This window comes from Burkholderia sp. BCC0419 (genome assembly GCF_902830285.1).
In the GTDB taxonomy this organism is placed as follows: Bacteria; Pseudomonadota; Gammaproteobacteria; order Burkholderiales; family Burkholderiaceae; genus Burkholderia.
Genome location: NZ_CADESR010000005.1, coordinates 226368 through 338663, shown reverse-complemented (window position 1 = coordinate 338663; position 112296 = coordinate 226368). Strand labels below are relative to the sequence as shown.

109 protein-coding genes and 1 tRNA gene (2 of these 110 running past the window's edge) are annotated in these 112296 nt (G+C 67.7%); 67 read left to right on the top strand and 43 right to left on the bottom strand.

All coding sequences use genetic code 11. From position 1 onward, the window contains the following. Both HWW87_RS25340 and HWW87_RS25335 read left to right on the top strand, forming a co-directional pair. Window positions 1-379, top strand: the end of a protein-coding gene (locus tag HWW87_RS25340) for a D-amino acid aminotransferase (RefSeq protein ID WP_175822589.1). The gene continues 548 nt to the left of window position 1, outside the view; only the last 379 of its 927 coding nucleotides appear in the window; its start codon lies off the left edge, out of view; its stop codon occupies window positions 377-379. Continuing rightward, entirely contained in the window at window positions 379-687 is a 309-nt protein-coding gene (locus tag HWW87_RS25335) for a YbeD family protein (RefSeq protein ID WP_174389920.1), read from the top strand. Before HWW87_RS25340 ends, HWW87_RS25335 begins: the two co-directional genes overlap by 1 nt. 13 nt (window positions 688-700) lie before the next feature. Here HWW87_RS25335 and HWW87_RS25330 read toward each other — a convergent pair whose 3' ends face one another. Beyond that, window positions 701-1690, bottom strand: a complete 990-nt coding sequence (locus HWW87_RS25330; protein ID WP_006485238.1) for a transcriptional regulator GcvA — start codon at window positions 1688-1690, stop codon at window positions 701-703. A 102-nt stretch (window positions 1691-1792) separates the two neighbouring features. Here HWW87_RS25330 and HWW87_RS25325 point away from each other — a divergent pair, with 102 nt between their 5' ends. The 6 genes from HWW87_RS25325 (at window position 1793) to HWW87_RS25300 (ending at window position 7384) form a co-directional block, all read left to right on the top strand. Then, complete coding sequence (locus HWW87_RS25325) at window positions 1793-2119, top strand: DUF2917 domain-containing protein (RefSeq protein WP_175822588.1); 327 nt, start codon at window positions 1793-1795, stop codon at window positions 2117-2119. Between the two features lie 84 nt (window positions 2120-2203). Next, a complete protein-coding gene (gene lipB / locus HWW87_RS25320; RefSeq protein WP_175822587.1) occupies window positions 2204-2959 on the top strand; it encodes a lipoyl(octanoyl) transferase LipB in 756 nt (251 codons plus the stop codon). Beyond that, a complete protein-coding gene (lipA, locus tag HWW87_RS25315; protein ID WP_006477693.1) occupies window positions 2952-3944 on the top strand; it encodes a lipoyl synthase in 993 nt (330 codons plus the stop codon). The genes lipB and lipA overlap by 8 nt, the downstream gene beginning before the upstream one ends. A 617-nt stretch (window positions 3945-4561) precedes the next feature. After that, complete coding sequence (gene tauA, locus HWW87_RS25310) at window positions 4562-5578, top strand: taurine ABC transporter substrate-binding protein (RefSeq protein ID WP_175822586.1); 1017 nt, start codon at window positions 4562-4564, stop codon at window positions 5576-5578. A 40-nt stretch (window positions 5579-5618) separates the two neighbouring features. Further along, a complete protein-coding gene (locus tag HWW87_RS25305) occupies window positions 5619-6419 on the top strand; it encodes an ATP-binding cassette domain-containing protein (RefSeq protein WP_175822585.1) in 801 nt (266 codons plus the stop codon). Then, window positions 6419-7384: an ABC transporter permease subunit gene (locus tag HWW87_RS25300; protein WP_175822607.1), complete on the top strand. Its 966-nt coding sequence runs from the start codon at window positions 6419-6421 to the stop codon at window positions 7382-7384. The genes HWW87_RS25305 and HWW87_RS25300 overlap by 1 nt, the downstream gene beginning before the upstream one ends. Window positions 7385-7421: 37 nt before the next feature. Here HWW87_RS25300 and HWW87_RS25295 read toward each other — a convergent pair whose 3' ends face one another. The 3 genes from HWW87_RS25295 to HWW87_RS25285 all read right to left on the bottom strand — a co-directional run bounded on the left by HWW87_RS25295 (window position 7422) and on the right by HWW87_RS25285 (window position 10944). After that, the gene (locus HWW87_RS25295) at window positions 7422-8018 is read right to left on the bottom strand and encodes a hypothetical protein (protein WP_175822584.1); all 597 of its coding nucleotides are present in this window, start codon (window positions 8016-8018) and stop codon (window positions 7422-7424) included. Between the two features lie 5 nt (window positions 8019-8023). Continuing rightward, window positions 8024-9898 (bottom strand): gamma-glutamyltransferase, encoded by a 1875-nt coding sequence (gene ggt, locus HWW87_RS25290; protein ID WP_175822583.1) that lies wholly within the window; start codon window positions 9896-9898, stop codon window positions 8024-8026. Between the two features lie 83 nt (window positions 9899-9981). After that, window positions 9982-10944, bottom strand: a complete 963-nt coding sequence (locus HWW87_RS25285; protein ID WP_175822582.1) for a LysR family transcriptional regulator — start codon at window positions 10942-10944, stop codon at window positions 9982-9984. Window positions 10945-11113: 169 nt separating this feature from the next. On the opposite strand from HWW87_RS25285, the gene HWW87_RS25280 reads away from it, so the two are divergent. The 9 genes from HWW87_RS25280 (at window position 11114) to HWW87_RS25240 (ending at window position 24158) form a co-directional block, all read left to right on the top strand. Further along, window positions 11114-13240, top strand: coding sequence for a 3-hydroxyacyl-CoA dehydrogenase NAD-binding domain-containing protein (locus HWW87_RS25280; RefSeq protein ID WP_175822581.1), 2127 nt, complete (start codon window positions 11114-11116; stop codon window positions 13238-13240). A 29-nt stretch (window positions 13241-13269) separates the two neighbouring features. Then, window positions 13270-14466: an acyl-CoA dehydrogenase family protein gene (locus tag HWW87_RS25275; RefSeq protein ID WP_175822580.1), complete on the top strand. Its 1197-nt coding sequence runs from the start codon at window positions 13270-13272 to the stop codon at window positions 14464-14466. Between the two features lie 14 nt (window positions 14467-14480). Continuing rightward, a complete protein-coding gene (locus HWW87_RS25270; protein WP_175822579.1) occupies window positions 14481-15626 on the top strand; it encodes an acyl-CoA dehydrogenase family protein in 1146 nt (381 codons plus the stop codon). A gap of 29 nt (window positions 15627-15655) precedes the next feature. Then, window positions 15656-16861, top strand: a complete 1206-nt coding sequence (locus HWW87_RS25265; RefSeq protein WP_175822578.1) for a CaiB/BaiF CoA-transferase family protein — start codon at window positions 15656-15658, stop codon at window positions 16859-16861. Window positions 16862-17050: 189 nt separating this feature from the next. After that, window positions 17051-17356 carry a DUF485 domain-containing protein gene (locus HWW87_RS25260; RefSeq protein ID WP_014895931.1) on the top strand — a complete coding sequence of 102 codons (306 nt, stop codon included), beginning with the start codon at window positions 17051-17053 and terminating at the stop codon, window positions 17354-17356. Window positions 17357-17367: 11 nt separating this feature from the next. Next, a complete protein-coding gene (locus HWW87_RS25255; RefSeq protein ID WP_175822577.1) occupies window positions 17368-19053 on the top strand; it encodes a cation acetate symporter in 1686 nt (561 codons plus the stop codon). Window positions 19054-19410: 357 nt separating this feature from the next. Then, window positions 19411-20703 carry a dicarboxylate/amino acid:cation symporter gene (locus tag HWW87_RS25250; protein ID WP_175822576.1) on the top strand — a complete coding sequence of 431 codons (1293 nt, stop codon included), beginning with the start codon at window positions 19411-19413 and terminating at the stop codon, window positions 20701-20703. Window positions 20704-20707: 4 nt separating this feature from the next. Then, the gene (locus HWW87_RS25245; RefSeq protein ID WP_175822575.1) at window positions 20708-22717 is read left to right on the top strand and encodes an ATP-binding protein; all 2010 of its coding nucleotides are present in this window, start codon (window positions 20708-20710) and stop codon (window positions 22715-22717) included. Window positions 22718-22805: 88 nt separating this feature from the next. Beyond that, window positions 22806-24158: a sigma-54 dependent transcriptional regulator gene (locus HWW87_RS25240; RefSeq protein WP_174431706.1), complete on the top strand. Its 1353-nt coding sequence runs from the start codon at window positions 22806-22808 to the stop codon at window positions 24156-24158. Window positions 24159-24258: 100 nt separating this feature from the next. Here the strand turns inward: HWW87_RS25240 and HWW87_RS25235 are convergent, their stop codons facing one another. Further along, window positions 24259-24795 carry a TlpA disulfide reductase family protein gene (locus HWW87_RS25235; protein ID WP_174389939.1) on the bottom strand — a complete coding sequence of 179 codons (537 nt, stop codon included), beginning with the start codon at window positions 24793-24795 and terminating at the stop codon, window positions 24259-24261. Between the two features lie 157 nt (window positions 24796-24952). On the opposite strand from HWW87_RS25235, the gene HWW87_RS25230 reads away from it, so the two are divergent. Further along, window positions 24953-25525, top strand: a complete 573-nt coding sequence (locus HWW87_RS25230; protein WP_175822574.1) for a hypothetical protein — start codon at window positions 24953-24955, stop codon at window positions 25523-25525. A 333-nt stretch (window positions 25526-25858) separates the two neighbouring features. On the opposite strand, the gene HWW87_RS25225 is transcribed toward HWW87_RS25230, so the two are convergent. Continuing rightward, window positions 25859-27463 carry a YifB family Mg chelatase-like AAA ATPase gene (locus HWW87_RS25225; RefSeq protein WP_175822573.1) on the bottom strand — a complete coding sequence of 535 codons (1605 nt, stop codon included), beginning with the start codon at window positions 27461-27463 and terminating at the stop codon, window positions 25859-25861. Between the two features lie 265 nt (window positions 27464-27728). Continuing rightward, the gene (locus tag HWW87_RS25220) at window positions 27729-27980 is read right to left on the bottom strand and encodes an accessory factor UbiK family protein (RefSeq protein WP_006489451.1); all 252 of its coding nucleotides are present in this window, start codon (window positions 27978-27980) and stop codon (window positions 27729-27731) included. Window positions 27981-28335: 355 nt separating this feature from the next. Here HWW87_RS25220 and HWW87_RS25215 point away from each other — a divergent pair, with 355 nt between their 5' ends. From HWW87_RS25215 to ptsP (HWW87_RS25185), 7 genes are all read left to right on the top strand, one after another. Next, complete coding sequence (locus tag HWW87_RS25215; RefSeq protein ID WP_027789049.1) at window positions 28336-28674, top strand: P-II family nitrogen regulator; 339 nt, start codon at window positions 28336-28338, stop codon at window positions 28672-28674. A gap of 37 nt (window positions 28675-28711) precedes the next feature. Then, window positions 28712-30190 carry an ammonium transporter gene (locus HWW87_RS25210; protein ID WP_175822572.1) on the top strand — a complete coding sequence of 493 codons (1479 nt, stop codon included), beginning with the start codon at window positions 28712-28714 and terminating at the stop codon, window positions 30188-30190. A gap of 243 nt (window positions 30191-30433) precedes the next feature. Beyond that, a complete protein-coding gene (gshA, locus tag HWW87_RS25205) occupies window positions 30434-31723 on the top strand; it encodes a glutamate--cysteine ligase (RefSeq protein ID WP_034208466.1) in 1290 nt (429 codons plus the stop codon). Window positions 31724-31758: 35 nt separating this feature from the next. Continuing rightward, the gene (gene gshB / locus HWW87_RS25200) at window positions 31759-32715 is read left to right on the top strand and encodes a glutathione synthase (RefSeq protein WP_175822571.1); all 957 of its coding nucleotides are present in this window, start codon (window positions 31759-31761) and stop codon (window positions 32713-32715) included. A gap of 231 nt (window positions 32716-32946) precedes the next feature. Next, window positions 32947-33417, top strand: coding sequence for a PTS fructose transporter subunit IIA (locus tag HWW87_RS25195; protein ID WP_174390399.1), 471 nt, complete (start codon window positions 32947-32949; stop codon window positions 33415-33417). 73 nt (window positions 33418-33490) lie between these two features. Beyond that, complete coding sequence (locus tag HWW87_RS25190) at window positions 33491-33760, top strand: HPr family phosphocarrier protein (protein ID WP_031401331.1); 270 nt, start codon at window positions 33491-33493, stop codon at window positions 33758-33760. A 225-nt stretch (window positions 33761-33985) separates the two neighbouring features. Next, the gene (gene ptsP / locus HWW87_RS25185; RefSeq protein ID WP_175822570.1) at window positions 33986-35758 is read left to right on the top strand and encodes a phosphoenolpyruvate--protein phosphotransferase; all 1773 of its coding nucleotides are present in this window, start codon (window positions 33986-33988) and stop codon (window positions 35756-35758) included. Between the two features lie 71 nt (window positions 35759-35829). Here the strand turns inward: ptsP (HWW87_RS25185) and moeB are convergent, their stop codons facing one another. The 3 genes from moeB to gpmA form a co-directional block, all read right to left on the bottom strand. Further along, window positions 35830-36582: a molybdopterin-synthase adenylyltransferase MoeB gene (moeB, locus tag HWW87_RS25180; RefSeq protein ID WP_174434754.1), complete on the bottom strand. Its 753-nt coding sequence runs from the start codon at window positions 36580-36582 to the stop codon at window positions 35830-35832. A gap of 104 nt (window positions 36583-36686) precedes the next feature. Next, the gene (locus HWW87_RS25175; protein WP_175822569.1) at window positions 36687-38240 is read right to left on the bottom strand and encodes a S41 family peptidase; all 1554 of its coding nucleotides are present in this window, start codon (window positions 38238-38240) and stop codon (window positions 36687-36689) included. Window positions 38241-38502: 262 nt separating this feature from the next. Beyond that, a complete protein-coding gene (gpmA, locus tag HWW87_RS25170; protein WP_175822568.1) occupies window positions 38503-39249 on the bottom strand; it encodes a 2,3-diphosphoglycerate-dependent phosphoglycerate mutase in 747 nt (248 codons plus the stop codon). Window positions 39250-39385: 136 nt separating this feature from the next. Between gpmA and HWW87_RS25165 the strand changes: the two genes are divergently transcribed. The 5 genes from HWW87_RS25165 to HWW87_RS25145 all read left to right on the top strand — a co-directional run bounded on the left by HWW87_RS25165 (window position 39386) and on the right by HWW87_RS25145 (window position 42308). Next, window positions 39386-39808, top strand: a complete 423-nt coding sequence (locus HWW87_RS25165) for a rhodanese-like domain-containing protein (RefSeq protein WP_027785516.1) — start codon at window positions 39386-39388, stop codon at window positions 39806-39808. After that, complete coding sequence (grxC, locus tag HWW87_RS25160; RefSeq protein ID WP_034179116.1) at window positions 39805-40065, top strand: glutaredoxin 3; 261 nt, start codon at window positions 39805-39807, stop codon at window positions 40063-40065. Before HWW87_RS25165 ends, grxC begins: the two co-directional genes overlap by 4 nt. Window positions 40066-40172: 107 nt before the next feature. Beyond that, a complete protein-coding gene (gene secB / locus HWW87_RS25155; RefSeq protein ID WP_059506567.1) occupies window positions 40173-40667 on the top strand; it encodes a protein-export chaperone SecB in 495 nt (164 codons plus the stop codon). A 25-nt stretch (window positions 40668-40692) separates the two neighbouring features. Then, window positions 40693-41691 (top strand): NAD(P)H-dependent glycerol-3-phosphate dehydrogenase, encoded by a 999-nt coding sequence (locus tag HWW87_RS25150; protein WP_175822567.1) that lies wholly within the window; start codon window positions 40693-40695, stop codon window positions 41689-41691. Between the two features lie 92 nt (window positions 41692-41783). After that, the gene (locus HWW87_RS25145) at window positions 41784-42308 is read left to right on the top strand and encodes an O-acetyl-ADP-ribose deacetylase (protein WP_175822566.1); all 525 of its coding nucleotides are present in this window, start codon (window positions 41784-41786) and stop codon (window positions 42306-42308) included. Window positions 42309-42342: 34 nt separating this feature from the next. Here the strand turns inward: HWW87_RS25145 and trmL are convergent, their stop codons facing one another. Together trmL and HWW87_RS25135 are read right to left on the bottom strand one after the other, a co-directional pair. After that, on the bottom strand, window positions 42343-42813 hold the full coding sequence (gene trmL / locus HWW87_RS25140) for a tRNA (uridine(34)/cytosine(34)/5-carboxymethylaminomethyluridine(34)-2'-O)-methyltransferase TrmL (protein WP_175822565.1): 471 nt from the start codon (window positions 42811-42813) through the stop codon (window positions 42343-42345). A 99-nt stretch (window positions 42814-42912) separates the two neighbouring features. Beyond that, entirely contained in the window at window positions 42913-43710 is a 798-nt protein-coding gene (locus HWW87_RS25135; protein ID WP_175822564.1) for a phosphoribosyltransferase family protein, read from the bottom strand. Window positions 43711-43791: 81 nt separating this feature from the next. Here HWW87_RS25135 and HWW87_RS25130 point away from each other — a divergent pair, with 81 nt between their 5' ends. The 8 genes from HWW87_RS25130 (at window position 43792) to HWW87_RS25095 (ending at window position 50879) form a co-directional block, all read left to right on the top strand. Continuing rightward, the gene (locus tag HWW87_RS25130) at window positions 43792-44757 is read left to right on the top strand and encodes a methyltransferase domain-containing protein (protein ID WP_175822563.1); all 966 of its coding nucleotides are present in this window, start codon (window positions 43792-43794) and stop codon (window positions 44755-44757) included. A gap of 195 nt (window positions 44758-44952) precedes the next feature. Next, window positions 44953-45477: a DUF2244 domain-containing protein gene (locus tag HWW87_RS25125; protein ID WP_051421408.1), complete on the top strand. Its 525-nt coding sequence runs from the start codon at window positions 44953-44955 to the stop codon at window positions 45475-45477. Window positions 45478-45533: 56 nt separating this feature from the next. Continuing rightward, window positions 45534-47132, top strand: coding sequence for a cytochrome c oxidase subunit II (gene coxB, locus HWW87_RS25120; protein ID WP_175822562.1), 1599 nt, complete (start codon window positions 45534-45536; stop codon window positions 47130-47132). Between the two features lie 43 nt (window positions 47133-47175). Continuing rightward, the gene (gene ctaD, locus HWW87_RS25115) at window positions 47176-48792 is read left to right on the top strand and encodes a cytochrome c oxidase subunit I (protein WP_174432266.1); all 1617 of its coding nucleotides are present in this window, start codon (window positions 47176-47178) and stop codon (window positions 48790-48792) included. Between the two features lie 80 nt (window positions 48793-48872). Next, a complete protein-coding gene (locus HWW87_RS25110; protein ID WP_006486385.1) occupies window positions 48873-49013 on the top strand; it encodes a cytochrome oxidase small assembly protein in 141 nt (46 codons plus the stop codon). A 35-nt stretch (window positions 49014-49048) separates the two neighbouring features. Beyond that, a complete protein-coding gene (locus HWW87_RS25105) occupies window positions 49049-49660 on the top strand; it encodes a cytochrome c oxidase assembly protein (RefSeq protein ID WP_089468522.1) in 612 nt (203 codons plus the stop codon). Window positions 49661-49676: 16 nt separating this feature from the next. Further along, complete coding sequence (locus HWW87_RS25100) at window positions 49677-49877, top strand: DUF2970 domain-containing protein (RefSeq protein ID WP_006760730.1); 201 nt, start codon at window positions 49677-49679, stop codon at window positions 49875-49877. A gap of 144 nt (window positions 49878-50021) precedes the next feature. Further along, window positions 50022-50879, top strand: a complete 858-nt coding sequence (locus HWW87_RS25095) for a cytochrome c oxidase subunit 3 (RefSeq protein ID WP_174390411.1) — start codon at window positions 50022-50024, stop codon at window positions 50877-50879. Between the two features lie 182 nt (window positions 50880-51061). Here HWW87_RS25095 and HWW87_RS25090 read toward each other — a convergent pair whose 3' ends face one another. Further along, window positions 51062-51271 (bottom strand): twin transmembrane helix small protein, encoded by a 210-nt coding sequence (locus tag HWW87_RS25090; RefSeq protein WP_006477735.1) that lies wholly within the window; start codon window positions 51269-51271, stop codon window positions 51062-51064. A gap of 84 nt (window positions 51272-51355) precedes the next feature. Between HWW87_RS25090 and HWW87_RS25085 the strand changes: the two genes are divergently transcribed. The 5 genes from HWW87_RS25085 to HWW87_RS25065 are packed head-to-tail and all read left to right on the top strand — an operon-like array spanning window position 51356 to window position 55438. Continuing rightward, window positions 51356-52066 carry an SURF1 family protein gene (locus tag HWW87_RS25085; RefSeq protein WP_069249372.1) on the top strand — a complete coding sequence of 237 codons (711 nt, stop codon included), beginning with the start codon at window positions 51356-51358 and terminating at the stop codon, window positions 52064-52066. A gap of 60 nt (window positions 52067-52126) precedes the next feature. Beyond that, a complete protein-coding gene (locus HWW87_RS25080; protein ID WP_124452134.1) occupies window positions 52127-52753 on the top strand; it encodes a cytochrome C oxidase subunit I in 627 nt (208 codons plus the stop codon). 25 nt (window positions 52754-52778) lie between these two features. Then, window positions 52779-53891, top strand: coding sequence for a COX15/CtaA family protein (locus tag HWW87_RS25075; protein ID WP_174432263.1), 1113 nt, complete (start codon window positions 52779-52781; stop codon window positions 53889-53891). Between the two features lie 8 nt (window positions 53892-53899). Continuing rightward, window positions 53900-54802: a heme o synthase gene (gene cyoE, locus HWW87_RS25070; protein ID WP_175822561.1), complete on the top strand. Its 903-nt coding sequence runs from the start codon at window positions 53900-53902 to the stop codon at window positions 54800-54802. 18 nt (window positions 54803-54820) lie between these two features. Then, window positions 54821-55438, top strand: coding sequence for an SCO family protein (locus HWW87_RS25065; RefSeq protein WP_034208447.1), 618 nt, complete (start codon window positions 54821-54823; stop codon window positions 55436-55438). 140 nt (window positions 55439-55578) lie between these two features. On the opposite strand, the gene HWW87_RS25060 is transcribed toward HWW87_RS25065, so the two are convergent. Further along, complete coding sequence (locus HWW87_RS25060; RefSeq protein WP_128842619.1) at window positions 55579-55869, bottom strand: YciI family protein; 291 nt, start codon at window positions 55867-55869, stop codon at window positions 55579-55581. A gap of 240 nt (window positions 55870-56109) precedes the next feature. Between HWW87_RS25060 and HWW87_RS25055 the strand changes: the two genes are divergently transcribed. The 3 genes from HWW87_RS25055 to HWW87_RS25045 all read left to right on the top strand — a co-directional run bounded on the left by HWW87_RS25055 (window position 56110) and on the right by HWW87_RS25045 (window position 58864). Further along, entirely contained in the window at window positions 56110-57750 is a 1641-nt protein-coding gene (locus HWW87_RS25055; RefSeq protein ID WP_175822560.1) for a methyl-accepting chemotaxis protein, read from the top strand. Between the two features lie 37 nt (window positions 57751-57787). Then, on the top strand, window positions 57788-57970 hold the full coding sequence (locus HWW87_RS25050; protein WP_175822397.1) for a hypothetical protein: 183 nt from the start codon (window positions 57788-57790) through the stop codon (window positions 57968-57970). A gap of 78 nt (window positions 57971-58048) precedes the next feature. Further along, window positions 58049-58864: a MetQ/NlpA family ABC transporter substrate-binding protein gene (locus HWW87_RS25045; RefSeq protein WP_175822559.1), complete on the top strand. Its 816-nt coding sequence runs from the start codon at window positions 58049-58051 to the stop codon at window positions 58862-58864. A gap of 110 nt (window positions 58865-58974) precedes the next feature. Here the strand turns inward: HWW87_RS25045 and HWW87_RS25040 are convergent, their stop codons facing one another. Next, window positions 58975-59283: a VF_A0006 family four-cysteine protein gene (locus HWW87_RS25040; RefSeq protein ID WP_175822558.1), complete on the bottom strand. Its 309-nt coding sequence runs from the start codon at window positions 59281-59283 to the stop codon at window positions 58975-58977. Window positions 59284-59668: 385 nt separating this feature from the next. Here HWW87_RS25040 and HWW87_RS25035 point away from each other — a divergent pair, with 385 nt between their 5' ends. From HWW87_RS25035 to nagE, 9 genes are all read left to right on the top strand, one after another. Further along, window positions 59669-60418 (top strand): hypothetical protein, encoded by a 750-nt coding sequence (locus tag HWW87_RS25035; RefSeq protein WP_175822557.1) that lies wholly within the window; start codon window positions 59669-59671, stop codon window positions 60416-60418. Window positions 60419-60716: 298 nt separating this feature from the next. After that, window positions 60717-61409 (top strand): translesion DNA synthesis-associated protein ImuA, encoded by a 693-nt coding sequence (gene imuA / locus HWW87_RS25030; protein WP_175822556.1) that lies wholly within the window; start codon window positions 60717-60719, stop codon window positions 61407-61409. Then, entirely contained in the window at window positions 61342-62838 is a 1497-nt protein-coding gene (locus HWW87_RS25025; protein WP_175822555.1) for a DNA polymerase Y family protein, read from the top strand. The genes imuA and HWW87_RS25025 overlap by 68 nt, the downstream gene beginning before the upstream one ends. Before the next feature lie 6 nt (window positions 62839-62844). Next, complete coding sequence (locus HWW87_RS25020; protein ID WP_175822554.1) at window positions 62845-66060, top strand: error-prone DNA polymerase; 3216 nt, start codon at window positions 62845-62847, stop codon at window positions 66058-66060. 309 nt (window positions 66061-66369) lie between these two features. Further along, complete coding sequence (locus HWW87_RS25015) at window positions 66370-67104, top strand: GntR family transcriptional regulator (protein WP_174432248.1); 735 nt, start codon at window positions 66370-66372, stop codon at window positions 67102-67104. 116 nt (window positions 67105-67220) lie between these two features. Continuing rightward, window positions 67221-68324 carry an N-acetylglucosamine-6-phosphate deacetylase gene (gene nagA / locus HWW87_RS25010; RefSeq protein ID WP_174390697.1) on the top strand — a complete coding sequence of 368 codons (1104 nt, stop codon included), beginning with the start codon at window positions 67221-67223 and terminating at the stop codon, window positions 68322-68324. Further along, window positions 68317-69348, top strand: coding sequence for an SIS domain-containing protein (locus tag HWW87_RS25005; protein ID WP_175822606.1), 1032 nt, complete (start codon window positions 68317-68319; stop codon window positions 69346-69348). Before nagA ends, HWW87_RS25005 begins: the two co-directional genes overlap by 8 nt. A gap of 15 nt (window positions 69349-69363) precedes the next feature. Continuing rightward, entirely contained in the window at window positions 69364-71961 is a 2598-nt protein-coding gene (ptsP, locus tag HWW87_RS25000) for a phosphoenolpyruvate--protein phosphotransferase (protein ID WP_175822553.1), read from the top strand. 97 nt (window positions 71962-72058) lie between these two features. After that, window positions 72059-73828, top strand: a complete 1770-nt coding sequence (gene nagE, locus HWW87_RS24995) for an N-acetylglucosamine-specific PTS transporter subunit IIBC (RefSeq protein ID WP_175822552.1) — start codon at window positions 72059-72061, stop codon at window positions 73826-73828. A 156-nt stretch (window positions 73829-73984) separates the two neighbouring features. Here nagE and HWW87_RS24990 read toward each other — a convergent pair whose 3' ends face one another. The 6 genes from HWW87_RS24990 to rpoH all read right to left on the bottom strand — a co-directional run bounded on the left by HWW87_RS24990 (window position 73985) and on the right by rpoH (window position 81550). After that, window positions 73985-76471: a family 20 glycosylhydrolase gene (locus HWW87_RS24990; RefSeq protein ID WP_175822551.1), complete on the bottom strand. Its 2487-nt coding sequence runs from the start codon at window positions 76469-76471 to the stop codon at window positions 73985-73987. A gap of 577 nt (window positions 76472-77048) precedes the next feature. Continuing rightward, window positions 77049-77171 (bottom strand): cytochrome bd-I oxidase subunit CydX, encoded by a 123-nt coding sequence (cydX, locus tag HWW87_RS24985; RefSeq protein ID WP_175822550.1) that lies wholly within the window; start codon window positions 77169-77171, stop codon window positions 77049-77051. 61 nt (window positions 77172-77232) lie between these two features. Next, a complete protein-coding gene (gene cydB / locus HWW87_RS24980) occupies window positions 77233-78369 on the bottom strand; it encodes a cytochrome d ubiquinol oxidase subunit II (protein WP_175822549.1) in 1137 nt (378 codons plus the stop codon). 31 nt (window positions 78370-78400) lie between these two features. Continuing rightward, window positions 78401-79981, bottom strand: coding sequence for a cytochrome ubiquinol oxidase subunit I (locus HWW87_RS24975; protein WP_175822548.1), 1581 nt, complete (start codon window positions 79979-79981; stop codon window positions 78401-78403). Next, window positions 79971-80246 (bottom strand): cytochrome oxidase putative small subunit CydP, encoded by a 276-nt coding sequence (gene cydP, locus HWW87_RS24970; RefSeq protein ID WP_175822547.1) that lies wholly within the window; start codon window positions 80244-80246, stop codon window positions 79971-79973. The genes HWW87_RS24975 and cydP overlap by 11 nt, the downstream gene beginning before the upstream one ends. Before the next feature lie 368 nt (window positions 80247-80614). Then, window positions 80615-81550 carry an RNA polymerase sigma factor RpoH gene (rpoH, locus tag HWW87_RS24965; RefSeq protein WP_174389036.1) on the bottom strand — a complete coding sequence of 312 codons (936 nt, stop codon included), beginning with the start codon at window positions 81548-81550 and terminating at the stop codon, window positions 80615-80617. 359 nt (window positions 81551-81909) lie between these two features. On the opposite strand from rpoH, the gene HWW87_RS24960 reads away from it, so the two are divergent. Both HWW87_RS24960 and HWW87_RS24955 read left to right on the top strand, forming a co-directional pair. Then, window positions 81910-82479, top strand: coding sequence for an acyloxyacyl hydrolase (locus HWW87_RS24960; protein WP_175822605.1), 570 nt, complete (start codon window positions 81910-81912; stop codon window positions 82477-82479). Between the two features lie 45 nt (window positions 82480-82524). After that, complete coding sequence (locus tag HWW87_RS24955; protein WP_175822546.1) at window positions 82525-82908, top strand: nuclear transport factor 2 family protein; 384 nt, start codon at window positions 82525-82527, stop codon at window positions 82906-82908. A gap of 143 nt (window positions 82909-83051) precedes the next feature. On the opposite strand, the gene leuA is transcribed toward HWW87_RS24955, so the two are convergent. Both leuA and ybiB read right to left on the bottom strand, forming a co-directional pair. Beyond that, complete coding sequence (leuA, locus tag HWW87_RS24950) at window positions 83052-84698, bottom strand: 2-isopropylmalate synthase (protein WP_175822545.1); 1647 nt, start codon at window positions 84696-84698, stop codon at window positions 83052-83054. 377 nt (window positions 84699-85075) lie between these two features. Continuing rightward, complete coding sequence (gene ybiB, locus HWW87_RS24945; RefSeq protein WP_174389001.1) at window positions 85076-86050, bottom strand: DNA-binding protein YbiB; 975 nt, start codon at window positions 86048-86050, stop codon at window positions 85076-85078. 183 nt (window positions 86051-86233) lie between these two features. Here ybiB and maiA point away from each other — a divergent pair, with 183 nt between their 5' ends. Then, window positions 86234-86878: a maleylacetoacetate isomerase gene (maiA, locus tag HWW87_RS24940; RefSeq protein ID WP_175822544.1), complete on the top strand. Its 645-nt coding sequence runs from the start codon at window positions 86234-86236 to the stop codon at window positions 86876-86878. Between the two features lie 96 nt (window positions 86879-86974). On the opposite strand, the gene ftsY is transcribed toward maiA, so the two are convergent. Further along, a complete protein-coding gene (gene ftsY, locus HWW87_RS24935) occupies window positions 86975-88135 on the bottom strand; it encodes a signal recognition particle-docking protein FtsY (protein ID WP_175822543.1) in 1161 nt (386 codons plus the stop codon). Window positions 88136-88350: 215 nt separating this feature from the next. Between ftsY and rsmD the strand changes: the two genes are divergently transcribed. The 3 genes from rsmD to HWW87_RS24920 all read left to right on the top strand — a co-directional run bounded on the left by rsmD (window position 88351) and on the right by HWW87_RS24920 (window position 89900). Next, complete coding sequence (gene rsmD / locus HWW87_RS24930) at window positions 88351-88965, top strand: 16S rRNA (guanine(966)-N(2))-methyltransferase RsmD (RefSeq protein ID WP_175822542.1); 615 nt, start codon at window positions 88351-88353, stop codon at window positions 88963-88965. 111 nt (window positions 88966-89076) lie between these two features. After that, the gene (gene coaD, locus HWW87_RS24925; RefSeq protein WP_039346084.1) at window positions 89077-89574 is read left to right on the top strand and encodes a pantetheine-phosphate adenylyltransferase; all 498 of its coding nucleotides are present in this window, start codon (window positions 89077-89079) and stop codon (window positions 89572-89574) included. Window positions 89575-89633: 59 nt separating this feature from the next. Next, complete coding sequence (locus HWW87_RS24920; protein WP_006477774.1) at window positions 89634-89900, top strand: YfhL family 4Fe-4S dicluster ferredoxin; 267 nt, start codon at window positions 89634-89636, stop codon at window positions 89898-89900. 80 nt (window positions 89901-89980) lie between these two features. Here HWW87_RS24920 and hisC read toward each other — a convergent pair whose 3' ends face one another. The 8 genes from hisC to HWW87_RS24880 all read right to left on the bottom strand — a co-directional run bounded on the left by hisC (window position 89981) and on the right by HWW87_RS24880 (window position 97140). Further along, a complete protein-coding gene (gene hisC / locus HWW87_RS24915; RefSeq protein ID WP_175822541.1) occupies window positions 89981-91048 on the bottom strand; it encodes a histidinol-phosphate transaminase in 1068 nt (355 codons plus the stop codon). A gap of 117 nt (window positions 91049-91165) precedes the next feature. Next, window positions 91166-91765 (bottom strand): aminoacyl-tRNA hydrolase, encoded by a 600-nt coding sequence (pth, locus tag HWW87_RS24910; RefSeq protein ID WP_048246979.1) that lies wholly within the window; start codon window positions 91763-91765, stop codon window positions 91166-91168. A 120-nt stretch (window positions 91766-91885) separates the two neighbouring features. Continuing rightward, on the bottom strand, window positions 91886-92491 hold the full coding sequence (locus HWW87_RS24905) for a 50S ribosomal protein L25/general stress protein Ctc (protein ID WP_174432237.1): 606 nt from the start codon (window positions 92489-92491) through the stop codon (window positions 91886-91888). A 158-nt stretch (window positions 92492-92649) separates the two neighbouring features. Continuing rightward, complete coding sequence (locus HWW87_RS24900; protein ID WP_006477778.1) at window positions 92650-93612, bottom strand: ribose-phosphate pyrophosphokinase; 963 nt, start codon at window positions 93610-93612, stop codon at window positions 92650-92652. A 44-nt stretch (window positions 93613-93656) separates the two neighbouring features. After that, window positions 93657-93733, bottom strand: a tRNA-Gln gene (locus tag HWW87_RS24895). A gap of 55 nt (window positions 93734-93788) precedes the next feature. After that, the gene (ispE, locus tag HWW87_RS24890; RefSeq protein ID WP_077180264.1) at window positions 93789-94670 is read right to left on the bottom strand and encodes a 4-(cytidine 5'-diphospho)-2-C-methyl-D-erythritol kinase; all 882 of its coding nucleotides are present in this window, start codon (window positions 94668-94670) and stop codon (window positions 93789-93791) included. Window positions 94671-94696: 26 nt separating this feature from the next. Beyond that, on the bottom strand, window positions 94697-95317 hold the full coding sequence (gene lolB / locus HWW87_RS24885; RefSeq protein WP_175822540.1) for a lipoprotein insertase outer membrane protein LolB: 621 nt from the start codon (window positions 95315-95317) through the stop codon (window positions 94697-94699). Then, entirely contained in the window at window positions 95317-97140 is a 1824-nt protein-coding gene (locus HWW87_RS24880; RefSeq protein ID WP_174432234.1) for a tetratricopeptide repeat protein, read from the bottom strand. The genes lolB and HWW87_RS24880 overlap by 1 nt, the downstream gene beginning before the upstream one ends. A 246-nt stretch (window positions 97141-97386) precedes the next feature. Between HWW87_RS24880 and mutM the strand changes: the two genes are divergently transcribed. Both mutM and mutY read left to right on the top strand, forming a co-directional pair. Then, window positions 97387-98214: a bifunctional DNA-formamidopyrimidine glycosylase/DNA-(apurinic or apyrimidinic site) lyase gene (mutM, locus tag HWW87_RS24875; RefSeq protein WP_048246970.1), complete on the top strand. Its 828-nt coding sequence runs from the start codon at window positions 97387-97389 to the stop codon at window positions 98212-98214. A 24-nt stretch (window positions 98215-98238) separates the two neighbouring features. Next, window positions 98239-99345 carry an A/G-specific adenine glycosylase gene (gene mutY, locus HWW87_RS24870; protein ID WP_175822539.1) on the top strand — a complete coding sequence of 369 codons (1107 nt, stop codon included), beginning with the start codon at window positions 98239-98241 and terminating at the stop codon, window positions 99343-99345. A 125-nt stretch (window positions 99346-99470) separates the two neighbouring features. On the opposite strand, the gene HWW87_RS24865 is transcribed toward mutY, so the two are convergent. From HWW87_RS24865 to kdsD, 11 genes are all read right to left on the bottom strand, one after another. Then, window positions 99471-100106 carry an LON peptidase substrate-binding domain-containing protein gene (locus HWW87_RS24865; RefSeq protein ID WP_175822538.1) on the bottom strand — a complete coding sequence of 212 codons (636 nt, stop codon included), beginning with the start codon at window positions 100104-100106 and terminating at the stop codon, window positions 99471-99473. Between the two features lie 27 nt (window positions 100107-100133). Continuing rightward, on the bottom strand, window positions 100134-101042 hold the full coding sequence (rapZ, locus tag HWW87_RS24860) for an RNase adapter RapZ (protein WP_174432231.1): 909 nt from the start codon (window positions 101040-101042) through the stop codon (window positions 100134-100136). 74 nt (window positions 101043-101116) lie between these two features. Continuing rightward, window positions 101117-102085, bottom strand: a complete 969-nt coding sequence (gene hprK, locus HWW87_RS24855; RefSeq protein ID WP_006483133.1) for an HPr(Ser) kinase/phosphatase — start codon at window positions 102083-102085, stop codon at window positions 101117-101119. A gap of 129 nt (window positions 102086-102214) precedes the next feature. Next, window positions 102215-102727, bottom strand: coding sequence for a PTS sugar transporter subunit IIA (locus tag HWW87_RS24850; RefSeq protein ID WP_027806888.1), 513 nt, complete (start codon window positions 102725-102727; stop codon window positions 102215-102217). 194 nt (window positions 102728-102921) lie between these two features. Beyond that, complete coding sequence (gene raiA, locus HWW87_RS24845) at window positions 102922-103281, bottom strand: ribosome-associated translation inhibitor RaiA (RefSeq protein WP_006477786.1); 360 nt, start codon at window positions 103279-103281, stop codon at window positions 102922-102924. A 158-nt stretch (window positions 103282-103439) separates the two neighbouring features. Further along, window positions 103440-104945, bottom strand: coding sequence for an RNA polymerase factor sigma-54 (locus HWW87_RS24840; protein WP_175822537.1), 1506 nt, complete (start codon window positions 104943-104945; stop codon window positions 103440-103442). 160 nt (window positions 104946-105105) lie between these two features. Next, complete coding sequence (gene lptB / locus HWW87_RS24835; protein ID WP_175822536.1) at window positions 105106-105882, bottom strand: LPS export ABC transporter ATP-binding protein; 777 nt, start codon at window positions 105880-105882, stop codon at window positions 105106-105108. After that, window positions 105879-106544, bottom strand: coding sequence for a lipopolysaccharide transport periplasmic protein LptA (gene lptA / locus HWW87_RS24830; RefSeq protein WP_175822535.1), 666 nt, complete (start codon window positions 106542-106544; stop codon window positions 105879-105881). Before lptA ends, lptB begins: the two co-directional genes overlap by 4 nt. Before the next feature lie 20 nt (window positions 106545-106564). Next, window positions 106565-107179: an LPS export ABC transporter periplasmic protein LptC gene (gene lptC / locus HWW87_RS24825; RefSeq protein WP_174432229.1), complete on the bottom strand. Its 615-nt coding sequence runs from the start codon at window positions 107177-107179 to the stop codon at window positions 106565-106567. Window positions 107180-107182: 3 nt separating this feature from the next. Next, the gene (locus HWW87_RS24820) at window positions 107183-107719 is read right to left on the bottom strand and encodes an HAD family hydrolase (RefSeq protein WP_175822534.1); all 537 of its coding nucleotides are present in this window, start codon (window positions 107717-107719) and stop codon (window positions 107183-107185) included. Next, window positions 107719-108702 (bottom strand): arabinose 5-phosphate isomerase KdsD, encoded by a 984-nt coding sequence (gene kdsD / locus HWW87_RS24815; protein WP_175822533.1) that lies wholly within the window; start codon window positions 108700-108702, stop codon window positions 107719-107721. The genes HWW87_RS24820 and kdsD overlap by 1 nt, the downstream gene beginning before the upstream one ends. A gap of 125 nt (window positions 108703-108827) precedes the next feature. Between kdsD and HWW87_RS24810 the strand changes: the two genes are divergently transcribed. The 4 genes from HWW87_RS24810 to HWW87_RS24795 all read left to right on the top strand — a co-directional run. Beyond that, window positions 108828-110834 (top strand): monovalent cation:proton antiporter family protein, encoded by a 2007-nt coding sequence (locus HWW87_RS24810; protein ID WP_175822532.1) that lies wholly within the window; start codon window positions 108828-108830, stop codon window positions 110832-110834. Window positions 110835-110911: 77 nt separating this feature from the next. Continuing rightward, on the top strand, window positions 110912-111478 hold the full coding sequence (locus HWW87_RS24805; RefSeq protein WP_175822531.1) for an adenine phosphoribosyltransferase: 567 nt from the start codon (window positions 110912-110914) through the stop codon (window positions 111476-111478). An 85-nt stretch (window positions 111479-111563) separates the two neighbouring features. Beyond that, on the top strand, window positions 111564-112178 hold the full coding sequence (locus tag HWW87_RS24800; RefSeq protein WP_059575668.1) for a LysE family translocator: 615 nt from the start codon (window positions 111564-111566) through the stop codon (window positions 112176-112178). Window positions 112179-112183: 5 nt separating this feature from the next. Continuing rightward, window positions 112184-112296: the 5' end (the start) of an NUDIX hydrolase family protein gene (locus HWW87_RS24795; RefSeq protein ID WP_175822530.1), read on the top strand. 754 nt of this gene lie beyond the right edge of the window; the window shows 113 of its 867 coding nt (coding positions 1-113); it begins with the start codon at window positions 112184-112186; its stop codon lies off the right edge, out of view.

The window sequence follows — 112296 nt, the reverse complement described above, 5'->3', positions numbered from 1 at the left end:
GTTCGAGACGATCCAGCTGCGCGACGAAAACGTGACGGAAGGCTCGTCGTCGAACGTGTGGATCGTGAAGAACGGCGAACTGTTCGCGCCGCCGCGCAGCAACAAGATCCTCGAAGGGATCCGCTACGCGCTGGTCGAGCAGCTCGCCGACGAATGCGGGATCCGGTTCGTCGCGCGCGAGATCAGCGAGGTCGAGCTGCGCACGGCCGACGAGATCATGCTGACGTCGGCCACCAAGGAAATCCTGCCTGTTACGTCGCTCGACGATCTGCCCGTGCAGGGCGGCAAGCCGGGCCCCGTGTTCGCGGCGCTGTATGACGCGTACCAGCGTGCGAAGGCACGCGAATTTGAACAGTTTGACCTAACCCGGAGAAAATGATGAGCGAACCGACCAAAACCGTCGAGGTCACAGGCGCGATCGAAACCCGGAAGGAGTCGCTGCTGGAGTTTCCGTGCGATTTCCCGATCAAGATCATGGGCAAGGCGCACCCGGAATTCAAGGACACGATCTTCAAGGTCGTGGCCGTCCACGACAACGAGATCGACGTCGAGAAAATCGAAGAGCGTGAATCGAGCGGCGGCAACTACACCGGCCTCACGATTACCGTGCGCGCGACGAGCCAGGAACAGCTCGACAACATCTACCGCGCACTGACCGGCCATCCGATGGTCAAGGTCGTGCTCTAAGGAAGGGCCGGGATCAGCGCAAACGGCCGCTGATCCCCTTCCATCCTCCCTCCAGCGCGCACTCGGCGGGGCATTTCCCCGCCGCGCGCCGCGCGTCCAGCTCGTCGCACAGCCGCTTGTATTCGGCCACCTCCTCGAACAGCCAGGTCCGGAACGCCTGCACGCGCGGCGTGTTCAGCAGCGGCGGCGGGCACACGAAAAAATAGTGCCACGGGCTCGGCCCGTCGATGTCGAACAGGCGCACGATGCGCCCGTCGAGCAGGTCGTGCACCGCGAGCGAGCGGCGCACCAGCGCGATGCCCTGGCCCTCGATCGCGGCCAGCAGCAGGTTCGACGAATCCTGGTACAGAATCCCCCGTTTCGGCTCGGTCAGCGTATCGAGCCCGGCCGCGTCGAACCACGGCCGCCACAGCTCGTCGTCCGAGCGCAGCAGCGGGTAGTGCACGAGATCGGCGGGCGTCTGCGGCAGCTTGCCGCCGTTCAGCGTCGGCGCGCACGCCGGAAAGAACACCTCCTCGAACAGCGGCTCCACGTGCAGCCCCGGATAGCTGCCGAAGCCGAAGCGGATCGCGAGGTCGACGTCGTCGCGCGCGAAATCGGTGAGCGAGTTGGTCGACTGCAGCTCGACGTCGATTTCCGGATGCCGCTCGATGAACGTGCCGATGCGCGGCGTGATGAAGCGCGCGGCGAACGACGACAGCATCGACACCACCAGCCGCCGGTCGCGGTCGCTCGCGCGCACGTCGCGCGTCGCGTCGGCGATCACCATCAGCGCGGTGCGGATCTGCTGCGCGTAGCGCATGCCGGCGTCGGTCAGGCACAGCCGCTTGCCGTTGCGCGTGAACAGCTGCACGCCGAGCTCTTCCTCGAGCGCGCGCACCTGATGGCTGACCGCGCCGTGCGTGACGAACAGCTCGTCGGCGGCGCGCGAGAAGTTCTCGTGGCGGGCGGCGGCTTCGAACGCGCGAATCGCGTTCAGCGCCGGGAGCTGGCGGAGGTCCATTTGCTAATTTTCCTCACATCGACGTGAAAATTGGTCGTTTGGTCGGACGCCTTTGAATGACTACGATTGTAGCCATCGAAGCACTTATTGGCGGAGTCGATCATGCAAGAAATCTCTTCAAGCATCACCTTTGAAATTCCCGTGGGCGAAACCGTGCCGATGAAGGTGCAACGCAGCACGCGGCTGATCGTCCAGTGCGGGCCGGTCTGGGCGACGCGCAGCAACGACGTCGACGATTACTTCCTGGTCGACGGCGAGACGCTCAAGCTGCGCCGCGGCGAGCGGCTGTGGCTCAGCGCGGAAGGCCGCGAGGGCGCACGCGTCGCGTTCTCGGTGTCGCGGCCGCCTCGGGAAGTCGCGCTCGGCGGGCTGTCCCGGCTGCGCGAACGCGTGAGCGCGCTGTTCCACGACGGCTGGCGCACCGTCTGACCATCATTTCATCCGACGGATACCGGCGATCCGTCCCCCTCCCCAGGCCGGCGAGACCCACGGGTTTTCGGTAAACTACCGCCCATGTCCGTTTCGCCGGTTTCCATCGTGTCCACGCCTGTCGCCGTTTCCGCATCGCCCGCCGGAGCCCCGGATCAGCCGGTCCAGCCGGTCACCGTGCGGTGGCGGGGCCGCGAGGCGTACGAGACGAGCTTCGACGCGATGCGCGCGTTCACCGACACGCGCACGGCCGACACCGGCGACGAGATCTGGGTGGTCGAGCATCCGCCCGTCTACACGCTCGGCCAGGCCGGCGACCCGGCGCACCTGCTGGTGGCCGACAGCGGCGTGCCGCTCGTGAAGGTCGACCGCGGCGGACAAATCACCTACCACGGCCCCGGCCAGATCGTCGTCTACCTGCTGCTGGACCTGCGCCGGCGCAAGCTGATGGTGCGCACGCTCGTGACGAAGATCGAGGAGGCCGTGATCGAAACCCTCGCGGCGTATAATCTCGCTTCGGTCCGCAAGGCGGGCGCGCCCGGGATCTACGTGGCGTCCGGCGTGCACGAGGGCGCGAAAATCGCGGCCCTCGGCCTGAAGATCCGCAACGGCTGCAGCTATCACGGGCTGAGCCTGAACGTGAAGATGGATCTGCGCCCGTTTCTTGCGATCAACCCGTGCGGCTATGCCGGACTGGAAACCGTCGACATGGCGAGCCTCGAGGTTGCCGCCGACTGGAACGACGTCGCCCACACGCTGGTGGGCCGTCTGATCGCCAACCTCGACGGCGCATCCGCGGCCGCCGACAAGCCGCAGGCACTGGAACAATCGAATGACTGACGTTACCGCTTCTCCCGCACCGGCCGATACGGCCGCGACCCCTGCCTACGATCCGACCGCCAAGCAGAAGGCGCAGGCGAAGACGGCGCGCATCCCGATCAAGGTCATTCCGATCGAAAAGCTGAAGAAGCCCGAGTGGATCCGCGTGAAGGCGGCCACCGGCAGCTCGCGTTTCAACGAGATCAAGACGATCCTGCGCGAGCACAACCTGCATACCGTGTGCGAGGAAGCGAGCTGCCCGAACATCGGCGAATGCTTCGGCAAGGGCACCGCGACGTTCATGATCATGGGCGACAAGTGCACGCGCCGCTGCCCGTTCTGCGACGTCGGCCACGGCCGTCCCGATCCGCTCGACGCGGATGAACCGAAGAACCTCGCGCGCACGATCGCTGCGCTGAAGCTCAAGTACGTGGTGATCACGAGCGTCGACCGCGACGACCTGCGCGACGGCGGCGCCGCCCACTTCGTCGAGTGCATCCGCGAAACGCGTGCGCAGTCGCCGGACACGCGCATCGAGATCCTGACGCCGGACTTCCGCGGCCGTCTTGACCGCGCGATCTCGATCCTGAACGCCGCGCCGCCCGACGTGATGAACCACAACCTCGAAACGGTGCCGCGCCTGTACAAGGAAGCGCGCCCGGGTTCGGACTACGCGCACTCGCTGAAGCTCCTGAAGGACTTCAAGGCGCTGCATCCGGACGTCGCGACGAAGTCGGGCCTGATGGTCGGCCTCGGCGAGACGGAAGAAGAAATCCTGCAAGTGATGCGCGACCTGCGCGCGCACGACGTCGACATGCTGACGATCGGCCAGTACCTGCAGCCGTCCGAGCACCACCTGCCGGTGCGTGCGTACGTGCATCCGGACACGTTCAAGATGTACGAGGAAGAGGCGTACAAGATGGGCTTCACGCACGCGGCCGTCGGCGCAATGGTGCGGTCGAGCTATCACGCCGATCTGCAGGCGCATGGGGCAGGGGTGGTCTGAGCGTCGCGTTCGCCTCCATCTGCAGAAGTTTCGCAGTCCCGAAAGCCCGCAGCGATGCGGGCTTTTTCGTTGGCGCGATGCGGAACATGGCCAAACGGCCGAGTTGATCGCCCGGCCGGTTGCGGTCGATGATGAATGCGACGCCGCCGCCAAGGTCGGGCGAAATGCCGAGAGATGCCAATGGGTATTCGGGTTGGACGCACGCCGTGTCGCCGATCATACGTCGCAGTAAAGTGTCTGAAGAGATCCTTTAAATTAGTTTGCGGTTCTATTGGGAGCCGTTAAATTGCATCGAACCTCAGTCCGCGAGCTCGACGATCTGGAGGATGCGTTCGAGCATGCTCAGACCGAGCGGGTTCGCGCGCTTCTCGGCAGGCCAGCGCGTCGCATTGCACACGGAGGTTAGGAGCGGCTTACGCCGTGTGCGTTCGATGAAAGGCGCGATCCGCGCCCCCGCACGACAATCGTCACCCGACCGGACGCCCGATCCGGTTCAGCATGAAAAGCAAAGCTGAAACGGCATCGATAGCTTCGCAGGATAAGTTCGCTCCCGCCGCGCGCAAAGCTCGTAAAGTCGGCTCTCCCGCAGCAATGCCCGCATTCCGAAGGAGAGCCGCATGTCCCGTTTCAGCTTCATCCGCCGCGCCGTCGTCGCGCTGACCGCCTTTGCCGCGCTCGGCGCGGCGCACGCCGAATCGCGCGAAGTCGTGATCGCGTACCAGGACATGGTCGTGCCGTGGCGCTACGCGCAGGCGAGCGGTGAAGTCGAAAAGGCGACCGGCTACAAGGTCAGGTTCCGCAAGCTCGACAGCGGCGCCGACGTGATCCGCGCGCTCGCGTCGGGCTCCGTCCAGCTCGGCGAAGCCGGGTCGAGCCCGATCGCGGCCGGCCTGTCGCAGGGGCTCGACATCTCGCTGTTCTGGGTGCTCGACAACATCAACGACGCCGAGGCGCTCGTTGCGCGCAACGGCTCGGGCGTGACCAGCGTCGCCGCGCTCAAGGGCAAGAAGATCGGCGTGCCGTTCGTGTCGACGTCGCACTTCCATACGCTCGTCGCGTTGCAGGCCGCGGGCGTCAATCCGAACGACGTGAAGATCGTCAACCTGCGTCCGCCGGAAGTCGCGGCGGCGTGGGCGCGCGGCGACATCGACGCGACCTATATCTGGGACCCGGTGCTCGCGAAGGTCAAGCAGTCGGGCACCGTGCTGACGACGTCCGGCCAGGTTGCGAAGGAAAGTGGCAAGTCGACCTTCGACGGCTTCGTCGTGAGCCGCAAGTTCGCGCGCGAGAACCCCGAGTTCGTCACGCGCTTCGTGAAGGTGCTCGCGGCCGCCGATGCCGACTACCGCGCACATGCGGCGGCGTGGAAGGTCGGCACGCCGCAGGTCGCAGCGGTCGCGAAGGTGTCCGGCGCGAACGCGCAGGACGTGCCGGCGAGCCTCGCGCTGTACGCATTCCCGACGGCGGCGGAGCAGGCTTCGCCGACGTGGCTCGGCGGCGGCGCGCAATCGGGCGCCGCGAAGTCGCTCGCGGCCACGGCCGCGTTCCTCAAATCGCAAGGCACGATCCAGACGGTGCTCGCCGACTATTCGGCCGGCGTCGATCCGCAGTTCGTGCAGAAGGCCGCGCGCTGAGCGCGGCCACTCAGCCCACTCGTTGCGGAGTCCGTCGATCATGAGCACGCTGGAAGTCCGTCAGGTATCGGTTGCCTATCCGGGCGAGCGCGGCAGGCCGACGACGCAGGCGCTCGCGCGCGTCGACCTGCGCATCGATGCCGGTGAATTCGTCGTCGCGCTCGGCGCATCCGGATGCGGCAAGACGACGCTGCTGAACTGCATGGCCGGCTTCGTCGCGCCGACGACCGGCGACGTGTGCGTGGACGGCGTGCCGGTCACGGGCCCCGGCGCCGATCGCGGCGTCGTGTTCCAGAAATACGCGTTGCTGCCGTGGCTCGACGTGCTCGACAACGTCGCGCTCGGGCTGCGCTTCGCGCGCGTGTCGAAGGCCGAGCGCGAAGCGCGGGCGACGGAGATGCTCGCGCTCGTCGGCCTCGAACGTCATGCACATGCACGCGTGTACGAACTGTCGGGCGGGATGCAGCAGCGGGTCGGCATCGCGCGTGCGCTCGCGAGCGACCCGCGCGTGCTGCTGATGGACGAGCCGATGGGCGCGCTCGACGCGATGACGCGCGGCACGATGCAGGCGCTCGTGCTCGACGTGTGGGCGCGCACCGGCAAGACGGTGTTCTTCATCACGCACGACGTCGAGGAGGCGCTCTTTCTCGCGACGCGCCTGGTCGTGATGACGCCGGGCCCCGGCCGCATTGCCGAAACCTTCGAGCTGCCGTTCGCGCGCCGCTACGTCGAATCGCGCGATGCGCGTGCGGTGAAGTCGTCGCCCGATTTCATCGCATGGCGCGAGCGGCTGATCGCGTATCTGCATCGCGACGAGTCGGTCGTCGCCGAGACCGCGTGATGCACGAGTTCGCGAGGCAGGGTGCGTCCGTCGGGCGTGGCCGGATCAGTACATTGCACAGGCAGGACGACATGAGCACGCAGGATTCGTGGGCGGCCGATCGAACGGCCGCGGAGTTCGGGCAGGATCAACGCGCGACGCAACGGCATCGCGCCGCGCGTCCCGCACGCATATCGCATCGCTACCGGTTGCCGGGGCAGGGGAAGACGGCCGCGCTGAGCGCCGCGACGATCTTGGCGCTGGCCGTGCTGTGGTGGGTCGCGACGCATCTGCAGTGGCTGCCGCCGCTGTTCCTGCCCGCGCCGGAAGCCGTGTGGGCGGCGTTCGTCGACGCGTGGCACGGCCGCATCCAGGGCGGCCTGCCGCTGTCCGAACATCTGCTGTGGAGCGCCGCGCGCGTGTTCGGTGCGTTTGCGCTCGCGACCGCGATCGGCGTGCCGGCCGGCATCCTGATGGGCGTGAGCCGCATCGCACGCGGCGTGCTCGACCCACTGCTGGAGTTCTATCGGCCGCTGCCGCCGCTCGCGTATCTGCCGCTCGTGGTGATCTGGTTCGGCATCGACGAGACGGCGAAGCTGGTCGTGATCTTTCTCGCATGCTTCGCGCCGATCGCGATGGCCGCGCGCGCCGGCGTGCGTGCGGCGACGGTCGAGCAGATCAACGCCGCGTATTCGCTCGGCGGCAGCTTCGCGCAGATCGTGCGCCACGTGGTGCTGCCGGCCGCGCTGCCGGAAATCCTCACGGGGCTGCGGATCGCGATCGGGTTCGGCTGGACGACGCTCGTTGCGGCCGAGATGGTCGCCGCGACGGCCGGGCTCGGGCAGATGGTGCTCAACGCATCGAGCTTCCTGCGCACCGACATCGTCGTGATGGGCATCCTGATCATCGGTGCGATCGCGTGGCTGTTCGATCTTGCGATGCGGTGGGTCGAGCGGCGGGTGGTGCCGTGGAAGGGAAGAGGGTGAGCGGGGCGTTGCGCGACCGGTCGTATCGGCCGCGTATTCAGATGCGCTGATACACGACGGTGAGCGGCCGGCCGTATGCCGCACCGAATTCGTCGATGAAGGCGTCGCTCAGCAACCAGTTGGGGAAGCAGAAGCCGAGATGACCGAATGCCCACGGCGGGTCGTAGCGCCACTGCGTGACGGGTTGCCGATGCCCGCATGCACCGCATTCCAGCGGCGCGTCGTCGTGGCCGTGGAACCACTGCGTGAACGCATCGCTCCATGCCTGGCCGAATGCCGTTTGCTCCGCGTCGCAGGCTGGACAGAAAATCTCGAGACCGTTCCCGCCGGCATCGAACACGCGGCGCTTGACGATCAGGGTCAGCCAATTCGGAATTTGCGGCGGCATATGCGCACGGGGATCGCACGCGTCGGTATAACTCGGCCCGAGCGGATAGCCGGTCTCGTTGCTTTCCGTGAGGCTGCCTTCTTCGAGTCCGTAGGTTCGGTACCAGTCGCGATACAGGTCGCCGACGCGCGTCGCTGCCCCCACAATCCCGCGCGCTTGCAGCCACGCAATCATCCGTTGCGCCTCGGCGGGCGCAGCATTGAGCGAAATCGCCGGATCGACCAGATAGGTGAAGTGGCTGCTCATCGTGCTCAATCCCCCATCGCCACCCCTTCCCGCCGCGGATCCGCCCCGCCGAACCACACCGTCTGCCCCTGCACGTTCAGCCGCTGGATCCCCTGCAGCCCCGAGTTCATCTCGACGACCTGCACGTCGTGCCCGCGGCCCTTCAGCCCGTCGGCGAGCGCGTCCGACACGCGGCCGCGTTCCAACAGCGTCGGCCCGTTCATCGACCCGAAGTTCGGCAACGCGATCGCCTGCTGCATCGTCATCCCCCAGTCGAGCACGCCGATCAGCGTCTTCGCGACGTGGTTGATGATCGCGGGGCCGCCGGCCGAGCCGACGATCATCGTCACCTGCTTCGTCTGCTTGTCGAACACGAGTTCCGGCGACATCGCCGAGCGCGGCCGCTTGCCGGGCTGCACGCGGTTCGCGACCGGCCGGCCGTTGTCGTTCGACACGAACGAGAAATCGGTGAGCTGGTTGTTCAGCATGAAGCCGCGCACCATCAGCCGCGAGCCGAACGCATCCTCGATGCTGGTCGTCATCGACAGCGCCTGGCCGTAGCGGTCGACGATCGCGATGTCGGACGTCGACGGCAATTCGGGGCTGCGGTCGTCGGCCATCGCGAGCGTCGCGCCTTGCGGCGTGCCGGCCTGCGCGATGCCCATGCTGTTGTCGCCGATCAGCCGTGCGCGCTGCGCGAGATAGGTCTTGTCGGTGAGGCTCGCCCAGGTGCCGCCGGGCAGCGGCACGAAATCGGGATCGGCGACGTAGCGCGCACGGTCCGCATACGCGAGGCGCCCGGCTTCGCTGAACAGGTGTGCGGCGAATGGCGTCGGCTCGTAGCCGACCTCGTTGCGCACCGGCTTCTGCGCGCCGATCTGCTGCCAGTCGGGCATCGCCTCGAGAATGCCGAGCATCTGCGCGATCGCGAGGCCGCCCGACGACGGCGGTGGCATCCCGCACACCACCGAGCGCCGGTAGTCGGCGCACAGCGGCGCACGCACCTTCGCCTTGTAGCGCGCGAGATCCTGCAGCGACAGCAGCCCCGGGTTGGTCGGGTGCTTGCGCACCTTCGTGACGATGTCGCGTGCGATCGCGTCGCTGTAGAACGCGTTCGCGCCGCGGTCGGCGACCTGGCGCAGCACGGTCGCGAGCGCGGGATTCTTCAGCACCGTGCCGGCGGCCTTCGGCGTGCCGTCCGCGTTGTAGAAGTACGCGCGGGCGGCCGGGTCGTTGTTCAGGTACTTGTCGTTTGCAATCAGCATCGCGAGCCGCGGGCTGATCGTGAAGCCGCGCTCGGCGAGCCGGATGGCCGGCTGGAACAGCCGGCGCCACGGCAGCTTGCCGTGCGCGCGGTGCGCGGCGTCGAGCATGCGCAGCACGCCCGGCGTGCCGACCGAGCGCCCGCCCACGACGCCTTCGTAGAAGCGCATCGGCTGGCCGGTCGGCCCGTAGAACAGCCGGTCGGTCGCGGCGGCCGGCGCGGTTTCGCGGCCGTCGTACGCCTGCGTCGTCTTGCCGTCGAAGTACAGCATGAACGCGCCGCCGCCGATGCCCGACGATTGCGGCTCGACCAGCGCGAGCACCATCTGCGTCGCGATGGCTGCGTCGATCGCGGTGCCGCCGGCTTTCAGCATGTCGTAGCCGGCCTGCGTCGCGAGCGGGTTCGCGGCCGCGATCATGAAGTGCTGCGAGGTCCAGCCCGACTTGTCGGTCCAGCCGGACGACAGTTCGGGCGCGTGAACGCCGGGCAGCGGGACGGCCGCGCCCGACGCGGCGGCGACCGGGACGACGGCGCCCGACGGCGCGGACGGGGACGTGCAGCCGGCGTTGAACGCGACGAGCGCGACGGCGGCGAGCAGCGTCCAGGGACGCGAATGCGGACGAATCCGGTCGAACATTGAACCCTCGGCAGCAGTGAATTCGAAGGAGACGGCGGCGTTGAAGTTGGCGCGGGCGCAACGGCGCTGCCCGCCCCGGCGCGCTATTGTCGCCGCGTGCCCGGCGGCTTGTCATCCGACAGGAAACCCTGACGCATCCCGCCGGGCCCGCCCCGGCCGGTCTTTCCGGCCTGTTCGAGGATGAACTCTATGAACGTCGACGTCGCGCGCGTGTGGTGGCGGTTCGGCATGTAGAGCATGTACATGTGGGTGCCGAAGATGCTGAGCCGGTACGCATCGAGCGACGTGACGACGGTGCCGTGCCGCAGGTCGTCCTGCATCACGTAGTCGGGCACGATGCCGACGCCGATCCCCGCGAGGATCGCCTGGCGCAGGAACAGGAAGTTCTCCGAAATCAGCGTCGGTTCGAGCAGCACCTCGTGGCGTTCGTCGCCGAGATACGCGGCGATCCGGAGCTGCCGGCCCATCACGGTTGCGGTGACGACCGGCGCGGCGGCCAGCGCGCCGAGGCTCGCGGGCATCCCGTGCGCGGCCGCGAACGCGGGCGACGCGCACGCGACGTAGCGCACCGCGCCCATGTCGCGCGCGACGAGGTTCTGCGGCGGCTCGGACATCACGCGGATCGCGATGTCGACTTCGTCGCGCATCAGGTCTTCCACGCGATTCTCGAACACCACGTCGAGCACGATGCCCGGATGCCGCCGCTTGAACGCGAGCAGCCATTCGGACATCACGATCTGCCCGTAGCCGCTCGGCACCGACAGCCGCACGCGGCCCTGCAGGTCCTGCCCGAGCGTGGTCACCGATTCCTGTGCGGCGAGCAGTTCGTTGCGGATGCGCCGGCCGTGCTCGTACAGCTTCAGCCCGATCTCGGTCGGCTCCATGCGCCGCGTCGTGCGCCGCACGAGCTGCTGGCCGATCGAGCGCTCGAGCTGGTTCAGCCGGTAGCTGACGTTCGCCCGGCTCATCTTGAGCCGCTGCGCGGCCTTGCTGAGATTGCCGGCGTCGAGGATCTCGACGAGCAGCGTCAGCGCGTTCAGGTCCATGCGAGGTGTCTCCTGATCCGTCCCGTTTATCGATCCGAAACGGTCCGAAAGCATTCAGTGTCAAGTCAGACTTGACAGCTTGTAAAGGCGCGAGGGAATTGTCAATGAATCTCGATCAATCGAGAATCGGGTCATGCCTGCTGCATCGACAGCTTCGACAGGAGACGCCATGAATTCCCCCGCTACCCTTCAAACCGGCACCGTCACGCGCGAACGGCGCGACAAGGTGCTCGTCGTCACGATCGACCATCCGCCCGTCAACGCGCTGTCCGCCGATGTGCGGCGCGGCCTCGCCGACGCGGTCGACGCCGCGCAGGCCGACGACGCGATCCGCGCGGTGCTGATCGTCGGCGCCGGCCGCAACTTCATCGCGGGCGCCGACATCCGCGAATTCGGCAAGCCGCCCGTGCCGCCGTCGCTGCCCGACGTGTGCGAACGGATCGAATCGGGCGCCAAGCCGGTCGTGGTCGCGCTGCACGGCGCGACGCTCGGCGGCGGCCTCGAGGTCGCGCTGGCCGCGCATTACCGGCTCGTGGTGCCCGGCGCGAAGCTCGGGCTGCCCGAAGTGACGCTCGGCCTGTTGCCCGGCGCGGGCGGCACGCAGCGCGCGCCGCGCCTGATCGGCGCGAAGGCCGCACTCGACCTGATGCTGACTGGCCGCCATGCGAGTGCCGAGGAAGCGCTCGCGCTCGGCCTCGTCGATCGCATCGCGCACAGCGACGACACGCTCGCCGAAGGGCTCGCCTACGCGCAGGAACTCGTGTCGCTCGGCGCGCCCGTGCGCCGCACGCGCGACGCGCAGGGGCTGGCCGACCGCGTAGCCGCGCAAGCCGCGATCGACGCGGCGCGCGCGGAATTGCCGAAGAAGTCGCGCGGCCTTTTCTCGCCGGCGAAGATCGTCGACGCGGTCGAGGCCGCGCTCACGCAGTCGTTCGACGCGGGGATGAAGTTCGAACGCAGCCTGTTCCTGCAGTGCCTCGACAGCCCGCAGCGCGCGGGCCTCGTGCATGCGTTCTTCGCGGAACGCGAAGCGGCGAAGGCACCCGAGGCGCGACGTGGGCGCGCACGGCCGGTCGAGCGGATCGGCGTGGTCGGCGGCGGCACGATGGGCGCGGGCATCGCGGTCGCGGCGCTCGACGCCGGGCTGCCGGTGACGATGATCGAGCGCGACGAAGCGTCGCTCGCGCGCGGTCGCGCGCACGTCGAGAAGGTGTACGACGGCCTCGTCGCGAAAGGGCGGATGACGCCGGCCGCGCATGCGGCGCGGCTCGCGCGCTTCAAGGGCAGCACGTCGTACGACGCGCTCGCGCAGGCCGACGTCGTGATCGAAGCCGTATTCGAGGACATGGCCGTGAAGCAGGCCGTGTTCGCCGAGCTTGCCCGCGTGTGCAAGCCGGGCGCGGTGCTCGCGACCAACACGTCGTATCTCGACATCGACGCACTCGCCGCGAGCATCGACCGGCCGGCCGACGTGATCGGCCTGCATTTCTTCTCGCCGGCCAACGTGATGAAGCTGCTCGAGATCGTCGTGCCGGCGCACGTGAGCGCGGACGTCGTCGCGACCGCGTTCGCGCTCGCGAAGCAATTGAAGAAGACGCCGGTGCGCGCCGGCGTATGCGACGGCTTCATCGGCAACCGGATCCTCGCCGTCTACCGGACGGCGGCCGACTACCTGATGGAAGACGGCGCGTCGCCGTACCACATCGATCGCGCGGTGCGCGAGTTCGGTTTCCCGATGGGCCCGTTCCAGGTGGTCGACCTCGCGGGCGGCGACATCGGCTGGGCGACCCGCAAGCGCCGCGCGGCGACGCGCGACCCGAACGCGCGCTACGTGGAGATTTCCGACCGGCTGTGCGAGCGCGGCTGGTTCGGGCAGAAGACCGGGCGCGGCTACTACCTGTATCCGGACGGCGCGCGCGTCGGCACGCCCGACCCGGAAGTCGAGGCCATCGTCGCGGAAGAACGCACGAAGAAGGGCGTCACGCCGCGCACGTTCACCGACGACGAGATCCTGCGCCGCTACCTTGCCGCGATGATCAACGAAGGCGCGAACGTCGTGCACGAGAAGATCGCGCTGCGCCCGCTCGACGTCGACGCGGTGTTCCTGTACGGCTACGGCTTCCCGCGCTATCGCGGCGGCCCGATGCACTACGCGGACACGGTCGGCCTGCCGAACGTGCTCGCCGATATCCGCGCGTTCGCGAAGGAAGATCCGCTGTTCTGGAAGCCGTCGCCGCTGCTCGTCGATCTCGTCGCGCGCGGCGCGGATTTCGCGAGCCTGAACCGCATCGACTGAACGCCCACCGCATTTTCAACGGACCGAAGATGGACCTCGATTTCACACCCGAAGAGGAAGCCTTCCGCACGGAAGTGCAGCGCTTCCTCGCCGCTGAACTACCGGCGCGCATCGCGCGCAAGGTGAAGGGCGGCCTGCACCTGACGCGCGACGACATGCGCGAATGGCACGCGATCCTGAATGCCCGCGGCTGGCTCGCGAGCCACTGGCCGCGCGAATACGGTGGCCCCGGCTGGAGCGTCGCGCAGAAGTTCCTGTTCGACAACGAATGCGCGCTCGCCGGCGCGCCGCGCATCGTGCCGTTCGGCGTGAACATGCTCGGCCCCGTGCTGATCAAGTACGGCAACGACGCGCAGAAGCATCACTGGCTGCCGCGCATTCTCGACGGCATCGACTGGTGGTGCCAGGGCTATTCGGAGCCGGGCGCCGGTTCCGATCTCGCGGCGGTGAAGACGAGCGCGGTGCGCCACGGTGATCACTACGTCGTGAACGGCCAGAAGACGTGGACCACGCTCGGCCACTACGCGAACATGATCTTCTGCCTCGTGCGCACCGCGACCGACGTGCGCAAGCAGGAAGGCATCAGCTTTCTGCTGATCGACATGAACACGCCGGGCGTCGAGGTCCGCCCGATCATCACGCTCGACGGCGAGCACGAGGTGAACGAGGTGTTCTTCACCGACGTGCGCGTGCCGGTGGAAAACCTGGTCGGCGAAGAGAACCGCGGCTGGACCTACGCGAAATACCTGCTGACGTACGAGCGCACCAACATCGCCGGAATCGGCTTCTCGACCGCTGCCCTCGACCGGCTGCGCGCGGTCGCCGCGAAGGTCACGAAGAACGGCCGCCCGCTCGCGGACGATCCGTTCTTCGCGGCACGCGTCGCGCGCGTCGAGATCGAACTGGAAAACATGCGCACGACCAACCTGCGCGTGCTGGCCGCGGTCGCGGGCGGCGGCGTGCCGGGCGCGGAAAGCTCGATGCTGAAAATTCGCGGCACGCAGATCCGCCAGGAGATCACCGCGCTGATGCGGCGCGCGATGGGGCCGTATGCGCAGCCGTTCATCGAAGATGCGCTCGACGCCGACTACGCCGGCGAACCGGTCGGCCCCGACGAAGCCGCGAGCGCCGCGCAGCAGTATTTCAACAACCGGAAGCTGTCGATTTTCGGCGGCTCGAACGAGATCCAGAAGAACATCATCGCGAAGATGATGCTCGGGCTGTAACTAGGGACGCGACGATGGATTTCCAGCACACAGAAGACCGCCGGATGCTGGCGGATACGTTGAACCGCTTCATCGCCGAACAGTACGCGTTCCCGGTGCGTGACCGCATCGCGCGGTCGGCCGAAGGATTCGACCGCGCAATGTGGCAGCGCTTCGCCGAGCTCGGTACGGTCGGCGCGCTGTTCGCCGAAGCCGACGGCGGCTTCGGCGGCGCGGGCTTCGACATCGCCGTGGTGTTCGAATGCCTCGGGCGCGGGCTCGTCGTCGAGCCGTTCCTCGGCGCGCTGCTCGCGGGCCGCGCACTGGCGCTCGCCGGCGGGGATGTGCATCGCGACCGGCTCGCCGCGCTGATCGACGGCAGCGCGAGCGCCGCGTTCGCGCACGACGAACCGGGCTCGCACTACGAACTGACGACCGTGCGTACGCGCGCCGAACGTGCAGGCGACGGCTGGGTGCTGACGGGCGCGAAGGGCGTCGTCGACCAGGCCGCGCAGGCGGCGTTCTTCGTCGTCAGCGCGCGCGTGTCCGGCCACGACGACGATGCGGCCGGCATCGGCCTGTTCGTCGTGCCGGCCGATGCACCGGGCGTGTCGCTGCGCGACTACAAGAAGATCGACGGCGGCCGCGCGGCCGAGGTGCGCTTCGATCGCGTCGCGCTGCCGGCCGATGCCGCCCTCGGCGCGCCGGATGCGCTCGACGGCGAAGCAGGCGCCGAGCTGCTCGAACGCGTGCTCGGCTACGGGCTGCTCGCGCTGTCGGCGGAAGCGCTCGGTGCGATGGACGTCGCGAAGGAGCACACGCTCGACTACCTGCGCACGCGCAAGCAGTTTGGTTTGCCGATCGGCAGCTTCCAGGCGCTGCAGCACCGGATGGCCGACCTGCTGCTCGAAGTCGAGCAGGCGCGCTCGGCCGTGATCAACGCGGCCGCGCAACTCGATGCGCCGCGCGCGGTGCGTGAGCGCGCGCTCGCGGCGGCGAAATACAGCATCGGCCGGATCGGCACGCTCGTCGCCGAGGAAAGCATCCAGCTGCACGGCGGGATCGGGATGACGTGGGAGCTGCCGCTGTCGCACTACGCGAAGCGGCTCGTGATGATCGACCACCAGCTCGGCGACGAGGATCACCATCTCGCGCGCTACATCGCGCTGTCGAAACAATAAGCGCGGAAACGCGAACGGAGGAGACAAGAATGACGAACGACACGCGCGCGCTGCCGCTGGCCGGCGTGAAGGTGCTCGATTTCTCGCGCGTGCTCGCGGGCCCGTGGTGCGCGATGGTGCTCGCCGATTTCGGCGCGGAAGTGATCAAGGTCGAGCATCCGGCGCGCGGCGACGATACGCGCGACTGGGGGCTACGGATCGGCGACACCGAAACCACGTATTTCAACAGCGTGAACCGCAGCAAGCGGTCGATCTGCGTCGACCTGCAGACGGAAGCCGGCCAGCGCATCGCGCGCGAGCTGGCCGCGCAGGCCGACGTGGTGATCCACAACTTCAAGTGCGGCGGCGCGGAGAAGCTCGGGCTCGGCTACGACGCGCTGGCCGAGCTGAATCCGCGGCTCGTGCATTGCGCGATCTCGGGCTACGACCGCTCGGGCGCCGAGGCCGCGCGGCCCGGCTACGATCTCGTCGTGCAGGGCGAGGCCGGGCTGATGGCGCTGAACGGCGAGGCCGACCAGCCGCCGCTGAAGTTCGGCGTCGCGGCGGTCGACCTGTTCACCGGCATGTATTCGGCGCAGGCGATCCTCGCCGCGTTGTACGAACGCCATGCGACGGGGCGCGGACGGCGCATCGAGATGGCGCTGTTCGACTGCGGGCTGATGATCACCGCGTACTACGGGCTCGACGCGCTGCTGACGGGCGAGGACCCGCCGCGCTACGGCAACGCGCATCCGTCGATCGTGCCGTACGGCGTGTTCGACGCGGCCGACGGCCCGCTCGTGATCACGGTTGGCAACAACACGCAGTTCGCGCGCTTTTGCGACGCGATCGAGCGGTCCGATCTCGCGGCGGACGAACGCTACAAGACCAACCTCGGCCGCTCGCAGAATCGTGCCGACCTGCTGCCCGAGATTCGTGGCGAACTTGCGCGCCGGTCGCGCGCGACGCTGCTGGCGGCGCTCGCCGACGCGGGCATTCCGTGCGGCGAAGTGCTCGGGCTGCACGAAGCGCTGACGTCCGAACGCGCCACCCGCGCCGGGCTCGTCACGCGGCAGCCGCATCCGGTCGCGGGCGGCGTCGACGTGCTCGCGCCGCCGTACCGCTTCGACGGCGCGCGCCTGCCGGTGCGCGGCGCGCCGCCGGTGCTCGGCGCGGATACGGATGCGGTGCTCGGCGGGTGGCTCGGGATGCCGGCCGACGAGGTGGCGCGGCTGCGTGCGGACCGCGTGGTCTGAATCGATCTTTGCCGCCGCGGCGCGGGCGGATCGGATCACGCGCCGGCTATCGACAAGACGACCCTCGCGAAACGACGAGGCGCCCTGCGGGGACTGGAGTCGGCGCTCGCGCGCCAGCTTCGGTCGACCGCGAAGCATGGGACCAGAGTAAGCGCTAAAGCGCTAACTCCGGTCGACATAGGAGACACCATGGAGCTTTCCGTCATCGAATCGGTCACGGCGCGCCGTGACTACCAGCAACTCGTGCGCGCACGGCGCCGCTTCAGCTTCACGCTGACGGCACTGATGATCGCCACGTACTACGGCTTCATCCTGCTCGTCGCGCTCGCGCCGCACGTGCTCGCCGCGCCGCTGTACCGCGGCGCGACGACGACGGTCGGGATCGCCGCGGGCGTCGCGATCATCCTGGTCGCGATCGGCCTGACCGCGTGCTACGTGCTGCGCGCGAACCGTGCGTTCGACCGCCGCGTCGACGCGATCCTGCAGCGTTCGTAACGGAGGCCGCCATGCGATTCATTTCGAGCGCGCTCGGCGCGCTGGCCGTTCTCGTTTCCTCCACCGCCGATGCGACCGGCGTCGCCGGCCCGATGCCCGACAAGGTCGAGCTGAACCCGGTCGCGATCGGGATGTTCTTCGCGTTCGTGTTCGCGACGCTCGCGCTCACGCGCTGGGCCGCGCGCCGCACGCGCTCGACGCGCGACTTCTACACGGCCGGCGGCGGCATCACCGGGCTGCAGAACGGGCTCGCGATCGCCGGCGACTACATGTCGGCCGCGTCGTTCCTCGGGCTGTCCGGCATGGTGTTCATGTTCGGCTTCGACGGGCTGATCTACTCGATCGGCTTCCTGGTCGGCTGGCCGTTCGTGATGTTCCTTATCGCCGAACCGCTGCGCAACCTCGGCAAGTTCACGTTCGTCGACGTCGTCGCGTACCGCTTCGCGCAGCGGCCGATCCGGCTGCTGACCTCCGCGAACGCGCTGACGATCGTCGTGCTGTACCTGGTCGTGCAGATGGTCGGCGCGGGCAAGCTGATCCAGCTGCTGTTCGGGCTGTCATACGGCACGGCCGAGCTGATCGTCGGCGTGCTGATGGTCGTCTACGTGTTCTTCGGCGGGATGACCGCGACCACCTGGGTGCAGGTGATCAAGGCCGTGCTGCTGCTGTGCGGCGCGACGCTGCTCGTGTTGCTCGCGCTCGCCGAATTCGGCTTCAGCGTCGACGCGATGTTCCGCCGCGCGGTGGCCGTGCACCCGGGCGCGCTGTCGATCATGGGGCCCGGCAAGCTGATCCGCGATCCGGCCAATGCGCTGTCGCTCGGCATCGCGCTGATGTTCGGCACGGCCGGCTTCCCGCACATCCTGATGCGCTTCTTCACGGTGCCGAACGCGAGGGAGGCGCGCAAGTCGGTGCTCTACGCGACCGGCTTCATCGGCTACTTCTACCTGCTGACCTTCGTGATCGGCTTCTCGGCGATCGTGCTGCTCGCGCAGCATCCCGAGTTCTTCAAGCTCGGCGCCAACGGTACGTTCAACCTCACGCACGACCTGCTCGGCGGCTCCAACATGGTCGCGGTGAAGCTCGCGCAGGCGGTCGGCGGCAACTGGTTCTACGGGTTCATCGCGGCCGTCACGTTCGCGACGATCCTCGCGGTGGTCGCGGGCCTGACGCTCGCCGGGGCGACGACGATCTCGCACGACCTGTATGCGCAGATGTGGGCGCGCGGCAAGCCCGACGAACGGCTGGAAATGCGCATCTCGCGCGCGGCGACGATCGTGCTGTCGGCCGTCGCGATCGCGCTGTCGATCCTGTTCGAGCACGTGAACGTCGCGTTCATGGTCGGGCTCGTCGCGGCGGTGGCCGCGAGCGCGAATTTCCCGGTGCTCGCGATGTCGATCTTCTGGCGCGGGATGACGACGCGCGGCGCGGTGCTCGGCGGCGGCCTCGGCCTCGTGTCGGCGGTCGCGCTCACGGTGCTGTCGAAGTCGGTGTGGGTCGACGTGCTGCACCACGCGCACGCGCCGGTATTCCTCGACAACCCGGCGCTCGTGTCGGTGCCGCTCGCGTTCATCGGGATCGTCGTCGGTTCGCTCGCGGATCGCGGCGAGCGGGCGCGGCGCGAGCGCGACGCGTTCGAGCGGCAGGAGTTCTATGCGCAGACGGGCGTGCTGGCGAGCCGGGCCGTGCAGCATTGATTCATCCGATGAAATGACCTGTTCCGTCCGGATCGCCGGACGGATATTTTCCGGAAATCCGGAATCCCGGATTTCCTTGCCTGCCGCATTATGAGAAATACAATGAAAACAACGGTTTGAGGGGTTCCGGCAACCTGGCATCGACCTTGCGATATAAAAAGCACGGCCGCCCCCTCGGCCCACTATTAAATCAAGGAGACAACCGATGACCAATGCCTTCCTCCCCCTCCGGATGTCCTGAGGCATCGCTTGTTGCGGCACGGCAGCCGCGCGGGCGACTGGCTTTCCCCTGAGACATTCGCCTGCGCGCGTGACGCCGTTTCCACCGGCTCATCATCTACTTCAGCAGGAATCATCGTGAAGAAGAAACCTTTCTACAAAGTGCTCTATGTGCAGGTGATCTTCGCCATCATCGTCGGCGTGATCCTCGGCCACTACTACCCGTCGATCGCCACCGACATGAAGCCGCTCGGCGACGGCTTCATCAAGCTGATCAAGATGGTGATCGGCCCGATCATCTTCTGTACGGTCGTCACCGGCATCGCCGGCATGGAGGACATGAAGAAGGTCGGCCGCGTCGGCGGCAAGGCGCTGCTGTACTTCGAGATCGTGTCGACCTTCGCGCTGCTGCTCGGCCTCGCGGCCACGCACCTGCTGCGTCCGGGCGTCGGCTTCAACATCGATCCGGCGACGCTCGACGGCAAGGCCGTCGCGTCGTACGCGGCGAAGGCGCACGGGCAGTCGACGGTCGACTTCCTGCTGCACATCATCCCGAACACGATGGTCGATGCGTTCGCGCAGGGCGAGATCCTGCAGATCCTGCTGATCGCGCTGCTGTTCGGCAGCGTGCTCGCGCACCTCGGCGAGCGCGGCAAGGTCGTCACCGATTTCATCGACGGGCTCACGCGCGTGCTGTTCGGCATCGTGCACATCGTCACGAAGCTGGCCCCGATCGGCGCGTTCGGCGCGATGGCGTTCACGATCGGCAAGTACGGCGTCGGCTCGCTGGTGCCGCTGCTCAAGCTGATCGGCACGTTCTACCTGACGTCGATCGTGTTCGTGCTGGTCGTGCTCGGCACGATCGCGCGCTTCACCGGCTTCTCGATCATCCGCTTCGTGTCGTACATCAAGGAAGAACTGCTGATCGTGCTCGGCACGAGCTCGTCGGAAGCCGCGCTGCCGCAGCTGATGGAAAAGCTCGAGAAGGCCGGCTGCTCGCGTTCGGTCGTCGGCCTCGTCGTGCCGACCGGCTATTCGTTCAACCTCGACGGCACCAACATCTACATGACGATGGCCGTGCTGTTCATCGCGCAGGCGACCAACATCGAGCTGACGTGGATGCAGCAGCTCACGCTGCTGGCCGTCGCGATGCTGACGTCGAAGGGCGCGAGCGGCGTGACCGGTGCGGGCTTCATCACGCTCGCCGCGACGCTGGCCGTCGTGCCGACGATCCCGCTGTCGGGCATGGTGCTGATCCTCGGCATCGACCGCTTCATGAGCGAATGCCGCGCGCTGACCAACATCGTCGGCAACGGCGTGGCAACCGTCGTCGTGTCCGCGTGGGAGAAGGAGCTCGACCGCAACAAGCTGCGCCAGGCGCTGAAGGGCGGCGGCGAAGTCGCGCCGACCGAGAAGACGGCCGGCGTCTGACGCGATGAACGAGCAGGCGGCGGCACCGCCCGCCGGCCGTGCGGCCCGCGGCGGCCGGGGTATCGATGCGCAGGCCTATGACACAATAGGCGATCCGCATCGCCAGGAAGCCTCGACCGTGACGCGCCGCCTGCTCATCTTCGTCGTGCTTGCCGCCGCGCTCGCGGCGGCGTGCGCGCTCACGTGGACGATCACCTGGCAGCGCGGCGTCGCCGAGCTGCAGCGCAATGCCGCGGTGCGCGTCGAGCGCACCACCAACGCGCTCAAGAGCACGCTCGACCGCTACGAATCGCTGCCTTACCTGCTCGGCAGCCATCCGTACGTGCAGGACCTCCTGGCCGAGCCGAAGCGCGGCGACTACACCGCCCGCGTCAACCGTTATCTCGAAGATCTCAACGAACACGCGCACGCGACCGTCACCTACGTGATCGGCGCGGACGGCCTATGCGTCGCCGCCAGCAACTGGCGCGCGCCCGACAGCTTCGTCGGGATCGAATACCGTTTCCGCCCGTATTTCCTCGATGCGATGAACGGCCGGGTCGGCCGCTTCTTCGGGATCGGCACGATCTCGCGCGACCCCGGCTACTACATCTCGCAGCCCGTGTGGCGCGACGGCAAGATCGCGGGCGTCGTCGTCGTGAAGCTCAACCTCGAATGGTTCCAGGGCGCCGACGCGTCCGAGCCGCTCGTCGTCGTGGACGATCACGGCGTCGTGTTCCTGTCGTCGGTGCCCGCATGGAAGTACCACACGCTGCGCCCGCTCACGGGGCCCGTCGCCGCGTCGATCTACGAAACGCGCCAGTACGCGCAGCAACCGGTCACGCCGCTGCCGCTGCGCGTCGAGCAGACGCTCGGCGCCGATGCGGAGATCGTGCGCCTCGGGCCCGGCCTGCGCGCGCCGCGCTTCCTCGCCAGCAAGCGGCGGATCGGCGAGCCCGACTGGCTGCTCGTCACGCTCGCGCCGCTCGCGCCGATCGACGCCGATGCGCGCAACGCGACGATCGTCACCGGCTTCGGCTTCGTATCGGTCGCGCTGCTCGCGTTCTACTGGCGGATGCGCCGCGCCCGCGTGCGCGAGATGATCCGCGGCCGCGCGCTGCTGCAGCAGGCGTACGCGGAGCTGAACCGGCGCGTCGAGGAGCGTACGGCCGATTTGTCTGAAGCGAACGAGCAGTTGCAGAAGGAAGTCGGCGACCGCATCCGCGCGGAGCAGGAGCTGCGCGCCGCGCACGACGAACTGATCCAGGCGAGCAAGCTCGCCGCGCTCGGCCAGATGGCGGCCGGCATCACGCATGAACTGAACCAGCCGCTCGCGGCGCTGCGCAGCTTCTCGGACAACACGCGCGTGCTGCTCGATCGCGGCGAGCAGGCCGCCGCGCGCGAGAATCTCGAGGCGATCGCCGCGCTCACCGAGCGGATGGGCAAGATCACCAACCAGCTGAAGCTGTTCGTCGGCCGCGCGAAGCCGCGCAACGAGCAGGCACTCGTCGTGCGCGCGCTGCGCAGTGTGCTGTCGCTGCTCGACGAGCGCCTGCGCGGCGTCGCGCTCACGCTGACGCTGCAGGACGCGACCGTGTCGCCCGCGCACGACGCGCCGCTCGACCTGGCGCGCGACTATCCCGAACTCGTCGCGCGCTGCGAGGACCTGCGCCTCGAACAGGTGCTGATCAACCTGCTCGGCAACGCGCTCGACGCGGTGGCCGGCGTCGCGGCGCCGGCCATCGAGGTGACGATCGCGGTGTCGGCCGCGACGCTCGCGGTCGAGGTGCGCGACAACGGCTCCGGCATTGCGCCCGATTTGCTGCCGCGCCTGTTCGAGCCGTTCTTCACGACCAAGGAAATGGGGCGCGGGCTCGGCCTCGGCCTTGCGATCTCGTCGTCGATCGCGAGCGACGCGGGCGGCGCGCTGACCGCACGCAACGCACCGTCGGGCGGCGCGCTGTTCGTCTTGACGCTGCGGCGCGCCCGCACGCATCATCCGGACTCCGTGTCCGAGCCGGCGGGCTCGCATTAGCGTGAGCAGGCCCGGTCGGCGAACGACCGGCATCAACGAGCGCCGCGTGCAATAGCGCCGCGCGGCTTGTCAGGAGCAAGTGAGTACGATGGCCAACCGGCTGCAAGTGATCTATATCGAAGACGATGCGCTCGTGCGCCGGGCGAGCGTGCAGAGCCTTCAACTGGCGGGCTTCGACGTCACCGGCTTCGAGTCGGCCGAAGCGGCCGAGAAGGCGATCGTCGCGGATACCGCCGGCGCGATCGTCAGCGACATCCGGCTGCCCGGCGCGAGCGGGCTCGACGTGCTCGCGCAGTGCCGCGAGCGCGTGCCCGACGTGCCGGTGATCCTCGTCACCGGGCACGGCGACATCTCGATGGCCGTGCAGGCGATGCGCGACGGTGCGTACGATTTCATCGAAAAGCCGTTCGCGGCCGAGCGCCTGATCGAGACGGTACGCCGCGCGCTCGAGCGCCGCGAGCTCGTGCTCGAGAACCACGCGTTGCGGCGCGAGCTGGCCGGGCAGAACGTCGTCGCGCCGCGCATCATCGGCCGCAGCCCGGCGATCGAGCAGGTGCGCAAGCTGATCGCGAACGTCGCGCCGACCGACGCGTCGGTACTGATCAACGGCGACACGGGCGCCGGCAAGGAGCTGATCGCGCGCAGCCTGCACGAGCTGTCGCCGCGCCGCGACAAGCCGTTCATCGCGGTCAATTGCGGCGCGCTGCCCGAGCCGATGTTCGAGTCGGAGATGTTCGGCTACGAGCCCGGTGCGTTCACCGGCGCCGCGAAACGGCGCGTCGGCAAGCTCGAATACGCGTCCGGCGGCACGCTGTTCCTCGACGAAATCGAAAGCATGCCGCTCGCGTTGCAGGTGAAGCTGCTGCGCGTGCTGCAGGACGGCGTGCTGGAGCGGCTCGGCTCGAACCAGCCGATCCGCGTGAACTGCCGCGTGGTCGCGGCCGCGAAGGGCGACATGAGCGAGCTCGTCGCGGCCGGCACGTTCCGGCGCGACCTGCTGTACCGGCTCAACGTCGTGACGATCGCGCTGCCGCCGCTCGCCGAGCGCCGCGAGGACATCGTGCCGCTGTTCGAGCACTTCATGCTCGATGCGGCCGTGCGCTACGGACGGCCCGCGCCGGTGCTGACCGACCGGCAGCGCGCGAGCCTGATGCAGCGCGACTGGCCGGGCAACGTGCGCGAGCTGCGCAACGCGGCCGACCGCTTCGTGCTCGGCGTGGCCGACATGCCGCAGGAAACGGGCGCGGGCGACGACGCCGACAACGACCAGACGCTGAAGGAGCGCATCGAGCAGTTCGAGCGCGCGGTGATCGCCGAGGCGCTGAACCAGACGGGCGGCGCGGTCGCGGCGACGGCCGACCGGCTGCATGTCGGCAAGGCGACGCTGTACGAGAAGATGAAGCGCTACGGGCTGTCGGCGAAAGGCGAAACCGAGCGCTGAAAAGCAAACGGACCGCGGAACCGGGGTGCCCGGTCATGCGGTCCGTTTCTTTTGCCGGAAGGGCGCGGTGCGCGTGCCCTCGAGCCGGATCCGGCGGCGCTCAGGCCGCGTTGCCGTCGAGCGCCTTCTTGAGCAGCGCGTCGAGTTCCGCGAACTGCGGCGCGCCGACGTAGCGCTTCAGGATCTTGCCGTCCTTGTCGACGACGAAGGTCGTCGGCGTGAGCTGCACGTTGCCGAACTGCTTCGCGACGCTGCCGTCGTCGAGCGCGACCTTGAACGGCAACTGGCGCGTCTGCGCGTAGTTCGCGACGTACATCGGCGGATCGTAGTTCATCGCGACCGCGACGAATTCCAGCCCCTGGCCCTTGAAGCGATTGTAGGTCTCGACCATCTGCGGCATTTCCTGCATGCAGGTCGCGCAGCTCGTCGCCCAGAAGTTCACGAGATAGACCTTGCCCTTCAGGTCGCCGGCGGTCGAGACCTTCTGGCCCGACAGCAGCGTGAAGGTCGCGTCCGGCACGCTGGACTTGCCGTTGAACGCAAAGAAGCCGGCGACGGCGATCGCCGCGACGACGGCGGCCGCGACGAGGTAGCGGACGGGGCCGGTACTGCGGCGGGCGGGAGGCGTGGTGTTCATCTGGTGCTCTCGGAGTCGATGACGCTGATCGATGCAAAGGACGTCGAAATTCGGCGCTCATTTTAGCGCGAATGCGGCGCGCGCACCGGCGGCGGCCAGGCATTCCGGTTTTCCGGTTCGGCGGATAATGGCCGTTTTGCCTGCCGCGATCCACGCCATGCCGAAGGAAGTCATCGATTCGTTGCGCCCCCTTTTTCGCCCGCTGCGACACTTCGCCGCGCTGGCCTGCCTGAGCGCCGCGCTGGCCGCATGCTCGCCATCGTACGATTGGCGCACGCTGCACAACGACGCCGGCTACACGATCGACCTGCCGGCGAAGCCGACCGTCGAGGAGCAGCCGGTGGCGCTCGGCGGCACCGCGATGCCGATGCGGATGCAGGCCGCGCACGTCGACGGCGCGGTATTCGCGGTCGGCACGCTGACGCTGCCCGACGACCGTGACGACACGCGCCGCGCGGCGCTCGAATTCCTGCGCGCGGGGCTGTCGCGCAACCTCGAAGGCGCGCCGCAGACCGCGTCGGTGCCCGTGCCGCTCGCGGCCGGCGGCGCGGTGAACGGGCTCGAGCTGCGCATCGCGGGTGCCGCTGCCGGCGGCGATCGCGCACGCAAGACGATCGTCGCGCGGCTGGCCGCGCGCGGCCGGCACGCGTACCAGGCCGTCGTGATCGCCGACGGGCCGCTCGCGCAGGAGCAGTTCGACCAGTTTTTCGGCTCGTTCAAACTCGATTGACGATGGCCGGCGAGGGCGCTCAGACACACTGTGACAACTGAAAGTTCATTCGCAGCTTTCGACGCTAATCGCCGGATTTTGCGAGGGTTTTTCAGCTATCCACAGCGCATGTGGATAACTTTGTTGAAAAGTAGCCGGTATTTCCCGCAAAGCCGCGCGGGACGGCCTTCCGGTCCGTTTGGTCGCCCGCACGCCTTTTGAGAAAAATCAATCAAAACAACGGGATACGGATTCCGTCCGGCAAAGGCCGCGGCGAGCCGCAATCCGGGGCCGGATTCGTGAAATTGTGCATAAGTCAAGTCTTGACAGCCTGATTTTGTCCTCCCAGGCCGCTCACAGCGCCGTCAGCGCGCGCCGGTAGCGGATCGCCTCGGCGATCTGCGCGGCGGTCGGCAGCGGGTCGCCGGCCAGGTCGGCGATCGTCCGCGCGACTTTCAGCACGCGGAAATACGCGCGCGCCGACCAGCCGAAGCGCTCGCCGGCCTCGCGCAGCAGCCGTTCGCCTTCGTTGGTCGGCCGGCACAGGTCGTCGGTTTCGCGGCCGCTCAGCATGTGATTCGTCTTGCCCTGCCGATCGAGCTGCAGCGCACGTGCCTGCGCGACCCGGGCGGCCACCGCCGCGCTCGGCTCGCCGGGCGCCGTCGCGCGGGTCGCGAGTTCGGCCGGCGACAGCGCGGGCAGGTCGATCTGGATGTCGATGCGGTCGAGCAGCGGCCCCGACAGCTTGCGCAGATAGCGGGCGGCCACGTCCGGCGAGCAGCGGCAGCGCCCGGACGGATCGCCGTGCCAGCCGCACGGGCACGGGTTCATCGCGGCGATCAGCTGGCACGCGGCGGGGAAGTCGGCCTGCTCGGCTGCGCGCGAGATCGTGATGCGGCCGGCTTCGAGCGGCTCGCGCAGCATTTCCAGCACGTGCCGGTCGAATTCCGGCAGTTCGTCGAGAAACAGCACGCCGAGGTGCGCGAGCGTGATTTCGCCCGGCTGCGGCGGATTGCGGCCGCCGACCAGCGCGGCGGCGCTCGACGAGTGGTGCGGCGCGCGGAACGGCCGGCGGCGCCACTGCGCGGGCGAGAAGCCGAGCCGGCTCGCGGACAGCAGCGCGGCCGAGGTCAGCGCCTCGTCGTCGGTCAGCGGCGGCAGCAGGCCGGCCAGCCGTGCTGCCAGCATCGACTTGCCGGCCCCGGGCGGGCCGACCATCAGCATGTGATGACCGCCCGCGGCCGCGACTTCCAGCGCGCGCCGCGCGCCGCGCTGGCCGACGACGTCCGCGAGGTCGGGCGCGGCCGGTGCCGGCAGGCCGTCGAGACAGGGTGCCGCGACCGGCGTGAGCCGCCCGTCCGGCGCATCGGCGAGGTGCGCGCACAGCGCGGGGAGGTCGCGTGCACCGAACACGGTCACGCCCGGCACGAGCGCGGCCTCGGCGGCACTGTCGAGCGGCAGGTACAGCTCGGGCGGACGCGATGTCGCGGTGGAATCGCGCGGGGCGCCGGAATCCAGGCCAGGGCCACCGGCGAAGCCCGCACCGGATTCCTCCGCACGCCGGTCCCGCGCGGCGCCGCACGCCATCGCGAACGCGCCGCGCATCGGCCGCAGTGCGCCGGTCAGCGACAGCTCGCCCGCGAATTCGCGGCCGGCCAGCGCGTCGGCCGGGATCTGGCCGTTCGCGGCGAGGATGCCGAGCGCGATCGGCAGGTCGAAGCGGCCCGATTCCTTCGGCAGGTCGGCCGGCGCGAGATTGACGGTGATGCGGCGCACCGGAAATTCGAATCCGCAGTTCTGCAGCGCGGCGCGCACGCGCTCGCGGCTTTCGCGGACTTCGAGATCGGGCAGCCCGACGATCGAGAACGACGGCAACCCGTTGGCGAGATGGACTTCGACGGTGACGTCCGGCGCGCGGCCGGAGGCGGGCGCGCGACTGCGCACCACGGCGAGCGACATGGCGAGGCTCCTGTAAACAGGCGGACGACGGCCGTTCGGGGCCGCATGCCGCGGGAATCGGAGGAATCGGGTGCGCGCTTGCCGGCGTGGCGCGGGGAAAGAACGAGGTGCTGCGGAACGACGAACTGCGAAGAGCGATGGACTACGAAGAGCGGAGGGTGCTGCGAAGAACGACGGACGACGAAGGGCGGACGCGTGGCTTCGGGGTGGCGGGCGCGGGCCGCACGAGGCGGCCCGCGCCCGGACCTTGCGGCCGGGTGGGGCGTCAGGCCTGCGGGGCGGCGAGCTTCTGCTCGAGTTCCGCGACGCGCTTTTCGAGTTCCTCGAGGCGCACGCGGGTGCGGGCGAGCACCTGGGCCTGGGTATCGAATTCCTCGCGCGTGACGAGATCGAGCTTCGAGAAGCCTTGCGACAGCATGGCCTTCACGTTGCGCTCGACGTCCTTGGCCGGCGAGTTTTTCAGCAAATCGCTGACGCGCGACTGCAGATCGTTGAAAACGTCGCTGGGTTGCTTCATGTGATTCCCCTTCCTTGCACAAAAAATGTGCATCTTCAGTTGCGTACGTGCCCATGATGCACGCATGACCGGAAATGGTGCGCGCAGGGCGCGAATTCCGGGCACGGCGCCCGCATGGGTGAATGGCCCGGCGATCCGGGACGTGCGTGCACTCTAGCAACGATCCTTTCGCCGCGCCAGCAAACCGGGCCATGTTGGCCATTCGGCCGGGCTTCCGCGCCTTACATCGCGGGATGCGACCCCGTTCCGGAGCCATTCGAGACGGTGTTCGGACCAACATGGCATGCGAGTTGCTGAGAAGAGTCCGTTACAACATTCCAACTCAGTCGACGGGACAACCCAGCGAGAGGACTTCATGAAACTCATTACCGCAATCATCAAGCCGTTCAAGCTCGATGAGACGCGCGAGGCGCTGTCGGCGCTTGGCGTCTCCGGCATCACGGTGACGGAGGTGAAAGGGTTCGGGCGCCAGAAGGGGCACACCGAGCTGTACCGCGGCGCCGAATACGTGGTCGATTTCCTGCCGAAGATGAAGATCGAGGCGGCCGTGTCCGACGATCTCGTCGACCAGGCGGTGGAAGCGATCGAGCGGGCCGCGCGCACGGGCAAGATCGGCGACGGCAAGATCTTCGTCACGGCGATCGAACAAGTGATCCGGATTCGCACCGGGGAGACAGGCGCGGACGCGCTGTAACAGAACAGACAATACAAGCGACAAGAGGAAACCCAAGATGCGCAAACTTCTGATGTCCCTGCTGATGGCCGGCTCGCTGATCGCGGCCGGCGTCGGCTCCGCGCTCGCGGACGACGCGGCGTCCGCCGCGGCTGGTTCCACCGCGGCTGCTTCCACGCCCGCCGCCACCGCTTCCGACGCATCGGCTGCCGCCGCACCGGCCGCTTCGGCGCCGGCCGCCGACGCATCCGCCACCGCCGCCGCATCCGCACCGGCCGCCCCGGCGGCGCCCACCGCGCCGTTCTCGGTCGATTCGTCGAAGATCAGCGCGGGCGACACCGCGTGGATGCTGACCTCCACCGCGCTCGTGCTGTTCATGACGGTCCCCGGCCTCGCGCTGTTCTACGCGGGCATGGTCCGCAAGAAGAACGTGCTCGCAACCGTGATGCAGAGCTTCGCGATCACCGCGCTGATCACGGTGCTGTGGACGGTGGTCGGCTACAGCCTCGCGTTCACGCCGGGCAACGGCTTCATCGGCGGCCTGTCGCGCGTGTTCCTGCACGGCATGGCCTACGTGAAGGGCGACAAGGCGACGACGCTGACGGTCAGCCATCTCGCGTCGACGATTCCGGAATCGGTCTACTTCGTCTACCAGATGACGTTTGCGATCATCACGCCGGCGCTGATCTGCGGCGCGTTCGCCGACCGGATGAAGTTCTCGGCGATGCTCGTGTTCATGGCGCTCTGGTCGCTGATCGTCTATGTGCCGATCGCGCACATGGTGTGGGAGCCGACCGGCTGGCTGTCGGCCGACGGCGTGCTCGACTTCGCGGGCGGCACGGTGGTGCACATCAACGCCGGTATCGCGGGCCTGGTGTCGTGCCTCGTGCTCGGCAAGCGCGTCGGCTACGGCCGTGAGTCGATGGCGCCGCACAACCTCGTGCTGACGATGATCGGCGCCTCGATGCTGTGGGTCGGCTGGTTCGGCTTCAACGCGGGTTCCGCGGTCGCGGCCGACGGCCGTGCCGGCTTCGCGATGCTGACGACGCAGGTCGCGACGGCCTGCGCGGCGCTCGGCTGGATGTTTGCCGAATGGATCGCGAAGGGCAAGCCGTCGGTGCTCGGCATCGTGTCGGGCGCGGTCGCGGGTCTGGTGGCGATCACGCCGGCGGCCGGTTTCGTCGGCGTGGCGGGCGCACTCGTGATCGGTATCGCGGCAGGCGTGATCTGCTTCTGGTCGGCGACGTGGCTCAAGTCGAAGCTCGGCTACGACGATTCGCTCGACGCGTTCGGCGTGCACGGCGTGGGCGGGATTCTCGGCGCACTGCTGACCGGCGTGTTCGCGGTCAAGGACATCGGCGGCATGGACGGCAGCCTGCTGCTGCAGGCGAAGGGCGTGCTGATCACGCTCGTGTACAGCGGCGTGCTGAGCTTCGTGCTGCTGAAGCTGATCGACCTGACGATCGGCCTGCGCGTGACCGAAGAGGAAGAGCGCGAAGGGCTCGACGTGATCCTGCACGGCGAGCACGTGGAGTAAGTCATACGAATCAACGGCGGGCCGCCGCGACGACGGCGCCCGCTCCGAATGAGCGCAGCGACTTCGGCCCGCCTACCCGGCGGGCTTTTTTTCTCCTGTCATCCACTGCCGTAGCGCATAACCCTGCGCGCTATCGGGTCAATAGCCGAAAATATCCTCGAAACCCTTGCGAAGCCGGGAACAATCCCCAAATGGGCAGGGCAATTGCTCTACAATCTTCATTCTCCCGCTCGCGAGTGATTCATGGTTCCCCACCTCGTTACCGCGTTGAACGGTCCGCTGCTCGAACTCGAGCAGAAGATCCTCGACGCGACGCCTGCGATCGAACGCTGGTTCAGGCTCGAATGGCAGGAACACACCCCGCCGTTCTATTGTTCGGTGGATCTGCGCAATGCCGGCTTCAAGCTGGCGCCCGTCGACGCGAACCTGTTTCCCGGCGCGTTCAACAATCTGCCGTCCGAAGTGCTGCCGCTCGCCGTGCAGGCCGCGATGGCCGCGATCGAGAAGATCTGCCCGGACGCGAAGAATTTGCTCGTGATTCCCGAGCTGCCGACCCGCAACGCGTTCTACCTGGAAAACGTCGCGCGCCTCGCGACGATCATGCGCCAGGCCGGCCTGAACGTGCGTTTCGGCTCGCTCGACCCCAGCATCACCGACATGACGCCGATCACGCTGGCCGACGGCCAGAAGATCGTGCTCGAACCGCTCGAGCGTTCGCAGCGCCGCCTCGGCCTGAAGAATTTCGATCCGTGCTCGATCCTGCTGAACAACGACCTGTCGGCCGGCATCCCGGCCGTGCTGGAAAACCTGCACGAACAGTACCTGCTGCCGCCGCTGCACGCGGGCTGGGCCGTGCGCCGCAAGTCGACGCACTTCGCGTGCTACGACGACGTCGCGAAGAAGTTCGCGAAGATGGTCGGCGTCGATCCGTGGATGGTGAATCCGTATTTCGCGCACGTGGAAGGCGTCGACTGGCAGGCGCATGAAGGCGAGCAGGCGCTCGCCGACGCGATCGACGGCGTGCTGAAGAAGATCGCGCGCAAGTATCGCGAATACGGGATCAGCGAGAAACCGTACGTCGTCGTGAAGGCCGACGCGGGCACCGCGGGCCGCGGCGTGATGACCGTGCACGACGCGGCCGAGATCGGCCGGATGACGAAGGCCGAGCGCGCGCAGATGGCCGAATCGAAGGCCGGCCTCGCGGTGCGCGACGTGATCGTGCAGGAAGGCGTCTACACGTTCGAGCGCGTCGGCGACGAAGTGGCCGAGCCGGTCGTGTACATGATCGACCGCTACGTGGTCGGCGGTTTCTACCGCACGCACGGCGGCCGCGAGCGCGACCAGAACCTGAACGCGCCCGGCATGCACTACGTGCCGCTCGGCTTCGAGCACACCGCGCTGCCGGATGCAGGCGCTAAGCCGGGCGCCGCGCCGCCGAACCGTTTCTACATGTACGGCGTCGTCGCGCGGCTGTCGCTGATCGCATCGTCGATCGAACTGGAAAAGACCGACCCCGAAGCCATCCAGGTGTAACGGACCTTCGGACCTTCGCTACGTACAGGACCCGCATGGACATTCTTTTTATCGCCGACCCGCTCGAGCATTTCAAGATCTACAAGGATTCGACCTACGCGATGATGGCGGAGGCCGCTCGGCGCGGGCATGCGGTGTACGCGTGCGAACCGCGCCACCTCGCGTGGACGGGCTCGGCTGTCGAGGCCGACGTGCGGCGCATCACGTTCGTCGGCGAACTGGACGACCTGCATCGCGACACCTGGTTCGACGCGGGCCCGGTCGACGCGCGCCGTCTCGAATCGTTCGGCGCGGTGCTGATGCGCAAGGATCCGCCGTTCGACATGGAATACGTGACGTCGACGTGGCTGCTCGAGCTGGCCGAGCGCGCGGGTGCGCGTGTGTTCAACAAGGCGCAGTCGATCCGCGATCATTCGGAGAAGCTCGCGATCGGCGAGTTTCCGCAGTTCGTCGCGCCGACGCTCGTCACGCGCGACGCGAAGCGGCTGCGCGCGTTCCACGCCGAGCACGGCGACGTGATCCTGAAGCCGCTCGACGGGATGGGCGGGATGGGCGTGTTCCGCGTGAAGCCGGACGGCATGAACCTCGGCTCGATCGTCGAGATGCTGAGCCACGACGGCACGCGCTCGGTGATGGCGCAGAAGTTCATCCCCGAGATCAAGGCCGGCGACAAGCGCATCCTGCTGATCAGCGGCGAGCCGGTGCCGTATTCGCTCGCGCGGATTCCGCAGGGCAGCGAGGTGCGCGGCAATCTCGCCGCGGGCGGGCTCGGCGTCGCGCAGCCGCTGACGGACCGCGATCGCGAGATCGCCGCCACGCTCGGGCCCGTGCTCGCGGCGCGCGGGCTGCTGCTGGTCGGCCTCGACGCGATCGGCGACTGGCTGACCGAGGTGAACGTCACGAGCCCGACGTGCTTCCGCGAGATCATGGAGCAGACGGGCTTCGACGTCGCCGCGATGTTCATCGACGCGCTGGAGCGTGCGGCCGCGTAGGCCGCCTCCCGCGCAACCCCGGCGGCGGCCGCGCAGGTCCCCCGTCGCCGGAGCAGCTTGACCGGCCTGCTACAATGCCCGCTCGCCCGGTGCCGAAATCGGCGCACCGAAGGCCCGGCGGTCGGGCCGACACTGTTGCAAGGCAGAACATGAAACGTTCCCTACACTCGCTACGCTCACTGCCCCGCCGCGGGGTATCGGCCCGCCAGGGGCGGCCGGGAGCGATCTGACATGGCCGGGATTCTGATCATCGCACACGCGCCGCTCGCCACCGCGCTGCGGGACTGCATCGCGCACATCTACGGCGGCGTGCCCGCCCGCATCGGCTGCATCGACGTGACGGCGGACAGCGATCCGAGCCAGGTGATGGCGTTTGCGCACGCGGAACTCGCGCGGCTGCGGGAAGAGAACGGCGTGGTCGTGCTGACCGACATGTACGGCGCGACGCCCGCGAACATCGCGGGCCAGCTCGCGAAGCTCGACAACGTGCGCGTGCTGGCGGGCGTGAACCTGCCGATGCTCGTGCGGGCCGTCTGCTACCGCACCGTGCCGCTCGACAAGCTGGTCGACAAGGCGCTGTCCGGCGGCGCGAAGGGCGTCCACGAGGTGTCGTCCGGCACGCCGCCGCCGCCGACGGAAACCGGCTGCGGCCAGTGCGCGCCGATTCCGCCCGAACCGCAGCCGCGCACCGAATCGCACTGAGCCCCCGTTTTCCGTTTTAGACCGACCCGCCGGCGCGCGCCGCCGGCGGTCCCGACCGACCCGACCGAGAATCATGCTTCAACAAGAAACCACCATCGTCAATAAATTGGGGCTCCATGCGCGCGCATCGGCCAAGCTTACGCAACTGGCCGGCAACTTCCAGTCGGAAGTGTGGATGACACGCAACGGGCGCAAGATCAATGCGAAGAGCATCATGGGCGTGATGATGCTGGCGGCCGGCATCGGCAGCACCGTGACGATCGAGACCGAAGGGTCCGACGAGCGGGAAGCGATGGACGCGCTGCTGAAGCTGATCGCCGACAAGTTCGGCGAAGGCCAGTGAGCCAGGGCCTGTTTCCATATGGAAACAGGCCGTCGGATCGTTGCCGTTTCCAGTCGGAATGCCGCGGATGTCGCGGCATTTTTTTCGTCGGAAGCATTGATGCGAAATGCGCAATGCTGCGGTGCATGCAGTCAGCAGGGAGTCGCGGAATTTATAATCGCTAACCGGGGTCATAAGCGCATCGCAGCAGTGTGCCGCGGCTTTACTTGTACAGAGGAGGTGCGCGTGTCCTTCACGCTGCATGGCATTCCCGTCTCACGGGGTATCGCGATCGGGCGAGCGTATCTGATCGCGCCGGCGGCGCTCGACGTCGCCCATTACCTGATCGAGCCCAACCAGACCGACGCCGAAGTGGAGCGATTCCGCACGGCGCTCGACGTCGTGCGTCGCGAGCTCGAAGCGCTGCGCGCCGACCTGACCGACGACACGCCGAGTGAAGTCGGCGCATTCATCGACGTGCACATGATGATCCTGAGCGACGAGATGCTCGTGCAGGAAACCATCGACCTGATCCGCACGCGCCGCTACAACGTCGAATGGGCGCTGACCGAGCAACTCGAACTGCTCACGCGCCATTTCGACGACATCGAGGACGAATACCTGCGCGAGCGCAAGGCCGACATCGAGCAGGTGGTCGAGCGCGTGCTGAAGGCGCTCGCCGGTGCGCCGTCCGCATCGCAGGCGCTCGACCGCGCGGCCAGGAACGGCACGAACGAGATGATCGTCGTCGCGCACGACATCGCGCCGGCCGACATGATGCAGTTCAAGACGCAGTCGTTCCAGGCGTTCGTCACCGATCTCGGCGGCCGCACGTCGCACACGGCGATTGTCGCGCGCAGCCTCGGGATTCCGGCCGCGGTCGGCGTGCAGCATGCGAGTTCGCTGATCCGCCAGAACGACCTGATCATCGTCGACGGCGACCAGGGCATCGTGATCGTCGATCCGGCGCCGATCGTCCTCGAAGAATATTCGTACCGCCAGTCCGAGAAGCTGCTCGAGCAACGCAAGCTGCAGCGCCTGAAATTCTCGCCGACGCAAACGTTGTGCGGCACCAAGATCGACCTGTACGCGAACATCGAGCTGCCCGACGACGCGAAGACGGCCGTCGAGGCCGGCGCGGTCGGCGTCGGCCTGTTCCGCTCCGAGTTCCTGTTCATGCATCAGAAGGAAATGCCGGAAGAGGAGGAGCAGTTCGCCGCGTACAAGCGCGCCGTCGAGTGGATGAAGGGCATGCCGGTGACGATCCGCACGATCGACGTCGGCGCGGACAAGCCGCTCGAGGCGCTCGACGAAGGCTACGAAACGGCGCCGAACCCGGCGCTCGGCCTGCGCGCGATCCGCTGGAGCCTGTCCGAGCCGCAGATGTTCCTCACGCAGTTGCGCGCGATCCTGCGTGCGTCCGCGTTCGGCCAGGTGAAGATCCTGATCCCGATGCTCGCGCACGCGCAGGAGATCGACCAGACGCTCGACCTGATCCGCGAGGCGAAGCGCCAGCTCGACGACGCGGGGCTCGCGTACGACCCGAACGTGCGCCTCGGCGCGATGATCGAGATCCCGGCCGCGGCGATCGCGCTGCCGCTGTTCCTGAAGCGCTTCGATTTCCTGTCGATCGGCACGAACGACCTGATCCAGTACACGCTCGCGATCGATCGCGCCGACAACGCGGTCGCGCACCTGTACGACCCGCTGCATCCGGCCGTGCTGCACCTGATCTCCTATACGTTGCGGGAAGCGAAGCGCGCGGGTGTGTCGGTGTCGGTATGCGGGGAGATGGCGGGCGATCCGGCGCTCACGCGCCTGTTGCTCGGGATGGGGCTCACCGAGTTCTCGATGCACCCGAGCCAGTTGCTGGTCGTGAAGCAGGAGATCCTGCGCGCGCACCTGAAGGCGCTCGAGAAGCCGACGGCCGACGTGCTGGCGGCGTTCGAGCCGGAAGAGGTGCAGGCGGCGCTGCAGCGGCTGTCGGTCGCCGAGCCGCGGGCGGATGCGGCTGCTTAGGCGTTCTTGCCGCCACTAAACCATGGCGAAGCGTCACACGCATGCGCGGCCCGGCGCATGCCCGTCGCGCGTCAGTGCCGGCCCCCGCACACGGGGCAGTCGGCCTGGCGCGCGATTTTCATCGTCGTCCATTCCATCCGCAGCGAATCGAGCATCATCAGCCGCCCGTTGAGCGTCTTGCCGATGCCGCCGATCACGCGCAGCGCCTCGGCCGCCTGCATCGCGCCGATGATCCCGACGGTCGGCGCGAACACACCCATCGTCGCGCACGCGACTTCCTCGAACGGCTGGTCTTCCGGGAACACGCACGCATAGCAGGGCGCGGCCGGGTCGCGGAAGTCGAACGTGCTGATCTGGCCGTCGAAGCGCAGCGCGGCGCCCGACACGAGCGGCACGCCGTGCGCGACGCACGCGCGGTTGATCGCATGCCGCGTCGCGAAGTTGTCGGTGCAGTCGAGCACGACGCTCGCGTGCGGCACGTGCGCGTCGAGCCACGCATCGTCGACGCGCGCGGCGACCGCGTTCACCGTCACCTCCGGGTTCAGTTGCGCGAGCGCGTCGCGCCCCGATTCGACCTTGCTGCGGCCGACCGATGCCGTCACGTGCAGGATCTGCCGCTGCAGGTTCGTGAGGTCGACCGTATCGGCGTCGACGAGCGTGAGCGTGCCGACTCCCGAGGCCGCGAGGTACATCGCGGCCGGCGAGCCGAGGCCGCCCGCGCCGACGACGATCGCATGCGCGTCGAGGAAGCGCTGCTGCGCCTCGATGCCGATTTCGTCGACGAGGATGTGGCGGGAGTAGCGAAGGAGTTGATCGTCGTTCATGGGGAGGCGTGAGCGAGGCGGGCGGAGGTTCGTTATTTTAGGCGCGCATGAAAAACGGGCCATCGCGGTCTTCCCGCGATGGCCCGTTGGATGCCGGCCGGCGCTTACTGCGGCGCCGACGCAGGCTTCGGTGCGGACGCCGGCTTCGCGGCGCTCGCGCCCGATGCCTTCGCGGCCGTGGCAGCCTTGGCGGCCGGGCCCTTCGTCGTGCTCTCGGCGAGCAGCGACTTCGATGCCTGGACCGGCTTGCCTTCGAGCTTGTTGAGCGCCTGCTGCATCATGAAGTCGTCGGCGCTGCCGAACTCGATCGGCTTGCGATCGCGATCCTTCTGGCGCTGCTCCGGCGTCTTCTTGTCGTTCTGCTCTTCGAGAATGCGCAGCTGATCCAGCCGGCGCTGCTCGCGCTCTTCCTGTTCCTTCTTCTCGTTCGGGTCCTGCGTGTTCGCGAGGTGGTTCGTGTAGTCGACCTCGCGCGTCACGAGCACGTCGTCCGGATCGCCGTCCGCGTACTGATCGACCGGCACGTCCGGCGTGATGCCCTTGTTCTGGATCGAACGGCCGCTCGGCGTGTAGTAGTACGCGGTGGTCAGGCGCAGCGCGGTGTCGGCCGTCATCGGGCGGACCGTCTGCACCGAACCCTTGCCGAACGTCGTCTTGCCCATGATCTGCGCGCGCTTCGAATCCTGCAGCGCACCGGCGACGATTTCCGACGCGGACGCCGAATACGCGTTCGTCAGCACGATCATCGGCACGGTCTTGAAGACCGGCGGCAGGTTCTTCAGCGGATCGCCGTCGAAGGACGGCAGGCGATAGTTGTCGTACGTATCGCGGTAGACCTGCTTCGAATCGGGGATCTGGCCGTTGGTCGACACGACGACCGAGTCGGGCGGCAGGAACGCGCCGGCCACGCCGACCGCGCTCTGCAGCAGGCCGCCGCCGTTGTTGCGCAGGTCGAGGACGAGGCCCTTCAGGTTCGGCTGCTGGCGCGCGATGTCCTGCAGCTTCTGCGCGAGATCCGGCGTCGTGCGCTCCTGGAAGCTCGTGATGCGGATATACGCGTAGCCCGGATCGAGCATCTTCATCTTCACGCTCTGGACCTTGATGATCGCGCGCGTGACGGTGATCGGGAACGTGCGGTCGTCGCTCTTGCGGAAGATCGTCAGCGTGACCTTGGTGCCCGGCTCGCCGCGCATCTGCTTCACGGCCTTGTCGAGCGTCATGCCGCGCACCGGCTTGTCGTTGATGCGCGTGATCAGGTCGCCCGGACGGATGCCGGCGCGGAACGCGGGGGTGTCCTCGATCGGCGAGATCACCTTGACGAGGCCGTCTTCCTGCGAGATCTCGATGCCGAGGCCCGCGAAGCGGCCCTTCGTCTGCTCCTGCAGCTCGTCATAGTCGGTCTTGTCGAGGAACGACGAGTGCGGGTCGAGGCTCGACACCATGCCCTTGATCGCGGCCGTCAGCAGCTTCTTGTCGTCGACCGGTTCGACGTACTCGCGCTTGATCTGCCCGAATACTTCCGCGAACAGGCGGAGCTGGTCGAGGGGAAGCGGCGCCGTGGCGGTCTGCTCGGCCGATGCGGAAACCTGCAGCGTGGCGAACACGCCCGTGGCGAGGCCCGCGGCAATCAGGCCGATGTTCTTCAAATTCATTCGCATAGAGAGTCTGGTGCGGTCGGGAAGCGCGTGGCGGTAGCGGGGATGTAGCGGACAAGTATAACTGTTCGTCCGATAACTCAGTGGAACGGCGCGAAAAGCGTCGAAAAGGCCGCAAAGGGCCCGGCGGGGCACCGCCGGGTGTGCTGCGGGGTTCGAAAGCGGATTCGACCGTAGCAGGGCCGCGAAGGTTCGCGCGGCGTGCGGACCGGGGCCGAGGCGCGGCACGCCGCGCCGGCACGCGGCCTGTCCGCCGCGCCGGGCGTCAGCCCGCCTTGCCCTGCTTCGCGACGGCGGCTTGCGCCTGCGCGATCGCGTCCGCGTCGCCGAGGTAATAGTGCTTGATCGGCTTCAGGTTCTCGTCGAGTTCATAGACGAGCGGCACGCCGTTCGGGATGTTCAGGCCGACGATGTCGCTGTCCGAGATGCCGTCGAGGTACTTGATCAGCGCGCGCAGCGAGTTGCCGTGCGCGGCGATCAGCACCTGCTTGCCGGCGCGCACCGCCGGCGCGATCGACTCGTTCCACAGCGGCAGCACGCGCGCGACCGTGTCCTTCAGGCACTCGGTGAGCGGCAGCTGCTCGCGCGGCACCTTCGCATAGCGCGGGTCGTTGAACGGCGCGCGCTCGTCGGTCGGCTCCAGCGCGGGCGGCGGCGTGTCGTAGCTGCGGCGCCACACGAGCACCTGCTTGTCGCCGAACTTCGCGGCCGTTTCCGCCTTGTTCAGGCCCGACAGCGCGCCGTAGTGGCGCTCGTTCAGGCGCCACGAATGGACGACCGGCAGGTACATCAGGTCCATCTTGTCCTGCACGTGCCACAGCGTGCGGATCGCGCGCTTGAGCACCGACGTGTACGCGATGTCGAACGTGTAGCCGGCCTCCTTGAGCAATTCGCCGGCCTGGTAGGCCTCGTTGCGACCCTGTTCGGTCAGGTCGACGTCGACCCAGCCGGTGAAGCGGTTTTCCTTGTTCCACGTCGATTCGCCGTGGCGGATGAGAACGAGTTTGTACATGGATCTTGCGGTCGGTAGTGATAGGGAAGCGGGGCGCGTCGCGCGGCACCCGGACCGGGCCCGCCATCGCGCAAGGCGGTTATTTTATAATGGCGGGATTGTCCTCATCCGATTTCTCTTCTTCCGGCGGAATTCCGTGACGTTCTTTACCAATTACACCAACCTGGCCCTTATCGCGATCCTGGTGGTTTCCGGCGGCCTGCTTGCGTGGCCGGCCCTGCGCCGCGGCCGCGGCGGCCTGTCTGCCGCGGAGGCGACGCAACTCATCAATCGTCGCAACGCGGTCGTGATCGACGTGCGTGCGGCCTCCGATTTCGCCGCCGGCCACCTGCCGTCGGCGCGTCAGGTCGCGGCGGGCGAGATCGGCGCGAAAATTGCGCAGGTCGCGAAGAACAAGAGCACCCCGGTGCTGCTCGTCTGCCAGAACGGCCAGCAGTCGCAGAAGGCGGCGCGCGAGGTCGAGGCGGCGGGTTATGCCGAGGTGCACGTGCTCGAGGGCGGCGTGGCCGCCTGGCAGCAGGCCGGGATGCCGGTCGTCAAACAAGGAGTGGCGAAGTGAACAAGGTCTTGATGTACAGCACGCAGGTGTGTCCTTATTGCATGCAGGCCGAGCGCCTGCTGAAGCTGCGCGGTGTCGAGCAGATCGAAAAGGTGCTGATCGATCGCGATCCGGCCCGCCGCGAGGAAATGATGACGCGCACGGGGCGCCGCACGGTGCCGCAGATCTATATCGGCGACACGCACGTCGGCGGCTACGACGATCTGTCGAAGCTCGACCGCGAAGGCGGCCTCGCGCCGCTTCTGCAAGCGGCCTGATTAAGGCAGAATGGCCGCCGGCCGCGCCGCGGCTTGGGCGCGCAGGATTCATCCGTGGCGGCCGGCGAACAGCCGGGCCGCCCCGTCACCACTTTTAGGGAAACACCATGTCCGACGTCGAAAACCAACCGTTCTTCAACATCCAGCGCGTCTACCTGAAGGATATGTCGCTCGAGCAGCCGAATTCGCCGGCGATCTTCCTCGAGCAGGACATGCCGTCGGTTGAAGTCGAAGTCGACGTGAAGGCCGACCGCCTCGCGGAAAGCGTGTTCGAAGTCGTCGTGTCGGGTACCGTCACCGCGAAGGTGAAGGACAAGGTCGCGTTCCTGATCGAAGCGAAGCAGGCCGGCATTTTCGACATCCGCAATATTCCGGACGAACAGCTCGACCCGCTCGTCGGCATCGCGTGCCCGACGATTCTGTTCCCGTACCTGCGCTCGAACATCGCCGACGCGATCACGCGCGCCGGCTTCCCGCCGATCCACCTGGCGGAAATCAACTTCCAGGCGCTGTACGAGCAGCGTCTCGCGCAGCTTCAGCAGCAGGCCGGCGGCGCCGCAGGTGCGCCGAACGGCGCGCCGAATGGCACGACGCTGAACTGACGTTTCGCTCGGACCGGTGCTGGGTATGAAAGTAGCCGTTCTCGGCGCCGGTGCGTGGGGCACCGCGCTCGCGGGCCATCTGGCCGCGCGGCACGATACGCTTCTGTGGGCGCGCGACGCCGTGCTCATCGCCGGGCTGCAGGCCCGGCACGAAAATTCCCGCTATCTGGACGGCATCGCGCTGCCTGACGCGCTGCGCTACGACGCCGATCTCGGCGCCGCGCTCGCGCATGGCGCCGCGGACGACGCGCTGTGCGTGATCGCCGCGCCGGTGGCGGGGCTGCGCACGCTGTGCCACGCGATGCGCGACGCGGGCTGCGTGCCCGCGCACGTCGTCTGGGTCTGCAAGGGCTTCGAGGCCGACACGCATCTGCTGCCGCATCAGGTGATCGCGGCCGAGCTGCCCGAACAGCAGAGCAACGGCGTGCTGTCGGGCCCGAGTTTCGCGCGCGAGGTCGGACAGTCGCTGCCCGTCGCGTTGACGGTGGCGAGCACGTCGGCCGAATGCCGCGAGCGCACGCTCGCCGCGTTCCATCATGGCGCGATGCGGATCTATACGGGCGACGACGTGGTCGGCGTCGAGGTCGGCGGCGCGGTGAAGAATGTGCTCGCGATCGCGACGGGCATTTCCGACGGCCTCGGCCTCGGGCTGAACGCGCGCGCCGCGCTGATCACGCGCGGCCTCGCCGAAATGTCGCGGCTCGGCGTGGCGCTCGGCGGCCGCGCGGAAACCTTCACGGGCCTCACGGGCCTCGGCGACCTGATCCTCACCGCGACGGGCGACCTGTCGCGCAACCGCACGGTCGGCCTGCAACTGGCGGCCGGCCGCACGCTGAACGACATCCTCGGCGCGCTCGGCCACGTGGCCGAAGGCGTGCGCTGCGCGCAGGCCGTGCTGGCGCTCGCGCGCGCGCAGTCGATCGAAATGCCGATCACGGAAGCCGTGTGCGGCGTGCTGTTCGACGGCATCGCGCCGCGCGACGCCGTCAGCGGCCTGCTGCGCCGCGACGCGCGCGCCGAGTAGCACGGGCCGGGGTCGCCCGGCACGGTTGCGCCGGGCGCGCGGCGCCAAAGCGGACTACGCTTGAACCGTCTCCGGCGTTCCGCGAGGTTGTCATGTTGCAGATCCATTCCACCACGCTCGATGCGCAGGTCGTCGACATCACGACGCTCGATGTCGATGCGATCGTCAACGCCGCGAACGGCTCGCTGCTCGGCGGGGGCGGCGTCGACGGCGCGATTCACCGCGCGGCCGGCCCCGGCCTGCTCGCCGAGTGCCGCACGCTCGGCGGCTGCGACACCGGCGACGCGAAGCTCACACGCGGCCACGGGCTGCCGGCGCGCTACGTGATCCACGCGGTCGGGCCGGTATGGTACGGCGGCGCGCGCGGCGAGGCCGACCTGCTCGCGTCGTGTTACCGGCGCGCGATCGAGCTGGCCGAAGAAGTGGCCGCGACGTCGATCGCATTTCCGGCGATCAGTTGCGGGGTCTACCGTTATCCGGCCGACGAGGCCGTCGACATCGCGGTCGGCACCGTCGCCGAGATGCTGGCGCAGGCGCCGAACCTTGCACGCGTCGTGTTCGCGTGCTTTTCCCCCGACATCTACGACCTGTACCGCGCGCGGCTCGCGCGAACCTGACGCGTTCGGTGCGGCGGGCTGCGCTCGGCAAGTTTCAGGCGCCGCCTTCGAAGCCGGCCTGACGCCACGCCTCGAACACGACCACCGCGACCGTGTTCGACAGGTTCAGGCTGCGGTTGTCCGGCCGCATCGGCAGGCGCACGCGCTGTTCATTCGGGAAGCGTTCGAGCAGCTCGGCGGGCAGGCCGCGCGTTTCCGAGCCGAACACGAACCAGTCGCCGGGCAGGAATGCGTGATCGTGGAAGCGGCCCGAACCGCGCGTCGTGAACGCGAACATCCGCGCGGGATCAGGTGCTTCGGAGTCGACGAACGCGTCCCAGTCGCGGTGCACGCGCATCTGCGCATACTCGTGATAGTCGAGGCCGGCGCGGCGCATCCGCGCGTCGTCGAGCGGAAAGCCGAGCGGCTCGATCAGGTGCAGGTGCGCGCCGGTGTTCGCGCACAGGCGGATCACGTTGCCGGTGTTCGGCGGAATTTCGGGGGCGACGAGAACGACGTTGAACATGTTTCGGTTTGGCTGGGGCGGCCGGAGCGGCGCAAGGCGCGTGCATCCGGCCGGCCGGTTCGTGACGGCCGCACGCGGGCGGCCGGCCTCTCTATCTAATTAATCCCTGGCGGTGCGCAGCGCAACCAGATTCGTCACGCGCGCGGCGCCCGCCGCCTTCAGCGCGTGTGCGGCCGCCGCGAGCGTCGCGCCGGACGTCATCACGTCGTCGACGAGCGCGATGTGGCGGCCGGCGACGCCGCCTGCCACCGCGAAAGCCGCCATCACGTTGTCGCGCCGTGCGTGCCGGTCGAGCCGCGACTGCGGCGCGGTGTCGGCGACGCGCGCGAGCAAGGCTGCGTCCGCCGGCACGCCGAGCCGGCGCGCGAGCGGACGCGCGATCGCCCACGCCTGGTTGTAGCCGCGCGCGACGAGCCGCCGGTGCGACAGCGGCACCGGCGCGACGAGGTCGAAGCCGCCCGCGCCGCGCGTATCGTCGACCAGCCGTGCGAGCCGGGCCGCGAATTCGCCGCCGAGCGCGAGCCGCGCATGAAACTTCAGGCCGCGCGCGAGCCCGTCGAGCGGCGCGCGGTAATCGGCGAGCGCGAGCGTCGCGTCGAACGGCGGCGGCGCGGTGCGGCACGCGTCGCACCGGTACGCGGCCACGCGGCCGGCGCCGGTGCGACTGCCGCCGGGCGATCGCGCCTGCCCGACGCCGAGCGGCAGCGCGCAGACGTCGCAGCGCAGCCGCGCTTCATTCCAGTACGCGGCATCGCAGGCGCCGCAAATCACGGCGTGTGACAAATTGCCGCACAACGCGCAGCGATTCGGCAACGCGACCGCGGCAACGCGCACGGCCAGCGTTCTAACCTGCGACAAAACGACGCGCATCGTGCGCTGGGCAGAACCGCGGACCATCGCAACACTCCTGGCACGCCGCCTCAATGAAGCTTGCGAGGCGAGCGAGTATACTTCGGGCTCTTCGCCAGTGTGCCCGACATGTCCCCAGCTTCGACTTCAACCGGCCGTCCGGCCAATGACGCCAGGCGCCTGCGGCGGATCTTCGACCGCCGTGCCGCCACGTTCGATGCGGTTGCGTTCCTGCCGCGCGAGATCGCGCAGCGGATGAACGAGCGCCTCGAATACATCAAGGTGAGCCCCGCGGCCGTGCTCGATGCGGGCTGCGGCCCGGGCGACGACCTTCCGGCGCTGCGCGCGCGTTTTCCGGAAGCGCCGGTGTTCGGCGTGGACCTGTCCGGCGCGATGCTCGCGCGGGCCGGTCAGCGCGAAGTCGAGCAGACTACCTGGCGCCGCTGGCTGCCGGCGTCGCTCGGCCGGGCGCTGGGCCAGCGCGGCCCGCGCGTCGCGCAGGCCGATTTCGCCGCGCTGCCGTTTCCCGGCGGCGCGTTCGACCTGATCTGGTCGAATCTCGCCCTCCACTGGCATTCGCGTCCCGATACCGTCTTCCCCGAATGGCAGCGCGTGCTGCGCGTGAACGGCCTCCTGATGTTCAGCACGCTCGGCCCGGACACGCTGCGCGAGCTGCGTGCGGCCTGCGCGGACGCCGAAGCGGCGCTCGGCATCGCGCCGCCCGCCGCGCGCGTGATCGATTTCGTCGACATGCACGACCTCGGCGACATGCTCGTCGAGAGCGGCTTCGAGATTCCCGTGATGGACCAGGAAGTGCTGACCGTCACCTACCAATCCCCCGATTCCCTGCTGGCCGACGTGCGCCGCTGGGGCGCCTATCCGTTCGAGCGCACGGCGCCGCAGCACGCGACGCGGCGCTTTCGCGCGGCGCTCGGCGATGCGCTGGACGCGCGCCGGCGCGAGGACGGCACGATCCCGCTGACCTTCGAGGTGATCTACGGCCACGCGTGGAAGGCCGTGCCGCGCACGACCGCGGAAGGGCACGGGATCGTGCGCATCGAGGACATCGGCAAGGGGCGCCCGAAGAATCGGTAAAGCGGTAAAGAGGGGTTTTGTTATGTCCGAAATTAGCGGCGCAAAGCGGGGTCGAATTAGCGGCAAAAACGGCCGGAAAGCTTGTCGCGCTTGGCTTGGCGGGCGATAGGCGCTTGCTTGTGGATGCCATTGAACCCGCCTATAATGCGTCAGCTTGTCGTCCCGGGGTCCCCGCAATACGGGGCGGCGAGTCCGATGCAGGCATGCATCGCATGCCATTCGCGTGAGGCGGCGATGGGAGCAGCGAGGGTTTTGGCGGAGACGGCGGACAGCGAACCGGTCCTCGAAGACTGGCTCATGAAACGCAACTGTTCGGTGTCGCCACGCCAGTTCGTGCTGTTTTACGCGTCGCTCGCGGGCTTCTCGCTGGCGATCGCGGCGTTGCTGATGTGGAGAGGGGTCTGGCTCGTCATGCCCTTCACCGGCATCGAGTTGCTGGCGGTGGGTGTCGCATTTGCGATCTATGCTCGCCATGCGGTCGATTACGAGCGCATCAGGCTGTTTCCGCACCGGCTCGTGATCGAGCGGATGGATGCGGAGCGGCTCACGCAGATCGAATTCAACCCGCGCTGGGTGCGGGTCGAGCCGGGTGCGACGCCACGCGATCCGATTCGGCTGGTATCGCGCGGGCAGACCGTCGTAATCGGGCAGCATCTCGCGCAGTACAAGCGTGCGCAGTTCGCCGACGAACTGCGCGTGTCGCTCAGGCGCTGCGGCTGACGAGGCGCGGTCACCGGCCGGAACAGGCCGGCGGCTTGCGACGGGGGAGGGTTTGAATGGAAATTTTGGGTAAGGATGCTATGAAAACAATCAAGCGAGCCCTCGCGGGCGTGCTGGCATGCAGCGGATTGCTCTTTGCCGGTGCGGCCCTGGCGGTCGGTGATAGCCCGGGCGGCCCCCGTGTCAACGAGATCAACTTTCAGCCGCCGGTCACGAAAATCGCCGAGGAGCTCTACGATCTCCACACGATGATGCTGATCCTGTGTACGGTGATCTTCGTCGGCGTGTTCGGCGTGATGTTCTATTCGATCTTCGCGCACCGCAAATCCAAGGGCCACAAGGCCGCCAATTTCCATGAAAGCACGACCGTCGAGATCATCTGGACGATCGTGCCGTTCGTCATCGTCGTGCTGATGGCGCTGCCGGCGACGAAGGCCGTCGTCGCGATGAAGGACACGACCAACGCCGATCTCACGATCAAGGTCACCGGCTACCAGTGGAAGTGGGGCTACGACTACGTGAAGGGCCCGGGCGAGGGCATCGGCTTCCTGTCGACGCTGACCACCCCGCGCGACGAAGTGATGGGCAAGAAGCCGATCACCGACACCTATCTGCAGGAAGTCGACAATCCGCTCGTCGTGCCGGTCAACAAGAAGATCCGCATCATCACGACCGCGAACGACGTCGTCCACTCGTGGTACGTGCCCGCGTTCGGCGTGAAGCAGGATGCGATCCCCGGCTTCGTGCGCGACACGTGGTTCAAGGCCGACAAGGTCGGGACGTTCCGCGGTTTCTGTACCGAGCTGTGCGGCAAGGAACACGCGTACATGCCGGTCGTCGTCGAGGTCCTGTCGGACGACGACTACGCGAAGTGGGTCACCGCGCAGAAGGCCAAGCTGGCCAGCGCGGCGGTCGATCCGAACAAGGTCTACACGATGGCCGAACTCGTCGCGCACGGCGAGGAAGTCTACAAGGCGAACTGCGCGGCCTGCCACCAGGTGAGCGGCAAGGGCCTCGGCGCGTTCCCGGCGATGGACGGCAGCCCGATCGTGAACGGCCCGATCGCGGCGCACGTCGAGCGCGTGCTGCAGGGCAAGGGCGCGATGCCGTCGTGGGCGTCGCTGTCGGACCTCGACATCGCTGCGGTCGTCACGTACGAACGCAATTCGTGGGGCAACCACAAGAACGACCTGCTGCAGCCGAAGCAAGTGGCTGACGCACGCAACGGCAAGATGCCGGAAGACACGGCGGGCGCGGCAACGGCAGCGGCCCCGGCAGAAGCGGCTTCGGCGCCGGCGCAAGCCGCGTCGGGCGCCGAGCAGCCGGCGGCAGCGGCATCGGCCGCGCTGTCGACGATCTACTTCGAGACGGGCAAGAGCGTGCTGCCGGCCGACGCGAAGGCGGCGATCGCCGCCGCGGCCGACTATGCGAAGGCGCATCCGGACGCGAAGCTCGCGCTGTCGGGCTTCACCGACAAGACGGGCTCGGCCGACGCGAACGCCGAACTGGCGAAGCATCGGGCCCAGGCCGTGCGCGATGCGCTGAAGGCAGCAGGCGTGGCGGAAGACCACATTATTCTCAAAAAGCCGGAAACGATCACGGGCGGGGCTGACGCGAAGGAAGCCCGGCGTGTCGAGATCGGCCCGGCGGCTTGACGTGTCGCTGAGTTAGTCGACGTATTCGCATTAGGAGATTCTCATGTCTAGCATCGGGCACGACGTAGCCGCGGACCACACGGGCCACGCGCACGACGACCACGCGCACGAAACCCCGCACGGCTGGCGTCGCTGGCTGTTCGCCACCAACCACAAGGACATCGGTACGCTGTACCTGCTGTTCTCGTTCATCATGTTCCTGTCGGGCGGCGTGATGGCGCTCGGCATCCGTGCCGAGCTGTTCGAGCCGGGCCTGCAGATCATGCGTCCGGAGTTCTTCAACGAACTCACGACGATGCACGGCCTGATCATGGTGTTCGGCGCGATCATGCCGGCGTTCGTCGGCTTCGCGAACTGGATGATTCCGCTGCAGATCGGCGCGTCCGACATGGCATTCGCGCGGATGAACAACTTCAGCTTCTGGCTGCTGCCGGTCGCGGCCGTGCTGCTGGTCGGTTCGTTCTTCGCGCCGGGCGGCGCGACGGCGGCCGGCTGGACGCTGTACGCACCGCTGTCGACGCAGATGGGCCCGGGCATGGACTTCGCGATCTTCGCGGTCCACATCATGGGCGCGTCGTCGATCATGGGCGGGATCAACATCGTCGTGACGATCCTGAACATGCGCGCACCGGGCATGACGCTGATGAAGATGCCGATGTTCGCGTGGACCTGGCTGATCACCGCGTACCTGCTGATCGCCGTGATGCCGGTCCTGGCAGGCGCGATCACGATGGTGCTGTTCGACCGCCACTTCGGCACGTCGTTCTTCAACGCGGCAGGCGGCGGCGACCCGGTGATGTACCAGCACATCTTCTGGTTCTTCGGCCACCCCGAGGTGTACATCATGATTCTGCCGGCGTTCGGGATCGTGTCGCAGGTGATCCCGGCGTTCGCGCGCAAGACGCTGTTCGGCTATAGCTCGATGGTGTACGCGACGGCGTCGATCGCGATCCTGTCGTTCATGGTCTGGGCGCACCACATGTTCGCCACGGGCATGCCGGTCACCGGCCAGCTGTTCTTCATGTACGCGACGATGCTGATCGCGGTGCCGACGGGCGTGAAGGTGTTCAACTGGCTCGCGACGATGTGGCGCGGCTCGATGACGTTCGAAACCCCGATGCTGTTCGCGATCGGCTTCCTGTTCGTGTTCACGTTCGGCGGCCTGACGGGCCTGATGCTCGCGATGGCGCCGCTCGACATCCAGTACCACGGCACCTACTTCGTGGTCGCGCACTTCCACTACGTGCTGGTGGCCGGTTCGCTGTTCGCGCTGTTCTCGGGCTGGTACTACTGGGCGCCGAAGTGGACGGGCTGGATGTACAACGAGACGCGCGGCAAGATCCACTTCTGGTCGTCGATGATCTTCTTCAACCTGACGTTCTTCCCGATGCACTTCGTCGGTCTCGCGGGCATGCCGCGCCGCTATGCGGACTACCCGGCGCAGTTCACGGACTTCAACCAGGTGGCGACGATCGGCGCATTCGGCTTCGGCCTCGCACAGGTGTACTTCCTGTTCGCGGTCGCGCTGCCGGCCTACCGTGGCGGCGGCGAGCTGGAGAAGGCGTCGGACAAGCCGTGGGATGGCGCGACGGGCCTCGAGTGGACGGTGCCGAGCCCGGCTCCGTTCCACACGTTCGAGCAACCGCCGCACGTCGAATAAGTTTCACCGAGCGTTCCGCCGCTGCCTGCCGCGCAGGCAGGCGCGGCGGGCGCGGAACTGAAGTTTCAGCGAAGTTGCAGATGACCCGGAATCCACAAGAAAGACGAACGCCCGAGCAGATCCGCGCGGGCAACAAGCGGCTCGGCCTCACCCTGCTCGTCATCGCCGCCGTTTTTTTTGTGGGTGTCGTGATCAAGCAGTGGTGGCTGTCCACCCACTGATGCAGTAACTGACGCAGTAGCGAGGAAGTCGTCGTATGTCGAAGCCGGAAGAGGGCGCCGTGGATCGCGCGTTCAATCGTTCGATGCTGGTGAAGCTCTTCGTCGTGGCCGGGCTGATGTTCGGTTTCGGCTTCGCGCTGATCCCGATGTATCGGGCGATCTGCCAGATCACCGGCATCAACAACCTGGTGCAGCGCGATGTCAGCGAGCGCGAGGTGAAGAACTCGCAGGTCGACACCAGCCGCACGGTGTCGGTCGAGTTCGATGCGAACGCACGCGGGCCGCTCGGGTTCAAGCCGGAGCACAACAGTCTCGACGTGCATCCGGGCGAACTGACGACGATCGTGTACGACGTGACGAACGGGCAGGGCCGGCCGGTCGTGGCGCAGGCGATTCCGAGCTACGCGCCGAAGCAGGCGACGGAGTTCTTCAAGAAGATCGAGTGCTTTTGCTTCACGCAGCAGACGCTGACCGCGAACGAGTCGCGCAAGATGCCGGTGGTGTTCGTGATCGACCCGAAATTGCCGAAGGACGTGAAGACGATCACGCTGTCGTACACGTTCTTCGAGCTGAATACCCCGGCCACGCCGGCACCGGCGCAGCGCAGTACGGCGGCGGCGCAGGGTGCGGCGAAGCCGGACGCATGACGAAGGAGACGGGGCGATGACGGAGACGAAGCGGAGCGGGTCGTTCGGCCAGGCATTGAGAGCGGTGCTGTGGTCGTTCTTCGGGGTGCGCAAGCGGCGCGACCTGGAGGCCGATGCGACGCAACTCAATCCGCTGCACGTGCTGATCGTCGCGTTGATCGCGGCCGGCGTGTTCATCGGCGTGCTGATCCTGATCGTGCGTGCGGTCGTGGGCTGAGGCTGAGGCCCGCGGCCACGAAAGAATGCAGTGCGCGGCGCCACGGCGCGGCGTGCAGGAAAGAGCGGCGGCGGTCTCGCCGCGCAAGAAATAAAGCCGGAGCGGTTTCCGGTACACAAATTGGACTGAAGTGGAGAATCAAGCATGAGCGGTCAAAACCAGACCCCGTACTATTTCGTGCCGCATCCGTCGCAGCATCCGATCAGCGCGGCCATCGGCCTGCTGGTCATGCTCGGGTCGGTAGCGCTGTGGATCAACGGTCATGACTGGGCGCCGTTTACGGCGCTGCTCGGCCTGCTGTGGTTGCTCTTCACGCTGTATCACTGGTTCGGCGACGCGATCGCCGAATCGGAAGGCGGTCATTACGGCAAGAACGTCGACAAGTCGTACCGCTGGAGCATGAGCTGGTTCATCTTCTCGGAAGTCATGTTCTTCGGCGCGTTCTTCGGCGCGCTGTTCTATGCGCGTGAAATCGCGCTGCACCAGCTCGGCAGCCTCGACTACAAGCTGATCTGGCCGGACTTCTCCGCCGTGTGGCCGAACGAAGGCCCCGCCGCGCTCGCCGGTCACTTCAAGACGATGGGCCCGTGGCCGATCCCGACGCTGAACACCGCGTTCCTGCTGTCGTCGGGCGTGACGCTGACGATCTCGCACCACGCGCTGCGCGACGACCATCGCAAGAAGGCGATCGCGTGGCTGGCCGCGACGCTCGCGTTCGGGATCTGCTTCCTGTTCCTGCAGGGCTTCGAGTACTACCACGCGTACAACGAACTGAACCTGACGCTGAACTCGGGCGTGTACGGTTCGACGTTCTTCCTGCTGACCGGCTTCCACGGCTTCCACGTGTTCCTCGGCGGCACGATGCTCGCGGTGGTGCTGGTGCGGATGATCCGCGGCCACTTCAAGCCCGATCATCACTTCGCGTTCGAAGGCGCCGCGTGGTACTGGCACTTCGTCGACGTCGTCTGGCTCGGCCTGTACGTCGTCGTCTACTGGCTGTAAATGGACAAACGGCCCGCGCAGCGATGCGCGGGCCGTTTTCATTGGTGTGTGGGCGCGGCAGCGAAGCTGCGGGCGACACCACCCGGGCGCCGCCGCGACTCAGTCAGGCGGCGCTTTTGCTTGGTGGCGCGGCCGTGCGGCGAAATGTCACAGCGCTCACAGCGGCCGGCGCGGCAACGGCATCAACGCCCGATCGGCAGGCCGGTCGAATGGATCCAGCCCATCCAGTTCGCGAACAGGATGAGCAGGAACAGCGACACCGACAGCCCGACGCGGGTGGCGAGCGACCAGACCATGCGCTTCGTATGGCCGCGGTCGTGCATCATGAAGTAGAGCGCCGAGCCCATGCTGGCAATGATGAGGACGAAGGCGATTGGAACGAGGATGTGCATGACACGAACCGGACGACGGCAATTCGAAAGGAAGAGGATAATTATCGCACTTCGCTTTCGCGCATGTGCCGGGCGGGCCGCACGATGAAGATCCGCTGGCTGCCTGCGCTGCTGATCCTCGTCGTCGTCGCCGTCACGATCCGTCTCGGTTTCTGGCAACGCGATCGCGCGCACCAGAAGGAAGCGCTGCAGGCGAGCATCGCGCGCTACGAGCAGGCGGTGCCCGTCGACATCGGCGCGCAGCCGGTGCCGCTCGCGTCGATCGAGTTTCATCGCGTGCGGGCAAAAGGCCGTTTCATGCCCGAACAGGCGGTGTTCCTCGACAATCGGCCGTATAACGACCAGCCGGGTTTTTACGTCGTGATGCCGTTTAAACTCACGGGCGGCGGCGTCGTGCTCGTGAACCGCGGCTGGCTGCCGCGCAACATCGCCGATCGCACGGCGATCGAGCCGTTCGCGACGCCGGCGGGCGACGTCGAGATCGTCGGCATCGCACGCGCCGACGCGTCGCGCGCGTTCGAGCTCGGTGAAGGCGGGTCGGCCGCGCACCAGAAGATCCGGCAGAACCTCGACGTCGCCGCGTATGCGAAGGAAACCGGGCTGCCGCTGCAGCCGTTCGTGATCCAGCAGACGAGCGACGACGGCGACAAGCTCGTGCGCGACTGGCCGGCGGCGACGACCGGCGTCGAGCGCAATTACGGTTATATGTTTCAGTGGTGGGCGATGGCGGCGGCCGCGCTCGGCTTCGGCCTGTACGCCGCGCGGCGTGCGGCGAAGAAGTCGGCCGGCGCGTGAGCGTCATGCCAGGACGCGGCGCTGGCGCCGCGGGTTCGTTTCGAGAGGTCTGATTTGTCCATGCAATCTTCCCGTCAAGGTCCGGCCGCTGCGCCGATCTCCCCCGCGGCCCGCAAGCGCGGCCGCTGGATGCTCGTGCTGCTGGGTCTCGTGTGCGCCGCACCGATGATCGCGTCGTACTTCACCTATTACGTGATCAAGCCGAAGGGCGGGTCGACGAACTACGGCACGCTGATCGAGCCGCAGCGCCCGATCCCGGCGGATCTGCAGGTCACCGACGAAACCGGCAAGACGGTGCCGCTGTCGTCGCTGCGCGGTGTCTGGCTGTTCGTGATGACCGACCGCAGCGCGTGCGACGACGCCTGCGCGCAGAAGCTCTATTTCATGCGCCAGATCCGCGTCACGCAGGCGGGCGAGCGGCACCGGATCACGATGGTGTGGCTGCGCAGCGATGCGGGCGCGACGCCGCAGAAGGTGCTGGATGCGTACCCGGACACGCGCCGGCTCGTCGCCGATCCGGCCGCGGTGGCCGCGTGGCTGCCGGCCGACGCCGGCACGAAGGACAGCGACCACATCTACATGGTCGACCCGAACGGCAACCTGATGATGCGTTTCCCGAAAGACCCGAATCCCAGCAAGATCAAGTCGGATGTGACGAAGCTGCTGAAGTGGTCGAGCATCGGTTAAGGCGAGAGAACGAGGCACCATTCCGATGTCGTATCTACTGCAACTCGGCCTGATCGGCTTGTGCATCGCGCTGCTGCCGCTGTCGTACGTGTGGGTGAAGGCCGACGACGACAAGTTCCGCAAGCTCGTGTGGATCACCACGTTCCTGACGCTCGACCTCGTGATGTTCGGCGGCTTCACGCGGCTGACCGACTCAGGCCTCGGCTGCCCCGACTGGCCCGGCTGCTACGGCACGTCGTCGCCGTTCATCGCGCACGCGGCGATCACGGCCGCGCACCAGGCGATGCCGACCGGGCCGGTCAGCATGACGAAGGCGTGGATCGAGATGATCCACCGCTATTTCGCGATGGCGATCGGCGTGCTGATCATCGCGCAGGTGGTGATCGCGTGGGCCGCGCGGCTGCGCCGCCGCCCGCTGCATGTATCGCCGTGGTGGCCGACGAGCCTGCTGCTGCTGATTCTCGTGCAGGGCGCGTTCGGCGCATGGACGGTCACGATGAAGCTGCAGCCGGTGATCGTCACGATCCACCTGCTGCTCGGCCTCACGCTGCTCGGTACGCTGGGCTGGCTCGCGGCGCGGCAGACGCCGCTGCCGTCGTATGACCCGGAGGCCGGGCGTTACCGTGCGGCCGCGCTCGCGGCGCTCGTGCTGCTGGTCGTGCAGATCGCGCTCGGCGGCTGGGTGAGCACCAACTACGCGGTGCTCGCGTGTACCGACTTCCCGACCTGCAACGGCCAGTGGATCCCGCCGATGGACTTCCAGCACGGCTTCCACCTGTGGCGCGCGCTCGGGATGACGAAGGACGGCGACGCGATCACGCAGGACGCGCTGGTCGCGATCCACTGGACGCACCGCACGTTCGCGTTCGTCGTGGTCGCGTACCTGGTCGCGTTCGCGCTGAAGATGCGCCGCTTCGAATCGCTGCGGCGGCCCGCGAACGGCGTGCTGCTGGTCGTCCTGCTGCAGTTCGTGACGGGCCTGACCAACATCGTGCTGCAGTGGCCGCTGCCCGTCGCCGTCGCGCACAACGGCGGGGCCGCGATCCTGCTGCTGCTCGTCGTCATGTTAAACTTTCGCATCCTTTCAAGCCGCCCCGGCCTTGTCGCGCAGCCCGCGCGCGACGCCGCCCCGGCGTGACCGTCCCCATGCAAAGCACCCTTTCCCAATCGCCCGGTAGCCGCTTTTCCCAGTACATGGCGCTGACGAAGCCGCGTGTCACGCAGCTCGCGGTGTTCTGCGCGGTGATCGGCATGTTCCTCGCGACGCCGGGCATGGTGCCGTGGCATGTGCTGATCGGCGGCACCGTCGGCATCTGGCTGCTGGCCGGCGCCGCGTTCGCGATCAACTGCCTCGTCGAACAGAAGATCGACGCGATGATGCGCCGCACCGCGTGGCGCCCGTCCGCGCGCGGCGAGATCACGACGCCGCAGATCCTGGTGTTCTCGGCCGTGCTCGGCAGCGTCGGCGCGTGGACGCTCTATACGTTCACGAACCCGCTGACGATGTGGCTGACGATCGCGACGTTCGTCGGCTACGCGGTGATCTACACGCTGCTGCTCAAGCCGATGACGCCGCAGAACATCGTGATCGGCGGCGCGTCGGGCGCGATGCCGCCGGCGCTCGGCTGGGCTGCCGTCACCGGCGCGGTGCCCGGCGACGCGTGGATCCTCGTGCTGATCATCTTCGTGTGGACGCCGCCGCATTTCTGGGTGCTCGCGCTCTATCGCCGCAAGGATTACGAGAACGCCGGGCTGCCGATGCTGCCCGTCACGCACGGCGAGAAATTCACGCGGCTGCACATCCTGCTGTATACGGTGATCCTGTTCGCGGTCACGTTGATGCCGTTCATCTCCGGGATGAGCGGGGCCGTCTACCTGACGAGCGCGGTGCTGCTCGGCGCGGTGTTCCTCGCGTATGCGTGGAAGATCCATCGCGACTATTCGGACGCACTCGCCCGCAAGGCCTTCCGCTACTCGATCGTCTACCTGTCGCTGCTGTTCGCCGCGCTGCTCGTCGATCACTATGCACGCCCGCTGCTCGGCGTGTAACCGCACGGTTTGAACGCAATGCTCCCATCACGGTTCGGGCGCCGCGCGCGCCAAGGCTGGATGCTCGCGTGCGCATTCACGGCAGCGCTGCTGCTCGCCGGATGCGACAACGCGCCGAAATTCCAGAATCTCGACATCACCGGCAACACGCAGTTCGGCAGCGACTTCTCGCTGCCCGATACGACCGGCAAGGTCCGCACGCTCGCCGACTTCAAGGGCCGTGCGGTCGTGATGTTCTTCGGCTATACGCACTGCCCGGACGTGTGCCCGACCACGATGGCCGAACTGTCCGAAGCGCTGAAGCAGCTCGGGCCGGATGCCGCGAAGCGCGTGCAGGTGCTGTTCGTCACCGTCGATCCGGAACGCGACACGCCGGCGCTGCTCGGCCAGTACGTGCCCGCGTTCGATCCGTCGTTCATCGGCCTGCGGCCGGCCGACGAAGCGCAGCTCAAGAAGGTCACGAAGGATTTCCGCGTGTACTACGCGAAGGTGCCCGGCAAGACGCCCGGCAGCTACACGATGGATCACACGGCCGCGAGCTACGTGTTCGACCGCGACGGCAAGCTGCGCCTGTTCGTGCGCGACGGCCAAGGGCCGGCCCCGTGGGTCCACGACCTGAAGCTGCTGGTCGACTGACCGGCAGCCGCCGGGCGCCCGGCCCGGCGTTTCGCGTGACGGCCGTTTTCGCGCCGTCACGTTTTCCCTCTTTCCTCGTTATGCGCATGCGCTGCCCGCCGGGCGGCGCGTCGGCATGCGCGCGTCGCGCCGAAGCCGCGTTACGGCAGCGCCGGCACGTTGAAGCCGGAGGCGGCGCGCGTGATCCGGAATTCCGTCACGCGATACGTGGCGAGCCCCTCGGTGACGAACGGGTCGGTCGCGAGGATCGCGTCGAGTTCGTCGCGATCGATGCGGGCCGCGAGGATCACGCCGCCTTCGCGCGGCACTTTCGGCCCCGCCGCGATGAAGATGCCCTTGTCGAACTGCGGCTGCAGGTACGCGCGGTGGCGTTCGAGCGCGTCGTCGATGCGCTCGAGCGACGCGGTGTAGTGGATGTCGATGACGTACATGGATGGCCCTGGAATGATGCCGGCGCTTCGCGCACCGGCCAGCTGGTCTTTTTAGCACAGCAGATGCGGGCTGTCGCGCCGGCGCTGCCTCGCGGCGGGCGGCGTGCCTGTCGATCGCCGGTTCGCCGCGATGGCGCGTATTCAAGATGTAAGCCTCGTTGCCGTAAATGAAGGAGCAACCGTTTGCGCGCGGCAGGCCGTTCGCGCGTCGGCTGCACCGACATCGACAGAGGCACGCAGATGAGCAGAATGAGTTTGAACCGCAAGCTGTGGCTCGCGCTTGCGCTGGTATGGATCGGTCTCCTGGGCGTCGGCGCATGGAGCGCCTACGAGACGCGCGCGACGATGCTCGCCGAACGCAAGGCCGGCATCGCGAATCTCGTCGACTCGGCGGCGGGCATCGTGAAGGCCTATCACGCGCTTGCGCAGAACGGCACGCTGCCCGAGGCCGACGCGAAGCGCGACGCGCTCGCGAGCCTCGCCGCGATGCGCTATGGCGATTCGGGCTATGTGTTCGTGATGGATTCGAAGCCGGTGGTGCTGATGCACCCGACGCTGCCGAAGCTCGTCAATACGCAGGTCGGCGACTATCTCGATCCGGACGGCAAGCCGTTGTTCGTGACGATCCTGAACGCCGCGAAGGCGACCGGCAGCGGGTTCGCCGAATATCGGGGGCGGCTGCCGCACAGCGAGACGGCCGTGCCGAAGATCAGCTACGTCACGCGGTTCGCGCCGTGGGACTGGAACATCTCGAGCGGCGTGTTCCTGAAGGACATCGACACCGTTTACTACCGGACGCTGCTCGGCCATCTGGCCGTGGTGTTCGTGATCGGCTTCGTGATCAGCGCGGCGATGCTGGTGATCATCCGCAACGTGCGCGGCAGCCTCGGCGGCGAACCGGACGAAGCGGCCGCGCTCGCGACGCGCATCGCGCAGGGCGACCTCACGCAGCCGGTGCCGGTGCGCGCGGGCGACCGCACGAGCATGATGGCCGCGATGCACGACATGCAGGCGCGGCTGCAGGCGACGATCGGCGGGATTCGCCAGTCGGCCGAAGCGATCGCGTCGGCGAGCCGCCAGATCTCGGCCGGCAACGACGACCTGTCGCAGCGCACCGAGGAGCAGGCCGCGTCGCTCGAGGAAACGGCCGCGAGCATGGAGCAGCTGACCGCGACGGTGAAGCAGAACGCCGACAACGCGCGGCAGGCGAGCGGGCTCGCGAACAACGCGTCGGACATCGCGCGTACCGGCAGCGACGTCGTGAACCGCGTGATCGGCACGATGGGCGAGATCGACGACAGCTCGCGCAAGATCGCCGACATCATCGGCACGATCGAGGGCATCGCGTTCCAGACCAACATCCTCGCGCTGAACGCGGCGGTCGAGGCCGCGCGCGCGGGCGAGCAGGGCCGCGGCTTCGCGGTGGTCGCCGGCGAGGTGCGCTCGCTCGCGCAGCGCAGCGCGACGGCCGCAAAGGAGATTCGCGAGCTGATCGTCGATTCGGTCGAGCGCGTGCGCAACGGCTCGACGCTGGTCGGCCAGGCCGGCACGACGATGGGCGAGATCCTGCAGGCGGTGGCACGCGTGACCGACATCATGGGCGAGATCGCGGCCGCGTCCGAGGAACAGGCGAGCGGCATCACGCAGGTCGGGCGCGCGGTCACGCAGATGGACCAGGTGACGCAGCAGAACGCGGCGCTGGTCGAGGAAGCCGCCGCGGCGGCCGCGTCGCTGCAGGAGCAGGCCGCGCGGCTGCGCGATACGGTCGGCGCGTTCCGGGTCGGCCATACCGGCGGCCCGTCGCTGCGCGGGACCGGCGCGCGGGCGGTCGAACCGGGATTCGGTAGCGCGAAGGCGGTCGACGGGACGGTGGCGGCGTGACACGGGGCGGCTGATGGGTCGATGCGTCGATGGGCCGATGGGCCGATGGGTCGATGCGGCCGATGCGGTCGATGCGGTCGATGCGGTCGATGCGGTCGATGCGGTCGATGCGGTCGAGGAGAAAGTGCAACTAACGGCCGAGCCGTGCAGCGGCCGCCAGCACTGCGCTGGTGCATACCCATATGAGCGGGATGTATTTCACTTCCCGCCGATCCTGTGACACCATTTGGCCCTTCCTGCGAGTCCGGGCATACCCGTATCGCGCCCCATTTCAAGTAAGCAAGAAAGCGAGAAACAGATGAAGCGTCGCAGTCTCCTGAAGGTATTTTCCGTGCTGGCCACCGGTGCCGCGCTGACGCTGTCGGCAGGCGCGCACGCCGAAGACAAGGTGATCAAGGTCGGCACGGTCGCCGGCCCGGATTCGGAAGTGTGGCAAGTCGTGCAGAAGGTCGCGAAAGAGAAGGAAGGCCTGAACGTGAAGGTCATCGAGTTCAACGACTACGTGCAGCCGAACGCGGCGCTCGATTCGGGCGACCTCGACGCGAACAGCTTCCAGCACCAGCCCTACCTCGACAGCCAGGTGAAGCAGCGCGGCTACAAGCTCGTCAGCGCGGGCCTGACCTACATCTCGCCGATCGGCGTGTACTCGAAGAAGTTCAAGTCGCTGAAGGATCTGCCGCAGGGCGCGAAGCTCGCGGTGCCGAACGATCCGTCGAACGAAAACCGCGCGCTGCTGCTGCTGCAGACGCAAGGCGTGATCAAGCTGAAGTCGGGCGCCGGCACGGGCGGCAACAACGCGACGGTGCTCGACATCGCCGAGAACCCGAAGAAGCTGAAGATCTCCGAACTCGACGCCGCGCAACTGCCGCGCGTGCTGTCGGACGTCGACGCGGCCGTGATCAACACGAACTACGCGCTGGCCGCGAACCTGCAGCCGACCAAGGACGCGATCGCGCTCGAAGCGCTGACGAGCCCGTACGCGAACCTGATCGCCGTGCGCGCGAAGGACAAGGATCAGCCGTGGGTGAAGAAGCTGGTCAAGGCGTACCAGTCGCCGGAAGTGAAGGAATTCATCAAGAAGCAGTTCAAGGGCTCGATGGTCGCGTCGTTCTGAACGTCGCTCGCCAGTCGGACTGCTGAAACGAAAGGGCCTGCATCGCGCAGGCCTTTTTTCATTGGCGCGGCCGGTACGCAAGCGCGCGGCGCCCGGCGTTCAGCGTCGGCTCACATCTCGCCGCGCCGCGAGCAGATCGACATGATCTGCTGGATCGCATAGTTGTCGCGCACGCCGGGCAGCGATTGCACGACGCACTCGTGAAAGCGCCGCTCGCGCGGCAGCAGCATCGCGTTGTTGCGGTACAGCGTGTCGCACGAGCGCTGGATCAGCTGCGCGGCGGCGCCGTTGCGACTTTCGCGCAGCGCATTGAGCATGCAGTCGTCGTATTGCGCGCTGCCGTCGGTCAGCGCGAACGCCGCGCCCGGCACCGCCAGCGCGACGGCCGCGAATGCGATCGCACGAATCGTTCGTTTCATATCCTCTCCGATGGTGTGGATCGGGTCGGCGGACAGCATAACGTAAAGCTGTGAACGCGGCTGACGCGTTGCGCCGGGACCGGCGTGCGGCAGGCGGACCGGCGTGCTGCGCGTTGCAGCGTGCCGGTCCGGCCGCGCGATCCGGTTCGCCCGCGACGCATCGGGGAGTGCGCGAGCGTTGGGGGGGCGCGAGTCGGCCATGCCGCGGGTCGGCGCGCCGTCACTTCGGATGGTAAATTGAGCGCCATGTGAACGTGGTGGCGGTCACCGATTCGGCTGGGTGACAGAGCCGGTCGCGCAAAGCGCGGCTTGCTTGTGATGGTGCAACGCCGCTGCGCCCTTGCTGGCAAGGCGCGTAGGCGGCGCGTGGCGGTGAGGAAACGACATGGACCATGGCAATGCATTGCCGGATTCCATCCGGGCGGCGATCGAGGCACACGGCGGTGCAGCGCGGTGGGCCGAACTGGCGGAGATCGAGGCGACGGTATCCGCCCGCGGCTTCCTGTTCACCGCGAAGCGACGGCCGGTACTGCGACAGGTGCAGGTTCGAGCGTCGACACATGAGCCTCGATTCGCTTTCGACGATTTTCCGCATGTCGGCGAGACGAGCGAACTTCAAGGAGAAGAACGTGTTCAGATCGTCGGCCGAGACGGGGCGGTTCTGGCACGCCGCGAAGGGCCGCGAACCGCATTTGGCGGCTGGCGACGGCAAATCTATTGGGACGACCTCGACTTTGTCTTTTTCGGCGCCTACGCGTTCTGGAACTATCTGACAGCGCCTTTCCTGTTCTTGCGCGGCGGCTTTACGTTCCAGGAACTTCCGCCACTGGTGACTTCGGCCGGGACATGGTCGAGAATCCGGGCGACCTTTCCCCCCGACGTTCCAACGCACAGCCGGGTCCAGGACTTCTATTTCGATAGTCAGCACAGGCTTTGCAGGCTCGATTACACCGCCATGGTGGTCGGACGCTGGGCGCGGGCCGCTCATATCTGCGAGGATTTCCGCGAATTCGAGGGGTTCCTGGTGTCGACCCGCAGGACGGTGAAGCCGTTGCCGGTTGGCAACGCTCCATGGCCAGCTCCGGCTCTCGTTGCGATCGAAGTCCACGATTTTCGGCCAAGGCCCGCTCATTGATGCCAGTCCACTCGGCCGCTGCGACTGGGAAAGCAAGGCGGCCTCAGTCACTGCGCGCGGTTGTGAAAGCACTCGCACGATGACTTGCATCGCCGGCGTCGCGCGACGTGCGTGACGCCGCGTGACCTGCGACGGGTTGATGACGCGGCCGCGCCAATCGCGAAATCTTGCGCTAGAATAACTGTATATTTATACAGTATTTTGGAGCCGGATCGTGAACCGCACCGCCGCCGATGCTCAGCAGATACGTGCGCCTGATGAACGGGCTCGCGCCGTCGATGCCCTTCTCGACACCAATATGTATTCAGCGACGGGGGGAATAACCCTTTGGCGCGGCTCGCAGTTTGCGCGCGGCGGTCCGCGCACGATCGAGACGGGCTTCGCGCCGCTGTCGGCCGAGCTGCCGGGCGGCGGCTGGCCGGTCGGCGGCCTCGTCGAACTGCTGGCCGCGCAGCCGGGCTGCGGCGAGATGCGGCTGCTCGCGCCCGCGCTCGCTCGCAGCGTCAGCACCCGGCGGCCGCTCGCGCTCGTCGCGCCGCCGCAGTCGCCGCATGCCACCGCGCTCGCCAGTCTCGGCGTGCCGGCCGACACGCTGCTGTGGCTGCGCGCCGGTAGCCGCACCGATGCGCTGTGGGCCGCCGAGCAGGCGCTCAAGACCGGCTGTTGCGGCGCGCTGCTGCTCTGGCAGGACGCGCGGCCCGATGCGCTGCGGCGCCTGCATCTCGCGGCCGCGCGCACCGGCGACACGCTGTTCGTGATGCTGCGTCCGCTGTCGGCCGCGCGGCAGCCGTCGCCGGCCGTGCTGCGCGTCGCGCTGTATCCGGTGCCGGGCGGCGTGTCGCTCGACATCGTCAAGCGTCGCGGGCCTGCGCGCAGCGAGCCGCTCGTGCTCGATTTGCCGTCGCCCATCGTGGAGAGCCGCTATGCGCGTCTTGCTCGGCATCCATCTGCCGCGCCTGCCGCTCGACGTGTGCGCCCCGCCGCCGTCTGACGCAGCGGCCGGCGAGGCCAGCGAGGCCGGCCGTGCGGTGCTCGAGCAGGGTGTCGTGCTGATCGCCGATGCGGCCGCGCGCCGGCAGGGCGTGCGCGCGGGCATGAAGCGCGGCGGCGTGCTCACGCTCGCGCCCGACACGCAGCTCGTCGAACGCGATCCCGCCCGCGAAGCCGATGCGCTGCGCGCGGTCGCGCTCGCGTTGCTGCGTTTCTCGCCGTGCGTCGCGCTCGACGACGAAGCCACGCTGATCGTCGACGTCGGCCCGAGCCTGCGCCTGTTCGGCGGCCTGCCGTCGCTGTGCCGCCAGGTGCGCGCGACGCTCGCGGCGCTCGGCTATGCGGCGCGCCTGTCCGCCGCGCCGACCGGGTGCGGCGCGTGGTTGCTCGCGCGCACGTCGGCCCGGGCACGCATCCGGCGCCGCGTCGCGCGCCAGGCCTCGCTCGTCCGCACGCTCGACCGGCTGCCCTGTGTGCTGCTGCCCGACGCGCGTCCGTATGCGGGCTGGTTCGACGGCCTCGGCTGCCGCACGCTCGCCGATCTGCGCCGCCTGCCGCGCGCGGGGCTGCAGCGGCGCTGCGGTCCCGCGCTGCTGGCCGCGCTCGATCGTGCGTACGGCGAAGCGGTCGAGCCGCTCGCGTGGATGGCGGTGCCGCCCGTGTTCGACGTGCGGCTCGAATTGCCGGAGCGCGTCGAATACGCGGAAGCCGTGCTGTTCGCCGCGCGGCGGCTCGTCGTGCAGCTGTGCGGCTGGCTGGCCGCGCGGCAACTGTCGCTGGCCGCGATGACGTTCGAGCTCGAGCACGAGCGCGGCCGCCAGGCCGTGCCGCCGACCCCGCTCGAGCTTGCGTTCGCCGCCCCCGTGCGCGACGAGGGGCATTTCATGCGGCTGCTCGGCGAGCGGCTCGCGCGCGTCGAGCTGCCGGCCGCGGTGATCGCGGTGCGCCTGAAGGCCACGCGCGTCGAATCGGTCGCGCCGCCGGCCGACGATCTTTTTCCTGAGCCGGGCGGTACGCGGGAAACCCGCGAGCGGTTGTTCGAACTGCTGGTCGCGCGGCTCGGCGCGGAGAACGTATTGCGCGCGGCGCCTGTCGCCGATTACCGGCCCGAGGTGGCGAACCGCTGGCTGCCGCTCGATGCGCAAACGGGCAAGCCGGCCGGCGGGCCGCCGGCCGTGCCGCCGAGGCCCGCGTGGTTGCTGGCCGAGCCGCTGCCGCTGTTGATGCGTGGGGAGCGGCCGGTATTTCATACGCCGCTCAGGATGATGTCGTCGCCGGAGCGGATCGAAGCAGGGTGGTTCGATGGTCAGCTCGCTGCACGCGATTACTGCGTCGCGCAGGACGAAGCCGGTGCGTGCTATTGGGTGTTCAGGGAGCGGGCGGGGAGCGAGGCCGAGCCGCGCTGGTTCCTGCACGGCCTGTTCGGGTGAACGAAGATGGTTGCGGAATTCAGTTTGCTGCCCGATTACGCGGAGTTGTTCTGCCGCTCGAATTTCTCATTTCTGCATGGCGCATCGCATGCGGAGGAACTGGTCGAGCGTGCGTTCGAGCTCGGCTATCGCGGGATCGCGATCACCGACGAATGTTCGCTTGCAGGCGCGCCGCGCATGCATGTCGCCGCGAAGGCGAAAGGGCTGCCGCTCGTTATCGGGTCGTATTTCGAGGTCACGCCGGATGAAGTCGCGCCCGGCCACGACCCGGGCCCCGGTGCGTTCGGACTCGTATTGCTCGCACAGAACCGCGAGGGCTACGGCAACCTGTCCGAATTGATTTCGTGGCGGCGGATGGCATCGCCGAAGGGCACTTACAAGCTGACGCCGCGGATGCTGTCGGCGCCGCCGGCGGAGTTTGCACACTTGCGCGGCATGCCTGATTGCTTCGCGATCCTCGTGTCTGCGTATCCGGTGCGTGCTGATGTACTCGATGCGCAGGTCGCATGGTTCCGCGCGACGTTCGGCGAGCGTGCGCGGCTCGGGCTCGTGCAGTTGCAGCGTGCGCTCGACGGCGTGCAGCGCGACGAGATTCGTGAGGCCGGTAAACGGCGCGGCGTGCGCATCGTCGCGCTCGGCGACGTGACGATGCATAAGCGCTCATGCAAGCCGCTGCAGGACGTGATGACGGCGATTCGCGTCGGCATGCCGGTGGCCGAGTGCGGCTATGCGCTTGCGCCGAATGCGGAGCAGCATCTGCGTACGCGCGGGCGGATCGCGAAGTTGTTTTCGTCGGGCGAGATCGCGGAGACGTGCGCGATGCTCGACGCGTGCAATTTCGAACTCGACGAGTTGAAGTATGAATATCCACTCGAACTCGTGCCGCGTGGACACACGCCGACCAGTTACTTGAAGCAGGAGACGTGGGCAGGTGTAGCTCGACGCTATTGGAATGGTGTGCCGGAGAAAGTGGCAAAGCAGATCCGGTATGAACTTGCCCTGATCGCGAAACTGGAATACGAGCCGTTCTTCCTGACCGTCTACGACATCGTCAAATACGCGCGCAGTCAGAATATCTTGTGTCAGGGCCGTGGCTCGGCTGCGAACTCGGTCGTCTGTTACTGCCTCGGCATCACCGAAGTCAATCCGGATCAAAGCACGATGCTGTTCGAGCGCTTCATCAGCGCGGAACGCGGTGAGCCGCCGGATATCGACGTCGACTTCGAGCATCAGCGTCGGGAAGAAGTGATTCAGCATATCTACAAAAAATACGGGCACGACCGCGCCGCGCTCGCGGCCGCCGTCTCGACGTATCGTCCGCGTGGCGTGCTGCGCGAAACCGGCAAGGCGCTCGGCGTCGATCCGATGCTGGTCGATCGGGTCGCGAAGGGGCATCGCTGGTTCGACGGCAGCCGCGATCTGCTGCAGCAATTCGCATCGACCGGGCTCGATCCGGCGACGCCGATCATTCAGGCATGGGCCGAACTGGCGGGGCGCTTGCTCAACTTCCCGCGCCACCTGTCGCAGCACTCGGGCGGCTTCGTGATCAGCCGCGGCAAGCTCACGCGGCTCGTGCCGGTCGAGAATGCGGCGATGGACGGGCGGCGCGTGATCCAGTGGGACAAGGACGATCTCGAAGCGCTCGGGCTGATGAAAGTCGACGTTCTCGCGCTCGGCATGCTGTCGGCGCTGCATCGCGCGTTCGACCTGCGTACCGCGTGGCGCGGCCCAGCGAAGGACGGCAAGCCGTTCACGCTGAAACACATTCCGCAGGATGACGAAACAACTTACGACATGATCTGCCGTGCCGATACGGTCGGCGTGTTCCAGATCGAATCGCGTGCGCAGATGTCGATGCTGCCGCGCCTGCGGCCGCGCAACTATTACGATCTCGTGGTCCAGGTATCGATCGTGCGGCCCGGCCCGATTCAAGGCGGCGCGGTGCATCCGTATCTGAAACGGCGCAGGATCGTGGCCGGCGAAGAGGCGGGCGAGGTCACGTATCCGAGCAAAGCGCTGGAGGCGGTGCTCGAGCGTACCCTCGGCGTCCCGATTTTCCAGGAACAGGTGATGCAGATCGCGATCGTTGCGGCCGGTTTTACACCCGGCGAAGCCGACAAGCTGCGTCGTGCGATGGCCGCGTGGAAGCGCCGGGGCGATCTTGGCCCTTACCACGACAAGATCGTCGACGGCATGCTCGAACGCGGCTACACACGCGAATTCGCCGAACAGATCTTCGAGCAGATCAAGGGCTTCGGCGAATACGGTTTTCCCGAGAGCCATGCCGCCAGTTTCGCGAAACTCGCCTATGCGAGCAGCTGGCTCAAATGCCATGAACCGGCGATCTTCCTCGCCGCGCTGCTGAACAGCCAGCCGATGGGTTTCTACCCGCCGTCGCAACTCGTGCAGGACGCGAAGCGTCACCGCGTGAAGGTGCTGCCGATCGACGTGACGCAAAGCAACTGGGAAGCCTCGCTCGAAGCGCTGCCCGATCAGCCGCCTCCACACGGCCAGCCGGCCGTGCGGCTCGGCCTGTCGCTCGTGCGCGGCCTGGGTGAAGCTGCCGCGCGCCGCATCGAAGCCGCACGCATCGCCGGCTCGTTCGACAACGTCGACGCGCTCGCCCGCCGCGCGCAGCTCGAACGGCGCGATCTCGAAGCGCTGGCCGCCGCGAACGCGCTCGCGACGCTTGCCGGCCATCGCCGCGATGCGTTGTGGCAGGCCGTCGCCGCGGCGCCGGAGCGCGACCTGCTCGCGGCCGCGCCGATCGACGAGGCGGAACAGCCCGCGCTCGGCGCGCCGTCGGAAGCCGACGACATCCTCGCCGACTATCACACCACCGGCCTCACGCTGAATCGCCACCCCGTCGCGCTGCTGCGGCCCGAGCTACGCGCGCGGCGGCTATCGTCCGCGGCCGAGCTGCGCGACCGCCCGGACGGCCGGCTCGCGCGTGCGTGCGGGCTCGTGATCGCACGGCAGATGCCGGGCACCGCGAAAGGCGTGATGTTCATGACGCTCGAAGACGAAACGGGCTGCGTGAACGTGATCGTCCGGCCCGAGCTGCTTGCGCGGCAGCGTCGCGAAACCCTTGATTCGCGGCTGCTCGCGGCGTCCGGCGTGTGGCAGGTCGTGAGCGACGTGCGGCACCTCGTCGCGCAGCATTTCGAGGATCTGACGCCGCTGCTCGGCGGCCTGCGCACGTCGAGCCGCGAATTCCACTGACGCTGCATCGCGCCGGCCCGCTCGCCGGTGCATACCAGTTGGCTCAACTGGTTCTATTCCGGTCTCATATTCGCGCCCGAAATCCGGCCGAACCGTGCCCTCGAACCGTCCCTTTGCATACCACTTCGGGTAAATCCCTATCCCTCATCGCGTTGTAAACAAAGGATTTGCCGGCACTAAAACGCTTGCCGTGCAAGGCTTTCGGCGATTTCCGAGGCGCTAATACCAGTTTGTTGACTGGTATTATGGTGGTTATATAATGCGTTCACTTTCGACGGTCCGAGATCGTCGTCCGACACCCGGAGGCACATGGAAACCGGCTGGTCCGAACTGGCGCCCGATCCCCTCGACGACACGCCGCTGTATCTGCAGCTCGCCCGCAAGCTGGCGAGCGCGATCCACGCCGGCGCGTGGCGGGCCGGCGAGGCGCTGCCGTCGGAGCGGCTGCTGTCGGTGTCGGTCGGCGTGTCGCGGATCACCGCGCGTCGCGCGCTCGCGCTGCTGGTCGAGCAGGGCCTGATCAAGCGGGCGCGTGGCGCGGGCAGCTTCATCACGCCGCGTGTCGCCGATCCGCTGTCGCGGCTCGTCGGCTTCACCGCGAAGATGCAGCAGCGCGGCTTCGTGCCCGATTCGGTGTGGCTGTCGCGCACGCTGCGCGCCGCGAGCCGCGACGAGCTCACGCATCTCGGCCTCGCGCCCGGCGCGACGGTGGCGCGGCTCGAACGGCTGCGCCGCGCGGACGGCATCGTGATGGCGGTCGAGCATTCGACGCTGCCCGCCGCGGCGGTGCCCGATCCGCAGGTGCTCGGCGCGTCGCTGTACGAATACCTCGAGGCGCGCGGCATGACCGTCGTGCGCGCGCTGCAGCACTTTCGCGCGGCGAACGCGACGCACGCGATCGCGAAATGGATGGCGGTGAAGCCGGGCTCGGCACTGCTGGTGATCACGCGGATCGGCTACGGCGCCGACCAGCGCGCGATCGAAATGACCGAAACGTATTGCCGCGACGACTACTACGACTTCGTCGCCGAACTGAAACGCTGACGCGCGAGACTGTCCGCGCACCCCGCGCGATGGAACGCAATCGCGCGCAATGAATCGCAACGCATTGGCAAATCACGACGCGGATGCTCGCGTCACCAGATCATCAAGAGAACGTCATGCTGACTGGCAACATCCTCACCCCCGACGGCTGGATTCACGGCTCGCTCGATAGCGAGAACGGCCGCATCACCACGCTCGACGGCACGCCCGTCGATCCCGCGAAGAACGACGCGCCGTACATCCTGCCCGGCTTCATCGACCTGCACGTGCATGGCGGCGGCGGCGCCGACGTGATGGAAGGCGGCGACGCGATCGAAACGATCGTCCGCACGCACGCGCAATTCGGCACGACGAGCCTGCTCGCGACGACGATGACCGCGCCGCGCGACGAGCTGATGGAGGTCGTCGCGAACCTCGGCACCGTCGCGCGCACCCGCACGCCGGGCGGCGCGCGCGTGCTCGGCGTGCATCTCGAAGGGCCGTACATCAACCCCGGCAAGCTCGGCGCGCAGCCCGACGCGGCCGTGTCGGCCGTGCTCGACGAGGTGCTGAAGTACCTGTCGATCGCGCCGATCCGCGTCGTCACGCTGGCGCCGGAAATCGCCGGCCACATCGAGATCATCGGCGAGATGGCCGCACGCGGTGTGCGCGTGCAGCTCGGCCACTCGCTCGCGACCTACGACGACGCGGTCGCCGCGCTCAAGCACGGCGCGTGCGGTTTCACGCACCTGTTCAACGCGATGTCGCCGCTGCATCACCGCAATCCGGGCCTCGTCGGCGCGGCGCTCGCGCATGCCGAGTACGCGGAAATCATCCCCGATTTGCTGCACGTGCACCCGGGCGCGATTCGTGCGGCGCTGCGCGCGATCCCGCGCCTGTACGTCGTGACCGACAGCACGTCCGCCACCGGCATGCCCGACGGCGAATACCGGCTCGGCAGCCAGCACGTGACGAAGTGCCTCGGCGGCGTGCGGCTCGCCGACGGCACGCTCGCCGGCAGCACGCTGACGATGGATCAGGCGCTGCGCAACCTCGTGTCGCTCGGCCTGCCGATCGCCGACGTGTCGAACCGGATGTCGCGCTACGCGGCCGACTACCTCGGCGTGACCGATCGCGGCCGCCTCGAGCGCGGCGCATGGGCCGACCTCGCGGTGTTCGATCGCGACCTGAACCTCACCGCGACCTACGTCGAAGGAGAATCGATTGTCGAATATGCTTAAGGAAGCGCGCGAGTCCGCCCAGGTCGTCGCCGCGCAGATCGCCGACACCGCGCGCGTCGAAGCGCTCGCCGGCCAATTGCTCGATCACCCGCCGGCCGTCGCGCTGACGGTCGCGCGCGGCAGCTCGGATCACGCCGCCAGCTATTTCGCGAGCCTCACGATGAGCCGCCTCGGCGTGCCGGTCGCGTCGCTGCCGATGTCGGTCGCGACGCTGCAGCAGGCGCCGCTGAAGGTGCAGGACCAGCTCGCGCTCGCGTTCTCCCAGTCGGGCAAGAGCCCCGATCTCGTCAATACGATGGCCGCGCTGCGCGAAGCCGGCGCGCGTACCGTCGCCGCCGTGAACGTGCTGCCGTCGCCGCTCGCCGACGCGTGCGAGCACCAGTTGCCGCTGCTGGCCGGCCCCGAACTGTCGGTCGCCGCGACCAAGAGCTATATCGCGATGCTGTCGCTGTCCGCGCAGATCGTCGCGTACTGGCAGCGCGACGCCGCGCTGATCACCGCGCTGCGCGGCCTGCCCGACGTGCTCGCGCAGGCCGGCCGGCTCGACTGGTCGCAGGCCGTCGCGGCGCTCGCGGGCGTCGAGCGGATGATCGTGATCGGCCGCGGCCTGGGGCTCGCGATCGCGCAGGAAGCCGCGCTGAAGCTGAAGGAAACGTCCGGCATCCAGGCCGAGGCATTCTCGAGCGCCGAAGTCCGTCACGGCCCGATGGAGCTGATCGACCGCGACTATCCGCTGCTCGTGTTCGCCCCGCCCGGGCCCGAGCAGGCCGGCCTGCTGCAGCTTGCCGCAGACATGCGCGCACGCGGCGCCGCGGTGCTGCTCGCGGCGCCCGCCGGCACGCCCGGCGTATCGACGCCCGGCGTATCGGGCACCGTGCTGCCGCTCGCGCAGTCCGCCCATTCGGCGCTCGACCCGATCGCCGCCATTCTTTCGTTCTACGTGATGGCGGCGGATCTCGCCGTCGCACGCGGCCGCAATCCCGACACGCCGCGCCACCTGAACAAAGTCACCGAAACGCACTGATAGCCGAGAAAGCCGATGAGACGCGCCGAGGAGTCCCAGTTGAAGAGCCCCACCCACGATCAGATCGTTCTGCTCAGCCCGTTGACCGGGCCGATCGTCGCCCTGGCCGACGTGCCCGATCCGGTGTTCTCCGGCGGGATGTTCGGCGATGGCATCGGCATCGACCCGCTTGCGGGCCAACTCGTCGCGCCGTGTGCAGGCGTCGTGTCGCATCTCGCGCGCACCGGCCACGCGGTGACGATCACGACGCCGCAAGGCGCGGAAGTGCTGCTGCACATCGGCATCGACACCGTCGAGCTGAACGGGCAGGGTTTCATCGCGCACGTCGAAGCCGGCGCGCGCGTCGAAGCGGGCGCGCTGTTGATCGAGTTCGACCAGGACGCGGTGGCGCGCCACGCGCATTCGCTCGTGTCGGTGATCGCGATCGCGAATTCCGACGCGTTCGAGGTGGTCGATCGCGCGAGCGGTTTCGCGACCGCCGGCGAGACGCCGTTGCTCGCACTGCGCGGCAAGGGCGAAGCCGCCGCGCAGGCGGCGCAGGCCGGTGCGGCCGCGCACAACGAAGTGCGCCGCGAGATCGTGCTCGCGCAGCCGGGCGGCCTGCATGCGCGGCCGGCCGCCCGGGCGCGTGAAGCCGTGCGCGGGTTCGACGCGACCGTCGACGTGCTGTTCGACGGCCGCAAGGCGTCGATCGCGAGCGTCGTCGGCCTGCTCGGTCTCGGCGCCGGCGAAGGCGCGACGGTCGAACTGGTCGGCCGCGGCGCGCACGCGCAGCAGGCCGTCGATGCGGTCGAGCACGAGCTGCTGCGCGAAGCGCACGGCGAAGTGGAAGAAAAGCCGGCGCGGCTGCGCTCGCCCGCGCCGCAGATGGTTGCGCGCCACACCGGCGCGCCGCGCGATGGCGCGCCCATCGATCCGAACACGCTCGCGGGCGTGTGCGCGGCGCCCGGCATCGCGGTCGGCACGCTGGTGCGTCTCGACGATGCGGACATCGTGCCGCCCGAACAGGCGACCGGCACGCCCGCCACGGAAAGCCGCCAGCTCGACCAGGCGCTGAAGGCGGTCGATGCCGAACTCGACGAAACGGTGCGCAACGCATCGGCGCGCGGTGCGGTCGGCGAAGCGGGCATCTTCGCGGTGCATCGCGTGCTGCTGGAAGACCCCACGCTAGTCGACGCGGCGCGCGACCTGATCAGCCTCGGCAAGGGCGCGGGCTTCGCGTGGCGCGCGACGATCCGCACGCAGATCGACACGCTGTCGAAGCTCGACGATGCGCTGCTCGCCGAACGCGCGGCCGACCTGCGCGACATCGAGAAGCGCGTGCTGCGCGCGCTCGGCCATACGAGCGGCGCGACGCGTGCGCTGCCCGACGAAGCCGTGCTCGCGGCCGAGGAATTCACGCCGTCCGACTTGTCGTCGCTCGATCGCCAGCGCGTGACCGCGCTCGTGATGGCGCGCGGCGGCGCGACGTCGCATGCGGCGATCATCGCGCGGCAGCTCGGCATCCCGGCGCTGGTGGCGGTCGGTGATGCGCTGTACGCGATTCCGGACGGCACGCAGGTCGTCGTCGATGCGAGCGCGGGCCGGCTCGAACACGCGCCGACCGCACTCGACGTCGAGCGCGCGCGGCACGAGCGCCAGCGCCTGGACGGCGTGCGCGAGGCGAACCGGCAACAGGCCGGTGAGGCAGCCGCGACGGTCGACGGCCGCGCGATCGAGGTGGCCGCGAACATCGCGACGCTCGACGACGCAAACACCGCGGTCGACAACGGCGCGGACGCGGTCGGCCTGCTGCGCACCGAACTGATGTTCATCCATCGCCAGGCCGCGCCGACGGCGGTCGAACACCAGCAGAGCTACCAGTCGATCGTCGACGCGCTGCAGGGCCGCACGGCGATCATCCGCACGCTCGACGTCGGCGCGGACAAGGAAGTCGACTACCTGACGCTGCCGCCGGAACCGAATCCGGCGCTCGGCCTGCGCGGCATCCGTCTCGCGCAGGTGCGCCCCGATCTGCTCGACGATCAATTGCAGGGCCTGCTCGCGGTGAAGCCGTTCGGCGCGGTGCGCATCCTGCTGCCGATGGTGACCGACGCGGGCGAACTCGTGCGGCTCAGGAAGCGCATCGACGAATTCGCGCGCGCGCAGGGCCGCACCGAGTCGATCGAGGTCGGCGTGATGATCGAGGTGCCGTCGGCCGCGCTGCTGGCCGACCAGCTCGCGCAGCACGCGGATTTCCTGTCGATCGGCACCAACGACCTGACCCAGTACACGCTCGCGATGGACCGCTGCCAGGCCGATCTCGCCGCGCAGTCCGACGGCCTGCATCCGGCCGTGCTGCGCCTGATCGACATCGCGGTGCGCGGCGCCGCGAAGCACGGCAAGTGGGTCGGCGTATGCGGCGCGCTGGGCGGCGATCCGCTCGCGGTGCCGGTCCTGGTGGGCCTCGGCGTGACCGAACTGTCGGTCGACCCGGTGTCGGTGCCGGGCATCAAGGCGCGTGTGCGCCGTCTCGATTACCAGCTGTGTCGCCAGCGTGCGCAGGATCTGCTCGCACTCGACTCGGCACAGGCGGTAAGGGCAGCAAGCCGCGAGGTCTGGCCGCTCGACTGAGCGTCGACGGCAGGTTCGCGACTGGTTTCACGACGAAGGCAATTGGGTCAACGACGATTAACGACGATTAATGACGAGACAAGGATTGGAGGACTGAATGAACGGGAATCCGTTTCTGAAAATACAGGGCCTGGGCCGGGCGCTGATGCTGCCGATCGCGGTATTGCCGGTCGCCGGCATCCTGCTGCGGCTCGGCCAGCCGGACGTGTTCAACATCAAGATGATCGCCGACGCCGGCGGCGCGATCTTCGACAACCTGCCGCTGCTGTTCGCGATCGGCGTGGCGGTCGGCTTCGCGAAGGACAACAACGGCGTGGCGGCGCTCGCGGGCGCGATCGGTTACCTGATCGAAACCGCGATCATGAAGGACATCGATCCCAAGCTGAACATGGGCGTGCTGTCCGGGATCATCGCGGGGGTCGTCGCGGGCCTGCTGTACAACCGCTACAAGGACATCAAGCTGCCGGACTACCTCGCGTTCTTCGGCGGGAAACGGTTCGTGCCGATCATCACGGGGCTGGCCTGCGTGATATTGGGCATCGCGTTCGGCTACGTGTGGCAGCCGATCCAGCATGCGATCGACGCGGCCGGCCAGTGGCTGACGACGGCGGGCGCGATCGGTGCGTTCGTGTTCGGCTTCCTGAACCGCCTGCTGCTCGTCACCGGGCTGCACCACATCATCAACTCGCTCGCGTGGTTCGTGTTCGGCAACTTCACGCCGCCCGCCGGCGGCGAGATCGTGCACGGCGACCTGCACCGCTTCTTCGCGGGCGACCCGACCGCGGGCACCTTCATGGCCGGCTTCTTCCCGATCATGATGTTCGGCCTGCCGGCGGCGTGTCTCGCGATGCTGCACGAAGCGCCGAAGGAGCGCCGCGCGATGGTCGGCGGCCTGCTGCTGTCGATGGCGCTGACGTCGTTCCTGACCGGCGTGACCGAGCCGATCGAATTCAGCTTCATGTTCCTCGCGCCGGTGCTGTACGTGATCCATGCGGTGCTGACGGGACTGTCGCTCGCGATCTGCCAGATCCTCGGCGTGAAGCTCGGCTTCACGTTCTCGGCCGGCGCGATCGACTACGTGCTGAACTACGGGCTGTCGACGAAGGGCTGGTTCGCGATCCCGCTCGGTATCGCGTACGGCGCCGCGTACTACGGGCTGTTCCGCTTCTTCATCCGCAAGTTCAACATGGCCACGCCGGGCCGTGAGCCGGCATCGACCGATGCGGCTACGGAATCGTACGCATCGGGCGGCTTCGTCGCGCCGGGCGCGGGCGCGGCTGCAACGGCTGCCGCACCGCGTGCGCAACGCTACATCGCCGCGCTTGGCGGGGCGGCCAACCTGTCGGTCGTCGACGCGTGCACGACGCGCCTGCGCCTGACCGTCGTCGATCCGGAGCAGGTCTCGGAGCCGGAACTGAAGTCGATCGGCGCACGCGGCGTGCTCAAGCGCGGCGGCAACAGCGTGCAGGTGATCATCGGGCCCGAGGCCGACATCATCGCCGACGAGATGCGTGCCGCGATCGGCGGCGGCGCGACCGGTGCCGCATCGACCGCAACCGGCGCTGCCGCGCAGCCCGTCACGGGCGCGGCCGCCGGCCCGCTCGATCCGGAGCCGACGCGCTGGCTCGCGGTGTTCGGCGGGGCGACCAACGTCGCGTCGCTCGATGCGGTGGCCACCACGCGCCTGCGCGTGGTCGTGCGCGATCCGTCGGCGGTCGATCGCGAGCGTCTCGGCACGCTCGACGTCGCATGGGTGTCGCTCGACACGTTCCATATCGTCTGCGGCAACGCGGCGGCACGCTATGCCGAGCAGCTCGGCGCGCGCCTGCCGCCGTCGGGCGGCGGGGCGGCGGCACAACCGGCATGATGCGGTGAAGCCGGCCTGATCGATCCGCGCGGCGGATTCGGGCCGGCGGTCAAAGGAAAACGGCTTGCGACATACGCGTCGCAAGCCGTTTTCTTTGGGGCGGGCGATGCGCGATGCGTTTGCCCGCATCGCGCATTACCCGATGCCTTCAGCCGTTCACGGATTCGTCAGCGTGAAGGTCGGCTTCCGGTAGCCGACGCCGGCGCGGTCGAGCTTCGGCAATTCGCGTTGCGTGAGCAGCGTCGCGAAGCCGGCCCAGTCGCGCTGCAGCGCGGCGATGTCGACGTGGTGCGTGTCGCCGCGCTTGAAGCGCACGCCGGCCGCATACGGCAGCTCCCAGTCGGCCCGGTGCCACGCGCGCTCGGCGAGCGCGAGCAGCCGCGGGTAGGTCATGTATTCGAGGAAGGTGTCGTTGCGCATCACCTCGCCCCACGCCTGGCCCTGCATGCCTTCGATGCGCGGCCCGGGGCCCGTGCCCGTCACCTCGAACGGGTTGCCGTCGCGGTCGCCCATCACTTCGGCGTTCTGCGGCAGGTTCTCCGGCGCGAGCGAGAACACCTTGTATTCGTCGGTTGCGTGCGAGCCCCAGTAGTAGCCGCGCTCGCGCGGATTGAGCGTGTACGGGAAGTCGAAGTACAGGTAGTCGGGCAGCGCGAGCACCGTCAGGTAGCCCTTGCCGCTCAGGTCGCGCGCGCTGTCCGACGCGCCCCAGAAGATCGTGTCCCACAGCGACACCATCACGCGGCGCGTGCTGAAATCCTGCGGCCCGTTCGCATGCTTGATGCCGTCCTGCCACGCGGCCATCGTGCCGATTCCGTTCGCGTTGACCGCCGCGCTCACCTGTTTCGCGAAACGCGTCGGCAGCTCGTCGATCGACTTGATCTCGCCGCGCTGGAGCAGCGCCGTGCACGCGGGCGAACGCGCCCACGGCTTGTCCTGCGCGGCCAGATCGATGCGCCCCTTGTTCGGGTCGGTGCCGTTCAGCGGCTGGAAGCCGCCGCCGAGGAAGATGTTCTTCGCTTCGTCGCCGCCGTAGTGCCAGGTCTGCAGCGGCGCCTGCGCGTCCGCGTGCATCGCGGCGATCTCGCGGATCACCTTCGACGCGAAGTTGAGCGCGCCCGGCACGCACGGGTTCAGATCGCTGCGCCGGTCGTAGAACTGCACCGTCGTCAGGTTCGTCGTGTCCTGCGGGTCGAGCAGCCGATACGCGTTCGCTTCCTGCTCGCGGCCGGCCGCATGCAGCCGCCGGTAGCGCGCCTCCATCGTCACGACGGCCGCCCGTGCATGCGCGGGCATGTCGATCTCGGGGATCACCTGCACGAAGCGCGCGGCCGCGTAGCGCACGAGCGCCACGTAGTCGTCGCGCGTCAGGTAGCCGCCGCCCGAGCGGTTGTCGGGGCCGGAGCCGAGCTGCGGCAGCAGGCAGCGCGTCTCGCCCGGGTCGTGGCAGCGGCGTGAGCCGATCTCGGTCAGCTCGGGCAGGCCGGGAATCTCGATGCGCCAGCCTTCGTCGTCGGACAGATGCAGATGCAGGCGGTTGAGCTTGTACGCGCTCATCTGGTCGATCAGGCGGCGCAGCGTCGCCGGGTGCTTGAAGTTGCGCGCGAGGTCGACGTGCATGCCGCGATGCGGGAAGCGCGGCGCATCCTCGACGAGCATTGCCGGGATCGGGCCGCCGCCGGCCGGCGCGAGCGAGTAGAGCGTTTGCACGCCGTAGTACAGGCCCGCGCGATCGTAGCCTTCGATCAGCACGCCGCGCGGCCCGATCGCGAGCCGGTAGCCGCCCGGTGTCGCGAGATCGGCCGGCAGCCGGCGCGGCGCGACGAAGCCGCGAACCGGCACGCGCGCGCCGTCGAGCCCGAGGGTCGTCGCGCGCTCGCGCAGCGCCGCGACCTGCGCGTCCGGCAGGTCCGGCAGCGCGAGTTCGACGCCGCGCAGCTCGAGCGTGCCGGGCAGCGGCAGTTCGCGCTTCACGCTCGGCAGCGCGCGGCCCGGATCGGGCCGTGCGGCCACCGGCGGCGCGTTGCCGGTCGAGTTGTTCTGCGCGTCGGCCGGCAGCGATTCGACGTAGCGCAGTTCGTTGTCGGTGTCGTTGTAGCGCAGCACGGCCGGCGGCGCGCCGTCGACGACGACATACGGGCGCGGAATCACGTCGCTGTAGCGCAGCAGCCAGTATTCGGCGACGAACGGCAGCTCGATGCGCTCGCCGGGCGCGAGCCGCACCGAGCCCGGCTGCGGCGTCAGTTCGTACAGGTCGCCGGTGAGCCGCCGCAGCGCGAAGCCCGGACGGTCGATCCGCAGCAGGCGGCGGATGCTGTGCAGGTAGAGCTTCCAGCCGCCGTCGGCGATCGCCTGGTGGCCGCGGTTCTGCAGGATCAGGCGGCCCGTCGCACAGGCGGCGCCGTCGGCGCCGAGATCGGCGCACGGCACGCCGGCCGCGGCCGCGTGGTTGTTGTCGACGGCCACGCGCAACGCGAGGCCGTCCGACAGCAGCGCCGCGAGACCGGCCGCCTGGGCGGCGGCCGATTGCGCGGTGCCGGCGTTCGCGCCAGCGGCGGCCGACGCCGGTAGCGCCGAGATCGCAGCCGGCGACAGCACCGCGAGCAGCAGACCGGCAATGAGGGAGGGCAAGGTACGCTTCAATTCGAACTCCTGAGAAAAAGAGGGCGTGGCGGCGTCGTGACGCGACGTCGCTGCGATCGGGTCTTTCAGTGGAGCTGCGGGAGATACCAGCACGCGGGGCGATGCGGCTGCCCCGCGCGCATTCGGCACGCGGGAGCGTGCGTTACGGAACGGGAGGCGGGCATGCGTGCCGATCGGACCGGCGCGGCGGCGTGCGCGGAATCATCGGCGGCACGCGGCAATCGCCACGGCGGCGACGCGGCCGCAGCCGGCGGCATTCGTCCGGCCGCGCACGAGCGCGACGCCGGCGCGCGCCGTGGCACGCGGACGTCGACACGGCGCGCAGGCGCACGCCACACACGGGATTCGCATGTCTCCCCCACCCAGAAGGAATCGGCCTGTCAGCGGCCGTGTCCAACGATCTTATGAAACCTTTTATTGGTATTCAAGTGGTATCAATCTGGCGCTAAATTGGCATCGATGTCCGATGCGTGCCGGCGCGGCCGGGACGAAAAAAAACCTCGCGCGAAGCGAGGTTCTTTCCCTTTCGGACGGCGACGGCGCGCGATCGGCCGCGTGCGTGTCACGCGTCAGTGCGTCAGTCCCGGCGCGCCTGCACCGGCGCTTCCTGCGTCTTCTGCCGCGCTTCGAGCCACATCGCGTTGACGATGCCGAACGACAGCGCGACGCCGATACCGAGAATCCAGCTGAAATACCACATGATCCGACTCCTTGCGAAACGGTGGGCGAGGGCGCCTGCGCGCCCGGCCCGGTTCAATGCATCAATACATCGAGTGCTTGTTCTCTTCGAGCGACTGGTGCGTGACCTTGCCGCGCATCACGCGATACACCCAGCTCGTGTAGAGCAGGACGATCGGCAGGAACACGATCACCGCGAACAGCATCACCTGCAGCGTCATGTGGCTCGACGTCGAATCCCACACGGTCAGGCTGCTGCGCGGGTCGAGCGACGACGGCATGATGAACGGGAACATCGAGAAGCCCGCGGTCAGGATCACGCCGACGATCATCAGGCCGGTGCAGAAGAACGCCGTCTTCTCCTGCTTCGAGCCGGCGAGCAGCAGCGCGAGCACGCCGCCCGCGATCCCGACGACGGGCGCCGCGATCATCCACGGATATTCGCCGTAGTTCGCGAGCCACAGGCCCGAGCCGGCGGCGACGTCCTTGAGCAGCGGGTTCGCGACGGTGTCGGTCGGCGCGGCGTGGGTGATGTGGAAGCCGCCGATATACGACGCGACCAGCACGCCGGCCAGCACGAACAGCACGACCGCGAGGAACGACGCGGCGCGCAGCGCGATCGATGCACGGCGCGCGATCGCGCCGTCGGTCTTCATCTTGATGAATGCGGCGCCGTGCGCGACGAGCATCGTGAGGCTGACGAGCCCGCACAGCAGCGCGAACGGGTTCAAGAGCGCCCAGAAGCCGCCGTAGTAGGTCACGCGCAGGTCGCTGTCGAACTGGAACGGCACGCCCTGCAGCAGGTTGCCGAACGCGACGCCGAACACCAGCGCCGGCACGAAGCCGCCGACGAACAGGCCCCAGTCCCAGCCCGCGCGCCAGCGCGGGTCCGGCCGCTTGCTGCGGTAGTCGAAGCCCACCGGCCGGAAGAACAGCGCGAACAGCACGAGCAGCATCGCGAAGTAGAAGCCGGAGAACGACGCCGCGTAGACGAGCGGCCAGGCCGCGAACATCGCGCCGCCGGCCGTGATCAGCCACACCTGGTTGCCTTCCCACGTCGCGCCGACGGTGTTGACGATGATGCGGCGCTCCTCGTCGGTCTTGCCGAGGAACGGCAGCAGCGCGGTCGCGCCCATGTCGAAGCCGTCGGTGACGGCGAAGCCGATCAGCAGCACGCCGACGAGCAGCCACCAGATCAGCTTGAGAGTTGCATAGTCCATAGCGATTCCTTGTTCCGTTGCGAGGGCGTGCTCAGACTGCGGCCCGCTCGCCGGCAGCGGCGAGTTCGTGGTGATAGCGGCCGGTATGCAGCGACGACGGGCCGAGGCGCGCGTACTTGAACATCAGCTTGATCTCGATGACGAACAGCGCGGTGTAGAACAGGATGAAGCCGGCGAGACTCAGGTACAGGTCGCTCGGCTGCAGGCTCGACGCGGACAGGTGCGTCGGCAGCACGCCGGCGATCGTCCACGGCTGGCGGCCGAGCTCGGCGACGATCCAGCCGAATTCGATCGCGATCCACGGCAGCGGGATCGCCCACACCGCGTAGCGCAGGAACCAGCGGCGGTTGTCCTGCAGCAGTTCGCGGCGCGCGCAGAACCAGAACGCGGCAACGAACGTCGCGACGAACAGGAAGCCGAGGAACACCATGATCCGGAACGAGAAGAACACCGGTGCGACGGGCGGGATCGTCTTCTTCGCGGCGGCCTTGATCTGCTCGGGCGTCGCGTCGGTCACGTTCGGCGTGAACTGCTTGAGCATCAGCCCGTAGCCGAGATACTGCTTGTGCTGGTCGAACAGCGCGCGGGTCGCGTCGCTCGTGTCGCCCTGCTTGAGCTTCTGCAGCGCGCCGTACGCGATCATCCCGCTCTGGATGTGCTCCTCGCTGTGCTTCGCGAGATCGCGCAGGCCGATCACCGGTTCGTCGATCGAGCGCGTCGCGATCAGGCCGAGCGCGTACGGGATCTTGATCGCGTAGTCGGTGCGCTGTTCTGCCTGGTTCGGGATGCCGATCAGCGTGAACGACGCGGGCGCCGGCTGGGTTTCCCATTCGGATTCGATCGCGGCGAGCTTCATCTTCTGCACTTCGCCGGTCGTATAGCCCGATTCGTCGCCGAGCACGATCACGCACAGCGTGGCCGCGAGGCCGAAGCCGGCCGCGACCGCGAACGAGCGCAGCGCGAAGTCGACGTCGCGCTTCTTCAGCAGATACCACGACGACACGCCGAGCACGAACATCGCTGCCGACACGTAGCCGGCCGATACCGTGTGCACGAACTTCACCTGCGCGACCGGGTTGAACAGCACGTCGAACAGGCTCGTCATCTCCATGCGCATCGTCTGGTAGTTGAACTCGGCGCCGACCGGGTTGTTCATCCAGCCGTTCGCGACGAGGATCCACAGCGCGGACAGGTTCGAGCCCAGCGCGACGAGGAACGTGACCATCAGGTGCTTGACCTTCGACAGGCGGTTCCAGCCGAAGAAGAACAGGCCGACGAACGTCGATTCGAGGAAGAACGCCATCAGGCCTTCGACCGCGAGCGGCACGCCGAAGATGTCGCCGACGTAGTGCGAGTAGTACGACCAGTTCGTGCCGAACTGGAATTCGAGCGTGATGCCGGTCGTCACGCCCATCGCGAAGTTGATCCCGAACAGCTTGCCCCAGAACTGGGTCATGTCCTTGTAGACCTGCTTGCCGGTCATCACGTAGACCGCTTCCATGATGACGAGCAGCCAGGACAGGCCGAGCGTCAGCGGCACGAACAGGAAGTGGTAGAGCGCCGTGATGCCGAACTGCAGACGTGACAGATCGACGACTTCACTACTTATCATGGTGGTCTCCCTCGGTAGAGGCGGGCGCCGGCACCGAGAGCAGCCTCTCGGCGACGGCAGCAGGCGGCAGTGACATATGCTGGGCCTGCGGATGATTGAAGAATGCGTATTTGAGCGACATCAGGAGGATCAGCTTGACGATCAGCACCAGGGTGATGTCGCGGGCGAGGGTCGGTCCGCGTGCCCACGCGGCGATGCGCGCCCGCCAGCCGATCGTGCCGGCCGGCCGCGAGGGCGGCGCAGGCTCTTTTTTGATCGAGATCAAGGCGATTATCCTGAATCGATTGAGGTCGGATTGGGGGCGACTTTACGTCGGATATATGACGGCCGTGAAGCTGTTTTAATCCTTTTGCGCCTGACATGCCAATTTTAAAAGGACTGCTTTCCGATGCCGAGTGCTGCGCTGCGGCAGACCGTCGCGAAACAGGGGGCAAAAATTGAGGCAGATCAAGGTTATGCGGAAGGGCGCCGCAAATGGCGTAATACCCGATGAATCAGTTCAATTAATCGGTGCAGAAACGGCGCGTGAAACGCGCTGAAAAGCGGGTGAAAAGCAGTGGAAAAAACGGACGAAAAAAAACCGCTGCCGGTCGGGCAGCGGTTTTCGATGAAGCGCTCTGGAACGCCGGGGATTTACGCGTATTCGGCGAGGGCGGTGCGCATCTTTTTCATCGCGCTTGCTTCGATCTGGCGGATGCGTTCCGCCGACACGCCGAATTCGGCGGCGAGATCGTGCAGCGTCGAGCCGCCCGAGCCGTCGTCGTCGACGTGCAGCCAGCGCGCCTCGATGATGCGGCGGCTGCGCGCATCGAGCGCGTCGAGCGCCTGCGCGATGCCGTCCGTCTGCAGCATGTCGCGCTGGCGCGCGGCCAGCACGGCGGTCGGCTCGTTGTGCGAGTCGGCCAGGTAGGCGATCGGCGCGTACGACTCCTCGCCGTCTTCCACTTGGCCCTCGAGCGCGATGTCGCCGCCCGACAGGCGCGTTTCCATCTCGGTCACTTCTTCGCGCTTGACGTTGAGCGCCTGCGCGAGGCCGTCGATTTCCTCGGGCGTCATCGCCTGCATGCTCTTCTTGTGGCTGCGCAGGTTGAAGAACAGCTTGCGCTGCGCCTTCGTCGTCGCGACCTTCACCATGCGCCAGTTGCGCAGGATGTACTCGTGGATCTCGGCCTTGATCCAGTGAATCGCATACGACACCAGGCGCACGTTTTGCGCCGGGTCGAACCGCTTCACGGCTTTCATCAGACCGATGTTGCCTTCCTGGATCAGGTCGCCGTGCGGCAGGCCGTAGCCGAGATAGTTGCGCGCGATCGACACGACGAGACGCAGGTGCGACAGCACGAGGCGGCGCGCCGAGTCGAGGTCGTTGTTTTCGCGGAATTCGGTTGCGTACCGGCGTTCCTCTTCGGCGGTCAGCAGCGGAATGCGATTGACGGCCTGGATGTACGCGTCGATGTTGCCGAGCTGGCCGGGCAACATCGATTGGGCTGCGAGCGCCAGCGAGCCTGCCGATTCGGCCTTGGCCGGCGTCGGGCTCAGGGTGTTCGGGAGGGTCAGGGCGTTGCTCACTAAAAACTCCTTTGGAATCAGGGACAAACCCCGGTCTCGGATGAGATTCCGTGGGCCATCTTAGCACTCCCGCAAGACGAGTGCTAATTCCTTAGAGCGGGCGGGGGCATCCGAGTTCCCCATTTTTCTATCGAATCAGTCGAGCCGATAGTCTATTCTGCGACACGGGCCGCGCCATGAAGTTCCGTAAGCCGTTGTTTCAGATGGGAATCGGTAGACGATTTCGATTTTTGTCGTTTTGGAAGCAAACAATTTCGCTTCGTGATGCCGATCCGAAAAGTCCTTTACCATACCATTCAGTTCGCTCGGGCCCGGCCGTTGCGGCAGGCTCCATTCAACCCACAAAGTTGGAGTGTCAGATGAACAATAAGAAGAATCGTCGGCCTCGCAGCCGGCTGGTGCTGCATGCGATGCTGGCAGCGTCTCTTCTGGGCGGATCGGGTGCGGCTTTCGCGGATCGATGGGGGATCCAGGCGGGCGGCGGGTTTTCCGACCGTCACGGGATCGACAAGGCCGATCTCGGCGTGGTTTGGGATCCCGGCTGGAACTGGTGGGAAATCGGCGGCTGGCACTTCGCGTTCGTACTGGAAGGCCACGTCGGCTACTGGCACACGGGCGGCAACGTGCATGGCAACATCGGCGAGATCGGCGCGACGCCGATGTTCCGTTTCATCAAGAGCGCGGGCCAGGTTCGGCCGTTCATCGAGGCCGGCGCCGGCATCCGGTTCCTGACGCACCCGACGATCTCCAACGACCTGTCGCTGTCGACGTCATTCCAGTTCGCGGACGTCGTCGGTGTCGGCGCGCAGTTCGGACAACGGCAACAATATCAGGTCGGTTACCGTTTTCAACATGTGTCTAACGCGGGTATCAAAGAGCCGAATCCTGGTATAAATTTCCACCAGTTCTACGTGCAGTACAACTTCTGATCCGCACGCCCGCGCACGGCGGGCGCGTTGCCGAGGAGTCAGGCGATGGCGAAGGTGGTCGATGCGATTCGCGCGCTCGAGCGCGATCGGTTCCGGGCGATGGTGGACGGGGACGGCGAGGCGCTCGACGCGCAATTGTCGGACAAGGTGTTCTTCGTGCACACCAACGGCAAACGCGAAACCAAGCAGCAGTTCATCGATGCCATCGTCGCCGGCCGCCGCCGCTATCGCCAGATCGAAATCCAGTCGCAGGACCTGCTGCCCGTCGGCGACGCAACCTGCGTCGTCACCGGGCGCGCGCTGGTCGAGATGGAAACGAACAACGGCGGGCTGGTGTTTCCGATCGCCTATACCGCCGTCCACACCCACGAGCAGGGCCAGTGGCGCCTGCTTGCGTGGCAGGCGACGCGGTGCGCGACCGAGACATGAGCGCGCGTGGCGCTCCTTTTCATGTCCCGATTCGAGCGGCCTTCTGGGCCGCTTTTTACTGGCCCGTGCGGCGCGGATCGCGCGGCGCACGGGCGGTCACGCCCCGCTCGCTGACGTTCAAACCGTGAATCGAAACCTGCCGCTCAGGCCGCCGCGCGGCGGTCGGCGCAGTGCCAGGCCGAGCGGTTGATCGCGCTGACGACCGCGTCGAGCGCCGCGCTCGCCGCATCGGCGTGCAGCCCGACGCCATGCCGCAGCGGCGCGTCGCCGACCCGGCAGCCGACCGATACCGCGATCCGGCCGTCCGCGGCGCGCGTGTGTTCGCACGACGCGACGTCGATCGCGGCGCCGGCGGCTGCCGCAAATGCCGCGGCGAAATGTCGCACGGCGTCGTCGGGCGTCGCGTCGGCGGCGCTCGCCGCCGCGATCTCGCGGTTTTGCCAGCGCGCGCCGCTGCCGTGGCGTGCGGCCGGGCCGTCGGTCTCGAAGAATTCGCGCGCGAACAGCGCGCAGATCGCGTCGCCCGTCACTTCCTCGCCCGATGCGTCGGCGAGCGTCTGCACCGCATGGCTGAACTCGATCTGTACGCGGCGCGTCGGCGTGAAGCCCATCCCGCGTTCGAGCAGGAACGTCGCGCCGCCCTTGCCGGACTGGCTGTTCACGCGGATCACCGCGTCATAGCTGCGGCCGAGGTCGGCCGGGTCGATCGGCAGGTACGGCACCTCCCACACCGCGTCGGGGCGCTGCTGCGCGAAGCCCTTGCGGATCGCGTCCTGGTGCGAGCCCGAGAATGCGGTGAACACGAGGTCGCCCGCGTACGGGTGGCGCGGATGCACGGGAATCTGGTTGCAGCGCTCGACGACGCGGCGCACGGCGTCGATGTCGGAGAAATCGAGGCCCGGGTCGATACCTTGCGTGTAGAGGTTCAACGCGAGCGTGACGAGATCGACGTTGCCGGTGCGCTCGCCGTTGCCGAACAGGCAGCCCTCGATGCGGTCGGCGCCCGCGAGCAGCGCGAGTTCGGCCGCCGCGACCGCGGTGCCGCGATCGTTGTGCGGATGCACGGACAGCACGATGCTGTCGCGATACGCGAGGTTGCGGTCCATCCATTCGATCTGGTCGGCGAACACGTTCGGGGTCGCGGCTTCGACGGTGGCCGGCAGGTTGACGATCATCTTGTGGTCGCGGGTCGGGCGCCACGTCTGCGCGACCGCGTCGCAGATCTCGCGCGCGAACGTCAGCTCGGTCATGCTGAAGGTTTCCGGCGAGTACTGGAAGGTCCAGTGCGTATCGGGGCGCGCGGCCGCGTGTTCCTTGATGATGCGCGTGCCGTCGATCGCGAGCGCCTTCACGTCGTTCTTCGACATGCCGAACACGATGCGGCGGAACGACGGGCAGACCGCGTTGTACAGGTGCACGATCGCGCGCGGCACGCCTTCGAGTGCATCGAACGTGCGGGCGATCAGGTCTTCGCGCGACTGCACGAGCACCTCGATCGTCACGTCGTCGGGAATCCGCTTGTCGTCGATCAGCTTGCGGACGAAATCGAAGTCGGTTTGCGACGCCGACGGAAAACCGACTTCGATCTCCTTGAACCCGATGGCGACCAGCATTTCGAAGAACTCGAGCTTCTGCTCGATGCTCATCGGCTCGATCAGCGACTGGTTGCCGTCGCGCAGGTCGGTGCTCATCCACACGGGCGCACGCTCGATGGTGCGGGCCGGCCAGCGGCGGCCATTGAGGCGGACGGGCTCGAACGGACGGTACTTGTCTTGCGGATTGCGCATCATCTTCTGGACCTCGGGTCTCAAGTCGCGAGCGAAGACGGGCGGCATGGGCGCCGGTTGGCGCTGCCTCGCATCCGGCGCGCGATGGCGCCGCGGATGCGGATGATCTTCGCGAATCGGCCGACGGATGGACGGACGAATGCTGACGACTTCGGGTTGTAAAAACTGCGAGAGGGGTACGGCGAGGAACTGCTGGGAGGACCGTGCGGACAGCACACGGCGCTACGACAGCCTTAGGCTAGTCGTAGCGATAGCGGCCGCGCTAGGCGGCCGGAGGTAATTCGGAGGGGGTTCGGAAAGGAACGCATGACGGCCACTCTATGCCAGGATGCGCTCGCGTGTCAAATGTCGGGATAAAGGGGCGGGTCGCCGCGGCGCCCTCAGCGCGCGACGCGGGCGATCCGCACGATCGTCTCGACCTGGCGCGCCACCGTGTCGGGCGCCGGCACCTCGCCGCGCAGCACGGCGTCCGTCCACGCGGCCGTGGTCGCCGCATCGCGCGACTCGGGCAGCGCGACGGGCGGCGCGTCGGTCGACGAACGCTCGGCGTCGATCAGCGTGTCGCACACGCCGTCGTGCAGCCAGTCGACCTGCACCTGGCGTCGCGTGTCGGCCACCGCTTCGCCTTCGGTGCCGCGCGCGAGCAGCGCGCCGCCCAGCGCGGCGTCCGGGTGGTCGCGGAACAGTTGCGCGAGGCTGTCGCGGTACGGCGGGTGCGTGTAGTTGACGAGCCGAAGCCCGGCCGGCGCGAACGGCTGCAGGATCTTCACGAGCGTATGCGTCGAATTGCGCACGCCGAGCACGCGGCGCATCGACAGCAGGTGCGCGATGCGCGGCGCCAGCACGTCGATCGGTGCGAACGCGACGCGGCGCTCGGCGAGCGTGTCCTCGATCGCATCGTGCGACGTCGACGGCGCGAGCGACAGCGCCGAGAAGATCTCGGCGCTCGTCACGCGGCCCGGATCGCGTTCCACCCCATGCACCAGCACCGGCACGCCTTCACGTGCGAGCAGCAGCGCGAGCAGCGGCACGAGGTTCGGCTGCTTGCGCGCGCCGTTGTAGCTCGGGATCGACACCGGGCGGAACGCGGCGTCCTGCACGTGCACGGGCTCGAACGACGCCTGCGCGGCGGCGAGCATCGCGGCCAGTTCGTCGGCGGATTCGCCTTTCAGCCGATAGGCGATCAGGATCGCACCGAGTTCGACGTCCGACACGCGCGCATCGAGCATCGCGCGATAGAGCTCGAACGTGTCCTCGGCGGACAGGGCGCGTGCGCCGTTCGGGCCGCGGCCGATTTCCTTGATGAAGCGGGCGCAAGGGAACGGAGCGGCGGCGGGATCGTGGGAGGCGGTCATCGGAACGTGGGGCGGGCGGCCGGCATCGGGCCGCGCGGTGAGCGGTGAGGAATGCCCGAGTATCGCATGGGCGCGGCCGCGCATCGCGCCGCGCTACACTCTGGTTCCCGGCGGCGCGCGCACCGGCTGCGCCGCGCCCGTGCCTCCGCCGCCGGCCGAATACGACCAAAAGAGAGACATCCCATGAAGCTCTACAGCTATTTCCGCAGTTCCGCGTCGTACCGCGTGCGGATCGCCCTGAACCTGAAGCAGCTGCCGTTCGACTATGCGCCCGTGCACATGCTGCGCGACGGCGGCGAGCAACTGAAGGACGCGTACCGCGCGCTGAATCCGGATGCGGTCGTGCCGACGCTGGTCGATGGCGACGCGACGCTGCAGCAGTCGCTCGCGATCATCGAATATCTCGACGAAACTCATCCCGAGCCCGCGCTGCTGCCGAAGCAGCCGGTCGATCGCGCGTACGTGCGCGCGGTTGCGCTGCAGATCGCATGCGAAATCCACCCGCTCAACAACCTGCGCGTGCTGAAGTACCTGAAGCACACGCTGAAGGTGCCCGAGGAGGCAAAGAACGCGTGGTACCGGCACTGGATCGAGGCGGGCTTCGAGACGCTCGAGACGCGTCTCGCGAACGATCCGCGCACCGGCAAGCTGTGCTTCGGCGACACGCCGACGCTCGCCGACGTGTGCCTCGTGCCGCAGGTGTTCAACGCGAACCGTTTCTCGATCGACACGACGCGTTTCCCGACGATCCAGCGGATCGTCGACCATGCGGCGACGATCGATGCGTTCAAGGCCGCCGAGCCGGGCGTGCAGCCCGACGCGGAATGAGCGCAGAATGAGCGCGCCGGGCCCGTGGCGGGCATGATCGGGCGCGCATGAAAAATGGCGCCCGAAGGCGCCCTGTGCGACGCGAGCCGGCGGCGTTCAGCCGAGCAGCGCGTCCGCGAATTCCACCGCGCTGAACGGCTGCAGGTCCTCGACCTTCTCGCCGACGCCGATGAAGTAGACGGGCACCGGCCGTTGCCGCGCGATCGCGGCGAGAATCCCGCCCTTCGCGGTGCCGTCGAGCTTCGTGACGATCAGGCCGGTGAGGCCGAGCGCGTCGTCGAATGCCTTCACCTGCGTGAGCGCGTTCTGGCCGGTGTTCGCGTCGATCACCAGCAGCACTTCGTGCGGCGCGCCGTCGTGCGCCTTCGCGATCACGCGCTTCACCTTCTTCAGCTCTTCCATCAGGTGCAGCTGCGTCGGCAGGCGGCCGGCCGTGTCGGCCATCATCACGTCGATCTTGCGCGCGCGCGCGGCGCTGACCGCGTCGAAGATCACCGCGGCCGCATCGCCGCTTTCCTGCTGGACGACCGTCACGTTGTTGCGCTCGCCCCAGACCGCCAGCTGTTCGCGCGCGGCCGCGCGGAACGTGTCGCCGGCGGCCAGCAGCACCGACTGGTCGAAGCTCTGCAAATGCTTCGCGAGCTTGCCGATGCTGGTCGTCTTGCCCGCGCCGTTCACGCCGGTGATCATCATCACGAGCGGCTGCGCACGGCCGAGCATCAGCGATTTCTCGAGCGGCGTCAGCAGCTCGACGAGCAGGTCGTGCAGCGCATCCTTCACCTGCTGCGGATCGGTCAGCCGGCCCGCGCGCACCTTCTCGCGCAGCGCGCCGAGCAGGTACTCGGTCGCGTCGACGCCGGCGTCGGACATCAGCAGCGCGGCTTCGAGCTCTTCATACAAATCCTCGTCGATCTTCGTGTTGACGAAGACGCCGGTGATGTTCGAGCCCGTCTTCGCGAGCCCCGTTTTCAGGCGCGCGAGCCACGACTTCTTCGCGGACGCGTCCTGCAGCGGCGGCGGGACGATCTCGACCGTCTCGACGACTTCGTCGCGGCCGTCGTTGGTCGGCGTGACCGTCATCACGACGGCCGGCGCGGCCGGCTGCGCGCTCGCCTGCGGCACGTCGGCCGCGGGCGGCGCGTCGAGCGCGGGCGCGTCGGCGTCGGACGCTTCGTCCGCTTGCTGCGCGTCGGCCGATTGCGATTCCGCCGGATCGGGCTCCTGCGTTTTCTTGAATCGTTTGAAGAAACTGAACATGGTCTGGCGTCGGGAAGAGGGCGGGCCGCCGCCGAGGGCGGGGCGCCGGACGGGCCGTTCTGCGTTCGCGCGGGCGCGGCGCTCGGCGGCCGAAACCGTGCATTTTATCAGTGCGGCGTGGCGCTCGCGTCAGTGCGCGTCGCCGCTGTGGTAACGTGCGCCTGTTTGGCGGCGCCCCCTGCGCGCGCCCGGTCCCACCGTTGTCGATATCCCGTATGTCCCGTTCCTCTTCCGGCCGCCCGGCGGCCCCCCCTGGCCGCGGCAAGCCGCACACGATCCGCATCATCGGCGGCGACTGGAAACGCACGCCGCTCGCGGTGCTCGATCTCGACGGCCTGCGCCCGACCCCCGATCGCGTACGCGAGACGCTGTTCAACTGGCTTGGCCAGGATCTCGAAGGTTGGCGCTGCCTCGACCTGTTCGCGGGCACCGGCGCGCTCGGCTTCGAGGCCGCGTCGCGCGGCGCGGCGAGCGTCGTGATGGTCGAGCGCCATCCGCGCGCCGCACAGCAGCTGCGTGCGATCAAGGACAAGCTCGGCGCCCGTTCGGTCGAGATCGCCGAAGCCGATGCGCTGCGGCTCGCGGCCGGGCTCACGCCGGGCGCGTTCGACGTCGTGTTCCTCGATCCGCCGTTCGACGACCTGGCCGCGCTCGAGCGCGCGATCGCGCTGTCGGCGCCGCTCGTCGCGGCGGGCGGCGCGCTGTACGTCGAAACGGGGGCGGAACTCGATCCGGCCGCGCACGACGCGCTCGCGGGCTGGCAGGTGGTGAAGCACGGCAAGGCCGGTGCGGTTCACTATCATTTGCTGCGGCGCGAAAATGATGAATAATGCGCGTTCCATACGAGGCGGCGCGCCGCAAAGGCGACGCATGCCCATCTCGGCAGCGGCGCGTGCATCGCACGGCTGCCATCCCGTTTGCGTGATGACAGGAGGAGCGACATGGTAGTCGCCGTGTATCCCGGTACGTTCGATCCGCTGACGCGCGGGCACGAAGACCTCGTGCGGCGTGCGTCGAGCATTTTTGATACGCTGGTGGTGGGCGTTGCCGACAGCCGCGCGAAGAAGCCGTTTTTCTCGCTCGAAGAACGTCTGACGATTGCGAACGAGGTGCTCGGTCATTATCCGAACGTGAAGGTGATGAGTTTCACCGGCCTCCTGAAGGACTTCGTCCGCACCAACAACGCGCGCGTGATCGTGCGCGGGCTGCGCGCCGTGTCCGATTTCGAATACGAGTTCCAGATGGCGGGGATGAACCGCTATCTGCTGCCCGACGTCGAGACGATGTTCATGACGCCGTCCGACCAGTACCAGTTCATCTCGGGGACGATCGTGCGCGAAATCGCGCAGTTGGGCGGCGATGTCAGCAAATTCGTGTTCCCGTCCGTCGAGAAGTGGCTGACCGAGAAAGTCGCCGCGATCGGAGGCCCAGCCGCGTGACGCGGCGCCGGCCGGTTTCGTTGCGAAGCCGGCCGCCGGCCTGAAGAAGTGAGATCAGTATGGCTTTGATGATTACCGACGAGTGCATCAATTGCGACGTGTGCGAGCCCGAGTGCCCGAACGGTGCGATTTCGATGGGCCCGGACATCTACGTGATCGACCCGAACAAGTGCACCGAGTGCGTCGGCCATTTCGACGAACCGCAGTGCCAGCAGGTGTGTCCGGTCGAATGCATTCCGCGCGATCCGCAGCATGACGAATCGCACGCGCAATTGATGGAGAAGTACCATGCGTTGATCGCCGTGAAAGGCGACGACGCATCGTGATCCTGCGCTGACGCGCGCGCATTGACCCGCGCGCGCGTCAGGCTTTCAGATCGGCGCCGCCCGGCGCCGGTTGTTCCGTGTCAGGCCAGCAGCTCGCGCAACGCCGCGACGAGCGCATCGCATTCGGCATCGGTGCCGACGGTGATGCGCAGATGCTGGTCGATCCGCGGCAGCCGGAAGTGCCGCACGAAAATTTCCCGTTCCTTCAGCTTCGCCGCGATCGTGCCCGCATCATGCGCGGGATGGCGCGCGAACACGAAATTCGCGGCCGACGGCACGATCTCGAAGCCGAGTGCGTCGAGCGCATGCGTGAGCCGCGCCCGGCTGTCGATCACGCGCCGGCAGGTGGCGTTGAAATAATCGGTGTCCTCGTACGCGGCCTGCGCGGCGACCTGCGCGAGCCGGTCGAGCGGATACGAGTTGAAGCTGTCCTTCACGCGGTTCAGCGCGTCGATCAGCGCCGCATCGCCGAACGCGAAGCCGACGCGCATGCCCGCGAGCGAGCGCGCCTTCGACGTCGTATGCACGACGAGCAGGTTCGGATGACGGTCGATCAGCGTGATGGCCGACTGCGCGCCGAAATCGACGTACGCTTCGTCGATCACGACGACCGACGACGGATTCGCGGCCGCGATCCGCTCGACGTCCGCGAGCGGCAGCGCGCGCCCGGTCGGCGCATTCGGGTTCGGAAACAGGACGCCGCCGGCGTCGTCGAGATAGTCGTCGACGCGGATCGAGAAATCGTCCGCGAGCGGCACGACCGTGGTCTCGACGCCGTACAGGCGCGCGTAGGTCGGATAGAAGCTGTACGTGATGTCGGGAAAGCGTAGCGGCCGGTCGTGCTTGAGCAGCGCCTGGAACGCGTGCGCGAGCACCTCGTCGGAGCCGTTGCCGACGAACACCTGCTCGGGCTGGATGCGGTGATGGGCCGCGACCGCCTCGCGCAGCGCGCGCGCGACCGGGTCCGGATAGCGGCGCAGCGTGTCGCCGGTGTCGCCGAGTTCGCGTGCGATCGCCGCGACGACGCGCGGCGATGGCGGATAGGGATTCTCGTTGGTGTTCAGCTTGACGGGGTGTGCGAGCGCGGGCTGTTCGCCTGGCACGTAAGGCACGAGTTGCTGAACGACGTCGCTCCAGTAACGGCTCACCGCGTGACTCCTGTCGGGCAAAACGTCGAGATTACCGCATGTGCGCGTCGCGGTGGGGCGGGCGAGGCCGCCCGGTCGCGCCGGACGGCCGATGCACCCGGCCGGTGCGACGGGCGGTCAGTTGCGATGCAGCTGCATCGTCGCGCGATCGAGTTCGCCCTTGACGACCATCGGCATCACGGCGAGCGCGCGTTCGATCGATGCGTCGATCACGTCCTGTTCCTCGCGGCGCGGCGGTTTCAGCACGAAGTTCGCGACGTCGGGCTTCGCGCCGGCACGCGCACTTTCCGGAATCAGGTCGCGCGGATGGCCGATGCCGATCCGCAGCCGCCAGTATTGCTGCGACGACAGGTGCGCGGAGATGTCCTTCAGGCCGTTGTGGCCGCCGCTGCCGCCGCCGAGCTTCAGCTTCACGGTGCCGGGCGGCAGGTCGAGCTCGTCGTGCGCGACGAGGATCTGGTCGGGCAGGATCTTGAAGAATTGCGCGAGCGCGACGACCGACTGGCCGGAGCGGTTCATGTAGGTCTGCGGCTCGAGCAGGTGGACTTCCTCGCCGTGCAGGCGCGCTTTCGCATAGAAGCCGTGGAAGCGGCGTTCGTCGCGCAGCGTCGTGCCGGCTTCGCGGGCGAGCTGGTCGATCAGCCAGAAACCGGCGTTGTGGCGCGTCGCGGTGTATTCCGCCCCGGGATTGCCGAGGCCGACGATCAGTTTGATCATGACGTTTCGAAGGCGGCGGCTGCCGCCTGGGCGCAGAAAAAGAAAAACCCGCCGGGCAAGCCGCGGCGGGTTGCGTCGACCGTTTCGTGAAACGGATCGATGGGGCGCGCAGACAGCCGCTTAGGCAGCCGGCGTTTCGCCTTCTGCTGCGTCCGACACGGCACCCGCCGGGACCGTCGCCGATGCGACAACCGGGTTTTCCGCGTCGATGTGCGCGACCAGCGCGACGCCGTTCGGCAGCGCGATGTCCTTCGCGTGCAGCGACTGACCGGCTTCGATCTTCGACAGGTCGACTTCGAGGAACTCCGGCAGGGCAGCCGGCAGGCACTCGATTTCGATTTCCGTCGCGACGTGCGAAACGATCGCGCTCGACAGCTTCACGGCCGGGCTGACTTCAGCGTTCAGGAAGTGCAGCGGCACCTTCGTGTGCAGCTTCTTCTTCGCGTCGACGCGCTGGAAGTCCACGTGCAGCACGAGTTGCTTGAACGGGTGGTATTGCACGTCGCGCAGCAGAACCTGTTGCGACTGGCCAGCCACTTCCAGGTCGAGGATCGACGAGTGGAAGGCTTCCTTCTTCAGTGCATGCCACAGCGCGTTGTGATCCAGTTCGATCTTTTGCGGGGCTGCTTCGCCACCGTAGACGATACCCGTGGTCTTACCGGCGTTGCGCAGGCGGCGGCTCGCACCCGTACCTTGCTGTTGGCGCTCGAAAGCGACGACTTTCATGTGATTCTCCATTTGCTGCCCGCGACCAGGCAGTAAAACGGGGCCATCAAGCGGCCCCCGATGAAACGGCCGGGGTTTCGTCTATCCCGTCCGATTGTGCAAAAAGCGAAGCGTTGCCGCTTCGCTTTCTGCGCATGCTTTGTTCTGTCGATTCGCGATCAGGATTCCGCGAACAGCGACATTACCGAATCGCCGCGGCGAATCCGCGAGAACGTCTCGGCCAGCAGGCTCGCGCTCGTCAACGAGCGGATCTTCGAGCACGCCAGCGATTCGGCCGACAGCGGAATCGTATCGGTGACGACCAGCTCGTCGAGTTCCGATGCGGCGATGCGATCTGCGGCGCCGCCCGACAGCACCGGGTGCGTCGCGTACGCGAACACCTGCTTCGCACCGCGGTCCTTCAGCACTTGCGCGGCCTTGCAGAGCGTGCCGGCCGTATCGACCATGTCGTCCATGATCACGCAGGTGCGGCCTTCGACTTCACCGATGATGTTCATCACTTCGGCGACGTTCGCCTTCGGGCGACGCTTGTCGATGATCGCGAGATCGCAGTTGAGCTGCTTCGCGAGTGCCCGGGCGCGCACCACGCCGCCGACGTCCGGCGACACGACGAGCAGATCCGAGTAGTTCTGCTTGCGCAGGTCGCCCAGCAGGATCGGCGTGGCGTAGATGTTGTCGACCGGGATGTCGAAGAAGCCCTGAATCTGGTCGGCGTGCAGATCCATCGTGATGATCCGCTCGACGCCGGCGATTTCCAGCATGTTCGCGACGACCTTCGCCGAGATCGCGACGCGCGCCGAACGCGGGCGGCGATCCTGACGGGCGTAGCCGAAGTAGGGGATGGCAGCGGTGATCCGGCCGGCGGATGCGCGCTTGAGCGCATCGACCATGATCATCAGTTCCATCAGGTTGTCGTTCGCCGGTGCGCACGTGGATTGCAGGACGAAGACGTCCTTGCCGCGCACGTTTTCCTGGATCTCGACCTGGATCTCGCCGTCGGAGAAACGGCTGACCATCGCTTTGCCGAGGGGAATACCAAGGATATTGACGACTTCCTGGGCGAGCGCGGGATTCGCGTTGCCAGTAAAGACCATCAGGCCATCATGGCTGTGGCTGCTCATCGTGCACCTGCTTCAGGCTTGGGCGGGAAATGCGGGAAAATTTTTGGCAGGGGAGGAAGGACTCGAACCCTCGCATGCCGGAATCAAAATCCGGTGCCTTGACCAACTTGGCGACTCCCCTACACTTAACTGATAACTTCACCGAACTCGTGTAGGCCGTTCGGCAAAGTAAAACTTCATGACGCGAAAGCGAAGAGCGGATGCTCGTTCAGACTCTCGGCAACTGCGCCATTCCAACTGGCGGGCAGTTTGGCTTTCGCCGCTTCTGCCTCGTGCTTGCTGTGAAACGCTGCAAACACGCTTGCTCCGGAGCCGGTCATCCTCGCGGGGGTCACATCATACAACCATTTGACCACCTGCGCAACTTCCGCGTACTTCCTTGTTACAACTTCCTGCATATCGTTCCGGCCGAAGCTATCTGGCCATTCCGCATCGCTGGTTTGCTGTGCAAGAAAGTCAGCAATTGTGACGGGCTTCGTATCTCTTGTCAACAACTCATCTGAAAATATTTCAGCGGTCGGGACATGAACGCGTGGCGTCACAACCAGGAACCAGCGAGTCGGCAATTCTACCTCAGCTAATTCTTCTCCGATACCCTCTGCGAACGCATTTTTTCCAAAAATAAAAAACGGGACGTCGGCGCCGAGTTTGACCGCGAGCGACTGGAGTTCGGCGCGCGGCAAATCGAGTTGCCACAGGCGGTTCAGCGCGAGCAGCGTCGTCGCCGCGTCGGAGCTGCCGCCGCCGAGGCCGGCGCCCATCGGCAGGATCTTGTCGATCTCGATGTCGACGCCGTGCGCGGTGCCCGTATGCGCTTTCAGCAGGTTGGCCGCGCGCACGACGAGATCGCTTTCCTCGGGCACGCCAGGCACGTCGGTCACGCGTGCGACGCGGCCGTCGTCGCGCCGCGTGAAGTGCAGCGTGTCACCCCAGTTCAGCAGCTGGAATACGCTCTGCAGATCGTGATAGCCGTTCGGACGACGGCCGGTGATGTGCAGGAACAGGTTGAGTTTCGCGGGCGCCAGGCAGTTGCGCAGCGAGCGGGTCGAATCGGTCATGCGGTATCGGGGCTAGGCGCGCGTGCTCACTGATCGAGCACGAGCTTGATGTCGAGCGGCGGCGTCGCGCGCACGAGGTTGACGCGTTTGACGCCCGTGGCCGGGGCATCCGCGTAGGCAAGGTAGTCGATCGTCCAGCCGTCCTGGCGGAGCTGCTTGAGGCGCGTGCCGTCGGCCGGATCGCGCACGGTTTCCGCGGGCGTCGCGGGGGCGGCGGTCGGCAGCAGCCAGTAGCGCAGGCCCGCGAGCGGCAGCTCGAAGCCGAGCGTTTTCTGCATCAGGTCGCCGACGTCCGGCGCATATTGGGTCGGACGGTTCGGCAATTCGAGCGACGCCGCGTGCGGCGTCGATTTCACGACCGCGAGCGTCTGGCCGAGCGGGCTGCGCAGTTCGAGCGACACGTCGTCGCCGTGTTCCTGCCAGTCGAAGTTGCCGTACACGTTCTGCGGGTTGCCGAGACGATCGTCGTACCGCACCGCGAAGCGGCCGTGGTACGCATGCGTCGCCGCCGTCTGCAGTGCCGCGCCCGTCGGCGTGCCGGCTGACGGCGGCGTACTCGCGCAGCCGGCGAGCGCGAGCGCCGCGCCGGCCGCGGCGAGCATGCGCTGCGCGCGGGAGGACAGGGAAAACATCGGGAACATCTGCATCAGAGGCCGTTGATCTGCAAGCGTTTCAGCGTCTGCACGAGCGTTTCGTTGTCGGGCTCGAGCTTCTGCGCGGCACGCCACGCGTTGCGCGCGTCGTCCTGCGCGCCGCTCTTCCACAGCACTTCGCCGAGATGCGCGCCGATTTCGGCGTTCGGCTGCAGTTCGTATGCCCGCTGCAGCACTTTCGTCGCGCCGGCCGTGTCGCCCATCCGGTACTTCACCCAGCCGAGGCTGTCCATGATGTACGCGTCGTTCGGCGCGAGCGCCATCGCCTTGTCGATCAGCTTGTTGGCCTCGGGCAGGCGCTGGTTGCGGTCGGCGAGCGAATAGCCGAGCGCGTTGTAGGCCTGCGGGTTGTCGGGCTGCGTGCGGATCAGCTCGCGCAACTGCGTTTCCATCGTCGTGTAGTGGCCCGTCTTTTCGGCCGCCATCGCGTAGTCGTAGCGCAGGTCGGGATCGTCCGGGAAGTCCTGGACGGCCTGCCCGAGCCGCGCCTCCGCTTCCGGATAGCGCTTCGCCGTGAACAGGATCGACGCATCGGTGCGCGCCACCACGGCCGCGTCGCGCGGATCCGTGATCGGCAGGTTGTCGAGCACCTTGCGCGCCTCGTCGGTCTTGCCCTGTTTCTGCAGCAGCTGCGCGCGCGTGATCTGCGCGGGCAGGTAGTGCTGGCTCGTCTGGTCGACCTTGTCGAGCCATTGCGACGCCTGCGCGTCGTTGTTCTGGTCGATCGCGATCTGCGCGAGGTAGATGTAGCCCTGGCCGACGTCGAGGTTCGGCTGCTTGTCGCCGAGCTGCACGTACTGCTTCAGGTAGCCGGTCGCCTCGTCGAGTTTCTTCTGCTGGATCTTGATCAGCGCGAGCGCCATCAGCGGCGTCGGATCCTTCGAGTCGAGCTTGCGCATCGTCTCGAACTGCTTCTGTGCGTCGTCGAGGCGGTCGTCGGCCAGATAGAGCTGCGACAGCGCGAGCCGTGCGTCGCGCGACTTCGGATTCTGCTGAACATACTTCTCGAACGACGCGATGCCCGCCGCGCGTTCCGCCGGCCCCATCTGCGACAGCATCAGCGCCGCCGGCAGGTAGTCGGGGCGAATCTGCAGCGCCTGCTTCAGCGACTGCGCGGCGCCGTCCTTGTCGTCGACCGCGAGCTGCTGCCGCGCGATCGCGAGCTGCGCCTCGGGGCGATTCATGTCGTTTTTCAGCATGTCCTTCAGCACCGCGAGGCCGCCGACGCGGTCGGAGCCGCGCACGAGCAGCGCCTGCAACGCGAGGATCGCCGGGCCGCGCGTGTCGCCGGTCGCGCGGGCCAGCTCGCGCGCGAGCATCGGCTGCGCGTCGGCCGGCTTGCCGGCGAGCACCAGCAGCGCGGCGTCGACCTGCGACGCCCGGTTCGAATCCGGTGCGTACTGGCGCCACAGGTTCGCGGCGGACAGCGCGTCGGCCGGGCTTTGCGCGCCGAGCGCGATTTCGGTCGCGCGCTGCGCCATGCGCGGATCGCGCGTGTCGCGGGCAAGCGCGAGGTAGGTCTGGTAGGCCGGCGCCGGCTGGCTGCGCTGGAGCGCGACCTCGGCGGCGAGCACCTGGTAGACGATCTGGCTCGTCAGCGGCACGCCGGGGAGATTCTTCTGCTCGTCCGGCATCACATGCTCGAACGCACCCTGCGGCTCCGCGTCGTCCGATGCCGGAGCCTGCGCGTGGGCCGGAAAGGCGGTGAGGGTCCAGGCGGCAAACAGCGCGGCACCGAGTGCACGGCGGACCGGGAAGGCGCGCGCGCCGCGCACGGCGGCGGGGCGCTTCTGAAGCAGCTTCGAGGGCAGGGTCATGGAAATCCGTTCGATGTTTCAACCGATTGTAACGCGCTCGCTACAATACACGCACGATCGTGATAGGGTCCGTTTACCTGTGGAACCCCCATGCGAATGCCCGACATCGCCCGCCTCGCGTGCTGCCAGGCGGGCGATGTCGGGCATTCCCGTGTTTGATTCGGGATCGCCGCGAGAACGTCCGTTCTCGTGGCGGCGCATGCGCGTTCCCTATGTAAGCAGACCGTAGCCTCAGACCCGCAAAACATGCCAGAGTTGCCAGAAGTCGAAGTCACGCGCCGGGGCATCGAGCCCTTTGTCGCGGGCCGCCGCGTCGAGCGTGTCGACGTCCGTACCGCGATGCTGCGCTGGCCCGTGCCGGCGGGGCTCGCCGAGCAGTTGCGCGCGCGCGAGGTGCTTGCCGTCGAGCGCCGCGGCAAGTACCTGCTGTTCGAAGTCGATGCCGGCTGGTTCATCGTCCATCTCGGGATGACCGGCACGTTGCGCGTGCTGCCCGCGGCCGGCGTGCCGGTCGCCGCGAAGCACGATCACATCGACTGGATCTTCGACGAATTCGTGCTGCGGTTCCGCGATCCGCGCCGCTTCGGCGCCGTGCTGTGGCATCCGCGCGAAGCAGGCGACGTGCATGCGCATCCGCTTCTCGCGAGCCTCGGCGTCGAGCCGTTCTCGCCGGCGTTCACCGGCGCGCTGCTGCATGCGCGTACGCGCGGCCGCACGGTGTCGGTCAAGCAGGCGCTGCTCGCGGGCGACATGGTCGTCGGCGTCGGCAACATCTATGCGTCGGAGAGCCTGTTTCGCGCCGGCATCCGGCCGACCACCGCCGCCGGCAAGGTTTCGCTGCCGCGCTACGAGCGGCTGGCCGATGCGGTACGCGCGACGCTCGCCGACGCGATCGAGCGCGGCGGCAGCACGTTGCGCGATTTCGTCGGCAGCAACGGCGAAAGCGGCTACTTCCAGCTCGACTGCTTCGTCTACGATCGCGCCGGCCAGCCGTGCCGCGTATGCGGTACGCCGATCCGCCAGATCGTGCAGGGCCAGCGGTCGACCTATTTCTGTCCGACGTGCCAGCGTTGAAACCCTTTTCCACGATCAGATAACTTGAAGCCGCCCCGCATCGCCCCCGCTCCGTTCCCCGTCACGCCGCTGCACCGCACGTTCGCCACGCGTCTCGTCGCGTGGCAGCGCGCGCATGGCCGCCACGACCTGCCATGGCAGAACACCCGAGATCCGTACCGGATCTGGCTGTCGGAAATCATGCTGCAGCAGACGCAGGTATCGACCGTCATTCCGTATTACACGCGTTTTCTCGACCGCTACCCCGACGTCGCCGCGCTCGCGGCCGCGCCGAACGACGACGTGATGGCGCTGTGGGCAGGGCTCGGCTACTACTCGCGCGCGCGCAACCTGCACCGCTGCGCGCAGGTCGTCGTCGCCGAGCACGGCGGCGTGTTTCCGGCGACGCCCGACGCGCTGGCCGAACTGCCGGGCATCGGCCGCTCGACGGCCGCCGCGATCGCATCGTTTGCGTACGGTGCGCGCGCAACGATCCTCGACGGCAACGTGAAGCGCGTGCTCGCGCGGGTATTCGGCGTCGAGGGCTTTCCGGGCGAGAAGCGCGTCGAGAACGACATGTGGGCGCTCGCCGAGTCGCTGCTGCCCGATGCCGCGAACGCGGCCGACGTGAGCGCGTATACGCAGGGGCTGATGGATCTGGGCGCGACGCTGTGCGTGCGCGGCAAGCCCGACTGCGCGCGCTGCCCGTTCGCGGGCGACTGCGTCGCGCAATCCACCGGCCGCCAGCGCGAACTGCCGGCCGCGCGGCCGAAGAAGGCCGTGCCGACGCGCAAGACCTGGATGCTCGTGCTGCGCGACGGCGACGCGGTGCTGCTCGAGCGACGGCCGCCGACCGGCATCTGGGGCGGGCTGTGGAGCCTGCCGCAAGCGGACGGCGATGCCGCGCTCGCGGATCTCGCGCGCGGCTTCGGCGGCGGCGGCACGGTGCCGCTCGCGCCGCTTACGCATACGTTCACGCATTTCCGGCTCGAGATCGAGCCGCGGCTGAGCGATCTGGCGGACGGCGGCGGCCTGCCGTCGCCGGCGCGGGACGCGGACACCGCATGGGTGCCGCTGAGCCGGCTCGACGCGTATGGCGTGCCGGCGCCCGTGCGCAAGCTGCTCGATGCGCTGAGCGGGCCGCTGCTGTAACGAACGGGGAAGGGCGCGGCGCGGGCCGCGTTCGGGAAGGCGCCGGGCTGCCGCGGCTTGGCCGTCGCGCAGGAAGGGCCCTTCAGGCGGGCGGCACGCGCGACGCGCGACAGAGCCGGCGGTCGTTACAGCCAGCCGTGCCGATCGAGCACGTGGTGCACGGCGTCGATGCGCGCGCCGACGTCCGGAAACTCCATCAGCTTTTGCCGCGCGCGCAGGTCGAGCGGCAGCAGTTCCGAGAGGCGATTCGATACCCAGCTCGGATCGTCGAGGCGGAACGGTTCGCCGAACGGCATTTTCTCCGGATCGGACTTCTTCAGTGCGTCGATGATGCGCTCGAGCACCTCGGCGCACGAGCCGAACTGCGCGAGCGCCTGTTCGCCTTCGAGCGGAATGTCGTCGGGCAGCGGCTCCGCGATGCCGACCAGCAGCCCGTTGCCTTCGACGCGATACGACAGCAGCTCGAAACGCTGCGTGCCGACCGCCTGCAGATACAGCATCCCGAACTCGCCGGTATCGCACTCGGTGATGCGCGCCATGCAGCCGATGGTCTCGGGCACCGACACCGCGCCGTCCTGCGCGACTTCGGGCCCGCTCTTGAGCAGGCACACGCCGAACGGTGCGTCGTCGCGCAGGCATGCGCGCGACATGTCGAGATAGCGCGCCTCGAACACCTTGAGCGGGAGCAGCCCCCCCGGAAACAGCACCGTGTGCAGCGGAAACAGCGGCAGGTCGATCAGGGTGGTCGATAGGGAGGACATGGCGCGCGGGCGTGGGGGCGGGTGTCGCTAGGGTCGGTCGACCTCGGAGACGAGCCGCGACGACGCGTCGACATCCACTGGCGCGTCACGATGCCGCACGATCACGTTCGCGTTGCGCGCCAGGCGCGCGGCGAGCGTTTCCGCGATGAACACCGAGCGATGCTGGCCGCCCGTGCAGCCGATGGCGACGGTCAGGTAGCTGCGGTTGTCATCGCGGAAGTGCGGCAGCCATTTCATCAGGAACGCATGGATGTCGTCGATCATCTGATGGACGATCGGCAGTGCGTCGAGAAAGGCGATGACCGGCTGGTCGAGCCCGGTGAGCGGGCGCAACTCGTGGTCGTAGTACGGGTTCGGCAGCGCGCGCACGTCGAACATCAGGTCGGCGTCGAGCGGCACGCCGCGCTTGAAGCCGAACGATTCGAACATCACCATCAGGTCGTTGTTCTTCTGCTCGATGAAGCGCTTGACCCAGGTGCGCAGCGCGTTCGCGCGCAGCGTGCTGGTATCGATCTGGTGGCCGAATTCGGCGAGCGGCGCGACGAGCTCGCGCTCGCGCTCGATCGCTTCCTCGAGCGACGACAGCAGGCCGACGTCCGCATCGTGCGACCGCGAGCCGGACAACGGATGGCGGCGGCGCGTTTCGGAGAAGCGCTGGATCAGCGCCTGGGTGCTCGCGTTGAGGAACAGCACGCGCACGTCGTGCTTGCGGGAGAGCTCGCGGATCAGGCCGGGCATTTCATCGAGCGACGCGCTCGAGCGCGCGTCGATCGCGACCGCGAGCCGGCGCTGGCCGTCCTGGGCGAGGTAGCGGGCGAGTTCGGGCAGCACGTGCGGCGGCAGGTTGTCGACGCAGTAATAGCCTGCGTCTTCGAGCGCGTTCAGCGCGACGGACTTGCCTGAGCCGGAGATGCCGGTAATGAGGACGATGCGCATGGGAACGGAGAATCCTGACGTTTCATCATAGCACCGGCTCGACGCGTCGGCGTTGCGCGGCCGGCGCGTGCAGGTTACACCAGCTTGCCGGGGAACTGACTGTCGGGATCTTGCATCGCGAGTCGTTGCCGATCCATGAAATCGCGCAACGTGTCGATTCCGCGCAACTGCAGGATCGTGTTCCGGACCGCCGCCTCGACGAGCACCGCGAGGTTGCGGCCGGCCGCGACCTGGATCGTGACCTTGCTGATCGGCAGACCGAGTACGTCGACGGTCTGGCTTTCGAGCGGCAGGCGCTGGAATTCGCCGTCGGGGCGCCGCACGAGCTGGACGATCAGCTTCAGCTTCATTTTCCGCCGCACGGCGGTTTCGCCGAAGATCGTCTTGATGTCGAGCAGGCCGAGGCCGCGCACTTCGAGCAGGTTCTGCAGCAGCGGCGGGCAGCGCCCTTCGACGAAATCGGGGCCAAGACGGACGAAATCGACCGCGTCGTCGGCGACGAGGCCGTGGCCGCGGCTGATCAGCTCGAGGCCGAGCTCGCTCTTGCCGAGGCCCGAATCGCCGGTCAGCAGCACGCCCATCCCGAGGATGTCGAGGAACACGCCGTGCAGCGTCGCGCGCGGTGCGAGGATGCGCGACATGTAGAGCCGCAGGCTGTCGATCACCGCGGCGGCCGACATCGGCGTCGTGAACAGCGGCGTGGATGAGCGCGTGCAGCGCAGCACCAGTTCGGGCGGGGCCGCGGCGCCGCCGGCAACGACGAGGAACGGCGGCTCGAGCGCGATCAGCTCGGCCATGTGGCGCGAGCGGTCTTCGTCGGTCTGCCGCTGGTAGTAGTCGATTTCGGCTTCGCCGAGCACCTGGATCCGGTTCGGGTGGATCAGGTTCAGGTGGCCGACGAGGTCGGCGCTCGACGTTGCGTTGCCGACCGTATCGGCCGAAAAGCCGCGTTCCCAGCCTTCATGCCCCGTCAGCCAGCTCAGTTTCAGCGTGGCTGCGTTGTCGTCGAAGATGCTCTGGGCGTTGATGCTGGACGTATCCATGACTCTCGTCACTCCAATGGGCCGGTGCGGGCGCGCGGCGACGGACGTCGCCATGCCGGGCCGGCGCCGGGCGGCCCTGGACGGCGGCGTGTGCCGCCTCGTACGGGGAAATATTCCGCCCGGAACAACTCAAGGTTGCCACTGAGTGAGCAGGCGATGCAACTCGGCGATATCCGTTTCGTTGTGCAGACGCTCGCGTGCGTCGCGATCGGACAGCAGCTGCGCGATTTCCGACAGGATCTCGAGGTGCTGCTGGGTGGCTTGCTCGGGGACGAGCAGGAAGATCAGGAGGCCGACCGGCTGGCCGTCGGGCGCTTCGAACGGGATCGCATCGGCCAGGCGGACGAACGCGGCGAGCGGGTGCTTGAGGCCCTTGATGCGGCCGTGCGGAATCGCGACACCTTCGCCGAGCCCGGTCGAACCGAGGCGCTCGCGCGCGAACAGGTTGTCCGTGACGGTGCTGCGGCCGATGCCGTTCTGATTCTCGAACATCAGCCCGGCTTGTTCGAAGACGCGTTTCTTGCTGGTGACCGAGAGGTCGATGACGACGTTCTCTATGGGCAGGATTTTGGCTAGGCGATTCATGTTGGCAGGCGATTGAGCGGCCTGGGGTCTCCTTGCGGCGGCGGACTGATTTTCCATGTTCGGCGATATCAAGGCATGTGGCATGGCAACCTGCAACGCAGCTACCGCATCCAACACCCCCCGGCGATAACCGGAACATTATAGAGCACAGCCGCGTGCGTGGCGCAGCACGGACGGACCGGTTGCACTTCCGCGCGGAGTCGCAAAAAAAACGCCCGGCGAACCGGGCGGCGTGCGTGTTGCAGTGACGGTTATTGCGGCGGCAGTTCGATCTGGTCGATCGACGGTTGAAGCTTGATCGGGTCGTGCGCGTGCGTTTGCAGGCGCTCCATGTGCTTGACGACCTGGCGATCCAGCTTGTCGATCAGCAGATCGATCGCGGCGTACAGGTTGCCGTTCGCACTTTCGACGAAGATGTCCTTGCCCTTCAGGTGCAGGTTGATTTCCGCGCGCTGCTGCTTGTCCTTTTCCTTGTGGTTGTCGACCGAGAGGATCACAGTGCCATCGATCACCTGATCGCTATGCCGTAGCACCCTGTCCAGCTTGGTGATCACGTATTCGCGAATTGCAGGCGTGACTTCGAGATGATGTCCACTGATCTTCAGGTTCATAGTGCTTCTCCAAGCGAGTGGCCACCCGGCCGCATCGAGGCGGCGCTCCGGTCGACTTGCCCGTGCCGCACGAGGCGGCGTATCGCGGACAGGTCGTCCGGCCTGTTCCCCGTGTGCGCGGTGGCCGGGACACGCCTGCCGCCGAGCAGGCAGCAGGCTTAAAGAGACTTGCGCAGATTTACTGCCGGGATCTTGAGGGCTTCGCGATATTTCGCAACCGTGCGGCGCGCGACCACGAAACCCTGTTCTGCCAGCAGCTCGGCAATGCGGCTGTCCGAAAGTGGCGATTTTGGGTCTTCAGCTCCTATCAGTTGCTTGATGAGGGCTCGGATGGCAGTCGACGACGCGGCGCCACCGGTGTCGGTCGAGACGTGAGATCCGAAGAAGTACTTAAATTCAAGCGTCCCGAACGGGGTCAGCATGTACTTCCCGGTTGTCACACGGCTGACAGTCGACTCGTGTAGGCCCAGCGTATCAGCTATTTCCCGCAAAACCAAGGGGCGCATGGCAATTTCACCGTGCGCAAAGAAATTCTTCTGACGCTCGACAATAGCCTGCGCGACGCGCAGGATCGTGTCGAAACGCTGCTGGATGTTCTTGATCAACCAGCGCGCTTCCTGAAGCTGCTGCTTCAGCGATCCGGCCGACGGATCGCCGCGGCTGTTGCGCAGGATGTTCGCGTACAGGTTGTTGATCCGCAGGCGCGGTACGACCTCCGGATTGAGCTCCGCGAGCCATCCCTGGCCGGCCTTCTTCACGATGATGTCGGGCACGACGTAGTCGGCCTCGGCCTTGCCGTATGCGGCGCCGGGGAACGGCTCCAGCGAGCGGATCAGCGCGTGCGCGTCGCGCAGCGCGTCGTCGCTCGCCTTCAGGTGCTTGCGCAACCGTGTGAAGTCGCGTGCGGCGAGCAGTTCGAGATGCTGCGACACGATCTCGAGCGCGAGCGTGCGCGTCGGGGACGGATCGAGACGCAGCAGCTGCAGCTTCAGGCATTCGGAGGCCGAGCGCGCGCCGACGCCGGCCGGGTCGAAGCTGTGCAGCAGCGCGAGCGCCGCGTTCAGTTCGTCGCAGTCGATGTCCAGTTCGGGCGGCAGGTCGGCGAGCACTTCGTCGAGCGTGGCGGTCAGGTAGCCGTCGTCGTCGAGCGATTCGATCAGGAACATCACGAGCGCGCGATCGCGCGGGCCGGCCTGCGTGACGCGCAACTGCGCGGACAGGTGGTCGCGCAGCGACGTCGCGGCTTCCTGCACCTGCAGCGGCGGCAGGTCGTCGTCGTCGGACGCGCCGCTCGAGCGGCCGTATTCGTCGAGGTTCCACTGCGGGCCGTCGTTGCCGTCGCCGGACCCGTAACCGTCGTATTCGTCGGCGCCGGCCGGCTCGTCGCGCTCCGCGCGATCGCTGGACGAGCCGCTGCCGTTCGACGTGGCGGGCTCGGTGTTCTGGGCGGGCGGCGTCTGCGCGATCAGCGACCCGTCCGACGCGACGCGCAGCGGGCTCGCGATCCATTCGTCGTCGTTCTCGAGCAGCGGGTTCTGCGCGACGGCCATCGCGACTTCCTGCTGCAATTCGAGCGTCGACAACTGCAGGAGCCGGATCGACTGCTGCAGCTGCGGCGTCAGCGCCAGATGTTGCGACAGGCGGAGTTGAAGGCTGGCTTTCATGGCAAGGAGGGAGTCATACCGGCAGTTTGCCACGACCCAGGCGCGTTGAGCCATCCGCGATTACGCGCGGCGCGCCGCCCGGTCGCGGGCATGGCCGCGAAGCGGGGCGCGGCCCCGCGCGGCGATGCCGGGCGGGGTGCAGCCAGCCACGAGGAGGAAGTTACATGCGGAAGTGTTCGCCGAGGTACACGCGGCGCACGCTTTCGTTTTCGATGATTTCGCTGGGGGCGCCGGCGGCCAGCACCGAACCGTCGCTGATGATGTACGCGTGGTCGCAGATGCCGAGCGTTTCGCGGACGTTGTGGTCCGTGATCAGCACGCCGATGTTGCGTTGCTTCAGGAACTTGACGATCTTCTGGATCTCGAGCACCGCGATCGGGTCGACGCCGGCGAACGGTTCGTCGAGCAGGATGAAGCTCGGGTTGGTCGCGAGCGCGCGCGCGATTTCGACGCGGCGCCGTTCGCCGCCCGACAGCGACAGCGCGGGATTCTCGCGCAGGTGGCCGATCTGCAGCTCATCGAGCAGCGCTTCGGTGCGCAACGAGATCGCGTCCTTCGACAGCCGCTTGCCGTCTTCGCCGTGCTGCAGCTCGAGCACCGCGCGGATGTTTTCCTCGACGGTCAGCTTGCGGAACACGGACGCTTCCTGCGGCAGGTACGACAGGCCGAGCGACGCGCGCTTGTGGATCGGCAGCAGGCTGATCGAGCTGCCGTTCAGCGAGATTTCGCCCGCGTCCGTCGGCACGAGGCCGACGATCATGTAGAACGACGTGGTCTTGCCGGCGCCGTTCGGGCCGAGCAGGCCGACGACTTCGCCGCTCTTCACGTCGAGCGACACGTCCTTGACGACCGTGCGCGAGCCGTAGCGCTTCTTCAGGTTGCGGACGACGAGCGAGCTCGTGGTGCCGGCCGGCTGGCGGTTCGGGAGCGCGTTCATTGGCCGGGCGCTCCCTGGATCGTGGTCGACGGCGACAGCTTGGCCGGCGCCCCGTTCAGCGGCGCGGGGCCGCCGTTCTTCGGCGACAGCATCGCGCGCACGCGGCCGTTCGGGTTGCCCGGCGCCGCGACGTCCTTGCCGCCCTTCGCGGTGTAGAAGTCGCGCTGGCCGTCGTACGTGATCACGCTGCCGTGCACGGTATCGGCGATCGTCGACGTGCCCTGCAGGCGGCGCACGGTCGCGGCGGTGGTCAGCGTGGTCAGGTCCTGCTTGCCGTCGTAGTCGATGCGCTCGGCGTCGCCGTCGATGTATTCGTCGAGGCCTTCGCGCTTCTGGCGGAACGTCGCGTGCTTCTTGCCGCTGCCGAACGACGTCGCGTACTGGTAGCCTTCCGGGTCCTGACGCACTTCGACGCGATCGCCCTTGATGATGATCGTGCCCTTCGTGATCACGACGTTGCCGGTCGCGACCGTGACCTGCTTCAGATCGTCATAGGTCAGGTTGTCGGCCTCGACGTTGATCGGCTTGTTCTGGTCGGCCTTCTCGGCATGGGCGAGCGGCGCCAGCCCGATGAGCGGGAGCGCCACGAGCGTCGCGGCGAGCGCGGCGCGGACGGCGCGCGCAGCGCCGCCGGAAATATGTCGAGGGAACGGTTCGTTCATGCAGTCACGTGAGGGATGCGTCACTTGGGTTGACCTTTCGAGCCGCCGGACGTGTCCGCCGCGGCAATCGTGCCGCGCACGTTGCCGTAAAGCTCGATGACCCGGGTGACGTTGTTGTACTTCATGCCGTCGGTCGCGTTGACGAGCGACAGGCCGCGCTGAAGTTTAACCGGCTTTTCGGTCTGGATCACATCGTCATTGACGAAGATCCGGAAATGCTGGGAATCGGCCTGCATCTGCGGATCGCCGCCGCCGGCTGCGCGCAGGATGCGCGCATCGTCGTACAAATCGACGATCGACACGTCGCCGTTGACGGTGCCGCGCTTCGCGGTGGTCGTCACGACGGGCTTGCCGGGCTGGAACGCGCGCATGGCCGGATCGGTCAGGTCGCTGCTTTCGGTGTCTTCGTAATGGACCAGCTTCGCGGCCGTCAGCCGGTACTGGGTCGTGCCGGACTGGTCGAGCTCGGTGACCGAGAAGTTGTCCGCGAAATAGTCGGGCGTGTGGCGCTTCGGCTGCACGGTGCCCTCGCCGGGCGGCGGCAGGGTGGCCTGCAGCAGCCACCAGGTGACGCCCGCGAGCGCGGCGACCGCGGCGAGCGGCAGCATCTGGGTCCAGCGGAAATGCGTGCTCATCGGTCAGGCTCCGCAGGCGGCGGCGAGCAGCGCGTCGTAGCGGCGCTGCGCACGCAGGATCGCATCGCAGGCCTCGCGCACGGCGCCGTGGCCGCCGCGGGCCTCGGCGACCCAGTGCGCGCGGGCGATCACCTCGGGGTGCGCGTTCGCGGGGGCCGTGGCGAAGCCGCAGCGCAGCATCACCGGCAGGTCGGGCCAGTCGTCGCCCATGTAGCCGCAGGCGTCGGCCGTCAGGCCGAGCGACGCGATCAGGTCGGCGAACACGGTGAGCTTGTTCTCGACGCCCTGGAACAGGTGCGCGATCTTCATTTCCTTCGCGCGCGCCGCGACGATGTCCGAGCGGCGGCCCGTGATGATCGCGGTCGCGATGCCGGCTTCGCCGAGCAGCTTCACGCCGTGGCCGTCGAGCGAATTGAACGACTTCATCGCGTCGCCGGCCGCAGTAAACAGCAGGCCGCCGTCGGTCAGTACGCCGTCGACGTCGAAAATCATCAGCTTCACGCGGCTCGCGCGTTCGGCCGCAGTCAGCGCTGCGCTCATCAGATCACCTTCTTCGAAAACAGGTCGTGCATGTTCAGCGCGCCGATCAGCGCGCCGTCGGCATCGACGACCAGCATCTGGTTGATCCGGTGGCGCTCCATCAGTTCCACGGCCTCGACCGCCAGGTGATCCGGCGCAATCGTGCGCGGGTCGCGCGTCATGACTTCGGTGATCGGCAGCGTGCGGAAGTCGCCGTCGCGCGCGAGCACGCGGCGCAGGTCGCCGTCCGTGAAGATGCCGGCGACCTTGCCGTCGGCGTCGACCACGGCCGTCATGCCGAGGCGTTTCGCGGTGATCTGGAACAGCGCGTCCGACAGCGTCGCGTTCAGCCCGACGGACGGGACGTCGTCGCCCGAGCGCATCACGTCGCGCACGTAGGTGAGCAGGCGCCGGCCGAGCGCGCCGCCCGGATGCGAGCGCGCGAAATCGTCCGAGCCGAAGCCGCGCGCGTCGAGCACGGCGACGGCGAGCGCATCGCCGAGCGCGAGCGCGGCGGTCGTGCTCGCGGTGGGCGCGAGGTTCAGCGGGCACGCTTCCTTCGACACCGCGGCGTTCAGGTTCACGTCGGCGAGCGTGCCGAGGCTCGACCCCACTCGGCCCGTGATCGCGATCAGCTTCGCGCCGATCCGCTTCACGAGCGGCAGGATCGCGACGAGTTCCGCCGATTCGCCGGAATAGGAGATGCCGATGAAGACGTCGTCGGAGGTGACCATCCCGAGGTCGCCGTGGCTGGCCTCGGCAGGGTGGACGAAGAAGGCCGGGGTGCCGGTGCTGGCCAGCGTGGCTGCGATCTTGCGGGCGATATGCCCCGATTTGCCGATGCCGGACACCACCACGCGGCCGCGGCAGCCGAGCAGCAGCGCAACGGCCTCGACGAAGCCGCCGTCGAGCTGGTCGCGCAGCGCGCGCACGGCGTCCGCCTCGATGTCGAGCACGTCGCGGGCGAGCGCGAGCGCCCGGTCATCATTGATTTTCGCTATCATGCGCGGAGTATAGCAAAGGCGTTTGTTCGCCGCGCCGGCCTTCGGACTCGTCCGAAGCAGCCTGTCCACCGCCACCACCCCGCGCCCGCATTGCCGTGGCCCCGACGAACGAGGACGCTTCGCCTGTGATTTCCCCGCTCGAAATGACCCTGCTGCTGCTGCTGGCCTCGGTGGTGGGCGTCGTCGTATTCCGCTCGTTGAACCTGCCGCCGATGCTCGGCTACCTGACCGTCGGCATCCTGGTCGGCCCGCACGCGCTCGGCATCACGGCGGATCTCGAACGGGCCGAGCATCTCGCGGAATTCGGCGTGGTGTTCCTGATGTTCTCGATCGGCCTCGAATTCTCGCTGGCGAAGCTGAGGTCGATGCAGCGGCTCGTGTTCGGGCTCGGGCTGCTGCAGGTCGTCGCGACGCTGGTACTCGCGCTCGCGCTCGGCGCGCTGTTCGAGCGCTGGGAGCACCTCACATGGCAGGGCAGCATCGCGCTCGGCGGCGCGCTCGCGATGTCGTCGACGGCGATCGTGTCGAAGATGCTCGCCGAGCGGCTCGAGATCGAGACCGAGCACGGCCGCAACATCTTCGGCGTGCTGCTGTTCCAGGATCTCGCGGTCGTGCCGCTGCTGATCGTGATCGCCGCGTTCGGCGCCGAATCGTCGAAGGACCTCGCGCTCACGCTCGGCGTCGCGGCGGTCAAGATCGTGATCGCGCTTACGCTGCTGCTGGTCATCGGGCAGCGCTTCATGACGCGCTGGCTCAACGTCGTCGCGCGGCGCCGCTCGCAGGAGCTGTTCGTGCTGAACCTGCTGCTCGTCACGCTGGGCGCCGCGTTCATCACCGACAAGTTCGGCCTGTCGCTCGCGCTCGGCGCGTTCATCGCGGGGATGCTCATTTCCGAGACGCCGTTCCGCCACCAGGTGGAGGAGGACATCAAGCCGTTCCGCGACGTGCTGCTCGGCCTGTTCTTCGTGACGACGGGGATGCTGCTCGATCCGCGCGTGATCTGGGAGCATCCGTTGCTCGTGCTCGGCTTCTTCGTCGGGCAGATCCTGTTCAAGGCGACCATGATCGCCGGGCTCGCGCGCCTCTTCGGCGCGACGCCGGGCGTCGCGATGCGCACGGGCATCGGCCTCGCGCAGGCCGGCGAATTCGGCTTCGTGCTGCTGAACCTGATCCTCGACCGGCATCTCGTCGATTCGACGCTGCTGCAGGCGATCCTCGCGTCGATGCTGCTGTCGATGCTCGCCGCGCCGTTCCTGATCCAGAACGCCGACCGCATCGTGATGCGGCTGTCGTCGACCGAATGGATGCAGCAGTCGCTGCAGATGACGCGGATCGCGACGCAAAGCCTGAAGCAGCGCGGCCACGTGATCATCTGCGGCTACGGCCGCGCGGGCCAGAACCTGGCGCGCATGCTCGAGCAGGAAGGCATTTCGTACGTCGCGCTCGATCTCGACCCCGATCGCGTGAGCGCGGCCGCGACGGCCGGCGAATCGGTTGTGTTCGGCGACGCGGCGCGCCGCGAGTCGCTGGTCGCGGCTGGTATCCACCGGGCGGCGGCCGTCGCGATCACCTATGCGAACACGCCGTCCGCGCTGCGCGTGCTGCACCACGTGCACGAGCTGGAGCCGACGCTGCCCGCGATCGTGCGCACCGTCGACGATGCCGATCTCGAGAAGCTGCTCGCGGCCGGCGCGACCGAGGTGATTCCGGAGATCGTCGAGGGCAGCCTGATGCTCGCGTCGCATACGCTGGTGCTGGTCGGCGTGCCGATGCGCAAGGTCGTGCGACGCGTCGAGGAGATGCGCGACGAGCGCTACAGCCTGCTGCGCGGCTATTTCCGCGGCGCGGACGACGCGGACGACGACGATCACGAGCAGGTGCGGCTACAATCGGTGCCGGTCGATGCGCGCGCGGACGCGGTCGGGCGTTCGCTGGAAGAACTGGGGCTGTATGCGCTCGGCCTGGAAGTCACGGCGATCCGCCGGCACGGCATCCGCGGCGTCGAACCCGATCCGCAGACCAAGCTGCGCGCGAGCGACATCGTGGTGCTGCGCGGGCTGCCCGAGGCGCTCGCGCTCGCGGAGGAGCGGTTGTCGCGCCATCGGCGCGATCCGCCGGCCGCGGCTGCGTGAGCCGCGATTCACAACCTGACCCGTATTGATCAGAAACGGTGCCCGATCTTCGCGCACCGTTTTTTTCGGAGAGTTTCATGCCGCATTCGTCGCCGGGCACACCGCTCGATCCGGTCGCCTTCCTCCACAGCCAGATCCGCACGGTGCCCGACTGGCCGCAGCCGGGCGTGCAGTTCCGCGACATCACGACGCTGCTGCAGAGCCCGAAGGCGCTGCGCATCCTCGTCGACCTGTTCGTCGAACGTTATGTCGACGCGAAGCTCGACTACGTCGCGGGCCTCGACGCGCGCGGCTTCATCATCGCGCCGATCGTCGCGTACGAGCTGAGCGTCGGCTTCGTGCCGATCCGCAAGGTCGGCAAGCTGCCGTACAAGACGCGTTCGGAATCGTACGACCTCGAATACGGCAGCGCGACGGTCGAGATTCACGAAGATGCGTGCAAGCCCGGCGACCGCGTGATCATCATGGACGACCTGATCGCGACCGGCGGCACGATGATGGCGGGGCGCAACCTGCTGCAGCGGCTCGGCGCGGTGGTCGTCGAAGGCGCGGCGATCATCGACCTGCCCGATCTCGGCGGCTCGGCGCTGCTGCGCAACGCCGGACTGCCGGTCTATACCGTTACCGAATTCGCCGGCCACTGAACGCCGGTCCGCCGGGGGTTGCCGCTCCGGCTTGCCGGGTTCACGCCTGGTTCACGCTTGGTTCACATTCCGCAGCGAGGTCACGATGCCCAATTTCATGCTGTTTCTCGCCACGTCGATCGCGATCACGTTCGCGCCGGGTCCCGACAACCTGCAGGTGCTCGCCCGCGGCATCTCGCAGGGCCGCGCGGCCGGCTTCGTCGCCGCGCTCGGCTTCACGGCGGGGATCCTGTTCCACACGACGCTCGCGGCGCTCGGCGTCGCGGCCGTGCTGCGTTCGTCGCCGGTCGCGTTCCAGATCCTGAAGCTCGCGGGCGCCGCATACCTCGTGTGGATCGGCATCAAGGCGCTGCGCAGCCAGGGCCTCGCGAACGCGCATGCGCGCCCGCCGCAGCCGCTCGGCACGATCTTCCGGCAGAGCGTGATCGGCAACCTGATGAACCCGAAGGTCACACTGTTCTTCGTCGTGTTCCTGCCGCAGTTCGTCGATCCGCACGGCGCGCAGGGCGTGACGCTGCAGATGTTCGAGCTCGGCGCGCTGTTCATGCTGCAGACGGCCGCGGTCTTCTCGCTGTTCGGCGTCGGCGCGGGCATGATCGGCGCATGGCTGAAGCGCCGCCCGAAGGCCGGCGTGTGGCTCGACCGGATCGCCGGCGCGACGTTCATCGCGATCGGCATCCGCGTCGCGCTGAAGGACTGAGCGCGATGACGTTTCCGTGCATCGCGGCCGCGCGCCGCTTCGATCCGGCCGCGCATCTGCGTTTCGAGATCGCCGGCCAGGCGGTCGGCTGGGTGCGCCGCCAGGACGTCGCGAAGCT

Excerpts from the sequence above, each read along its gene's own strand:
- HWW87_RS25335 (WP_174389920.1), top strand. The coding sequence starts at position 379 with ATGAGCGAACCGACCAAAACCGTCGAGGTCACAGGCGCGATCGAAACC.
- HWW87_RS25330 (WP_006485238.1), bottom strand. The coding sequence starts at position 1,690 with ATGGACCTCCGCCAGCTCCCGGCGCTGAACGCGATTCGCGCGTTCGAA.
- HWW87_RS25325 (WP_175822588.1), top strand. The coding sequence starts at position 1,793 with ATGCAAGAAATCTCTTCAAGCATCACCTTTGAAATTCCCGTGGGCGAA.
- lipB (WP_175822587.1), top strand. The coding sequence starts at position 2,204 with ATGTCCGTTTCGCCGGTTTCCATCGTGTCCACGCCTGTCGCCGTTTCC.
- lipA (WP_006477693.1), top strand. The coding sequence starts at position 2,952 with ATGACTGACGTTACCGCTTCTCCCGCACCGGCCGATACGGCCGCGACC.
- tauA (WP_175822586.1), top strand. The coding sequence starts at position 4,562 with ATGTCCCGTTTCAGCTTCATCCGCCGCGCCGTCGTCGCGCTGACCGCC.
- HWW87_RS25305 (WP_175822585.1), top strand. The coding sequence starts at position 5,619 with ATGAGCACGCTGGAAGTCCGTCAGGTATCGGTTGCCTATCCGGGCGAG.
- HWW87_RS25300 (WP_175822607.1), top strand. The coding sequence starts at position 6,419 with ATGCACGAGTTCGCGAGGCAGGGTGCGTCCGTCGGGCGTGGCCGGATC.
- HWW87_RS25295 (WP_175822584.1), bottom strand. The coding sequence starts at position 8,018 with ATGAGCAGCCACTTCACCTATCTGGTCGATCCGGCGATTTCGCTCAAT.
- ggt (WP_175822583.1), bottom strand. The coding sequence starts at position 9,898 with ATGTTCGACCGGATTCGTCCGCATTCGCGTCCCTGGACGCTGCTCGCC.
- HWW87_RS25285 (WP_175822582.1), bottom strand. The coding sequence starts at position 10,944 with ATGGACCTGAACGCGCTGACGCTGCTCGTCGAGATCCTCGACGCCGGC.
- HWW87_RS25280 (WP_175822581.1), top strand. The coding sequence starts at position 11,114 with ATGAATTCCCCCGCTACCCTTCAAACCGGCACCGTCACGCGCGAACGG.
- HWW87_RS25275 (WP_175822580.1), top strand. The coding sequence starts at position 13,270 with ATGGACCTCGATTTCACACCCGAAGAGGAAGCCTTCCGCACGGAAGTG.
- HWW87_RS25270 (WP_175822579.1), top strand. The coding sequence starts at position 14,481 with ATGGATTTCCAGCACACAGAAGACCGCCGGATGCTGGCGGATACGTTG.
- HWW87_RS25265 (WP_175822578.1), top strand. The coding sequence starts at position 15,656 with ATGACGAACGACACGCGCGCGCTGCCGCTGGCCGGCGTGAAGGTGCTC.
- HWW87_RS25260 (WP_014895931.1), top strand. The coding sequence starts at position 17,051 with ATGGAGCTTTCCGTCATCGAATCGGTCACGGCGCGCCGTGACTACCAG.
- HWW87_RS25255 (WP_175822577.1), top strand. The coding sequence starts at position 17,368 with ATGCGATTCATTTCGAGCGCGCTCGGCGCGCTGGCCGTTCTCGTTTCC.
- HWW87_RS25245 (WP_175822575.1), top strand. The coding sequence starts at position 20,708 with ATGAACGAGCAGGCGGCGGCACCGCCCGCCGGCCGTGCGGCCCGCGGC.
- HWW87_RS25240 (WP_174431706.1), top strand. The coding sequence starts at position 22,806 with ATGGCCAACCGGCTGCAAGTGATCTATATCGAAGACGATGCGCTCGTG.
- HWW87_RS25235 (WP_174389939.1), bottom strand. The coding sequence starts at position 24,795 with ATGAACACCACGCCTCCCGCCCGCCGCAGTACCGGCCCCGTCCGCTAC.
- HWW87_RS25230 (WP_175822574.1), top strand. The coding sequence starts at position 24,953 with ATGCCGAAGGAAGTCATCGATTCGTTGCGCCCCCTTTTTCGCCCGCTG.
- HWW87_RS25225 (WP_175822573.1), bottom strand. The coding sequence starts at position 27,463 with ATGTCGCTCGCCGTGGTGCGCAGTCGCGCGCCCGCCTCCGGCCGCGCG.
- HWW87_RS25220 (WP_006489451.1), bottom strand. The coding sequence starts at position 27,980 with ATGAAGCAACCCAGCGACGTTTTCAACGATCTGCAGTCGCGCGTCAGC.
- HWW87_RS25215 (WP_027789049.1), top strand. The coding sequence starts at position 28,336 with ATGAAACTCATTACCGCAATCATCAAGCCGTTCAAGCTCGATGAGACG.
- HWW87_RS25210 (WP_175822572.1), top strand. The coding sequence starts at position 28,712 with ATGCGCAAACTTCTGATGTCCCTGCTGATGGCCGGCTCGCTGATCGCG.
- gshA (WP_034208466.1), top strand. The coding sequence starts at position 30,434 with ATGGTTCCCCACCTCGTTACCGCGTTGAACGGTCCGCTGCTCGAACTC.
- gshB (WP_175822571.1), top strand. The coding sequence starts at position 31,759 with ATGGACATTCTTTTTATCGCCGACCCGCTCGAGCATTTCAAGATCTAC.
- HWW87_RS25195 (WP_174390399.1), top strand. The coding sequence starts at position 32,947 with ATGGCCGGGATTCTGATCATCGCACACGCGCCGCTCGCCACCGCGCTG.
- HWW87_RS25190 (WP_031401331.1), top strand. The coding sequence starts at position 33,491 with ATGCTTCAACAAGAAACCACCATCGTCAATAAATTGGGGCTCCATGCG.
- moeB (WP_174434754.1), bottom strand. The coding sequence starts at position 36,582 with ATGAACGACGATCAACTCCTTCGCTACTCCCGCCACATCCTCGTCGAC.
- HWW87_RS25175 (WP_175822569.1), bottom strand. The coding sequence starts at position 38,240 with ATGCGAATGAATTTGAAGAACATCGGCCTGATTGCCGCGGGCCTCGCC.
- gpmA (WP_175822568.1), bottom strand. The coding sequence starts at position 39,249 with ATGTACAAACTCGTTCTCATCCGCCACGGCGAATCGACGTGGAACAAG.
- secB (WP_059506567.1), top strand. The coding sequence starts at position 40,173 with ATGTCCGACGTCGAAAACCAACCGTTCTTCAACATCCAGCGCGTCTAC.
- HWW87_RS25150 (WP_175822567.1), top strand. The coding sequence starts at position 40,693 with ATGAAAGTAGCCGTTCTCGGCGCCGGTGCGTGGGGCACCGCGCTCGCG.
- HWW87_RS25145 (WP_175822566.1), top strand. The coding sequence starts at position 41,784 with ATGTTGCAGATCCATTCCACCACGCTCGATGCGCAGGTCGTCGACATC.
- trmL (WP_175822565.1), bottom strand. The coding sequence starts at position 42,813 with ATGTTCAACGTCGTTCTCGTCGCCCCCGAAATTCCGCCGAACACCGGC.
- HWW87_RS25135 (WP_175822564.1), bottom strand. The coding sequence starts at position 43,710 with ATGGTCCGCGGTTCTGCCCAGCGCACGATGCGCGTCGTTTTGTCGCAG.
- HWW87_RS25130 (WP_175822563.1), top strand. The coding sequence starts at position 43,792 with ATGTCCCCAGCTTCGACTTCAACCGGCCGTCCGGCCAATGACGCCAGG.
- HWW87_RS25125 (WP_051421408.1), top strand. The coding sequence starts at position 44,953 with ATGCAGGCATGCATCGCATGCCATTCGCGTGAGGCGGCGATGGGAGCA.
- coxB (WP_175822562.1), top strand. The coding sequence starts at position 45,534 with ATGGAAATTTTGGGTAAGGATGCTATGAAAACAATCAAGCGAGCCCTC.
- ctaD (WP_174432266.1), top strand. The coding sequence starts at position 47,176 with ATGTCTAGCATCGGGCACGACGTAGCCGCGGACCACACGGGCCACGCG.
- HWW87_RS25110 (WP_006486385.1), top strand. The coding sequence starts at position 48,873 with ATGACCCGGAATCCACAAGAAAGACGAACGCCCGAGCAGATCCGCGCG.
- HWW87_RS25105 (WP_089468522.1), top strand. The coding sequence starts at position 49,049 with ATGTCGAAGCCGGAAGAGGGCGCCGTGGATCGCGCGTTCAATCGTTCG.
- HWW87_RS25100 (WP_006760730.1), top strand. The coding sequence starts at position 49,677 with ATGACGGAGACGAAGCGGAGCGGGTCGTTCGGCCAGGCATTGAGAGCG.
- HWW87_RS25095 (WP_174390411.1), top strand. The coding sequence starts at position 50,022 with ATGAGCGGTCAAAACCAGACCCCGTACTATTTCGTGCCGCATCCGTCG.
- HWW87_RS25090 (WP_006477735.1), bottom strand. The coding sequence starts at position 51,271 with ATGCACATCCTCGTTCCAATCGCCTTCGTCCTCATCATTGCCAGCATG.
- HWW87_RS25085 (WP_069249372.1), top strand. The coding sequence starts at position 51,356 with ATGAAGATCCGCTGGCTGCCTGCGCTGCTGATCCTCGTCGTCGTCGCC.
- HWW87_RS25080 (WP_124452134.1), top strand. The coding sequence starts at position 52,127 with ATGCAATCTTCCCGTCAAGGTCCGGCCGCTGCGCCGATCTCCCCCGCG.
- HWW87_RS25075 (WP_174432263.1), top strand. The coding sequence starts at position 52,779 with ATGTCGTATCTACTGCAACTCGGCCTGATCGGCTTGTGCATCGCGCTG.
- cyoE (WP_175822561.1), top strand. The coding sequence starts at position 53,900 with ATGCAAAGCACCCTTTCCCAATCGCCCGGTAGCCGCTTTTCCCAGTAC.
- HWW87_RS25065 (WP_034208447.1), top strand. The coding sequence starts at position 54,821 with ATGCTCCCATCACGGTTCGGGCGCCGCGCGCGCCAAGGCTGGATGCTC.
- HWW87_RS25060 (WP_128842619.1), bottom strand. The coding sequence starts at position 55,869 with ATGTACGTCATCGACATCCACTACACCGCGTCGCTCGAGCGCATCGAC.
- HWW87_RS25055 (WP_175822560.1), top strand. The coding sequence starts at position 56,110 with ATGAGCAGAATGAGTTTGAACCGCAAGCTGTGGCTCGCGCTTGCGCTG.
- HWW87_RS25050 (WP_175822397.1), top strand. The coding sequence starts at position 57,788 with ATGGGCCGATGGGTCGATGCGGCCGATGCGGTCGATGCGGTCGATGCG.
- HWW87_RS25045 (WP_175822559.1), top strand. The coding sequence starts at position 58,049 with ATGAAGCGTCGCAGTCTCCTGAAGGTATTTTCCGTGCTGGCCACCGGT.
- HWW87_RS25040 (WP_175822558.1), bottom strand. The coding sequence starts at position 59,283 with ATGAAACGAACGATTCGTGCGATCGCATTCGCGGCCGTCGCGCTGGCG.
- HWW87_RS25035 (WP_175822557.1), top strand. The coding sequence starts at position 59,669 with ATGGACCATGGCAATGCATTGCCGGATTCCATCCGGGCGGCGATCGAG.
- imuA (WP_175822556.1), top strand. The coding sequence starts at position 60,717 with ATGTATTCAGCGACGGGGGGAATAACCCTTTGGCGCGGCTCGCAGTTT.
- HWW87_RS25025 (WP_175822555.1), top strand. The coding sequence starts at position 61,342 with ATGCGCGTCTTGCTCGGCATCCATCTGCCGCGCCTGCCGCTCGACGTG.
- HWW87_RS25020 (WP_175822554.1), top strand. The coding sequence starts at position 62,845 with ATGGTTGCGGAATTCAGTTTGCTGCCCGATTACGCGGAGTTGTTCTGC.
- HWW87_RS25015 (WP_174432248.1), top strand. The coding sequence starts at position 66,370 with ATGGAAACCGGCTGGTCCGAACTGGCGCCCGATCCCCTCGACGACACG.
- nagA (WP_174390697.1), top strand. The coding sequence starts at position 67,221 with ATGCTGACTGGCAACATCCTCACCCCCGACGGCTGGATTCACGGCTCG.
- HWW87_RS25005 (WP_175822606.1), top strand. The coding sequence starts at position 68,317 with ATGCTTAAGGAAGCGCGCGAGTCCGCCCAGGTCGTCGCCGCGCAGATC.
- ptsP (WP_175822553.1), top strand. The coding sequence starts at position 69,364 with ATGAGACGCGCCGAGGAGTCCCAGTTGAAGAGCCCCACCCACGATCAG.
- nagE (WP_175822552.1), top strand. The coding sequence starts at position 72,059 with ATGAACGGGAATCCGTTTCTGAAAATACAGGGCCTGGGCCGGGCGCTG.
- cydX (WP_175822550.1), bottom strand. The coding sequence starts at position 77,171 with ATGTGGTATTTCAGCTGGATTCTCGGTATCGGCGTCGCGCTGTCGTTC.
- cydB (WP_175822549.1), bottom strand. The coding sequence starts at position 78,369 with ATGGACTATGCAACTCTCAAGCTGATCTGGTGGCTGCTCGTCGGCGTG.
- HWW87_RS24975 (WP_175822548.1), bottom strand. The coding sequence starts at position 79,981 with ATGATAAGTAGTGAAGTCGTCGATCTGTCACGTCTGCAGTTCGGCATC.
- HWW87_RS24960 (WP_175822605.1), top strand. The coding sequence starts at position 81,910 with ATGAACAATAAGAAGAATCGTCGGCCTCGCAGCCGGCTGGTGCTGCAT.
- HWW87_RS24955 (WP_175822546.1), top strand. The coding sequence starts at position 82,525 with ATGGCGAAGGTGGTCGATGCGATTCGCGCGCTCGAGCGCGATCGGTTC.
- leuA (WP_175822545.1), bottom strand. The coding sequence starts at position 84,698 with ATGATGCGCAATCCGCAAGACAAGTACCGTCCGTTCGAGCCCGTCCGC.
- ybiB (WP_174389001.1), bottom strand. The coding sequence starts at position 86,050 with ATGACCGCCTCCCACGATCCCGCCGCCGCTCCGTTCCCTTGCGCCCGC.
- maiA (WP_175822544.1), top strand. The coding sequence starts at position 86,234 with ATGAAGCTCTACAGCTATTTCCGCAGTTCCGCGTCGTACCGCGTGCGG.
- ftsY (WP_175822543.1), bottom strand. The coding sequence starts at position 88,135 with ATGTTCAGTTTCTTCAAACGATTCAAGAAAACGCAGGAGCCCGATCCG.
- rsmD (WP_175822542.1), top strand. The coding sequence starts at position 88,351 with ATGTCCCGTTCCTCTTCCGGCCGCCCGGCGGCCCCCCCTGGCCGCGGC.
- coaD (WP_039346084.1), top strand. The coding sequence starts at position 89,077 with ATGGTAGTCGCCGTGTATCCCGGTACGTTCGATCCGCTGACGCGCGGG.
- HWW87_RS24920 (WP_006477774.1), top strand. The coding sequence starts at position 89,634 with ATGGCTTTGATGATTACCGACGAGTGCATCAATTGCGACGTGTGCGAG.
- pth (WP_048246979.1), bottom strand. The coding sequence starts at position 91,765 with ATGATCAAACTGATCGTCGGCCTCGGCAATCCCGGGGCGGAATACACC.
- HWW87_RS24905 (WP_174432237.1), bottom strand. The coding sequence starts at position 92,491 with ATGAAAGTCGTCGCTTTCGAGCGCCAACAGCAAGGTACGGGTGCGAGC.
- HWW87_RS24900 (WP_006477778.1), bottom strand. The coding sequence starts at position 93,612 with ATGAGCAGCCACAGCCATGATGGCCTGATGGTCTTTACTGGCAACGCG.
- ispE (WP_077180264.1), bottom strand. The coding sequence starts at position 94,670 with ATGACCGATTCGACCCGCTCGCTGCGCAACTGCCTGGCGCCCGCGAAA.
- lolB (WP_175822540.1), bottom strand. The coding sequence starts at position 95,317 with ATGCAGATGTTCCCGATGTTTTCCCTGTCCTCCCGCGCGCAGCGCATG.
- HWW87_RS24880 (WP_174432234.1), bottom strand. The coding sequence starts at position 97,140 with ATGACCCTGCCCTCGAAGCTGCTTCAGAAGCGCCCCGCCGCCGTGCGC.
- mutM (WP_048246970.1), top strand. The coding sequence starts at position 97,387 with ATGCCAGAGTTGCCAGAAGTCGAAGTCACGCGCCGGGGCATCGAGCCC.
- HWW87_RS24865 (WP_175822538.1), bottom strand. The coding sequence starts at position 100,106 with ATGTCCTCCCTATCGACCACCCTGATCGACCTGCCGCTGTTTCCGCTG.
- rapZ (WP_174432231.1), bottom strand. The coding sequence starts at position 101,042 with ATGCGCATCGTCCTCATTACCGGCATCTCCGGCTCAGGCAAGTCCGTC.
- hprK (WP_006483133.1), bottom strand. The coding sequence starts at position 102,085 with ATGGATACGTCCAGCATCAACGCCCAGAGCATCTTCGACGACAACGCA.
- HWW87_RS24850 (WP_027806888.1), bottom strand. The coding sequence starts at position 102,727 with ATGGAAAATCAGTCCGCCGCCGCAAGGAGACCCCAGGCCGCTCAATCG.
- raiA (WP_006477786.1), bottom strand. The coding sequence starts at position 103,281 with ATGAACCTGAAGATCAGTGGACATCATCTCGAAGTCACGCCTGCAATT.
- HWW87_RS24840 (WP_175822537.1), bottom strand. The coding sequence starts at position 104,945 with ATGAAAGCCAGCCTTCAACTCCGCCTGTCGCAACATCTGGCGCTGACG.
- lptB (WP_175822536.1), bottom strand. The coding sequence starts at position 105,882 with ATGAACGCGCTCCCGAACCGCCAGCCGGCCGGCACCACGAGCTCGCTC.
- lptA (WP_175822535.1), bottom strand. The coding sequence starts at position 106,544 with ATGAACGAACCGTTCCCTCGACATATTTCCGGCGGCGCTGCGCGCGCC.
- lptC (WP_174432229.1), bottom strand. The coding sequence starts at position 107,179 with ATGAGCACGCATTTCCGCTGGACCCAGATGCTGCCGCTCGCCGCGGTC.
- HWW87_RS24820 (WP_175822534.1), bottom strand. The coding sequence starts at position 107,719 with ATGAGCGCAGCGCTGACTGCGGCCGAACGCGCGAGCCGCGTGAAGCTG.
- kdsD (WP_175822533.1), bottom strand. The coding sequence starts at position 108,702 with ATGATAGCGAAAATCAATGATGACCGGGCGCTCGCGCTCGCCCGCGAC.
- HWW87_RS24805 (WP_175822531.1), top strand. The coding sequence starts at position 110,912 with ATGCCGCATTCGTCGCCGGGCACACCGCTCGATCCGGTCGCCTTCCTC.
- HWW87_RS24800 (WP_059575668.1), top strand. The coding sequence starts at position 111,564 with ATGCCCAATTTCATGCTGTTTCTCGCCACGTCGATCGCGATCACGTTC.